This is a genomic window from Azospirillaceae bacterium, from assembly GCA_028283825.1.
GTDB lineage: Bacteria > Pseudomonadota > Alphaproteobacteria > Azospirillales > Azospirillaceae > Nitrospirillum.
The window spans coordinates 1,305,276-1,402,500 of the sequence record JAPWJW010000003.1 but is presented as its reverse complement, the minus strand read 5'-3'; the positions used below and the strand labels follow the sequence as shown (position 1 = coordinate 1,402,500).

Below are 97,225 nucleotides of genomic sequence, written 5' to 3'. Positions count from 1 at the left end.
GGCATCCGCCGATCTGGCGGGGTTCCTGCACATCCTGGGCTTGGTGGCCCAGGGGCGGGGCCAGACGGCCATCGCCGTGGAACTGATGACCGAGGCAGCGCGCCGCGCGCCGGACGACGCCGCCCTGCACAGCAATCTGGGCGTGGCCCTGAGCGCGCTGGGCAAGGGGGCGGAGGCGGAGGTCGCCTATCGCCGATCCATCGCCCTATCGCCGGCGCATGTGGAGGCCCATAACAATCTGGGTAATCTGCTGCGGGCGCGGGGCGATTGGACGGGGGCGGAGGCCGCCTACCGCACGGCGCTGGGTTTGCGCCCCACCTTCGCCGACGCCCATACCAACCTGGGCGCGGTGCTGAACCATCGCGGCGATGGGGCCGGGGCGGAGGCCGCCTATCGCCGGGCCCTGGCGCTGAAACCCGGAAACCCCGATGCCCTTTACAACCTGGGCAATCTTCAGGCGGGGCGGGGCGACCTGCCCGCCGCTGTCGACAGTTATCGCCAGGCCCTGGCCGCAGCACCCAAAATGGTGGGGGCGCACAACAATTTGGGCACGGCGCTGAAGGCTTTGGGCGATATCGACGCCGCCATCGCCAGCTACCGCCAGGCCCTGGTCCTCTCCCCCCGCTATGCGGATGCGGCCTACAACCTGGGCCTCGCCTGGCTGACGGTGGGTGACTACGCCAACGGCTGGCCCGCGCATGAGGCGCGCTGGGCCACGGTCGACTTCCGCCCGCATCACCGCGTCCTGCCCCAGCCGCTGTGGCAAGGTCAGGATTTGGCGGGCGGCACCCTGCTTCTGCATGCGGAACAGGGGCTGGGTGACACGCTGCAGTTCTGCCGCTACGTGCCCCTGGTGGCGGCGCGCGGTATCCGCGTGGTGCTGGAGGTGCCGGGCCCGCTGCTGCGGTTGCTCCAGGCCTCTCCCGCGCTGACGACCGGTGGGCCGGTGGAGATCGTGGCCTTTGGGGCGCCGTTGCCGCCCTTTGACGCGCATTGCCCCCTGATGAGCCTGCCGCTGGCGCTGGGAACCCGGGTGGAGACCATCCCGGCGCAGGTACCCTATCTGCATGCCCCTGGCCCCCTTGGCGGTTCGGTCGCTGACGGGACGGGCGCCCGCAAGGTGGGCTTGGTCTGGAGAGGCAACCCCGCCTATCGCACCGATCGCCGCCGGTCGCTCAGCGCCGACCAGATGGCTGCGCTGGTCGCCGATTGTCCGGCTGTGGAATTCCACAGTCTGCAAAAGGATGCGGAATTCCTGCCCGCCGGCGTGATCGATCGCATGGGCGGCGTGGATGATTTCGCTGACACCGCCACCCTGGTGCAATCGCTGGACCTGGTGATCAGTGTCGATACGTCCGTGGCCCATCTGGCGGGGGCGCTGGGACGGCCGGTGTGGCTGCTCAATCGGTTCGATACGGATTGGCGCTGGCTGCGCGACCGGGATGACAGTCCCTGGTATCCCACGTTGCGTCAGTTCCGCCAGACCGCCCTGGATGATTGGGACGATGTGATCACCCGCGTGCGTGCCGCGCTGACCGAATGGGGCGCTAACCAGGCATAAAAAAAAGCCGCCGGGGCGACGGACGCCCGGCGGCTTTTTCCTGCGATGCAACCGGCCTTAAATCAGGCAGCTGCGCGATTCAGCTTGCGCACCTTGGCCCACAGGGGCGAGGGCTGGCGGTCCAGTTCGAACATCGAGACCTTGGACGGCTCACGGCCCTGCAGGGCGCATTCCAGCAGGAACATGTTGGTCTTCTGCGGATCCAGGCCATGCGTGTTGCAAGCGGCAACGAAGGCGGGGTCCAGTTCCAGGGTCGACATCGGATTTGCTCTCTATCGCGTTGGCTATCTCGTCCCCCCAATTGGGGTACGCCAATAATATCGCAATGCAACATGGCGCCACTAGGGCGAATTCGCATCTGCGGCATGACAATTCGGGGGCTGGCTCAAGGTTCCCGATCACCAATGAAAAAGGCCGGCGCTGGGATGGCGCCGGCCTTTCGAATTAAAAAGGGAGAACAGTTACTCGGCCAGCAGGATGGTGCGGGCCGGCACGGTCAGCTTGCGCAGGGTGTTGCCGTCGCCGTCGTTCTCGAACAGCAGGACATCATAGCCCCACAGGTTGGCCACGTGCTGCAGCACGGACTTGGCGTCGTCCTCCGCCAGCAGCACGCCGTTCTGCACCTTGTGCTCCAGGATCAGGCGGCGATCGCCCGCCAGGTCGACATCGATGATCTGGATGTCCGGATCCAGGGAAGAGAAGTCGTACTGTGCGGCCAACTGCTGCCGCACCCGGCGGTACCCGCGCTCGTCATGGATGGCGGAGACGCGATAGATGGCCTCGTCGCTGTCGTCGTGCAGGTGGAACATCCGCATCTGCCGCATCAGCGTGGGGCTGAGATATTGCAGGATGAAGCTTTCGTCGCGGTAGTTGGCCCAGGCGTCGCGCAGGGCCGCCATGGCGTCGCCGCTGCCGGCGAAGGCGGGGAACCAGTCGCGATCCTCCGCCGTCGGTTCCGTCGCGATGCGTTCGATGTCGCGCATCATGGCGAAACCCAAGGCATAGGGATTGATGCCGGAATAGCGCGGGTCATCGAAGGCCGGCTGGAACACCACGCTGGTGTGGGAGTGCAGGAACTCCATATAGGCGCCGTCGCTGATCCGCCCCGTCTCATGCAGTCGCGTCATGATGCGGTAGTGGACGTAGGTGGCGCAGCCCTCGTTCATCACCTTGGTCTGTCGCTGGGGCGAGAAATACTGGGCCACATGGCGGACGATGCGCAGTATCTCGCGCTGCCAGGGGGCCAGGCGGGGCGCCTTCTTCTCCAGGAAATAGAGCAGGTTCTCCTCGGGCAGGTCCAGCAGGGCGCGGCGGCGCTCCTCATCCGAGGGCGCCTTCTGTCCTTTCTTGTTCGGCACGGTGCGCCAGAGGTCGTTGTACAGCTGGCGCTGCAACTCCTGCCGTTCCTGTTCCCGCCGGGCCTCGGACACCAGGTCCTGGCGGCGGCGGGGATAGCGGTGGATGCCTTGGTTCATCAGGGCGTGGGCGGCATCCAGCGTGCGTTCCACCAGCTGCTGGCCGTACCGTTCCTCACACCGCGAGATGTAGGCCTTGGCGAAATCCAGATAACCCAGGATGCCCTCGGCATCCGTCCACTGCTGGAACAGATAGTTGTTCTTGAAGAAGTGGTTGTGGCCGAAGGCCGCGTGGGCGATGACCAGCGACTGCATGGTGATGGAGTTTTCCTCCATGATGTAGCTGATGCAGGGGCTGGAATTGATGACGATCTCATAGGCCAGGCCACGCATGCCGCGGCGGTACATGGCCTCGTCCCGGGCGAAATGCTTGCCGAAGGACCAGTGGCGGTACAGCAGGGGCATGCCGATGGAGGCATAGGCGTCCAGCATCTGCTCGGACGTGATGACCTCGATCTGGTTGGGATAGACGTCCAGCCCCAGCTCCCCCAGCGCGATCTCCTGGATGGCGTCGTGGCAGCGCTTGATGGTCTCGTAATCCCAATCGGCGCTGGTATAGAGCAGGCGTCCGTCATCGATGGCGGGGACGGGCTCCCCCGGCCGGGATTTCGCGGCAGGCTTTTTCGTCAGGCTTTCGGCAACAGTCATCAGGGGGTGACCTCCTCCGCCTGTTTCGTCCCTTCGCGGGCGAACAGTTCACGGAATACCGGGTAGATTTCCCGCCGGTGGCGGACCTTCTTCATGACGAAGGGCGTCTCGGTGCCGGTCACCTGCTTGTAGGTGCGCCACAGGTCGGTCTCGCGGGCGTGGGTGGCGAAGCCGGCGGGCATGGCGTCGGGATCGGACCCCACCTCGACATAGGCGTAGTACTGGCAGGCCGGCAGCAACTCATGCTCCAGCAGGGCCGCCGTGCGCCCGCCGTCGCTGGTGGTGTTGTCGCCATCCGACGCCTGGGCGCCGTAGATGTTCCAGTCGGCGACGGGATAACGCTCCTTGATGATGCGGGCCATCTCCTCCAGCGCGGTCGACACCATGGTGCCGCCGGTCTCGGTGGAGTGGAAGAAGGTGTCCTCGTCCACCTCTTCCGCCTCGTGGGTGTGGCGGATGAACACCACCTCCACCTGCTTGTAGCGGCGGGTGAGGAAGAGGTAGAGCAGCATGAAGAAGCGCTTGGCCAAATCCTTCATATGCTCGGTCATGGAACCGGAAACGTCCATCAGGCAGAACATCACCGCCTGCGCCGCGGGCCGGGGGGTTGGCGTGAAGCGGTTGTAACGGACGTCGATGGGGTCGATGTAGGGGATGCGCTTGGCCCGCATCACCTGGCGTTCCAGCAGGCCGCGCAGTTGCATCAGCCGGTCGGGATCGCGGCCGGGGTGCGCCTCCAACTCCGCGATCTCCGCCTCCAGCGCCAGCATCTCCTCCGACTTGGGGCGCTTCAGGGCGATGCGGCGCGACAGGCTGTTGCGCATGGTGCGCACCAGGTTGAGGTTGGTGGGCGAACCGGAGACGGAATAGCCCGCCCGGTGCCACAGCACCGCGTCCGCCGCCTTCAGCTTGCGCTTGGCGAGATCTGGCAGCTCCAGGTCCTCCATGAAGAGGTCCATGAACTCCTCCCGCGTCAGGACGAAGCGGAACTCATCCTCGCCGCCGCCGTCGGGGCTGCCTTCCGTGCCGCGGCCGCCGCTCTGGCCGCTGGGCGGCTTGGCGATGGTGTCCCCCTCCATGAACTCCCGGTTGCCGGGCACGACATGGTCGCGGATGCCGCCCTGGCTGGAGCGGTGGAAGGTGGGTTCGGAAATGCCGCCGGTGGGGATGGAGATGTCGGCGCCCGTCTCCACGTCCTTGATGCGGCGGCTGCTGGAGGCGCCGTTGACGGCGCGCAGGATCTGCTCCTTGGCGCGCCGGATGAATCGTTGGCGGTTGGCCAGGCTCTTGCCCTTGGGATTACTGCGGCGATCGACAATGATCATCGACGACATGCCTTGCTCCCGCTGCCCCGGCCCCGAGACCATCCCCGGCGGCGGCTGGGGGCGCGTCGGGGCCGTCATGATCGGCCCCGCGCCCGAAGCGCCACCGGGGTTGCCCGGGAGGGGGAGGTGTCCTCATTCCGCGTGCTGGCGGGTGGGTGGGGCGCCCGTGGGCTCGGTGGGTGGAACCGGGCCCGGGATGCCTCAACCCGCCTGCTTCACCCGCATGTACCACTCGACCAGCCGGCGGACCTGGCGCTCGGTATAGCCACGGTCCACCATGCGCTCGACGAACTCGTGATGCTTCTTCTCCGTGTCGCCGTCCTTCTTGCTGCCGAAGCTGATGACCGGCAGCAGTTCCTCCACCTGGCTGAACATGCGGCGCTCGATGACCAGGCGCAGCTTCTCATAGCTGGTCCAGCTGGGGTTGCGGCCGGCGTTGGCCGCCCGCCGTCCGCAGCACGAACTTCACCACCTCGTTGCGGAAGTCCTTGGGGTTGGCGATGCCCGCCGGCTTCTCGATCTTGGTCAGTTCCTGGTTCAGCAGATCGCGGTTCATCAACTGGCCGGTGTCGGGATCCTTGAAGTCCTGATCCTCAATCCACGCGTCGGCATAGTCGACGTAGCGGTCGAACAGGTTCTGCCCATAATCGTGGTAGGACTCGAGGTAAGCCTTCTGGATCTCGTAACCGATGAACTCCGCGTAACGCGGGCCCAGCTCGGCCTTGATGAACTCCAGGTAGCGCTTCTCCGTCTCATCGGGGAACTGCTCGCGCCGGATGGACTGTTCCAGCACGTACATCAGGTGGACGGGGTCGGCGGCCACCTCAACCGTGTCGTAGTTGAAGGTGCTGGCCAGCACCTTGAAGGCGAAACGGGTGGAGATGCCGTTCATGCCCTCGTCCACGCCGGCGGCGTCCTTGTATTCCTGCAGGGTGCGGGCCTTGGGGTCCGTTTCCTTCAGGCTTTCGCCGTCATAGACGCGCATCTTGGAGAACAGGTTGGAATTCTCGTGCTCCCGCATGCGCGACAGCACGGTGAAGCGGGCCAGCATTTCCATGGTGCCGGGGGCGCAGGGCGCCTTGGCCAGTTCGGATCCGCCGATCAGCTTCTCATAGATCCGCTGTTCTTCCGTGACACGCAGGCTGTAGGGGACCTTGACGACGCAGATGCGGTCGATGAAGGCCTCGTTGTTCTTGTTGTTCTTGAAGCTCTGCCACTCGGCCTCGTTGGAGTGGGCCATGATGATGCCGGTGAAGGGCAGGGCGCCGATGTTCTCCGTGCCGATGTAGTTGCCCTCCTGCGTCGCCGTCAGCAGGGGGTGCAGCATCTTGATCGGCGCCTTGAACATCTCCACGAATTCCAGCAGGCCTTGGTTGGCCCGGTTCAGGCCGCCGGAGTAGCTGTAGGCGTCGGGATCGTTCTGCTGGAACATCTCCAGCTTGCGGATATCGACCTTGCCGACCAGAGAGGAGATGTCCTGGTTGTTCTCGTCGCCCGGCTCCGTCTTGGAAATGGCGATCTGGCGCAGACGGGAGGGGCGGACCTTGACCACCCTGAAGCGGGTGATGTCGCCGCCGAACTCATCCAGGCGCTTGATGGCCCAGGGGCTGACCAGGCCGGTCAGGCGGCGGCGGGGGACGCCGTAGCGCTCCTCCAGCGCGTCACCCATGGTGGCGGGGTCGAACAGGCCCAGGGGGCTCTCGAACACCGGGCTCAACTGGTCGCCGGCCTTCAGGACGTAGACCGGCTGGTCTTCCATCAGCGCCTTCAGGCGTTCCGCCAGCGAGGATTTGCCGCCGCCCACCGGGCCCAGCAGGTAGAGGATCTGCTTGCGCTCCTCCAACCCCTGGGCGGCATGGCGGAAGAAACCCACGATGCGCTCGATCGTCTCCTCCATGCCGTAGAACTCGGCGAAGGCGGGATAGATCTTGATGGTGCGGTTCATGAAAACGCGGGACAGGCGGCTGTCCTTGGCAGTGTCCACCACCTCGGGCTCGCCGATGGCGGCCAGCAGGCGCTCCGGCGCGCTGGCATACATCATCGGGTCGTTGCGGCACCCTTCCAGGTATTCCTGCAACGGCATCGCCACTTCGCGGCGCGCCTCGTAGCTTTGGGCGAAGGTCGTGAACAGATCGGTCGACTTCGGCATGGATTCACCCTTTCAGAAGGATCACGCCAATGAGGCAGCTCGAAGGCCGGTCCCGCCAAACGCCCGTTCACCGATTGTCTGGACAACGATAATCCGGGGACCGTGTCAGTTCTCGTCTCTCAATTCTCCATCCGGCCGGGGTACCGCCCCGGGGGACCAAGGTCGCAACGTCAACAGGAGAGGCAAATTCCGTACCAGATGAGGCCGATGCCGCTGGTCGATCTGTCCTCACGTTCCTTTCCGACGTCTTTTCCGGGCACACCGCACCCTTAAGATATTGGTGGTCCCGGGCTGTCGTGTAGGGCGCCTAGCACTTTTTAATAAAAAGGGAAAATTCCGCGTCGAAGGCCAAGGTCCGGGTGCTTCCCGATACCCTTTTCCACCTATTCCAACAGCGCGCATGCCCACGTTCCGGGCAGCCTTGTCCGCTTAATTTTCGGGCCCGCCGTCGGCGCCCACGCCACGCGTCCGTCCGCCAATCGGTCTAGGCCCCGAGTCCATGGGCGCCGCCGACGTCGCGGTATCTTAATGCGTATTCCTTAAGGACAGGCTGAGGCCGGAATCCTCACCAAATCTTTAAGGACTGGGAGATTTTTTTGCACTGTTGGCCGCACCGGGGCCCTTGCGCATGGGACCGGTCAGCGGGTCCTGAACGGCTTCAAGAGCCCCATGTCTAGAGGGTGACCTTGGGGAAGCCGGCTATAGGTAGGAATGCTAAACCACGGTCCGGGGCTAAGGCTAGCCTCAATCGTCAGAAATCGTACAGGCCTTTTCCGGCCGGTGAAACGGGAAGAAGGGCCACCTGCCCTTTCCGTGGGCAGGTGCGGCTGATCCATGGGCAGGCGCCTCACGCGCCGCCGGCCGGCACCGTCTCCGGCACGATCTGCGCATCCGGCGCGATGGTCAGGGGCGGGCGGGGGCGGGGCGGCGGGGCCGGGTGCACCACGTCATTGCGGTAGGGCGCCAGCATGGCCAGGAAGCGATTCTGTGCTGCGAAGGGGATGCCGCGCTTGTCCATGGCGTTCTGCAGCGCCTCCACCAGGGCGTTGAACTCATGGTCGCCAATGCCATAGCGGGCGTGGGCCATCTTCATGTCCATGCCCTTGTAGTCGCACGGACCGCCCAGCAGGACGCAGAACTGGGTGACCAATTCGCCCTTGATATGGGTGCGGTTGGCGTTGACGAAATAGGGATGCAGGGCTGGATCGCGCATCATCCCGTCCATGAAGTCGTCCACCAGGATGACCAGGCCGGGCTGGCCGCCGAAGGTCCGGTAAAGCTCGGGCGAGGGGCCGGAGGCGCAGGCGGACAGCACCAGCGCGCCGGCCAGCAAGGCGGCCTTCAGGGTGGGGGGGGGGCGGTGTTGGGCCATGGCGTCAGAATCCCGCCTGCAGGGACAGATAGACGGCGTTCTGCCGCGTGGCCGTGACGACGCGGCCCAGATTCACATAGGCCAGGGTGAAGGCCAGGTTCTTGGTGGGCATCCAGGCGACGAAGGCGTCGTACCAGTCGTCCTCCGGTGCCAGGCCGGGGTTGGCCCGGGCCAGGGTATTGGGTTTCATGCGGTATTCCACGCCCGCCACCAGATTGCGTTGCAGCAGCAGGGCGGCGCTGCCCTCCAGTTCCGCATGATAATCGTCGTCGGCACCACCGAAGCCCAGCAGGCCGGTCTGGTTGGCCTTGGTGAAGCGCAGGGTGCCGTTCAGCAGCAGGCTTTGCGCCAGCAGCACCTTGGTGGCGCTGGCGTAGAAGTCCACGCCGTCGTCGCTGCGGGCGCCCAGCGCCTTCACCAGCGTGCTGCGGTTGTTGGATTTGTACTGCGTGCCCACGGACAACTGGGGCATCCAGCTGTCCTGGTCGTAGACGGCGTCGCCCGCCACCCGCACCTTCAGGCCGGCCACCGTGTCGGTGAAGGCGTAGCCGTCGCCCAGGCCCAGGGCGCCGCCGATGGCCTGGGTGTCGAATCGGTCCTGGGCGATGGACAACTCCACCCGGTCCCACAGACCGATCAGGGCGCCGTAGGCGTTCATGCCATAGTCATGGGTGCGCACGGCGGTGAAGAAGGCGGTGGCGCCCACTTCCTCCTGCGTGCCGCCGCCGCCGATGACGGCCCAGGGGGTCAGGCCGCCGCCGGCGGCCCCCTCCACCTGGGTGACACCGCCAGTGGCGATCAGCTTGCCGCTGAAGGTGGCGTCCTCCGGCCGTTCGACCGTCGCGGCGCCGGCGGGGGCCCCGGCCCACAAGCCGGCCACCAGCATGGCGGCGCCCGCCCGGCGTTTGATTCGATAACCCGATCCCACTGGCCCTGCCCCAATGACAATAACCCCAGCGCGCCGTCCCGAAGGACGGGTGCGCTGGGGCTAAATGGTCGGGGTGCCGGGTTGGTCAAGCGACCCTATCCGGTTGGGCCGCCGCCGACGCGTTGTGGAATCAGCGCTGCTTGTGGGCGCCGAACAGGTTCTCGCGCATCTTGGCGTCCATGGGCTGGCTGGGGGCCCGCACATTGTCCTTCAGCAGGTCCAGCCCGCGCTGCACCGCCGGCCGGGCAGCCACGGCGTCGATCCAGCGCTTCACGTGCGGGAAGTCGGCCAGGTCGATCTCATACCGGTCGTGCAGGCGCAGCCAGGGGAATGTGGCCATGTCGGCGATGCCGTAATCGTCGCCGGCCAGGTATTCCGTCTTTTCCAGCTGGGTGTTGGCCACGCGGATCAGGCGGCGGCCTTCATTGGTGTAGCGGTCGATGCCGTACTGGATGCGCTCAGGCGCGTAATGGAGGAAATGGCCGGCCTGGCCGAACATGGGGCCGACGCCACCCATCTGCCACATCAGCCACTGCACGTGGGCGTACCAGACCGCCGGGTCGGCGGGGCGGAAGTGGCCGGTCTTTTCCGCCAGGTAGATCAGGATGGCGCCCGACTCGAACAGCGACAGCGGCTTGCCGTTGGGCCCCTTGGGATCGACGATGGCCGGCATGCGGTTGTTCGGGCTGATGGCCAGGAAGTCGGGCTTGAACTGATCACCGGCACCGATGTCCACCGGATGCACCACATAGGGCAGGCCCATTTCTTCCAGGGCGATGGAGATCTTGTAGCCGTTGGGTGTGGGCCAGGCGTAAAGGGCGATGGGATCGGTCACGTCGGTCATGCGGGTGGCCTTCTCTTGCGGGCAAGGGCGCGGGAACGGCCGCGCCGGGCGGGGAACGATCCCGGAATGGCCAACGGGCCGCTGCGATCTGGATCACAGCGGCCCGTCCACCCGGTCCGGGGGCTCGGCGAACGGTTCGCCGGCCGCACACTATCCCCGCGCGGAAAGGCCGGTTGCTTTTCCGCCGATTTTGCCCGCAGGGCGGTTGGCCCCGTGGCGGTTCAGAAGCCGCCGGCCACGTAGACCCGCATGCTTTCCACCTCGCTGGTGGCTTCCGCGATGCGGTGCTTGACCACGTCGCCGATGCTTATTAAGCCCAGCAGGCGGCCGTTCTCCATCACCGGCATGTGGCGGAAGCGCCCCTCCGTCATCCGGGTCATGATGGACGACACGGAGTCATGGGGGGAGCAACTGACCACCTTGCGGGTCATGAGGTCCGAGACGCTTTGGTTCAGGACATGGGGGCCGTGGGTCGCCAGGCCGCGCACGATATCGCGTTCGGAAATGATGCCGGCGACGGCCCCCGCCGGATCCAGCGCCAGCACGGCGCCGATGCGATGGGCCGCCAGCAGGGCCACCACGGTCTCAATTGTATCTTCGGGGCGGACGCTGACGATGGTGCTGTCTTTGTGTTTCAGGATGCCGGAAACGTGCATAGGCGATTCTCCCGTTCAAACACGGGGGCCGCGGATGCCGCCTTGCCCAGGGCCCGTACCGTTAGGCCAGGGAAATCTCCGCCGCGCGCCCGGTGGTTCGATGGTCAGGGAACCGGCCCCGGTTTCTATTGACCGGTGGGCAGCGCCCTTCCGGAAGCGGGCACAACCAAAAGGGCCCCTCCTTCCAGGCATTCATGAAACGTCATGTTGCACCGCGTTCGCAATAGGCAGAAACGGCAGAAGGCCCGGCACGAGGCCGGGCCTTTAAGCATAGCTTGTCATCGTGGTGCCGTAGACCGAAGGTCAGCCGGTCATTCCTGGTCGCGCAACGGCGGAAAGCCGCCATCGTTGCGGGACCGGAATGCCTGGTGTCACTGCCGACCCACCGGGGCTTAGCGGGCGCGGTCACCCACGCCCACGGCGGCCGACGCGGACGCGCCCGGCGCCGGCGTCTGCGGCGGGATCAGGCCCATGCAGTTCTGGACGATGGCGTAGCACTGCGACAGACGGCCGGCGGGGCTGTCGGTCGAGCTGCCGTAGACCAGTTGCTGCACGGTGCCGTTCTTCAGGGTGAAGGTGGCGTTGCAGTTGCGGGCCGACACCTCGCTGGGACCGAAATCGGCACCGCCCCAATAGCCGCGATGCCACGGGCCACCGAAGCCACCCCAATAGGACGGGCCCATGCGGGTCTGCAGGCTGTCGCTGGAGTAGGTGTAGTATTCGGTGTTGTCCACCGCCGTCTGGCGGGTGGGAACGCCGGCGCAGGACAGCAGGGCCTGCTTGGGCATGCCGATCAGGGCGCGCTGGGCCAGCGCCGCCTGGTCGGCGTCGGGGTTGGCGGCGCAGCCGGCTACGGCCATCAGGCCCAATGCCGCCACTGCCAAGGAACGGTACCGCATTTCAATCTCCCTCACGCTTCCGGTTCGGCCGCTGCCGCCGGATTGACAAGCCCCAACCGCCTGGGCCCGACCCGGGACCCTGCTTGCTTAAGATAGTGCAGGACAGGCATCTCCGCCAGCGCCGGCCGGCGGTAAGTCATGCGCCTCTTGTCGCGGGTGGACGGGTCATTCCGCCGCCTGCAACTCCTCCGCCATGGCCAGGTCAACGGATACCAGCTGTGATACGCCCCGCTCCGCCATGGTCACGCCGAACAGGCGGTCCATGCGCGACATGGTCAGGCGATGGTGGCTGATGATCAGGAAGCGGGTATGGCCCGCCCGCGCCATCTCCTCCACCAGATCGCAGAAGCGGCCGACATTGGCCTCGTCCAGCGGCGCGTCCACCTCGTCCAGCACGCAGATGGGCGCCGGGTTGCACAGGAAGACGGCGAACAGCAGGGCGATGGCGGTCAGCGCCTGTTCGCCGCCCGACAACAGCGACAGGATCTGCAGCTTCTTGCCCGGCGGGCTGGCGTAGATCTCCAGGCCGGCGTCCAGCGGGTCTTCCGTGTCGGTCAGCTTCAGCTGGGCGCGGCCGCCGCCAAACAGCTGGGTGAACATCTCCTGGAAATGGGTGTCCACCTTGTGGAAGGCGGCCAACAGCCGTTCCCGCGCTTCCTTGTTCAGGCCGGAGATGCCCTGGCGCAGGCGGGCGATGGCGGACACCAGATCCTCCCGCTCCGACTTCATGACGCCGATCTGTTCGTCCAGTTCCTGCACCTCCTGTTCGGCGCGCAGGTTGACGGGCCCCATGTTGTCGCGTTCGGATTCCAGGCGGCCCAGGCGCTGTTCCACCGCATGCGGGTCGGGCAGGGCCTCGTCCGCTTCCAGCCCGGCCAGGGCCAGCGCCTGTTCGGGCGGGCAATCCAGGCGTTCGGTGATGCGCTCCTGCACCGTTTCCAGGTGCTGGCGGGCCGATCCCACCGCCGCCTCGGCATGGGCGCGGGCCTCGCGGGCGTCGGCCAGGCCGCCCTCGGCCTCTTTCAGGGTGCGCTCGGCCGCCGTCAGTTGGCCCTCGGTCTCCGCCAGATCGTCGCCGGCGCGCTTGCGCACCCGTTCCGCCTCATGGATCAGGTCGGCCAGCTTGAAACGCTCTTCCTCGATCTCGGCGGGGCGTTCGGCCAGGCGTTCCTGTTCCTGGCGGGTCTCCTCCGCGCGCTCGGCCAATTCGGCCAGACGGCCGCCGGTGCCGTCGCGCCGCTGCCGCCATGAGGCTTCCTCCACCGCGATGGCGTCCAGGCGGCGGCGATGGTCCTCGGCCTCGCGGACCAGCCGGTCCCGGGCGTTCTGGTTTTCCGCCTGCACGCCGCGCGCCTCAGTCAGGCGCAGCCGGGCCTCGGCGATCTGTTCGCGGCCTTCGCCCGGCGGCGGCAGTTCCTCCAGCTGGGTGCGCGCCTCGGCCCAGCGCTCCTGCTGGTCTTCCTGGTCGGACGCCATGTGGTCCAGCGTTTCCGCCAGGCCGGCCAGGCGGCTGGCCAATGCGGCGGCGGCCTGGGCCACGCGGGCATGGGCGGCGCGGGTATCGGCCACGGCGCGGAAGGCGGCGTTGACGGCGTCGCGGGCGGCGCGGTCGCGGCTGGCCGCCTGGTCCACGGCGCGCAACGCCAGGGTCACGCGCTCCTCCGCCGCGTCCTTCACCGCCTCGTGACGCTCCCGCACCTCGGTCACCACGGCATCGGCTTCGGCGATCTCCTGCGTCAGTTCGGACAGGCGGTTGCGCTGGCGCAGGCGCTCCGCCGCGGCGGTGGGCGCGCCGGCGGCGATGCAATGGCCGTCCCAGCGCCAGGCAGCACCGTCGCGGGTTACCAGGATCTGCCCGGGCGACAGGGCCGGGGCCAGCCTGGCGCCAGTGGCGGCATCGGCCACCACGCCGATGTGGGCCAGGCAGCGATCCAGGGCCGCCGGTGCCTTCACCTTGGTGGCCAGTGGTTCGGCCCCCCCCGGCAGGGCGGCGGCGGCAAGCGCCGGGAAGGCGCGCCAATGAACGGGGGCGGCCTCGTCCAGCGGGGCGGTCAGGGCGTCGCCCAGGGCGGCGGCCAGGGCCTGCTCATACCCCTTGGCCACGGTCAGCGCGTCCACCAGCGGCGGGAACAGGTCGCCGGCGCCGGCCTTCAGCAGGCGGGTGATGGCGTCGGCCTCCGCCGTCAGGCGGGCGCGGTCGCCCTCCGCCCGTTGCAGGGCGTCGCGGGCCGCAGCTTGTTCCTGCGTGCCCTGGGCGCGGGCGTTGTTGGCGGCATGCTCGGCCACCGTCTTGGCGCCCTCCGCCTCTTCCGCCGCACCCTTGGCCAGTTCCAGCCGTTCCTCAGCCAGGCCGATGGCTTCCTCGGCCTCGCTCAAATCATCACGGCCGGCCTGCTGGCGTTCCAGGTCGGCCTTCTGCGCCTGATGTTCCTCGATGCGGCGGCGCAGGGTGGCGACGCGCTGTTCCAGGTCCTGCGCCTGACGCTGGATCTGGGCGCGCTTGGCCTCGTCGGCCGCCAGGCGTTCGGTGGCGGCGGCCAATTCGGCATCCAGCGCTGCCACGCGTTCCCGCGCCTCTTCCAGCGCCTCGGCCGCGGCCGCCTGGCGCAAATCTTCATCCGCCTGGGCGTCGGTGATGCCCAGGCGCTCTTCGCCCAAGCGTTCCAACGCCCGGTCGGCGTCGGCGGCCAGGTCCTTTTCGCGGGCAAGATCGCCTTCGATCTGGGCCAGGCGGCGTTGCAGGGTGGCCAACGCCTCGGTGGCGCGGCGCTCCTCCGCGTCCAGCTGCTCGCGCGCCACCAGCAGGCGCTGCAGGGCGGCGGCGGTCTCCGCCTCCGCCTGGCGCTTGGGCGGCAGGCATGCCGCCAGGTCGGTGCGTTTGGTGGTGGCTTGCGTCACGGCCAGCATCAGGCCGCGCACCGCCTCCTCCGCGCGGTCGAAGCCGGCGCGGGCCTGCATCACCTGGGCGGTGGCGGTGGTCCAGCGCAGGTGCAGCAGCAGGGCTTCCGCCCGGCGGATATGGTCGGATATGCTGCGGTAGCGGGCGGCTTGGCGGGCCTGCTTGCGCAGGTTCTGCAACTGCGCGTCCATGGTGACGACCACATCGTCCAGGCGCGTCAGGTTGGTTTCCGCCGCCTTCAGCTTCAGTTCCGCCTCATGCCGGCGGGAATGCAGGCCGGTGATGCCCGCCGCCTCTTCCAGCAACTGCCTGCGGTCGCCCGGCTTGGCGTTGATCAGGGCGCCGACCCGGCCCTGGCTAACCAGCGCCGGGGAATGCGCGCCCGAGGCGTTGTCGGCCAGCAGCAGTTGCACATCGCGGGCGCGGGCGGGCCGGCCGTTGATGCGATAGTCGGAGCCATTGCCGCGTTCCAGCTTGCGGCTGATCTCCATCTCCGCCTGCGTGGCGTCCGGCTTCACACCCGGCGTGCCGGCGGTTAGGTTGGGGCTGTCCAGATGCAGGACGACTTCGCACAGATTGCGGGCCGGCCGGGTGGCCGTGCCGCCGAAGATGACGTCGTCCATATCCTCGCCGCGCATCTTCTTGGCCGAGGTCTCGCCCATGGCCCAGCGCAGCGCCTCCACCAGATTGGACTTGCCGCAGCCGTTGGGGCCGACGATGCCCGTCATCCCCGGCTCGATGACCAGTTCGGTGGGATCGACGAAGGACTTGAAGCCGGAGATGCGTAGCTTGGTGAATTGCACGGGGGCTTACTTCTTTGCCGGGGGCTTGGCGCCGGCCTTCACCAGCATGGCGGCCAAGGCGTCGTAATCGTGGGGACCGGCCACGCGCGCCACCTCGGCCCCGCCCTTGCGGATGATCAGGGTGGGCGTGGACTCGATGTTCAACTCCTGGGCCTGCTGGCTGGCGCCGGCGACATAGTCCTGCAAGGGCCGGCTGTTGATGCAGGCGTCGAAGGTGGCGCTGGACAGGCCGACCATGCCCAGCACGTCCTGCAAGGCCTTGGCCGGGTCTTTCGCGCCCAACCACTGCGCCTGCGTGCTGAACACCAGGCTGCGCGCATCCATGTAGCTGTTCAGCGGCAGGCAGCGCAGGGCGATGTGCGCCTTGAAGGCGACCTGGTTGGAGGGCGTGTCGTGGAAGATGATCTGCACCTGGCCGGTGTTGATGAAGTCGGCCTTCAGCCGGGGCAGGAACGCTTCCTCGAAATGGGCGCAGTGCGGGCAGATGAGGGACGCGAACTCCTCGATCACCACCGGGGCGCCGGCACGCCCCAAGGTACGGGGGGCGGTGGCCACGGCCATGTCGACGCCGGGGATGGCCGTTGCCGGGGCGGCCAGCGTCGCCGCTTGCGCAAAGGCGCTGGCCGGGGCCAACGCGAGGGCCGGGGATAGCAGGGCCGCACCCAGCATCACCATTCCGCGATACGACAGGCGCCCCATCTCAACCCTCCATCCGAACGTCTCTATCAGAACGGGCAAAGGCCCCGCCGGCCCCCAGCCGGCCGGGCCTTGATCCCTTACTTGCCGGCCGGGCGCTTGGCGCCGGCCTTCACCAGCGCGTCCACCAGCTGGCTGTACTCACGCAGGGTGTCGATCTTTTCCACAGTGGTGTCGCCCTTCTTCACGAAGAAGGTCGGGGTGCCGTCCACGCCCAGCTTCTCCGAAGCGTCCAGGCGGCTCTTGGTGATGAAATCCTGCAGCGGGCGGTTGTTCATGCAGGCGGTGAAGGTGGCGTCATTCATGCCGCCCAGGCGCAGCGTCTGCTGCAGCGCCTTCAGCGGATCATCGGCGTGTTCCCACTGCGCCTGGGTCTTGAAGATCAGGCCCTTGGCGGCGGTGTAGCGGTCGGCCGGCAGGCAGCGGGCGGCCATTTCGGCGGCGAAAGCCAGCTGGTCCAGCGGGAAGTCGTGGAACACCAGCTGTACCTGGCCGTTGTCGATGAAGTCCTTCTTCAGGTCCGGCAGGAAGGCTTCTTCGAAGTGGGCGCAGTGCGGACAGGTGAAGGAGGCGTACTCTTCGAGGACGATGGGCGCCTTGGGGTCGCCCATGATGCGCGGGCTGGTGGCGGCGGCGACGTCGATGGTCACGCCGCCGGCGGGGGCCGCGGCGGTTTGGGCGGATGCGCCGCCGGCCAGCAGCGTGCCGGCGAAAGCCCCGGCCGCCATCACGACGGCCGCCAGCGAATTACGCAGATGTAGGTTCACCTTAGTTCCTCCGATACCAACTGTAGTGACTATAGGGGGCGGCCGATGACAGCCGCAAGCCGCCTTGCGGGGACTATCGTTTCGGGTTTGCCGGCGCCGGTTTCTCGGTCGCCAGGATGGCGCGGCCCAGGCTGGCCAAGGCGTCGCGCAGGTCGGTGTTCTCCACCGCGCCCGTCTGCGCCTCCAGGCCGGCGGCCTCGGCAGGCGACAGGCGGCGCGGCACCGGCGCCGGCCGGTCGCGACGGCGGTTGGTGGCCGGCGGCGCCTGCACCAGCTTCAGCCGCACCACGGCGCGAAAGCCGAAGAAGCCGTTGAGGCGTTGCAGGATTTGCGGTTCCTCATGCTGGATGAACAGTGCCGCCGGGCCCTGGACGCCCAGGTGCAGCACGGCGTCGTCCTGCCGACCCTTGGGGAACTGCAGCTTCAGCGGCAGGGCCACCTGGGCCAGGCGCGGGCCCACGATGGCCTCCCATTCCGCCAGCAGTGTGGCGAAGGCGGGACCGTTGGGGCCAAGCGCCTTGCCGGCGATGGCGTTCAGGTGGCGGCCTATGGGACGGGGCCCGGGCATGGGGACGGTTCGGCCTTTAAACGGTTAAGGGTTGAAGGCCGGCCCGGCCGGGCGTATCCGCTGGGCTGGGCCGATCCACACGACGTCAATCGGAAACCAGTTCAATCATGCCGCAGGGGGCCTTGACCAGACAATGATCGTCGCAGCCGCAACTTCCGCGCCCGTTCCCACGCCGGATCCGCGTGACCTGCTGGCCTGGTACGACGGCCATCGCCGCCATCTGCCCTGGCGGGCGCCGCCCGGCACCCGGGCTGATCCCTACCGCGTCTGGCTGTCGGAAATCATGCTGCAGCAGACCACGGTCGCCACCGTCGGCCCCTATTTCCAACGCTTCCTGGACCGTTGGCCCACGGTGGCCGATCTGGCGGCGGCGGATCTGGACCAGGTGCTGAAGGAATGGGCCGGCCTGGGCTACTACGCCCGCGCCCGCAACCTGCACGCCTGCGCCTGGGCGGTGGTGGCCCGCCATGGCGGGCGCTTTCCATCGGATGAGGCGGCCCTGCTGGACCTGCCCGGCATCGGCGCCTATACCGCCGCCGCCATTGCCGCCATCGCCTTCGACCGGCCCGCCACCGCCATGGACGGCAACGTGGAACGGGTGATGGCGCGCATCCATGCCGTCACCGACCCCCTGCCGGGTTCCAAGCCCCGGCTGAAGGCGCTGGCCGCCGCCTTGGTGCCTGACCGGCGGCCGGGCGACTACACCCAGGCGCTGTTCGATCTGGGCGCCACCCTGTGCACACCCCGGGCGCCGCGTTGCGTCCTGTGCCCCTGGATGGCGCCCTGCCAGGCCCGGCGCGCCGGCATCGCCGAGACGCTGCCGCGCAAGGCGGAAAAGGCGGCCAAGCCGACGCGACGCGGCATCGCCTTTTGGCTCACCAACAGCCGGGGGCAGATCCTGCTGCGCCGCCGGCCCGAGTCGGGTCTGCTGGGCGGGATGATGGAGGTGCCGTCGACGGCGTGGGAGGCGGGGGAAATGCCCCCCCTGGCCCGTGCGCTGGCCGTTGCCCCGGCGGTGGTGGACTGGCGGCCGGTGGCGGGATCGGTCCGCCACACATTCACCCATTTTCACCTGGAACTTGACGTTGTGCGCGGCCAGCTGGCGGACGACGGGGCGGCGGTGGCGGGTGTGTGGTGCGCCCCCGCCGACTTGCGTGACCAGGCCCTGCCCACCGTGATGCTCAAGGTCGTGGCCTTGGCACGGGCGGCGGGGAAAGGCTGAGACCCCGCGCCCTCTTCTTCAGGACGACGGATCAGATGGGAAAAGTGGAATTGCGGGCGGGCCGGTCGCGGCGCGCGGTGCTGGCGGGCTTGGCCGGTGCGCTGGCCGCACCCGCGTTGCCGGGACGGGCTTGGGCCCAAAGGGGGGCACGCCTGGGTGGTGCGCCGGTGGACCTGGCCCTGGTGATGGCGGTGGACACATCGGCCAGCATTTCCAAGGTCATGCTGGATTTCCAGCTGCGCGGCCATGCCGCCGCCTTCCGTGACAAGGCGGTGCACCAGGCGCTGACCGGCGGGCCCCGGGGCAAGGTCGCGGTGCAACTAGCCCAGTTTTCCGGGCCCGGTACCCTGACGATCCTGGTGCCCTGGACCTTGCTGGCCTCCACCGACGATGCGCTGGCCTTGGCTGATCGCATCGACGCCGCCCCCGGCGTCGCCATGGGCGGCAACACGGCGCTGGGCGACTGCATCGTCCAGGCTGTGCACGAACTGGACGCCTGTCCTTACGCGCCTGACCGGCGGACGCTGGACATCGTCAGCAACGGCTTCAACAACGGCGGCATCGACCCCCGGTCCGCCCGTGCCCATGCCCAAGCGGCGGGGGTGGGTGTCAACGGCCTGGTCATCCTGGATGAGTACGACTGGCTGGAGGCCTACTACCGCGAGAACGTGGTGGCGGGCGACGACGCCTTCGTCATTGCCGCGGCCGACCGCCATGCTTTCGCCGACGCCTTCCTGTCCAAGTTGGTGCGCGAAGTGGCCTGATTTCAGGCCCTCAGGCGCCGGGCGGCCACTCCGTGGCTTTGGCTTATCCTCCCTTTCCAGTTCACTTCGTTCCCCGGAAAGGTCCGGCACCCGCGGTCGCGGGCTAGGAATAGTTGGTGCCGAGTGGCGCTTGAGGCGAACAAAAGAAAACGGGAGGGGTTTTGGCCCCTCCCGTCGTCCGTCCGCCGAGGCGGTATGTTTACTGCTGCTTGCGGGGGCCGGCGGCGGGTGCCGGGGCCTGGCCCTGGGCGGGCTGGGCCGGCGGCGGCTCGTTCGCCTTGACGCGCAGCACCTTGGCGATGCCGTTGCCGGCATTGTCGGCCACGGCCTTGCTGGCGGCCGGCGCTTCGTGGCTGATGATGAACAGCTGACGGTCCTTGGTCAGGTACATGATCAGGTTGGCGTAATAGTCGCCCTTGTCGCTCTTGCAACTGGCGGTCGCCGTCCGCAGGTCGATCTGCAGCAGCTTCTCCACCTTGCCCAGCGTGGGGGTGTAGGTGCCCTGGCAGGCCTTGGACAGGCTGTCCATATAGTTCTGGCTGACCTTTTCCAGGTCGCCGGCCTCGGGCTTCAGGCCGACTGAGCGCAGGGCGCCGACGACGTCCTTCTGCACGGTCCAGGCGAAGTCGCCGGGGCGGTCCTTCGGCGCCATCTTGTCCACCGGCAGAGGGTGCGCGTCCTGCAGGCCGGCATCCATCAGCAGCTTGGCGAAAGCCGGCGGAATGGCCGGCGGCGGGGCCGGCAGTTGCAGCTTGCCGGCGGCGGCCTGGTCGATACAGGTGTTCAGATCCTTGAACGCCTTGGTGCCACCCTTCAGCACGAAGGTGGCGGTATCGCCCGGGGTGGAAACCTCCAGCCGGTTGGCGGTGGCCAGCGCCTTGGTGAAGTTGGCGTCGGCCGGGTCGAAACCGGTCATGATGGCGTTGGGCTGGATGACTTCCGACCCGCGGGTCTGTTCCAGCTTGCCGTCCAGCTTCAGCTTGATGGCCGGGCCCTGGCCGGGCTGCATGTTGGCGCCGGGGACGCCGATCACCAGGTTGATGATCTTGGGCGGCAGCTTGTGCGCCTGCTGCTCAGACGCCGGGACCGGCAGGGCCAGGAAGACCAGCGCCAGGTTGTTGTCGAAATTGGCCTGCGCCTCGCACAGCTTGAAGCTGCCGTCGGTATAGACCTGGGGATGCACCTCCCAGTTGCCCACGGTGGTGCCCACCTTGGCCGGGCCGGCGGCGCCCTGTGCCGGGGCAGGGGCGGGGCCGGTCGCGCGCGGACCGGCGGCCGGGCCCATGGCGGGGGCGGTGGCCGGGCCGGCGATGGGCGCCTGCGGGGCGGCGACCGGCGCCTGCTGGGGCGCTGCGACGCTGGAACCGGAACTGACGGTGCCCGGCAGGATCAGCCCGCCGCCATCGGCATTGCCCGAAGGCGTCTGGCCCTCGGGGGCCGACTGCGGGGCGGTCTGGGCAACGGCGGTGCCAGCCAGGACCAAAGCGGTGCCGGCGGCGAGAAGACGGGCGGTGAAGCGGGACACGGGGCTGCGTCTATCCTGAATGAAACCCATGGGTGCGACGGGACCCTAGGGCACGCCATGGCATCCTGCAAGAGGCATGCGCCATCCCGCCGCACGCCTGGCCTTTCGCGCCCTGCGGAAGAGTTCGCGGACATGCGGCCGGCGGCCATAACGGCGCCACATTTCTTCAATTTTAATGCGGGCTTAAACGGCTTTCCGCTGGAAATGCCAGTGCGTGCCCGTTATAAGAAACGATCACATTTGGCGCGCGAACGTTTGGGGGCAAACGATGCGTTTCGCAGCCGCGTTAGTGGTTCTGATGATATCCGCGCCCATGTTGGCGCATGAGCACCTGGATGCGGGTGAGGTCGGCCGGTACGTCTCGGCGGCCGAGGCCTTGGTCGCATCCTCGCCGGGCGACGGACAGTCGGCCTTCGTCCTGCTGGCCCATCCCGGGCCGCAGGCGGCGCTGCTGCTTGCCAAGTACGGCTTCGATGAACGGCAATGGCGCCAGATGACCCAACGGGTCCTGGCCGCCCGCCAGGCCGCCCGTGCGGCGGAGGAGCCGGCGGAAAAGGGCGCGTCGGCGCAGAAACTGGCGGCCGGTTCGGGGCTCAGCGCTTTTGACCGCCAGGAAATGGCCACCCTGGTCCATTGGACGGAGCATGATCGCGCCGCCCTGGATCGGGAAACCAAGGAAGACCGGGCGGTGATCGCCCCCTTCTTCGACCGCCTGGACCGGTTGGACGCCAGCCGTGGCCGGTCTTTCGCGCGATAGGCCTTGCCGCTCGCTGGGCGATTCCCTCCCCCCTCAGCCCCTGATTGTGCTTTTGCAAGGCTGCGGTCTTTCCGCCCATGCGCGCACGACCCCTCGCCGCGGCACGCCAAACCCCCTATATAGGGGGCCTGTGCGGGTCGATATGCCGGCCCTTTGCCTTATTTCTGCTTGGGACAAGCTTGTGCGATGACGGACTATCGGCTGGAGGCCGTGACGGTGGATGACATGCCGGCGGTCGGCCGCGGGGCGCCGCCCACCGAACCCACACCGGCCCCCCCCAACCCGAGGCCCCCAAACCAGATCCGGGGCGTCAAGCGCTACCTGAACAGCTTCTTCAAGGATCATGCCTTCATCCGCATGATCTATAAGAACAAGTTCAAGATTTCCCCCCGCCTGTACCGTTCCAGCCAGCCGACGCCGGGCCATGTGCGCCTGGCGGCGCGCCAGGGCGTGCGCACCATCATCAACCTGCGCGGCCGGCGCGACAATTGCGGGTCCTGGGTGCTGGAGGCGGAGGCTTGCGCCCGCCACGGCGTCACCTTGGTGGACTTCGCCGTCAATTCCCGCGATGCGCCGAAGAAGCACATCCTGCACCAGGCTCGGGAAGTCTGGCGCCAGGCGGAATATCCCGTCCTGATGCATTGCAAGGCCGGGTCCGACCGCGTCGGCTTCATGAGCGTGCTGTACCTGTTCGTGCATGAGGGGGTGCCGCTGGAAACGGCGTTGCGTCAGCTCAGCCCCAAGTACGGCCACCTGCGCCATGCCAAGACCGGCATCCTGGATCATTTCTTCGAGACCTTCGTGGCCTACGCCCAGGGACAGGGCATCGATCCCAGTGTCGATGCCTTCTATCGCTGGGTGGATGAGGTCTACGATCCGCCGGCCTTCAAGAAGACCTTCATGACCCGCTGGTGGGCCAGCGTGCTGGCCGATAAGCTGCTACGCCGGGAATGAACCCGGCGTAGCGGCTCGTCCGTGGTTGTTCACTCCACCGCGTACAGCGCGCTGCCGTGCGCCGGCAGGGTGACGGTCAGCTTCTCCGAACCCGGCAAGTGGCGGCCTGTCCACAGGTCGCGGGCGACGTGCCGGCCCTGGGGCTGGCCCAGGCGGTCCCAGGCGGCGGTCAGCGTCGCCGTCTTGGCCCCCAGGTTGAACACCGCCAGGTAACGGGTGCCGTCGGCGCCCGTGGCCGCCCAGGCGCGCGCCTTGTCGAACCCGGCCGGCAGGTCCGTCACCGGGTGGCTTTCCCGGGTTGTCTGGTTGACCTTGATGACCTCACGATTGGTGATCAGCGCCCGGGTGGCATTGTCCAGCTTTGTCAGGTTGGCGCCCAGGATCAGGGGCGAGCGGGCGATGGCCCACAGGGTGAACTGGGTGCGCTGCTCCTCCGCCGTCAGGCGCGACTGGCGCGGGTCGCCCCAGCCTGGATGGGGTGCCAGGGTGCCGAAGGGCAGCATGTCGGCGTCCGGCCAGTGACCATCGCCGGCGTGAGGGGCCCAGCCGGCCACGATGTCGAAGGCGTCGCCGACCCCCCGGGGGAAATCGTCGTTGGGCTTGGGGTGGGGGAAGGTCCAGCCATCCCAGACATCGTTGGAGATGCGCCACATCTGGCTCAGCTGTCCCACCTCATCGGCGTGGGCCAGGCTGGTGGGCCCGGGCGACAGGCTGAGCGCGATGGGCCGGCCGGTCTTGGCGATGGCGGCGGATATCTGCCGGATCTCACTGACCTTGTAGGGATGGTCGGCGATGCAGTCGACCTTCAGGAAATCCAGGCCCCAGCCGGCGTACAGCGCCATCATGGAATCGTAATAGGCCTGGCCGGCCGGTGTGTCCTTGATGCCGTAGTCGCCATCATCCCAGGGACAGGTGTCGGACGTGTCGGCGGCGTCGGCCGCGCGGAAGGATGTGCCGGCGATGGGCAGGTTCTGGTCCACCGCCTGCTTGGGAATGCCGCGCACGATGTGCAGGCCGAACTTCAGCCCCTGCGCATGCACCCAATCGGCCAGCGGCTTGAAGCCTTTGCCATCGGCGGCGGAGGGGAAGCGTCCCGGCGCCGGGATCAGCAGGCCGTTCCCGTCCAACTGGTACTTCCGCGCCGGCACCTTGTCGGCGAACGGGTCGGCCATGTACCAGCCCTCATCCACCACGGCGTAGGTCCAGCCATAGGGGCGCAGGCCCGCGAGGACCGTGGCGTTGGCCTTGAAATCCGTCTCATCGATGGTCAGGCCATAGGCGTCCCAGCTGTTCCAGCCCATGGGGGGCGTGGGTGCCAGGGGCGCCGCTGCGCTTGCGGGCGGCGTCCGGGCCGCTGCGGGCAGGGCGGTCGCCAAGAGGACGGCCAGGAACGCGGACGATATCCAGCGGGACGGCGTGGGTGGCATTGGGGATTTCCTCCGTATTGTTAGCGATAACAGTACGGAAAAGAATCGGGGCCGCAATGCTTAACGGCCGGCGGGCGCCTGGGGAAAATCCCCGGAAGCGGTCAGTGCAGGGTGGGGGGCAGGCCGCCGGCACCTTCGAACCCGCTGACGTCCTCGAACGCGTTGATGGAGGAGATGGGCGTGGCCTGATGGTGGACCATGCGCCAGCCATCGCCGCCACGCATGAACATGTTGGTCACCACCAGGGCGGTTTCGGCCACGAATTCCTCACACACCACCCAGCCCAGGTCACCGAAGACGCTGACCTGTTCGCCCTGGTGGCGCACGCCCGGCGCCCCAGGGTTGCTCAGCAGTTCCCGCCAGCTGCGCATCACCTGCTCCCGCCCCGACAGGGCCGGCCAGCCGGGATGGACGCATCGCACCTCGCACTCCTTGGCCCACAGCTTTTCCATGTCGGCCACGTCCCGCTCGGCGAACGCGCGATAGAAGCGGCGGTTGGCGGCCAGCACGCCCTGGATGTCGGCTTCGGCATTGGGCGGCTGGGGGGCCAGCGCGTGTGTCTTGACCATGTCATCCCTGTCGGCGGTTCTTGCCTGTCGGCGGTTTTGGGGCGTTCTTGCTCTTATCACCCAACCATACCGCGAATCGCGAGCCTGAGTCTCGAGTCGTACAACCGGGGCACGGCTTGGTCACGGGAGCCCCAAAAGGAAAAGGGCGGCGGTTTTGGCGCCGCCGCCCTTTATTTCGTCCCTCAGTCGCCGGGCGCCGGCATTCGCCGGCTGGGCTTCCTCCCTTTTCAGTCCGCCTACGGCTTCCCCGAAAAGGTCCGGCGGCCCCAGTCGGGGCCTATGGCGACCCAAGAGGGAATCTTAGGCCGCTGGTTTCACTCCGCTGCGGCGGGGGCGGCCTCCGTGCCGCGGGGCTTGGGCAGGGCGTTCAGGATGCTGAGGAACAGGGCCGCGATATAGGGGAAGGACTGGACCACCAGCATGGTGGACCAGACATAGGCGTCGCGGTTGTCGCTGCCCTTCAGTAGGGCGATGGCGGCGGCGGCCAGCCACAGGCCCAGCATCAGCCCCACCTCTTCCCGGGCGTGCAGGATGCCCTGCACCAGGGCGGGCTGGTCCTCGCACTTGGGCGTGCGCACGAAGGGGCGGCCCTTGGTGAACAGGCCCACCCACACGGCGCGGCCCACGGTGTGGGTCAGGGCCATGCCGGCCACGGCGGCGCCCAGCTTGTCGATGAAGCGGCACTTCACCCGCTCGCCATACAGCCACAGGCCGCACAGCACCTTGAAGAAGAAGACGCTGAGCGTGGGCAGGATGAAGACGGTGGGCGGGAACTCGATCCACTGCGGCAGCAGCAGCAGGCCCAGCGACCAGACGATGCCGCCGACGACGAAGCCCATGTGGGCGGCGTCTGCGAACCAGGGCAGCCAGCCGGTGATGAAGTGGTACTTCTGCCCGAAGGTCAGCTTGGTGGCGCCCGGCGTCATCTCGCGCCAATGGCGCTTCAGGATCTGCACCGCGCCATAGGCCCAGCGGAAGCGCTGGGTCTTGTAGCCGGCGAAGCTGTCGGGAACCAGGCCCTGGCCGAAGCTGTCGGGCATGTAGACCGCCTCCAGCTTCTCCTCGAACAGGCGCAGGCCCAGTTCGGAATCCTCACAGATGCACCACTCGGCCCAGCGGCCCACGCCGTCCAGGGCGCTCTTGCGCACCAGGGTCATGGTGCCGTGCTGGATGATGGCGTTGCGCTCGTTCCGCTGGATCATGCCGATATGGAAAAAGCCCTGGTATTCCCAGTTGATCATCGACTTGAAGGTGTCGTCCGACCAGTCGCGGTAGTCCTGCGGCGACTGCACGAAGCCCACTTCCGGCCGCTTGAAATAGGGAATGGTGGCCGACAACCAATCGGGCGTGACCTGATAGTCACTGTCGATGACGCCCACCACCTCCACGTCCGGTGCCGTGACCGACAGGCCGAAGTTCAGCGCCCCGCCCTTGAAGCCCGGCCAGCGCGGCAGGTGGAAGAAGCGGAAACGCGGCCCCAGCTTGACGCAGTATTCCTCCAGCGGGCGCCAGACGGCCTCGTCCTTGGTGTTGTTGTCGATCACCAGGACTTCGAAGTTGGGGTAGTCCATGGCCGCCAGCGCGTTCAAGGTCTCGATCACCATGTGCGGCGGCTCGTTATAGCAGGGCACATGGATGGACACCTTGGGCGCATTAGTCGCCCAGCGGCTCGCGCACCGGGGTGTAGCGCCGCTTCCAGCGCTGGGTCCACACCACCTCCGTCAGTTCCAGGCCGTCGATCAGCATGACGGCGAACAGGATCAGCTGCGCGAAGATCAGCACCATGAAGGCGGTGAAGGACAGGGTGCCCATGCCCACGGTCAGGGCCTGGGTGCCGGTCCACACCAGCACGGACGCCACCGTCTGGATCAGGAAGCCGTAGAACAGCTGGCCGCGCGGCTTCAGGTCGTTGCGGCTCAGCACGAAGAAGAACATGGGGCAGAAGGCCAGCGCGGTGGCGATGGCGCACAGCACCCGCCACGACGGCACCTCCAGGATGCCGCCGACCATGGGGAATTTCTGGTGGCGATGGGCGTCCCAGATGCCCCAGCTGGTCTCTGCCGTGCCGCCCAGCGACCGCTTCCACGGCTGGTCGAACGCTTCCATGATGTAGAAATCCAGGCGCTGCTGGCCCGCGATGTTCAGGAAGCTGCGGATGTACTTGGCTTCGTTGATCAGGCCGGCCTCGGCGGCACCGCGATAGGCGCCGTCGGACGGCCAGCCGGTCTCGCCGATCAGGATGTGCTTGTTGGGATAGCGTTCCTGCACCTGGCGGTAGGCCGCCATGGCATCGTCCACCGCGCGGTCCACCGACACCTTGTTCCAGTAGGGCAGCAGGTGGATGGTGATGAAGTCGCAGGCCTCGGCCAGTTCCGGGTGGTCGATCCAGACATAGGACGGCTCGGCCGTCGACACCGGCACGTTCACCTGGCGCTTCACCCGCTGGATGTAGTCGATCAGCTGGGTGACGCTGAAGTCGTCGCGGAACAGCACCTCATTGCCGACCATGACGCGCTTCACGTTGGCGTTGGCGCGGGCGACCCGCACCAGGCCCGCCAACTCCACCTCATTGGCGGCCGGGTCCTTGGCCAGCCAGGCGCCCTGGGTGACGGTCAGGTTGGGATAACGTTCCAGGGCGATGGGCGCCACCTGGTCGATGCCGTTCCCCACCTGGTAGGTGCGGATGGACTGCACGTGCGGCGCCACCACGTCCAGGTCGCGGCGGATGTCGTCGGCGGTCGGGGAATCGCCGTTCTGCGGGCTCTGGTCGGCCTGGAAGGGCACGAAGGCCACGCCGGCGATGGTGCCGGCCCACGGGCGTTCGCTGACCGGGCGGTTCACCACCGCCCACGCGCCGATGTTGCCCAGCACCAGAAGAAGCAGGACCGCCCAGGCGGATTTCTGCATCCTCAAAATCTTACGCATTGTGAACGACCCCTGCCCCTGAACGGCGCGACCAGAGATGGAAGGAAATGCCGGAAAGGCGAAACGATAAACTGCGGATAAACCTGGATGTTCCCAGTGGGTGTTTCAGGCGGATGTTCCCGGCCCCCGGAGACATCCACCCGACCTGATGACACGACTATGGGGCAATTTTATGGAACCGCTGGCCCCAAGGCCAGCAAAGTCCATTTCCGCCCCCGCCGGGCAGTAGTACATAGCCATCCCATCGGCGGCGTCCAGGGCTAAAGCGGTCAGACCGCCCGGCTGGCGCCCGCTTCGCTCAAGGCCCGGCGTTGCCTGAGGCAATGCCATAGGACGGATTTTCCGGTGATGACAAGCGATCCTGAATTCCTGCTGCATGAACGGCTGGCCGCGGACACGGTGGCGGTGGGTGATCTGTCCCTCTGCCGCGTGCTGCTGTCCCGGAACGCCTGCTGGCCCTGGCTGATCCTGGTGCCGCGCCGCGCCGGTGCCGTGGAGATCCATCGCCTGACCCCTGGCGACCAGGCCCGGCTGATGGCGGAGATCACCCAGGTTTCCGTCGTGGCGGAAGCGGCGTTCAGCCCGGACAAGCTGAACGTGGCGGCCATCGGCAACATGGTGCCGCAGTTGCATGTCCATATCGTTGCCCGCACCCGGGGCGACGCCGCCTGGCCCGGCCCCATCTGGGGCTCAGGCCACGACCGTGCCTATGCCGCCGGTGAGGCGGAGGCACTGGCTTTGAGACTGGCGGCTGATCTGGATCTGTGAGCCGTTCGTATCGACGCGAATTAACAACAAGCGGAGGGCGCCCCCATGATCATTGTGCATCACCTGAACCATTCCCGGTCCCAGCGCGTGCTGTGGGCGCTGGAGGAACTGGAACTGCCCTACGACGTGGTGCGGTATGAACGCGATCCCGCCACCCAGCTGGCGCCCCCGGCGCTGAAGGGCATCCACCCGCTGGGCAAGTCGCCGGTGGTGGAGGTGGACGGCCTGGTGCTGGCGGAATCGGGCGCCATCATCGATTACCTGGTGCGCTTCCATGGGGCGGGCCGGCTGGCCCCGGCGGCGGACGACCGCGCCGCGCAGGCGCGCTACCTGCACTGGATGCATTATGCCGAAGGCTCGGCCATGCTGCCCCTGCTGCTGAAGCTGTACACCAGCCGCCTGGGTGACGCGGCGGGCCCCCTGCTGCCCCGCATCGGCAGTGAGATGGCCAATCATCTGGGCTACATGGACGGCGAACTGGCCAAGGCCCCCTGGTTCCTGGGCGATGCCTTCAGTGCTGCCGACATCCAGATGAGTTTTCCGGTGGAAGCCGCCCTGTCGGCATCCGAGGCCCGCGCCGCTTTCCCCCACCTGGCCGACTTCCTGTCCCGCATCCAGGCCCGTCCGGCCTACCGCGCGGCGGTGGAAAAGGGCGGGCCCTATCGCTACGACCAGGGAAGTTAAGTCCTGAGCCTACGGCATGAGATGATGCTCATGCCGTAGGCAGGTCGGCGACGGCCGGCCCGGGCCGGTCAGGCCCGTGAGCCAAGCCGGCGAATGCCGGCGCCCGGCGATTGAGGGACGGCGCTTGAACGGGGCCGTTCAAACGCCGTGCGCGTTACTCACCAGCCAGTCGGCCAGCGGCGCCCACACCTCGGTGGGGGCGCCGGCGCTGACCACCATGCCGATGTGGCCCAGGCGGGGTTCCAGCATGTCGGCGCCGGGGATGGCCTGGGCCAGGGCGCGGGCGGCACCCGGCGGCACGATGCGGTCGCGGGCCGGGATGATGGCCAGGGTGGGCAGGGTCAGCGTGGCCGGGTCGATGACCTGGTCGCCGATGCGCCAGGACCCTGCCGCCGGGTCGTTGCGGCCGTACCAGCCGCCCAGGCATTCGCGCGCCACGCCGGCCGCCAGTGGCACGCCGTCGTTCAGCCAGTCCTCCAGTGCCACGAAGTCCTGCGCCTCCTGGCCTTCCGGAACCAGGCCGGCATAGCGGCTGAACTTGCGCAGGGCCAGCAGGGGATCCAGGCCGGCGAACAGGAACTGGATCATGTCCACCGGCATTTCCCCCAGCCAGGTCAGCGCCGGTTCCATCAGCGGCAGCAGGGATGCCGCACGCAAGGCCGCCGCCTGGTCGTCGGCGTGGAAATCCCAGGGTGCCGCCAGCAGCACCAGGGATGAGACCTGGTCAGGCCGCAGGACGGCCGCCGCCGCCGCCAGGGTGCCGCCCATGCAATAGCCGATCAGGGACGGCCGCCGGTCGGGCGCCAGGGCGCGCACGGCGTCGATGGCGCGTGACAGGCGGCCATCGACATAGTCGGTCAGGTCGAACCCGCGCTCCTCCGCCCCTGGCGATCCCCAATCCAGCAGATAGGGGCGGAAACCGCCGACGGATTGGCCCTGGCCCGCCAGCCAGCGCACCAGGCTTTTGCGCGCCGACAGGTCCAGCACATAACCCCGGTTGACCAGCGAGGGCACGAACAGCAGCACGGGGCCGGTGGCGTCCGGGTGGCCATACGCCAGCAGGCGGGACCCGCCCTCCGTCCACACGGCCGATGGGTCATCCACGTCGCGGCGCACGGGGCTGTGGCGGTATCGTTCCAGCCCGGTCAGGAAGGTGTCGAGTCGGCGCCGGGTTTCCCGGTCAATCGCCTGGGCCAGGGCATCAGGGTCGGCGCCGGCGAGGTCGGCCTGCAGTTGGCTCCGCCTTGGTTCCAGCTCTTTGCGCCAGATCGGCGAGCTTGCCGTTCAAGAAGGGCAATCCGTTCCGCGAATTCAGCAAGACGGCCATCGCCGCCGTCAGATGCGTCGCCAGCGGGCGTGGCCCCTGTCGTGGCCGCGGTGGCGGCGGTGGTGGTGTGTGTGCCGGCATGGGACCCCCATGGGAAAGAGGAGGGGGAGAGGAAGGGCGCCCCCGCCATCCAGGCGCCGGCCCCGCCCGGGGCGCCGTTCTGGGCGGTGGTGAAGGGGTTTCCGGGCGGCCAGGCGGCCTGGCCCAGGGTGCGCACCAGGCGTGCGAAGGTGCTGGTCATGTCCGGGTCGGCGGCCACCGCGGCCCACTGGTCCTGCCACAGATCCATGTAGCGCCGGGCCAGCGCGTCCAGGCTGGGCGGCTCACCCGCGGCGCCGTCGGCCGGGTGGTCTGAAGGGGGCGGGGGCGGGGATGGCTTGCGCGGCATGGGGCGACTTTACACGGGGTCGGCCGCCGCCGCAAAGCGGGCCGGCCGCGCTGGCGGAAGGTCATACGCGCATTGGTTCCTGGCAGGATGCTTGCACGTGCCGCACCGCATGGATTAGCTATGTGCAGTGCACCCGTCATGCGGGTGTTAAACATCGCCGGGAAACGCCGCCTATGGTCGACAAAGAAGACACCAAGCCCGCGCCGATCACGATCAAGAAGTACGCCAATCGGCGTCTCTACAACACCGCCACCAGTTCGTACGTGACCCTGGACCATCTGTGCCAGATGGTGAAGGACGGGGTCGATTTCGTCGTCTACGACGCGAAGTCGGGTGACGACATCACGCGGTCGGTGCTGACGCAGATCATCGTCGAAGAGGAATCCAAGGGCGGGCAGAACCTGCTGCCCATCGGTTTCCTGCGCCAGTTGATCAGCCTGTACGGCGACAACATGCAGTGGATGGTGCCGAAGTACCTGGAATACAGCATGCAGTCGTTCACCCGTAATCACGAGAAGATGCGGGACTATTTCCAGAACACCCTGGGCGGCATGTTCCCCTTCGGCTCGTTCGAGGAAGTGGGCAAGCAGAACGTGGCCATGTTCGAACGGGCCATGCGCATGTTCTCCCCCCTGGCCGGTGCCGAGGGGGGCAAGTCTGAAGGCACGTCCGAGACGCCCCGGCCCAAGACGGCGTCCGGCGGCGGCGAGGGCAAGTTCGACGAGCTGCAGAAGCGGCTGGACGAACTGCAGCAGCAGCTGGTGTCGCTGACCACGCTGACGACCCGCAAGCCGGAATGATCCGGCCCTGACGGGCTGATCCATTTTGCCAGTATCGAAAAAGACCCGGCCACGTCCTGTCGCGGCCGGGTTTTTTTGCGCGCGCGTGGCGCCCTCCCATGCGGTGGCCGGTGATGGAAAGACAGCCCAGAATTGAGGCCGGCCGCGACAGGGGGTTGCGCCAACGGCATTTCACGGGCGCCTTGACCCTGGGCTAAGGTTTGCGCCCCGGACAACAAGGCCGGGCAACAGACCGATAATGGGCCGCCCGGTAGGGGGCGCGCCCTTCCCTGAAGGAATGAGGAAAGACATGCCGCTGAACCGCAGGATTGTTCTGGCCTCGCGCCCCGAGGGGCTCCCGACAGAACAGAACTTCGGGGTGGAGCAAGCCTCCATCCCCGTCGCGGGTCCCGGCCAGATGCTGCTGAAGACACGGTGGCTGTCGCTTGACCCCTACATGCGCGCCCGCATGAGTGCCGCCAAGTCCTACACCCCGCCCATCGAGGTCGGCGGCCTGATGGTCGGCGGCACCATCGCCGAGGTGATCGAGTCCAACGTCCCCGGTTTCCAGCGGGGCGAATTGGTGCTGTCCAACTCCGGCTGGCAGGAATACGCCGTCGCCGGCGCCAAGTCCGTGCACAAGCTGGAGGTCGAGGACGGCCTGCCCGTGACCGCGGCCCTGGGCGTGCTGGGCATGCCGGGCCTGACCGCCTATGTCGGCCTCTACGACATAGGCCAGCCCAAGGCGGGTGAGACGGTGGTGGTGTCGGCCGCGGCCGGTGCCGTCGGTTCCGTCGTCGGCCAACTGGCCAAGCGCAAGGGTGCCCGCGCCGTCGGCATCGCCGGCGGGGCGGAGAAGTGCGCCTATGTGGTGGATGAACTGGGCTTCGACGCCTGTGTCGACTACAAGGCCGCCGACTTCAAGGACGCGCTGGCCGCCGCCTGCCCCAACGGCGTCGATGTCTATTTCGACAATGTCGGCGGCCGGGTGACCGACGCCGTGTTCGACCTGCTGAACACCTTCGCCCGCGTGCCCCTGTGCGGCCGTATCGGCAGCATCAATGACGCCACGCCGCCGGCCGGTCCCGACCGGGCGCCGGCGCTGCTGACGGCCATGCTGACCCGCCGCCTGCACGTCCAGGGCTTCATCGTCTCCGACCACTGGCACCGCAACGACGCCTTCCTGGAAGAGGTTGGCGCCCTGGTGAAGGACGGCACGCTGCGCTATCGCGAGGACGTGACCGAGGGGCTGGAGAACGCGGTCTCCGCCTTCCTGGGCATGCTGCAGGGCAAGAACCTGGGCAAGGCGCTGGTGAAGATTTAAGGCGTCCCTCAGGCGCCGGGCGCGGGCATCCGCCCGCTGGGCTTGTCCTCGCTTTCCAGTCCGCTTCGCTCCCCGGAAAGCTCCGGCGGACGCGGTCGCGTCCTACAACGGCATGAGTGTCGGCTCATGCCGTTGGTCTGGAGTGCGAAGAACGAAACGCCCCGTTCCGGCAATCCGGGACAGGGCGTTTTGTCTTTCAGATACGGATTTCGGCGCCCAGCACCTTAAGCAGATGCGCCAGCCAGGCGGGGTGGGCGGGCCAGGCAGGGGCGGTCACCAGCTTGCCGTCGGTGATGGCGCCGTCGATGGCGATGTCGGCGTATTCAGCGCCCGCCAGTTCCACCTCCGGCCGGCAGGCCGGGTAGGCGGAGACCTTGCGGCCCTTGAGCACGCCGGCGGCGGCCAGCAGTTGCGGGCCGTGGCAGACGGCGGCGATGGGCCGGTCCAGGCTGTCGAAGGCCCGCACCAGGTCCAGCACGCGGGCGTTCAGGCGCAGATGCTCCGGCGCGCGGCCGCCGGGGATGACCAGGGCCACGTAATCCTCCGCCCGCACCGTGTCGAAATCAGCGGTGACGGCGAAGTCGTGGCCGCGCTTCTCGGTATAGGTCTGGTGGCCTTCGAAATCATGGATGGCGGTGGCGATCTTGTCGCCGGCCTTCTTGCCGGGCGACACGGCGTCCACCTGGTAACCCACCATGGCCAGGGCCTGGAACGGCACCATGGTCTCGTAGTCCTCGGCGAAATCGCCGACGATCATCAGGATGCGCTTGGGGGCCATTCTTTCCTCCATCGTGATCGGTTGGGGCTTGGCCAGGATGCCCATGGCGGACGACCGCGCCTATGGGCCTTAAGGGGAAGGAAGGGCCCCCTGCGCCGCCCGAAAGATCAATGGACCTTGCCGTCTTCCATAATGCGGACCGCCGTGAGGGGGGAGGGCAGGCCCGTGGTCGAGCAATCAAGTGGCGACCTGCTCCAATCCACCGGTGTTTCCGGCCAAGCGCCGGCCAGCGCGGATATCTCTCCTGACCGAGCACGCAGCCACAGGTCGTCCAAGAAAAGGGATTGACCGTCCGTCATCCGCAGGGTGACGGACTCCACTCGCGCTCCATACTTGCGACGGACGCAATAAGGAACGATCTGGGTCACGTCCGACAGGCGGTAGGTCTTGGGGACGGTGAAAAAGCCATTCCGGACCGTCAAACCCTGGCCGGTCAGGCAGGTGTAGACGCTCAGCAGATACAGGTGTCCGATGGCGGCGGCGGTCATGAGGGCCAGCACGCTCCGCACCGCATTGGGATTAAAGAACGGCTCGCTTCCGCGCCAGCGGGCTGCCACGGGGCCCTCGATCAGGAGGGCGCTGGCCATGGCCAGACCCAGTTCAATCGCTACCAAGCCGCCGCCCGCGTTCTTGGTGGCGCTGCCGCAGAATAGGGCGTGGCCATCGGCGATACGGGGCTGCAGCCACCGGCCAAAGGCGTGCAACAGGATGAACAGGACGGTGATGAGGAACAGGTAGGCCAAGCCTTCCACTGTCCTGGCCCAACTGCCGGCGGTGGATGGCGCGGCGCCCGTGGACCCATCCGCCGCCATGGTTCAGCGATCCGCCTGCCGGTTCACCACCGCCGTGACCGGTGCCAGGACGATGCCGCGGTCGCGCAGGCCCACGGCCCAGTGGGCGATGCCCTCCAGGGTCACGGGATAGGGCTGGGCGAAGCCGACCGCCACGCCGTTGGCCTTGGCCAGGCGTTCCAGTTCCGCCAACTGGGCCGCCACGCCGGCCTCCGTCTCCGCCCGGTCCACCTGTACGTCGGACAGGGCGCGCGGCAGGTTCAGCTGGGTGGCGAGGCGGGTGGCCTGGCTGGTCTGCACCTGCCAGCTGTCGACATAGATCAGGCCACGGCGCTGCACCTGGCGCAGCACGGCCTGCAGGTTGTCGTGCGCGGTCAGGAACTTGGTGCCGGTCAGGCTGGTCAGGCCGACATAACCCGTGGCCGACGCCATGGCGGTTTCCAGTCGCGCCACGTTCTGGTCGTCGCTGAGGCTGGTCAGCAGGGTGCCGGGGCCGGGATCGTTCTGGGGAAAGCCCTGCGGTTCCATGGGCACCTGCAACAGCACCTCGTGCCCGTCCTCCCGCGACTGATCGATGGATTTCTGCAGGTTGGGCGCGCCGGCGGCGAACGCCAGGGTGACGGCTGCCGGCATGCGGGCCAGCACCTTTTCCAGCACGCTGGGCGACCAGCCCAGATCCGCCATCACCAGGGCGATGCGCGGCCGCTTGTCGTCCTGGGGGAAGGGGCGGCTATAGGCCTGCCACGGGGCGGGGCCCTTGGCCGGGATGCGGGGCAGGAAGCCCGCCGGGGTCTTTTCCAGCAGGCCGTCATTGCGGCTGGGCGCCAGCTTGACCTGGATGTCCATGGGGTCGGCGCCTTCATGCGCCGCCGCCGCCTCGGCCGCCGGGGCGGGGTTGGCCAAGGGGCCGCCGGCTGGCGCGTCGGTTTGCCCGTCCGCCGCCGGGGCACCCGTCGCCACACGCGGCCCGCCCTGGGGCAGGGTCACGGTTATGTCCGCCAGGGTCGTGGCCCGGCGACGCGCCGCCGCCGTCGCATTGGCGCTGGCGGCCAGCCAGGCGACGGTGCCGGCCACGGCCAGCACCACCAGGGCCACCGCCAGAGCGAACAGGTTCAAGCGGCGGCGCGGCCGTGCGTCATCGTCGTTGCGGGCGGACGCTGGCGGCCGGCCAGGGCGCTTGGGCACCCCCAGCCGCGCCGCCAGCACGTTGGCCGAGCTGTCGTCGTCCGCACCGGCCAGCAGCGACTGGAAGTCGTTGCCGCCGGCCTTCTTGTTCGGGACCGTTGTTGTGGCCGCCTTGGACTTGCCCCATCGCGGGACAAGTGTGCGCAGGCGGCTGAAAAAGGCAGCCACGGAGTCCCCGTCAGTTGGTGGCCTTGGATTGCTGCAGCAAGGACAGGCCACGCAGCAGGTCCAGGGCCCGCGTCAGCTGGTAGTCCTGCGGCGTGGCATCGCTGCTGGCCGCCGGCGGCACGGGCGTGCCGCCGTTGGTGTCCGTGCCCTTGGCGTTGGACTTCAGGTCCTGCGTCTTGGCGTCGGTCTTGGCCTTGTCCGCCGCCTTGGGATCGGCGGCCTTGTCCTTACCCTGGTCCTTGGAGCCGTCCGGCGCCTTGTTGTCGGAGGTCTTGTCCTTGGCGTCGGGGGCGGCCTTGTCGTCCGGCTTGGCCGGCTGCTTGGCGCCCGGGTCGGTGTTGCGCAGGGCGTGCGGCAGGTCGGCCTCGCGGCGGCGGATCAGGCCGGCGGGGGCGTTCACCTCCTCCACCTTCGCCTGCTGCACCTCGATGTCCGGGGTGATGCCCAGCTGCTGGATGGACCGGCCGGACGGCGTGTAGTAGCGCGCCGTGGTCAGCTTCATGGCGTTGCCGCCGGGCATGGGCATGATGGTCTGGACCGAACCCTTGCCGAAGCTCTGCGTGCCCATGAGGATGGCGCGCTTGTGGTCCTGCAGGGCACCGGCCACGATTTCAGAGGCGGACGCCGAACCGTTGTTGATCAGCACCACCAGCGGCAGGCCGTGGATGGCGTCGCCCGGCTTGGCGTTGTAGCGTTCCCCCTGGTCCGGCCGGCGGCCGCGGGTGGACACGATCTCCCCCTTCTCCAGGAAAGTGTCGCTGACCGAGATGGCCTGGTCCAGCAGGCCGCCCGGGTTGTTGCGCAGATCCAGGACATAGCCCACGACCTTGTCGCCCAGTTCCTTCTGGATGCTGGCCAGCGCCTTGTCCAGGCCGGCCTGCGTCTGCTCGGTGAAGCCGGACAGGCGGATGTAGCCGACGTTGCCCTCGACGCGCCACCGTACCGACTGCACCTTGATGACGGCGCGGGTCAGGGTCAGGGTGATGGGCTGTGGCACGTTGTTGCGGTGGATGGTCACCTTGATATCGGTGCCCGGCGCGCCGCGCATCTTGTCCACCGCCTCGTTCAGGCCCAGGCCGACGATGGCCTCGTCGTTCAGGTGGGTGATGTAGTCGCCGGGCTGCACGCCGGCGCGGGAGGCCGGCGTGTCGTCGATGGGCGAGATCACCTTGACCACGCCGTTCTCTTCCGTGACCTCCAGGCCCAGGCCGCCGAATTCGCCCTTGGTCTGGACCTGCATGTCCTCGAAATTCTTCTTGTTGAGGAAGTTCGAGTGCGGGTCCAGCGAGGTCAGCATGCCGTTGATGGCGGCTTCGATCAGCTGGTCGTCGGGCACTTCCTCGACATAGTCGGACTTCACCCGCTCAAAGGCTTCGGTGAACAGCTCCAGCTGCTTGTAGGTCTCGGCCTTGATGGGCGGCTTGGCGTCTAGCGGCCGGGACAGGGGGCTTGCCAGGTAGACCAGGGCCACGACGGCCACGGAGGTCAGCAGTTTTTTCATCTCACCCTTGTCCTTTACCCTCTGATCCCGCGAAGCCGCGCAGGGGATTGATCGGCTGACCGCCCCGGCGCAATTCGAAATACAATGTGGGGGTTCCGTCGCTGGCCATGGCACCCATGGGCTCGCCGGTCAACACACGTTGTCCCACCCGCGTATCGATCCGACCCAATCCCGCGATCAGGCTATGATACCCGTTGGGGTGCTCGACGATCAAGATTAGCCCATAACCCTTGAAGGGACCGGCGAAAACCACCGATCCCTCGTACGGCGCCACCACCGGTGACCCGGCGCGGGCGCTGATGCGCACCCCCCGGCTGGTGGCGCCCACGGCGTCCTGCTCGCCATAACGCTGCGCCACGGGCCCCGCCACCGGCAGGGTCATGCCGCCCATGGCGACCGCACTTCCCTGTTCCTTGGGCGCGCGGCCCATGGCGGCCAGCCGGTCGCGGGCCTGTTTCTGCCGCGCGTCCTCGGCCGCCACGCGCTTCTGCTCGGCGGCCGCGCGCGCCTTTTCGGCGGCGGCCTTGCGTTCGGCCTCCAGCCGGTCCAGCAGGTCGCGCAGGTCGCCGGCCTGGGCGGTCAGCACCTGCATGTGGCCTTCCACGTCCTGGCGCTCGGCGTCGTTGGCGTCAGACAGGGTCTGGCGGCGCGACACCAGGTCGCGGAGCTCGCCTTCGCGCTTTTCCAGGTCCTTCTTGGCGGTCAGCGCCTGGGCGCGCTTGTCGGCCAGCTTCTGACGCAGGCTGGCCAAGTCGCGCAACTGGGCCGCCAGCGCGTCGGCCCGTTGCTTCAACTGGGGGATGGCGCTGCGCAGCAACAGGGCGCTTTTCACCATCTCGTCCGGCGCTTCCGGCCGGGCCACCATGGCCTCTGGCGGCAGGCGGGACAGGCGCTGCAACGCGCCCAGCAGGTCGGCCAGGGCGTTGCGGTCGGCGTCGATGCGGGCCAACTGGTCCTTCTCGTCCACCGCCAGGCCTGCCAGCGACTGCTCGATGGTCCGCAGGGCGTCGTCCTGCCGGCGCTGATCCTCCGCCACCGTCACCGACTTGGCGCGCAGGTCGGCCAGTTCGCGGTCCAGCGCCTGGTCCTTGGCGTCCAACTCGGCCTTGTGCGCCTGGTCGGCCTTCAGGTCGCGCTGCACCTTGTCCAGCTGGCGCTGCGGGTCCGGACCGGAGGTGGGTGCCGATACCGTGGGCGGGGCATGGTCGGCCAGCGCCATGCCCGGCACCAGCAGGGCCGGGACCAGAAGCAACAACAGCGACGGGGTGACGCGTGGGTTCACTCGGCCGCCGCGCGCGCCGCGTCACGGACCAGCAGGGAATGGCCGGTCATCTCTTCCGGCTGCGCCAGGCCCATCAGTTCCAGCAGGGTGGGGGCCACGTCCGCCAGCTTGCCCTTCTCCAGCCGCACGACATCGGCCGGGGCGTTCACCAGAATGGCGGGCACCAGGTCCAGGGTATGGGCGGTGTGGGGGCCGCCCGTCTCCGGATCCTTCATCAGCTCGCAATTGCCGTGGTCGGCGGTGATCAGCAGGGTGCCGCCCTGGCGCTTCACCGCCGCTTCCAGCCGGCCGATGCTGCGGTCCACCGCCTCCACCGCCTTGATGGCGGCGGCCAGGATGCCGGAATGACCCACCATGTCGGGGTTGGCGAAGTTCACCACCACCAGGTCGAATTTGCCCGTGTCGATGGCGGCCGTCAGCTTGTCCGTCAGCTCATCGGCCGACATCTCCGGCTGCAGGTCGTAGGTCGCCACCTTGGGTGAGGGCACCAGGATGCGCTCCTCCCCCTCGTAGACCTTCTCCTCGCCGCCGTTGAAGAAGAAGGTGACGTGCGGGTACTTCTCCGTCTCCGCGATGCGCAGCTGCTTCAGGCCTTGCTGCGACACGATCTCGCCCAGGGTGTGGCGGATTTCCTTGGGCGGGAAGATGGCCGGCAGGAACTTCGCCAGGGCCGATGAATATTCCACCATGCCCAACTGGGCGGCGAATTTCACCGGTGCGCCACGATCAAAACCGTCGAACGCCGGGTCGACCAGGGCCGCCAGGATTTCCCGCGCGCGGTCGGCGCGGAAGTTGGCCATCAGGATGCCGTCGCCGTCCTTCATGCCGGCATAGTCGCCGATGACGGTGGGCAGCACGAATTCGTCATGCTTGCCGGTCTCATAGCTGGCCTTGACGGCGGCTTCGGCGCTGGCGGCCTTCTCGCCCGTTGCCGACACCAGCGCGCGGTAGGCCTTCTCCACCCGGTCCCAGCGCTTGTCGCGGTCCATGGCGTAATAGCGGCCGTCCACCGTGGCGATCCGGGCGCCGGGGGCGTCCTTCAGCCCGGCCTCGATATGGGCCAGCTGTTCCAACGCACTTTGCGGCGGCACGTCGCGGCCGTCGGTGAAGGCGTGGAAGGCCACCGGGATGCCGGCCTTGGCCAGGGTCACGGCCAGCGCCACCATGTGGTCCTGATGGCTGTGCACGCCGCCGGGGGAGGCCAGGCCCAGGATGTGGGCGGTGCCGCCCGACTTCTTCAGGGCGGCCTTGAACGCGGTCAGCGCTTCATTGGTTTCGAACTCGCCCTGGGTGATGGCGCGGTCGATCATGGGCAGGTCCTGGAACACGACGCGGCCGGCGCCCAGGTTCATGTGCCCGACCTCGGAATTGCCCATCTGGCCGGCGGGCAGGCCCACGTCCTCTTCGCTGGCCGACAGCAGGCCGCGCGGGCTGTCCTGCCACAGGCGGTCGAAGTTGGGGGTATTGCCCTGCGCCACCGCGTTGTCCGCCACTTCTTCCCGATAGCCCCAGCCGTCCAGGATGCACAGCACCACGGGGCGGGGGGGATTGGTCTTGTCGGTGGCGGCCATGGCTTTCGTTCCCTGATCCTGGGTTAGGCGGTGCGAACCACTTGAAAATCGGGGCTTACGCGGCCGATGGCAAGCGTCGCATCCGAATTTCCCGTCTGCCCAAGCGTTATAGGGCGGCAATGGTTCAGTCGTCCCGACCGTTCTTCATGTCCTGCCTGCAACGCATGGGGACAGAAACGGTATGCCGTGACCGCCTGGCGCCCCCGGTTCTGTCGCCGCACCTTTCATCTTCGGCCGTTTCGGCTGTGGTCCCCGTGCCACCATCAAGGCAACGGGACAGGGTGGCGGAGGCGGGTCATGGATCAACGGATAAGCGGCAGTGGCGACAACACGGCCATCGCGTTGGAAGACCGCTGGTGCGCCCACACCTACAAGCCGCTGCCGGTGGTGATCACCCGCGCCCAGGGCGCCTGGGTCGAAGACGATGCCGGCCGCCGCTACCTCGACATGATGAGCGCCTATTCCGCCATGAATGTCGGGCACGGCCATCCCCGCATCCTAAAGGCGCTGACCGAGCAGGCGGCCAAGGTGGCCGTCGTCTCCCGCGCCTTCCATACCGACAAGCTGGGGCCCTTCCTGGAGCGCCTGTGTGCGCTGACCGGCCTGGACGGCGCCTGCCCCATGAACAGCGGGGCGGAGGCGGTGGAGACGGCGGTGAAGGCCGCGCGCCGCTGGGGCTATCGCCACCGGGGCATCCCGGCGAACCAGGCGGAGATCATCGTGGCCGCCGGCAACTTCCACGGCCGCACCACCACCATCATCAGCTTCTCCTCCGAAGCCGCCTACCGCGATGGCTTCGGTCCCTACACCCCCGGCTTCCGCATCGTGCCTTTCGGTGACCTGGATGCGCTGACGGCGGCCATCGGCCCCAACACGGCCGCCGTGCTGCTGGAACCCATCCAGGGCGAGGCCGGCATCGTCCTGCCGCCCGATGGCTATCTCCAGGGCGTGCGGGCGGCGTGCGACCGCGCCGGCATCCTGCTGATCCTGGATGAAATCCAGTCCGGCCTGGGCCGCACCGGCCGCTGGTTCGCCCACCAGCATGAGGGCATCCGGCCCGACGGCCTGTGCCTGGGCAAGGCGCTGGGCGGCGGCGTGCTGCCCGTGTCCGCCTTTGTCGCCCGGCGGGACGTCATCGATGTGTTCGATCCCGGCAGCCATGGCAGCACCTTCGGCGGCAACCCGCTGGCCGCCGCCGTCGGGTTGGAAGCGCTGGCGGTGATCGAGGATGAAGGCCTGGTCCAGCGCAGCGCCGAACTGGGCGCGCACCTGATGGACCGGCTGGCCGCCCTGCGCAGCCCCCTGATCCAGGACATCCGGGGCCGGGGCCTGTGGGTGGGGCTGGAGATCGATCCCGAACGCGCCACCGCCCGCCAGGTGGTGGAGGACTGGATGCGCCGGGGCGTGCTGTCGAAAGAGACCCACGACACGGTGGTGCGCCTGGCGCCGCCTTTGATGATCGCGCTGGAGGATCTGGACTGGGCGGTGGATCGCCTGGCCGAGACCTTGGCGGCGCTGTCCTGAACCGAACCTCACAATAACACTCTGGGGAATCCATCCATGCCCGATACCAGCCTGACCGCCGGCACCGCTGTCGCAGCCGACACGCCCACCGGCGGCCGCATCCTGATGTGTGCGCCTGATCATTTCGAGGTCAGCTACGCCATCAATCCCTGGATGCGGCCCGACCGCTGGAAGGATGAGGGGGCGGTGCTGGGCGCCCGGTCATCCAGCGGCTGGCAACGGCTGGTCGATACCCTAAGGGGCTTGGACGTGGAACTGGAATTCACCGCGCCCCAGCCCGGTTTGCCGGACATGGTGTTCACCGCCAATGCCGCCGTGGTGCTGGACGGCAAGGCGCTGGTCGCCACCTTCCGTCACCCCCAGCGCCAGGGGGAAACGCCGGTGTTCCGCGCCACCTTCGACGCGCTGAAGGACCGCGGCTTGCTGGCCGAGGTGCACGACATGCCGGCCGGCGTGGTGCTGGAGGGGGCGGGCGACTGCGTCTGGGACCCCGTGCGCCACACCTTCTGGCTGGGCTATGGCCAACGGTCGGACCAAGCGGCGGCCCAGGTGGTGCGCGACCTGTTCGGCCGGCCGGTGGAGGCATTGCAACTGGTGGACCCGCGCTTCTACCACATGGACACCTGCCTCTGCCCCCTGACGGGGGGCGAGGTGCTGTATTTCCCGGCCGCGTTCTCGGCCGAGGGCAACGCCCGCATCCGCGACGTGTTCGGGGCGGAGAACCTGATCGTCGCGCCCGAGCCGGACGCCTGCACCCTGGCGGTCAACGCGGTGAATGTGGGGCGCGACATCGTGCTGGCCACCGCCAGCCCTGCACTGCGTGGCATGCTGACGGACCGCGGTTATCGCGTGCATGAAACGCCGGTCAGCGATTTCGGCCTGTCCGGCGGCTCCGCCTTCTGCCTGATCCTGAAGCTGGACCGCAGGTCCGGTTCGGTCACCTGACGCAAACCGGTTGGGGACGGGAGGGGCGGCACGCTAAGCTGATCGCCCTTCCGCCTTTCCGGATCCCGCCTTGAAGCCCCGCAAGCTCGACGCCATCGACATCAAGATCCTGACGGAGCTTCAGGCGGATGGTCGCATCACCAACCAGGCCCTGTCTGAGCGGGTGGGCCTGTCGGCGCGCCCCTGCCTGGAACGGGTGCGCCGGTTGGAACGTGAGGGCGTCATCGTCCGCTACCAGGCGCAGGTGGACGTGCGGCGGGTGCAGTCCTGCGTCTTCGTCCTGGCGCAAATCTCCCTGGAAAAGCAGGGCCGCCAGCGGACCAGCGCCTTCGAACGCCGCTTGCGCGAGGTGCCGGAGGTGATCGAGTGCTTTGAGGTCAGCGGCCCCTACGATTACATCGCTAAGCTGGTCTGCCGTGACCTTGAGGGCTATCAGGCCCTGACCGACAGCTGGATCGACGATCCCGAGATGGGCGTGGCCCGCGTGGTCAGCAACGTCGTCCTGCGCCCCATCCGCGACTTCGGCACCTATCCGGTGTTTGAAGAGGAGGAGTGACGCGTTTCAGCCGCGCCGTTGCCAATGCCGGGGATCGCGGCGGTTATGCAGGCAGGCGAGGATGTGAACCTCCATATCCACGATGCGGAGAACCACGAAATAGGGAAACCGGTCCAGCAGTGCCCGACGGGCGCTTTTGCGAATAACCGGGAACTGGCGCGGGGCGGCCGCAACGCGTCCCGGCAGAGTTGTCAGTTCACCGGCGAATTGGGCCGCGATCCCAGGCGCCTCAAGCTCGTACCATTCCAGCACACTGGCGATATCGTCTTGCGCCTGCGGTGTGATGATGACCGTGAACATCAGCCGTAGCGCTGGCGCAGCTTGGCGATCAACTCTTCCGCTGGAATGCCGTGCTTGACGTCTTCGTCAGCCGTGGCCTGCCGCCGGTCGATCTCCGCCTCTTGCGTCTCCGTCAGGGAGATGTCCTGATGGTCCAGGCTTTCCCACAACTCGTCGATCAAGGTCAGGCGTTCCTCGGCGGTCAGGTGTTCGAAGGGCAATATCGGCATCGCTTGGGTCCCTTGGGGAAAGGGCGATTACGTCCTGTCCCAAAGATGGCACCAGCCCTTATCCTTGTCTGGGACAGGGGGGAATGCCGTGGGGGGATCGGGATGGGGCGCAATGGGATGCGAAGTGGCTGCATCGCGCCCGGTGTTTCATGATCGCGACGGCTGGCCAGACCGGAAGCGTCCCTTGACCGATGGGCATACCCTACCCATGATTACAACGTAATCACTTATAACCGCATCACCTCAGAGGGGCGACGCAGATGGCCAGTCAGAACTTCTCCGTCCGGACCGAACCCGCTCTCCTGGCGGAACTGGACAAGCTGGCCGCAGCGCAGAACCGGTCCCGCAATTTCGTCGTGAACGAGGCGCTTGAGCGCTATCTGGCGGAGGAGCGTCAGTGGGTCGCCCAGGTGCAGGCCGCGTTGGCGGAGGCGGACGCCGGCGATTTTGTTCCCGATGATGAAATGGATGCCTTCTTCCAGTCGCTGGAGGCGGGCGTCGGCGAATGAAGGTGCGTTGGACGCGGCGGGCCCGGCGGAATACCGCGGATATCCACGCCTATCTCAAACAGTTCAATCCGCAGGCCGCCGCTAAGGTCGTTTCGATATTGCGTGTCCAGGCACAGGGGTTGGCGATCCATCCGCACAAAGGCCGTGTCGGCTTGGTGGAGAGCACACGGGAATTGGTCGTCGCCAATTTGAATTTCATCATCGTTTACCGCGTGACATCGGCGTCGGTCGATGTCCTGACGATACGCCACGCCGCCCGTGAATGGCCGGCCGATTTCACCGAATAGCACCATCCCGCGACATGAAAAGGCTTTCCCCCGCAACCCCGTCTGGGGTCAACTGCGGGCGCGGCGGGTGGTCCCAGGCAGGGGGCCGCCGATGCCCAGCCATATGAACCGTGAGGAAAAACCATGGAATATCGGCAACTTGGACGGTCGGGCCTGAAGGTTCCCGTTCTCAGCTTCGGCACCGGCACCTTCGGTGGCAGCAATGAATTCTTCCAGCGCTGGGGCGCCACCGACGTGGCCGAGGCCTCGCGCCTGGTCGATCTGTGCCTGGAGTCGGGCGTCAATTTCTTCGATACCGCCGACGTCTATTCCCAGGGCGTGTCGGAGGAGATCCTGGGCCAGGCGCTGAAGGGCCGCCGGGACAAGGCCCTGATTTCCACCAAGGCCACCTTCCCCATGGGCGAGGGGCCGAATGAGGTGGGGTCGTCCCGCTATCACCTGGTGCGCGCCTGCGAGGCCAGCCTGAAGCGCCTGGGCACCGACCACATCGACCTCTACTTCATGCACGGCTTCGACGCCCTGACGCCGGTGGACGAGACGCTGCGGGCGCTGGACGATTTGATCACCGCTGGCAAGATCGGCTACATCGGCGCCTCCAACTTCTCCGGCTGGCACCTGATGAAGGCGCTGGCGACATCGGAGAAATACGGCCTGGCCCGCTATGTCGCCTATCAGGGTTATTATTCCCTGGTCGGTCGCGATTATGAGTGGGAGCTGATGCCGCTGGGCATCGACCAGGGCGTGGGCCTGATGGTGTGGAGCCCGCTCGGCTGGGGGCGCCTGACCGGCAAGATCCGGCGCGGCCAGCCGGCCCAGAGCGGCCGTATCGCATCCGGCGGCGATGTCGGCGGCCCGGCGGTGGAGGAGGAATACCTCTACACCGTGGTCGACGCCCTGGACGCCGTGGCGGCGGAGGTGGGCAAGACCGTGCCGCAGGTGGCGCTGAACTGGCTGCTGACCCGGCCGACGGTGTCCAACATCGTCGTCGGTGCCCGCAATGAGGAACAGTTGAAGCAGAACCTGGGGGCCCTGGGCTGGACGCTGACGGCGGAGCAGGTCGCCCGCCTGGACCAGGCCAGCCGCAAGCCGCCGGCCTATCCCTACTGGCACCAGACCGGCTTCGACAGCCGCAATCCCAAGCCCACCACCTGGTGAGGGAATGGCGCCCCCCGGCGAAAGGGGGGCGCCGTCACCATGGCATCGCCAAGGCGCCCGCCCCTAGGGCCAGGAGGCTGAAGCCGCCGGTCAACAGGCCCAGGCGGGCGCCACCTACCCAGCCGGCCAGGATGGCCTTGGTCATGGTGTTGACCGACGTCACGATCAGCACGCCCTCGGCGGCGACTTCCAGCGCCAGGGCCATGGCCGCCCAGATGGGCCATGGACAGGGTGACGGCGTCCACGTCGGCCACGCCGGAAAGTGCCGCCATGACCAGCACGCCGGCCGCGCCTACCGTCTGGCTCAGCAGTTGGCTGGCCAGCGCCACGGCGGCGATGAAGGCCGCCAGCTTCAGCGCCATGCCCACTTCCAGCGGGTTGGTGATGTCCAGGCGCGGGGCGTGGTGCCGGCGGTTGCCCACCAACAGCACGCCGGCCCCCAGCACCTGGCCCAAGGCGGCGCAGGCCAGTGCCGGGGCCAGCGGGCGCAGCAACGCCGGGTTCAGCACCAGGGCCAATACGCCCACCCGTGCCATCATCACGGCACCGGCCAGCAGGATGCCGGCGCCCAGTAGGCGGGAGGATTCCGGATGGGCACGCCCCAGCCGCGCCAGGGTCAAGGTGGTGGCGGTGGATGAGGCGACGCCCCCCGCCAGTGCCGCCATCAGCACCCCCAGGCGGTCGCCCAGCGCGCGCACGGCGACATAGCCGCCGAAGGAAATGGCGGCAATCATCACCGCCAGCAACCAGATGGCATGGGGGTTCAGCGCCCCCCAAGGATCCACCGGCCGGTCGGGCAGCAAGGGCAGCAGCAGGAAGGACATGGCCAGCAGGGTCAGCATGGCCCGCACCTCCGGCCAGCTTAACGCCGCGACCCACCGATGCAGGGGATCGCGCAGCGCCAACAGCCCGGTCATGGCCACGGCGGCGGCGATGGCGGCGCGCATATCGCCCAGGACGGCCAGGCCCCCCAGCAGGAAGGTGACCAGGCCCGCCACCACTGAGGTGACGCCGAGGTCGCGCTCTGGATTGGGATCCGCATCGGCCCTGGGCTCTCCCCAGTGGAACAGGGTGAAGGCGGCGGCATAGCCCAGAAACACCAAGCCCAGGATGTAAGGCTGCTGTGGCCCGGTCAGCGCGCCGGCGACGCCCCCCAGAAGGCCGGACAGGGCGAAGGTGCGCAGGCCAACCGCCCGTTGGTATTCCTGGCCGTTGCGGCTGTGCCAGCCGCGTTCCAGGCCCACCAGCAGGCCGATGGCAAGGGAAACGGCGAGACGGCTCAGCAGGGGGACGGTGTCCATGGGGCGCGGCGCTTTGATCGGGGAACCGGGCCCCAATCGAGCGCAATCGTTCGCCGACCGCATTGATGCAGCGCAAGTGCCGCGCGTCGGGCCCTACACCCGGTGATACGGATGCCCCGCCAGGATTTGCTGGGCGCGGTACAGCTGTTCGGCCAGCATGCCGCGCACCATCATATGGGGCCAAGTCATGGGGCCAAAGGCGATCAACAGGTTGGCCCGGCGGCGCACCTCTTCCGCCAGGCCGTCGGCGCCGCCGATGATGAAGGCCAGATCCGCGACACCGCCGTCACGCCAGGTGCCGACCTGGCGGGCGAAAGCCTCGCTGGGCAGGGCCTTGCCGCGTTCGTCCAGCGCCACCAGGGTGGCGCCGGCGGGAATGGCCTCCAGCAGCAGTTGGGCTTCCAGCCGCTTCAGCTCATCCCCCTCCACCCGCTTGCGGCACTCGACCTCACGCAGGGTGAAGGGCCAGGTGATGCGGCCCTTGTATTCCTCGAACAGATCGCGGGCGGGGCCCGGCCGGCTGCGGCCCACGGCCACGAGGCTAACGCGCATGGGGCCGGTCCCGCCGCCGTTCCGGGATCGGGATCAGACAGCCAGGAAGTCGCTGGCCGGCGCGCCGAAGCCGGCGAAGTCCGGCGGCAGTTCCACGCCCCACATCTTTTCCAGATTGTAGAAGGCGCGGACCTCGGGCCGGAACAGGTGGATCAGCACGTCACCGGCGTCGATCAGCACCCAGTCGCACTGTGGCGTGCCTTCGGCGTCCAGGCCGATCAGGCCCACTTCCTTCAGCTTGGACAGCAGGTGCCCGGCCATGGCGTCGACCTGGCGGGCGGAGCGGCCGGAGGTGATGACGATGTAATCGGCCAGGCTGGACTTGCCCTTGAGGTCGAGCACCACGGTGCCTTCGGCCTTGTCGTCCTCGACACTGGCGACGATCAGGTCACGCAGTTGCTCGGGGAAATCGGCGGAGGCCATGTCCGGAAGCGGCTGGGGCGCCGTCCGCCCTGCGGCCGGCGTCGGGAAATGGGCGATGGTGGAAATGATCGTTACCTCTAAGCAAAAAAGGGCGCCCGGGCCGGAAGTCCGGCCCGCACCCTGATGATAGTCCGATGGCGCCCCTGGGCAAGGCGCGCGAGGGCGTCCTGCCGACAGGGCTGGTCCGACGGTTTGTCCGCCCCGGAAGGATAGGCCAAACCGGCCAAGCCCACCCTAGCGGCCGCCCCACCACCCCCGGCGCCGTATCTCGGTGGCGGAGGCGGGATGAAGCGGCCCATCCAGGAAGGTCCAGGCCGGCGCCGGCCGTGCCGGCAGCCCGCCCGCATCCCGGGGAGGAACCCGGCACCGGGAATACCGCCGTGCCGCCTGGCCGACAAGCGCCTTTAAGGAATAGGGGCGGCGCGGAAACACGACAACCGGGACGCGACCCATGATTTGGGTCCATCCCCGCCAGCGCGGAATCTGCAGCAGATTGTCCGCCCCCATGATCCAGACGAACTGGGTGCGGGGATAGCGGCGGCGCAAGGCCGCCAGTGTATCGACGGTGTAGCGCGTGCCCAACTGCGTCTCAAGGTCGGTGACCAGGATGCGGGGGTCGCGGGCCACGGCGCGGGCGGCGTCCAGGCGGGCGTCCAGCGTCGCCATGCCACGGGCCTGCTTCAGCGGGTTCTGCGGGCTGACCAGCCACCACACCTGGTCCAGGTTCAGGCGACGCAGGATCCATTGGCTGACATGGCGGTGGCCGTCATGGGCGGGGTTGAACGATCCGCCCAGGATGCCGACGCGGCGTCCGGCCCAACTGGCACCGGTCAACGGTCGCGGCCTGATCCAATAACGATGGGACATGGGGCGGGTCTTGGGCGTCAGGGCCGGGTCTGGCCGGCGCCGCGCACGACGTATTTGTAGCTGGTCAGCTGTTCGGCACCCACGGGGCCGCGCGCGTGCAGCTTGCCGGTGGAAATGCCGATCTCCGCCCCGAAGCCGAATTCGCCACCGTCGGCGAACTGGGTGGAGGCGTTCCACAGCACGATGCCGCTGTCCACCCGGCTCAGGAAACGCTCCGCCGCCGCCGCATCCTCCGTCAGGATGCTGTCGGTGTGGTGGCTGCCGTGGCGCTCGATATGGGATATGGCCTCATCCACGCCGTCCACGGTCTTCACCGACAGGATGGCGTCCAGATATTCGGTGTCCCAGTCGGCATCGTCGGCGGGCAGAACGCGGGCATCGAGGGCCTGCACCGTCTCATCTCCCCGCACCTCGCAGCCAGCGGCGATCAGGTCGTCGATCAGGCCGGGCAGGTGGCTGGCGGCCACGTCGCGGTGAACCAGCAGGGTTTCCATGGCGCCGCAGACGCCGGTGCGCCGCATCTTGGCGTTCAGGGCCACGGCCCTGGTCATGGCCGCATCGGCCGCCTTGTCGATATAGATGTGGCAGATGCCGTCCAGGTGCTTGATCACCGGCACGCGCGATTCCGCCGCCACCCGCGCCGTCAGCGACTTGCCGCCGCGCGGGATGATGACGTCGACATGATCCGTCATGGTCAGCAGGATGCCCACCGCCGCGCGGTCGGGCGTGGGCACCAGTTGCACGGCATCGGCCGGCAGGCCGACCGCCACCAGGCCACGCCGTATGGCGGCCACGATGGCTGTCGAGGAATGCAGGCTCTCCGACCCGCCGCGCAGGATGGCGGCGTTGCCGGACTTCACGCATAGGCCGCCGGCATCCGCCGTCACGTTGGGCCGGCTTTCATAGATGATGCCGATGACGCCCAGGGGGACGCGCACCCGCTGGATGCGCAGGCCGTTGGGGCGTGTCCAGTCGGCCAGAACGGCGCCCAAGGGGTCGGGCAGGTCGGCGACATCTTCCAGCCCCTTGGCGATGCCTTCCAGCCGGCCGGCATCCAGGCGCAGGCGATCCAGCAGGGCGGGCGTCAGGCCCTTGGCCTCGGCAGCGGCCATGTCGCGGGCGTTGGCGTCCAGCACCAGGGCGGCGTCGGCGTGCAGGGCGGATGCGGCGGCGCGCAGTCCGGCGACGCGCTGCTCCGGCGTGGTCAGGGCCAGCTGGGCCGAGGCGGCGCGCGCGCGCGTCCCCAGATCCTGCATCAACGCCGTGAGGTCCACCGTCTGCCCATCCATGATCGAACGCCTCAAAAAGTGCCGTCAGCCCCTGGTCCCTAACCCTTGGCGGGAAACACCCGGGCATGGCGGAAGTCAACCGTACACCAACTGCCCACGTCCAGCGCCAGATCGCTCAGGCGGTCGCGGGACAGTTGCGCTTCCAGCGCACGGCCGGACAGGTCCAGCTCCAGCCGGGCCACGGGGCCGGCGGCGTGCAGGCTGCTGACGCGGGCGCTCCACTTGCCATCGACCGCGGCGCCGTCCGATCGGGCCGGGCTCAGTTCCACCTGGTGGGGGCGGACGTAGATCAGCGCCGGGCCGTCGGCGCCGACATCGCCGTCCACCTGCACCGGCCGGCCGTCCAGGTGGGCCACACCGCCCTCGATGACGCCGTTGAGGCGGTTCACGCCGCCCAGGAAATCGAAGACGAAGCTGTCGGCCGGTGTGTCGTACACCTCCGCCGGGGTGCCGACCTGAATGATGCGGCCCTGGTTCATCACCACCACGCGGTCGGCCAGTTCCAGCGCCTCTTCCTGGTCATGGGTCACGAAGATGGAGGTGATGTTCATGTCGTCGTGCAGGTGGCGCAGCCACTTGCGCAAATCCTTGCGCACCTTGGCGTCCAGCGCGCCGAACGGTTCATCCAGCAGCAGCACCTTGGGCTCGATGGCCAGCGCGCGGGCCAGGGCCACGCGCTGGCGCTGGCCGCCCGACAGCTGGCTGGGATAGCGGGTGGCCAGGTGCGACAGCTGCACCATTTCCAGCAGCTGGGTCACGCGGCGGCGGATGTCCATTTCCGCCGGGCGTTCCGCCTTCTTCTTGACGCGCAGGCCGAAGGCCACGTTGTCGAAGACGGTCATGTGGCGGAACAGGGCGTAGTGCTGGAAGACGAAGCCCACCTTGCGGTCACGCGCGGCGCGGTCGCGGGTGTCCTGCCCGTCGAAGCTGACCTCGCCCGCGTCGGCATGGTCCAGGCCCGCGATGATGCGCAGCAGGGTGGTCTTGCCCGACCCGCTGGGGCCCAGCAGGGCCAGCAGCTCGCCCGAGCGCACCTCCAGGCTGACGCCGCCCAGGGCTGTGAACGTGCCGAAGCTTTTTTCCACATCGCGGATTTCAATGGCCATGCGCGCCGCCCGTTCTTTGGTTCTTCATTGTCGCCGCCTCAGCGCTTCGCGGCGGCGATCTGGTCGGCGAAGCGCCATTCCAGGGCCGCCTTGGCCGCCAGGGTGACCAGCGCCAGCAGCGCCAGCAGCGAGGCCACCGCGAAGGCGGCCACGAAATTGTATTCGTTGTACAGAATCTCGACATGCAGGGGCATGGTGTTGGTCTTGCCCCGAATGTGGCCGGACACCACCGACACGGCGCCGAATTCGCCCATGGCGCGGGCGTTGCACAACAGCACGCCGTACAGCAGGCCCCAGCGGATGTTGGGCAGGGTCACCATGCGGAAGGTCTGCCAGCCGCTGGCGCCCAGCACGATCGCGGCCTCCTCATCCTCCACGCCCTGTTCCTGCATCAGGGGGATCAGTTCGCGCGCCACGAAGGGGAAGGTGACGAACACGGTGGCCAGCACCACGCCGGGCACGGCGAAGATGATCTGGACATCATGGTCGCGCAGCCAGGGACCCAGCGATCCGTGCAGCCCGAACAGCAGCACATAGACCAGGCCCGAGATGACGGGCGAGACGGAGAAGGGCAGGTCGATCAGGGCCAGCAGGAAGCTTTTGCCCCGGAACTGGAACTTGGCGATGGCCCAGCTGGCAGCCACGCCGAACACCAGGTTCAGCGGCACGGCGATGACGGCCACCAGCAGGGTCAGCTTGACGGCGGAAAAGGCGTCGGGATCGGTCAGTCCCTTGAAATAGGCGCCCACACCCTTGGCCAGGGCCTGGGTGAAGACGGACGCCAGCGGCAGGGCCAGGAAGGCCGCCAGGAACAGGATGGCCACGACGATCAGGCCCGCCCGCAGCAGCGGGCCCTCGCCCACGGCGGGGCGGCGGGTATGGGGATCAGCGGGCATGGCGCGACCGGGTCCAGCGCTGCAGGAAATTGATGCCCAGCAGCATGAGGAAGGAGACGGCCAGCATGGCCGTGGCGATGACCGTGGCGCCGGCGTAGTCGAACTGTTCCAGCCGCGCCACGATCAGCAGGGGCACGATCTCCGACACCGCCGGGATGTTGCCGGCGATGAAGATGACGGAACCGTATTCGCCCACGCCGCGGGCGAAAGCCAGGGCGATGCCGGTCAGCAGCGCCGGCAGGATGGCGGGCAGCAGCACCTTGGTGAAGGTCTGCCAGCGGGTGGCGCCCAATGAGGCCGCCGCCTCCTCAACCTCGGCATCCAGATCCTGCAGCACCGGTTCCACCGTGCGCACGATGAAGGGCAGGCCGACGAACACCAGGGCGATGACGATGCCCAGCGGCGTGAAGGCGATCTTGAACCCCGCCGCCTTGGCGAAGGAACCGATCCAGCCGTTGGGGGCGTAGATCGCCGTCAGGGCGATGCCGGCGACCGACGTGGGCAGGGCGAAGGGCAGGTCGACCATGGCGTCGATGATGCGCCGGCCGGGGAAGCGATAACGCACCAGTACCCAGGCCACGATCAGGCCGAACACGGCGTTGACCAGGGCCGCCACGAACGCGCAGCCGAAACTGATGTAGAAGGCGTGCAGTACGCGCGGCGCCAGGGTGATGGACCAGAACTTGGTCCAGCCCACACCGGCCGCCACCAATGCCATGTGGCCCAGCGGGATCAGGACGATCAGGCACAGGTAGAAAAGGGTGAAACCGAAGGCCGTGCCGAAACCCGGCAGGATGGTGGGGGCGAGGAAACCCTGACCCCGGCGAGCGCCCTTGGCCCCGGTGGCCGCCGCCGCGGCCGTCACCGGTCCCCTCCACACCAAAGGGGTAGATTCCCCAAGAAGACGATGCGAGGCGAACCCGGCAGGGTCATGTGCGGTCTTTCCCCAAATTCAGTCGCGAGATTAATGCATAAGGCCGGAAGCGTGTACAACCTTCACGCCACGTGATGCAGACACCTCTTTCACAAAGGTGCCATGCGCAGGCAATTAAATTTCCAAGACGGGATTGTTAAATATAAGCCCATCGGACAAGGGCATCTTCCGGCGTGCTAGCGGTCACATCGCGTGTGACAGCGTTGTCCGTGATGGGTTACAAGTCGTTCCGGGAGGAAGGGCATGACAAAAACCAAAGCTGGGTACCGTTCCCACTCGTGTGGAACCGCATACACCGGCGCACGCCCTGGCCTTGCCTGACAGCCGATACCGGATCCGTGGTGGGATGAGCGCCCATAGGCGGGGAACCGGGGGGATGAGGCGCCACTAGGAACGGAGTGTAGACAGCATGATCAATCGTCGCGCCCTGCTACAGGGCACGGCCGCCATGGCCGCCCTGGGCGCTGCCGGGGGGATGACCGGGCGCATGGCCTTCGCCGCCGCCAAGGCCGCCAAGGTGGACTTTCCCAAGGACTTCCTGTGGGGGGCGGCCACCGCCGCGTACCAGGTGGAAGGCGGCTGGAACGCCGATGGCAAGGGCCCGTCCATCTGGGACACCTTTGTGCGCCAGCCCGGCCGTATCAAGAACAACGACACGGGCGACGTCGCCTGCGACAGCTATCACAAGTACCGGGAAGACGCGGCCCTCATCCGCCAGCTGAACCTGAAGAGCTATCGTTACTCCATCGCCTGGTCGCGGGTGCAGCCGGACGGCAAGGGGGCGGTCAACCAGGCCGGCCTGGACTATTACAAGCGCCTGACCGACGCGACGCTGGAGGCGGGCGCCCGCCCGCTGGTCACGCTCTACCACTGGGACCTGCCCCAGCCCCTGGATGACGCCGGCGGCTGGACCAACCGTGACACCGCCGACCGCCTGGCCGAATATGCCGACATCATGGGCCGCGCCCTGGGCGACCGCATCAAGCATTGGGCCATCCTGAACGAGCCCAAGACCTTCACCCACCTGGGCTATTGGGAAGGCATCTTCGCGCCGGGTCACAAGGACCCGCTGCAGATGCTGAAGGCCACTCACGTGGTGAATCTCAGCCAGGGCAAGGCCTTCCGCGCCCTGAAGGCGGTGGACCCGAAGCTGGAGGTCGGCAGCGTCTGCGACGTCGCCAACATGGTGCCACGCACCGACAGCGAAGCCGACAAGGCCGCGGCCGAGCGGTATCACCGCTTCCTGAACCTGTGGTTCCTGCAGCCGGTGCTGGACGGCACCTACCCCGACGTGCTGCCGGCCGACCAGCGCGACGCCCTGCTGGGCTTCCAATCGGGCGACGAGAAGACCATGCGCGGCGACTACGATTTCGTCGGCCTCAACTACTACACCCGCTGGGTGGTGGCGGATAAGCCCGAGGGCAATGGCGTCCCCGGTCTGAACACCGACCACCAGTGGGGCGAGGGGCCGCACGCCAAGACCGACATCGGCTGGGACATCGATCCCGACGGTTTCCACGACACCCTGGTGCGCATGGCCAAGGTGGTGGGCAACCGCCCGATCGAGATCACGGAAAGCGGCGCCTCCTACAACACGCCGCTGGTGAACGGCCACGTGAAGGACGAGGCGCGCATCACCTACATGAAGGCCTACTTCGCCGCCTTGTCCCGTGCCATCAAGGACGGCGCCCCCGTCCGCGCCTACCACGCGTGGAGCATGATGGACAATTTCGAATGGGCGCAGGGCTACACCCAGCGTTTCGGCCTGGTCTACGTCGATTATGCCAACAACCAGAAGCGCACCATCAAGGACAGCGGCCACTGGTACGCCAAGGTCGCCAAGGACAACGGCTTCGTTTGAGGGCCTTGATTGAGGATGGGGGTGGGATCGCAAGGTCCCGCCCCTAACTCAAGGTTGATGGATTCCGGGAGCCAATCCCTCTATCATTCCTTTATGACCGAACGCTCCGATCAGGACCGCATGAACCATATCGCCCGCGCGTGGGGCGAATCCTTGGCGCGCGCCGAGGCTGATGTCGCTGCCGGCAGGGTCGTTCCGGCTGAGACCGTGCGGGCCCGTCTGCGCGAGGGCATTGCCCGGTTGAAAGCGCGGTCGGAAGAGGCGGACGCTTATGCCGCCGAGCGCGGCCCCGTCCGGCGTTGATCCACTTCTCCGCTGAGGCCGAGGCCCAACTCGCGTCCCTTCAGGACTATTTTGAAGAGCGGTTGTGGCTGCAGGCCCTGGAGAAACTGGCGGACGCTGTGGATGAGGCTGAGCGTTTCATCCTGAACGAGCCGGCCAAGGGCCTGCCGGCACCACGGCCTTACCCATGGCTGACTCAGGCCGATGTGGCTTGGATCAAGGTGCACCGCTACTGGTTTGCCTATCGCGCCCAGCCGCCGCTGGTTCTCGCCCTTTTTGATGAGACGGCCGACATCCCGGGCAGATATCCACGCACGCCGGATTGACATGTCCGCGTCGGGTGCCAGGTCTCAGAACAGATGCGCCACCGGCACGGCGTAGAGATGGGTGGGACCGGTCGTGCCCTCGTCGGCCGCGACGGCCAGGCGCAGGCCGGGGTTGCGGCGTTCCAGCTTGCGGCTGAATTCCAGGATGGGTTGGCCCTTGTCGTCGGCCTCCAGCGCGTCGCCACTGTCCAGGCTGGCGGTGACGTGGCAATGGTCCTCCGGTCCGCATCTGAAGGTGAACTGGTCGATGCCCGGCACGATGAAGCCCATCACCGGGCCGACGAATTCTTCGATCGCCCGGTCCAGCAGCTTGGCGCCCTGGCGCAGTTCGACATAGGGCACCGGCTGGCCGTCTTCGGTTTCCACCTCCAGCGCCAGATGCGCCCTCAGCGTGTCCTTGGCCTGGTTGCTGACCAGCTTGGCATCCGCCGCCGCCCAATCGGGCCGGTAGGGCAGGTGGAAATAGCCGTCGGGGGTGGATTCGATCGCTTCTTCCCGGCCATCATGCACCGCCCAGATTTCGATGGGCTGGGGGCCGGTCTTTCCCTCCTGGAACATCACCTTCAGCGCCAGGCGCAGGTGATGGCCGTTGTTCCCCAGCTGGTCCAGCACCTTCAGCGTGTCGGCCAATTCGCGGTAGGAGGTGTGGCCGAACTCCTGCTTGGCGGTCACCGTCATTTCCTGGGCAGGCTCGGCGGCAGGCTGCTCCGCCGCCTGGGCCATGGCCAGGCGGGGCACGAGTAGGCAAAGAGCGGTGGCGAGCGTTGCGGCGCGCAGCCGCGCGTGCGGATCCTTGGCCAAGATATCCAGTTCCCCAAAAGACAGCCCCATCGGCCGCATGGATAGTACCGGGTGGGGATGCTGCGGGGATAGGGCCGGATGGCGGCGTTTTTTCGCTAAGGTTGTCCCTTGCCATTATCGGTGGCGCGCCGATTTCCTTGCCAGGGTGTCATGTCGGGCCGTTATATCAGCGGATATACAGCGATGTGGCTGGCATTGGGGAAGGGAAGCGGGTGATGAAGCGCTGCGCGTTGGTTCTGGCGATCGGGTTGACGGCGGCCTCGTCCGCGTGGGCGCAGGCGGTCCCCCAGGGCATGGCCGAAAAGGCGGCCGCGCCGACCGATCCGTCCTGCAAGGGCGTCGCGGTGGAATGGCCGGCGGATCTGAAGGCCTGGGGCCTGACCGCCGTGCCGGTGACTGCGGCCAAGGGTGGTGACGCCGTACCTGCCGTGACGCCCGGCACGCCGGCGCGGGTGACGCTGGCGCCCAAGGAAGATGTGACGCTGGCTGTGGCCCCGCCCAAGCCGGCGGAGGACAAGACCTATGCCGGCATCGTGGCCTTCACGGTGACGGTGGCCGGCCCCTATCGCATCGCGCTGGACGGCGGGGCCTGGATCGATGTGGTAGCGGGGGCCAAGTCGCTGGACTCCACCAGCCACCGTCACGGCCCCAACTGTTCCGGCATCCACAAGGTGGTGGATTTCGGCCTGGCCGCCGGCACCTATCAGTTACAGGTGTCGAACAGCCAGGCCGCCACGGTCACTCTGCTGGTGGTGCCGCCGCAAAACTGAGGCTGCGGGTCCACCCCTGGTCCAGGCGCGGCGTCGATGCTATATTCCAGGCCATGAGCAGCATTTCCGCCACCAGCGCCTATAGCGCCATCACCCAGGGGCTTCAGAACGCCAGCGCCCGCGTGGATCGTGACGCCACGGCCATCGCGTCGTCACAGGGTGGCGTGAACCCGACGGACGTGGTCAGCCTCAGCACCGACGCCCTGACCTTCAAGGCCCTGACCAAGGTGGCCAAGACGGTGGATGAGAACAGCCAGCGCCTGCTGGATATCGTGGCTTGATGCTTGGCCCTCAGGCGCCGGGCGCGGCCTCCGGCCGTTTGGCTGTCCTCGTTTTGCAGTCCGCTGACGCTCCCCGCAAAACTCCGGCGCCCGCAGTCGCGGGCTAAGCGGCTTTGCCGCTGAAATGCTTTGAGTTGATGGCGGCGGCCGCCCGTTCAGCGCGGGCCGGCCTGCTTATCGTTGGCCGGCTTTTCCGCCTTGGGCTTGGGCGGCTGGGTCACCAGGGCGATGCGGCTCTGGAATTTTTCGGATTCACCTTCGGCCATGAGCGCGAAGTCGTCGACGATGGCGTCCAGGAAGGGCGGCAGCCAGGTCTGGTCGGCCTTGGCGAAGTTGGACAGCACCCAGCCGTGCACCAGGTTCTTGTCGCCCGGATGGCCGATTCCCAGGCGCACGCGCCAGTAATCCTTGCCGATATGGTCGTCGATGGAACGGATGCCGTTGTGGCCGCCGGCACCGCCGGCCTTCTTGACGCGCAGTTTGCCGGGCGGCAGGTCCAGCTCGTCGTAGAGGACGATAACCTGCTCGGGCGTCATCTTGTAAAAGCGCATCGCCTCCCCGACCGATTGGCCGGACAGGTTCATGAAGGTCTGCGGTTTTAAAAGGTAGATCTTTTCGGGGCCGATCTGCCCCTCGGTGATCAGCCCCTGGAAGCGTTTCTTCCAGGGGCCGAACCGATGGCGGCGGGCGAGCTCGTCCGCCGCCATGAAGCCGACGTTGTGGCGGTGGCCGGCATATTCCGGGCCGGGATTGCCCAGGCCGACCACCAACCGCATCGTTTATCAGGCCTCGGCAGCCGCGGCCGCGTTCTCTTCGGACTTCAGGCCCGAGGGAGCGGCGACGGTGGCGATGGTGAAGTCGCGGTCGATGACCGGACGGGCGCCTTCCGGCAGCTTCACGCTGCTGATGTGGATGGACGCGCCGACGTCGACACCATCCAGGGACACCGTCAGGTGCTCCGGAATGTTGTTGGCGCGGACGTGCAGTTCCACTTCGTGGCGGACGATGTTCAGCACCGCGCCGCGCTTCAGGCCCGGGCTGGCTTCGTGACCGGTGAACTCAACCGGCACCTTCACCACGATTTCGGTGGTGTCGCTGACGCGCAGGAAGTCGACGTGCAGGGGACGATCCGTCACCGGGTCGAACTGGACGTCGCGCGGCAGGGTGCGGGTGGTCACACCATCGACGGTCACGTCGTACAGGTGCGTGAAGAAGCCCGGCTTGTGCAGAACGCGGGTGAAGAAGACGGCCTCCAGGGAGATCGTCACCGGCTTTTCCTTGTTGCCGTAGATCACGGCAGGGATGCGGCCATCGCGGCGGGTCTGACGGGCGGTCCCCTTGCCTGCCCCGTTCCGCGCCTCGGCGGCGAGCGCGATAATCTGGGTCATGGTACTCTCCTTAAGAAAATGCGCCAGCCTCCAGGGGTGCTGACGCGGTCGGAATGCGCGGGTGTATGCGCGCGTGGCTCCAGAGTCAAGCCGGAGAGTCAAGAAGGCGGCCATGTGGCCGCCTTCCTAAGACTTCGGGTGCTGAATTCAGCGTCAGTCGAACAGCGACGACACCGACTTCTCGTGGCTGATGCGCTCGATGGCTTCGGCGATCAGCGGGGCGACGGTCAGGTGACGGACGTTGCGCGACACGCGCACGGCCTCGGTCGCCTGGATGCTGTCGGTGGTGATCAGCGCCTCCAGCGGGGACTGGGCCACGCGGGCGACGGCACCGCCCGACAGCACGCCGTGGGTGACGTAGGCGCGCACGGACTTGGCGCCACGCTCCTTCAGGGCGACGGCGGCGTTGCACAGGGTGCCGGCGCTGTCGACGATATCGTCCACCAGGATGCAGTCGCGGCCGGTGACGTCACCGATGACGTTCATGACCTCCGACACGCCGGCGCGCTCACGCCGCTTGTCGATGATGGCCAGGTCCGCGTCCAGGCGCTTGGCGATGGCGCGGGCGCGCACCACGCCGCCCACGTCCGGCGACACGATCATCAGGTTCTCGCGACCCATGGTGGCCTCGATGTCCTGCACGAACACCGGGGCGGCCACCAGATTGTCGGTGGGGATGTCGAAGAAGCCCTGGATCTGGCCGGCGTGCAGATCCATCGTCAGCACGCGGTTGGCGCCGGCGGTGGTGATCAGGTTGGCCACCAGCTTGGCGGAGATGGGGGTGCGGGGACCGGTCTTGCGGTCCTGGCGGGCGTAGCCGTAGTAGGGCAGCACCGCCGTGATGCGCCGGGCCGAGCCACGACGCAGGGCGTCGATGGTGACCAGCAGTTCCATCAGGTTGTCGTTGGCGGGGTATGAGGTGGACTGGATGACGAACACGTCCTCGCCGCGGACGTTCTCCAGGATTTCCACGAACACTTCCATGTCGCTGAAGCGCCGGATGGTGGCCTTCGTCAGCGGAACCTTCAGGCAAACCGAGATGGCCTCGGCCAACGGCCGATTGCTGTTGCCGGCGATGAGCTTCATGGCGCGCTCTTTTAAGTAGGAAGTGGGCGACGCCAGAGCGTCTTCATACCTTCATAAAGGCGCGCGGACCATATCAAGCGGACCCTGGGCTGTAAACCGCCGCCCCCCGCCGCCAGGGCACAGGGGGCATGCGCGACACGGCGGGTGTGGCGCATGCGCCACGGCTGGCCTCATGGGATGGGCGACAGTGCTATCACACTGATATGACGGCCATAATCCGGTTCCTTGCGCAGTGTGGCGCGCCGATAGCTGAAGAACTCATCCTCTTCCTCAACCGTATCATGGCCGGTGTGCACCACCTGGGCCAGGCCGATGCCCGCCAGGCGATGGCCGACATAGGCGCCGATATCGAACAGGGGGTGATCGGGACGCCGGCCGGGGGAGAAGAAGCGGTCGTTGGCGGCGTCGGCCTCGACGAAGCGGGCCTTGAACTCCGGCCCCACTTCATATGAGTCACGTCCGATGTGGGGGCCGACGCCGGCGACGATGCGGGCAGGGTCGGCGCCCAGGTCGGCCATGGCCTTCACCGTTGCCTCCAGCACGCCGGTGAAGGCGCCTTTCCAGCCGGCGTGTGCCGCGCCCACCACGCCCGCCGCCGGGTCGGCGAACAGCACGGGCACGCAATCGGCGGTCAGGATGCCCAGCGCGACGCCCGGGCGGCGGGTGACCAGGGCATCGGCCTGGGGCGCCTGCTCTCGCGGCCAGGGCTGGTCCACCACCGCCACGGTGGGGCTGTGGATCTGGTGGACGGTGACCAGCGCCTTGGCCGGCAGGTCCAGGTCCCGGGTGACACGCGCCCGGTTCTCCCGCACCAGTTCCACCTCGTCGTTGGAGCCATAGCCGACGTTGCGCCCGGCATAAAGGCCGGTGGACACGCCGTCACGCCGGCCGAAATAGCCATGGCGGATGCCCGGCCGGGCCAGCGCGTCCAGGGTGAGGAAGGTGGGCGGGGTCATGGGGGCTCAGCCTTCTGTGGGGTCAAAGCCGGGCGGCACGGGGCAGCCGGGCGTGGTCAGGGCCAGGGCCTTGAACAGGCGGCCCATGTGCGCCGGTGCCGTCAGCCGGTCCAGCGCCAGGTCGATGGCATGGGCCTGGGGGGGGGTGGCGGCGCGCTTCAGGGTGGCCGCGCGCTGCCGGATGCCCAGGCGAAGCAAGAGGTCGCCCTGGTCCACGGTCCCGTGGGCCAGGGCGCCGGCGGCAACGGCGGTGGCCGCCAGGGTGCGGAAATCCACATGCGCCGTCAGGTCGGCCAGGCCGGGATCGTCCAGCACCGGCGCGTAGGCATGGGCCCGCACCGCCTGCAGCGTGTCGCCCAGGGCGGGCGCGTCGTAGCCGTAATCCACCACCAAGGCGGCACCCGGCGCCGTCGCCAAACGGCGCCCGATCTCCCCCGCCACGGTCAGGGCGGCGGGGCAGATTTCAACCACGCTGCCCGTCGCACTGTCGCGCAGGTCCGGCGGGACCAGCAGGTCGGCACCGGCGCCGCCGTCCAGCACCCAGGCGAAGCGGTTGTCTTCCGGCAACCACGTAATGCACCGTTCCGCCCATCCCCGTTCCGTCTTCTGCATCTGGCGGATGGGCAGGGCGTCGAAGAACTCGTTGGCCAGCAGCAGCAGGGGGCCTTCAGGCACATCGGCCAGGCTGTCGGCCCAGGTGACGGGCGTCGGCGGTTGGGCCGCGGCGGGCAATGCGGCCAGCGTCGCCCGCTGGCGGGCCCGCAAGGGGGGGCTCATCTCCACCATGTGCACGCGCACGGCCTGGATCAGGCCGGGTACGCGGGCCATGGCGCGCAGGGCGTCGGCCATCAGGGTGCCGCGCCCGGGCCCCAGTTCCACCAGATGCACACGCTCGGGCGATCCGAGGGTCAGCCACATCTGGGCGCACCACAGGCCCAGCAGTTCGCCGAACATCTGGCTGATCTCAGGCGCGGTGGTGAAGTCGCCGGCCACGCCCAAGGGATCGCGGGTGATGTAATAACCCAGCGTGGGGTGGCCCAGCGCCTCCCCCATGAAGGTGGACAGCCGCAGGGGGCCTTCCCGGCCGATGCGCCGGCGCAGCAGGTCGGCCAGCGTTCCGGGCGTTTCGCCCGGCATCAGGCGGCGACCGGCACGCGGCGGCGGGCGATGGCCACCAGGGCGACGCCGATCAGCGCCATGGGAATGGACAGGATCTGGCCCATGGTCACGCCGCCCAGCAGGAAGCCCACCTGGATGTCGGGCTCCCGGAAGAACTCCGCCGTGATGCGGCACAAGGCGTAGCCGATCAGGAAACATCCCGTCAGGGTGCCGGTGCGGTCACGCACCGCCGGTATCCGCGACAGGCAATACAGCACGGTGAACAGCACGATGCCCTCCAACCCCGCCTCATACAGCTGGCTGGGGTGGCGGGGCAGGCCGCCGGCGGCGGGGTTGGGGAAGATGATGGCCCAGGGAACGTCGGTGGGGCGGCCCCATAGCTCGCCATTCACGAAGTTGGCCAGACGGCCCAGGAACAGGCCGATGGGGGCGGCCACGGCGGCCAGGTCGCCCAGCGCCAGCGGGTTGAAGCCCCGCCGCCAGGCGAACAGCAGGATGGCCGCCGCCACGCCTGTCATGCCGCCGTGGAAGGACATGCCGCCGTTCCAGACCTTCACCATGTCCAGCGGATGGGCCAGGTAATAATCCAGGTTATAGAACAGGATGAAGCCGATGCGCCCGCCCGCCAGCACGCCGACGACGGCCCAGACCAGGAAGTCGTCCAACTCGGTCGTCGTGGGGCGTCCGCCCTGGCGGCGGGTCATGCCCAGCGCCAGGCGATAACCCAGCGCCACGCCCACGATATAGGCCAGCGCGTACCAGCGCAGGGCGAAGGGGCCGATCTCCACGATGGTGGGGCTGATGTCGGGAAAGGCGAGGGCCATGGCGTTCCGGATATCCCCAAGTCAAATATGTGGCGGGCAAAGTCATGCGACGGGCGCTGGTCTCGCCAGCGGTGCCGATGCGGCCCTTGTCCCGCCGTCCCGTCCGCACCAGATGGCCGGATAGGGTCCTGCGGGGCCAAGTGTCCGCCCAGCGCTTTATAGGGTCAGGCACCCGCCCCCGCAACCGGCGCCGATTATGCCCCGCATACCCAGCCGGGTTTGGTAATCCCGGCGATGGTGGCCGGGGCCCCGGGCCTGCCGCCAAGGCGCTGTTGCACCTGCGAATGGCGGCGGCGATAATGGCGGCTTACGGCGGCGCTTCCCTTCACCCCGTTTCCGCATGATGCGGGGTGGCGCCGGCGACAGTCGAGGATGGAAAAATGCAGGTCGACAACAAGGTGTTGGACGATTTGGCCCGCGTGGCCGGGGGCGCCATGGGCGCCGTGGCTGGGCTGAAGAACGAGGTGGAAACCCACGTCCGGCAGCGCCTGGAGCGTGTGCTGGGCGGCATGGACATGGTGCGCCGCGATGAGTTCGAGGCGGTGAAGGAAATGGCATCCCGCGCCCGTGCGCAGGAGGATGAGATCGCCCGCCTGACGGCGGTGCAGGCGGCGTTGCTGGACCGGGTGGCCCACCTTGAGTCGCTGGTGGCCAAGGTTGCCGGTGGCGCTGCCCCGGCCGATGCCGCCCCGGGCAAGGCGGACTGATCCTCCGGTCCCGGCCTTTGTGCCGCAACCACAAGCCCTTGTGGGGTGGGGGATTTCCCCTTGCGGGGGCGGGCGCCAGGCTTCTGGCGCCCGGTTGCGGCGCGGTTGGTTAGGGCATAAGACGGTTGCGGGGGCATGTCCCATCTGGCACCGTACCCCTGGTAGCTTCCTCGCCCGGCAGTACCAGATTTTGAGTCACCGACCGGAAGGGTTCCGGTCGCGACGCCGGGGTGGAAGGGTCGTCCCTTGCCATCGCGCGCGACAGGAGGGCGTATCATGTCGGCACTCGCCGTTGAGACAAGCAGCACCACCCACAATCCCCTCGACATTGTGGAGGAGATCGTCACGGCCAACGAATGGCCGTTCGAGCGCGCCAGCGACGATGAGATGATCGTTGAGATCAACGGCCGGTGGTGCGACTACCGGCTGTTTTTCGTTTGGCAAAACGAAGTCAGCGCCATGCAGTTCTCCTGCCAGTTCGACATGAAGGTGCCGCCGGCCCGCAAGCTGGCGGTGACCGAGTTGCTGGCCGAGGTGAACAGCAAGATGTGGCTGGGCCACTTCGACGTCTGCAGCGAGGAACACACGCCCATGTTCCGCCAGACCCTGCTGCTGCGCGGCACCCGTGCCGCCAGTGTGGAGCAGATCGAGGATCTGGTGGAAATCGCGGTGGCTGAGTGTGAGCGTTACTACCCCGCGTTCCAGTTCGTGATCTGGGGCGGCAAGAATGCGGCGGACGCGGTTTCCGCCGCCATCCTGGACACGCTCGGCGAAGCTTGATACAGCCCACACCCCGGGACCCTGTTTGACGGAAATAAGAAGGTGCGGGGATGACGGCGGTTGATTTGTTGCTGGTGGGCTTCGGCAAGATGGGCGGCGCCATGCTGGCCGGCTGGCAGGTGGCGGGCACCGTCCGCCGTGTGGTCGTCGTCGATCCGGCGGCCGTGTCCATGCCCGTGAAGGGCGATACCCTGGTGGTGGCTGATGCGTCCGGCGTTCCGGCCGATTTCAGCCCCGCCGCCGTCGTCATGGCGGTGAAGCCCCAGGTGATGGACCAGGCGTTGCCGGCCTATGCGCCGTTCGCCCGCCATGCCGTCTTCCTGTCCATCGCCGCCGGCAAGACCATCGGCTATTTCCAGCAGGTGCTGGGCCGCGACGCGGCCCTGGTGCGCGCCATGCCCAACACCCCGGCGGCCGTGGGCCGTGGCATTTCCGGCGCCTACGCCACCGATGCCGTCTCCCCCGGCCAACGCGACCTGTGCCACCGGCTGCTGTCCGGCCTGGGCGAGGTGGTGTGGGTGGGTGATGAGGGTATGATCGACGCTGTCACCGCCGTGTCAGGCAGCGGCCCGGCCTACGTCTTCCATATGGTGGAAGCGCTGGCGAGCGCCGGCCAGGCGGCGGGCCTGCCGGCCGACCTAGCGCTGCGCCTGGCGCGGGCGACGGTGACGGGGGCTGGCGAGTTGCTGTACCGGACGCCGGAGACGACGGCGACCCAGTTGCGTGTCAACGTCACCAGTCCCAACGGCACGACCCAGGCGGCCCTGGACGTGTTGATGGCGAAGGAGGGTGGCCTGACCGCCCTCATGACCCGCGCGGTGCATGAGGCCGCGCGGCGGTCCCGTGAACTGGCCGGTTGACGACGCCATGGCCGGTCCGCTCAGCCCCAGTGCCCAGAAGATCCAGAACCTTTTGAATGATTTGGGCCAACCCATCCACGTGGTGGAATTCGCGGCCACCACCCGCACGGCGGCGGAGGCCGCGGCCGTGATTGGTTGCGATGCGGCACAGATCGCCAAGTCAATTGTTTTTCGCATGCGCGAAAAGAACGCACCCGTCCTGGTGGTGGCGTCCGGCGCCACCCGCATCAACGAGGCGCTGGTGGCGCGTGTCCTGGCCGACACCCTGAACGGCGACCGGCTGCTGCGGGCGGATCCGGAATTCGTACGGCTGACCACCGGTTACCCTATCGGTGGCGTGCCGCCGCTGGGGCATGCGGTCACCCCCATCACCCTGTTTGACAAGCGTTTGCTGGGTTTTCCCGCGGTTTGGGCCGCCGCCGGCACGCCCAACGCGGTCTTCGCGATCGCGCCCGACGTGCTGGCGCGACTGGCCGGCGCGCGGGTGGTGGACGTCGCCTAGGCGCAAAGGACTGCGCCGGGTTTTGATCTAGCCGGTTTGATCTATAGCGTGCCCTGGCCGGGGCGTATTAGCCAAAAGAGTTTATTGTGCACCGCACAAAAACCATTGACCGGCTGGACTACCCCGCGCATTATTCCGTCGGAATTGCCGCACCGCAGCGGCGTGAGCCGTATAGGGATCTGACACTATGGCGACCAATCCGTTCCTGGATTTCGATCTGACGAAGTTCTTCGACCCCACCAAGTTCGCGGAATTCACCAAGGTGGATTTCACCAAGACGCTGGCCGACTACAAGGTGCCCGGCATCGACGTCGACGCCTTCGTCGCCGCCCAGCGCAAGAACATTGAGGCCGTGACCGCCGCGAACCAGCTGGCGGTTGAAGGCATCCAGGCCGTCCTGCGCCGCCAGGCCGAGATCCTGCGCCAGAGCCTGGAAGAGACCTCGTCGGTCGTCTCCGACTTCCTGTCCGCCGGCAGCCCGGAAGACAAGGTCGCCAAGCAGGCCGAACTGGTGAAGACCGCCTTTGAGAAGGCCCTGGCCAACGTCAAGGAACTGGCCGAGTTGATCGCCAAGTCCAACAGCGAGGCCGCCGACGTGCTGTCCAACCGCGTGAAGGAAAGCATCGAGGAAGTGAAGGCCGCCATCGCGAAGGCCAAGCACTGAAACTTTTAAGCTTCAGGCTGCAAGTTCAGGCGGCGTCCCTCGCGGGGCGCCGCCTTTGTTTTTTGCCCTTCGCTTTCGTTCGCCCCAAGCGGCCTGAACAAAACTATACAGGCAACCGGATCACCGCGCGCAGGCCACCCTTGGGGCTGTCTTCCAGCAGGACGTTGCCGCCGTGGCGGTTGGCGATGTCGCGGGCGATGCCCAGGCCCAGGCCGACGCCGCCGGTGGCCTGGTTGCGCGACCCGTCCAGACGATGGAAGGGGCGAAACACCTCTTCCCGCGCATCGGGCGGGATGCCGGGGCCGTCGTCGTCCACCAGCACGTACAGGTGCCCCCCCTGGCGCTGCAGGGTGATCCAGGTGCTGCCGGCGTAGCGCAGGGCGTTGCCCACCAGGTTGGCGACGCAACGGCGGAAATCGTTGGCGCGCAGGGGCACGATGATGGGCGCGTCGGGCAGGGTCAGTTCAACCGAACGACCCTCACGGCGGGCGTTGGCCGCGACGTCGGCCAGCAGGGCGCAGACGTCGGTGGGGCTGGGCGGTTCCGCCCCCTCGCCGCGGGCGAAGGCCAGATAGGCCTCGATCATGGTTTCCATCTCGGCCACGTCGGTCTTCAGCTCCTCCACCTCCTGCGCCTCGGGCAGCATGGCCAGTTGCAGGCGCATGCGGGTCAGGGGCGTGCGCAGGTCGTGGCTGACCCCGGCCAGCATCTCGGTGCGCTGGCTGATCTGGCGCTGGATGCGTTCGCGCATCTGCAGGAAGGCCGTGGCCGCCTGCCGCACCTCGGACGCGCCCTCCGGCTTGAACAGGGGCGTGTCGCGCCCCTTGCCGAAGGCCTCCGCCGCGATGGCCAGGCGGCGGATGGGGCGGATCTGGTTGCGCATGAACATGATGGCGATGGTGAACAGCAGCAGCGAGCTGCCGGCCATCCACAGGATGAAGACCCAGCTGGTGAAGCTGAACAGCCGGCGTTCGGGCGACAGCACGTGCAACACGCCGTCCGGTAGCTGGATGTTGATGCCGTACCATTCGTGGGCGACGTGGGTGTCGATGGCCCAGGGGCGGCCCACCTTTTCATCCAGCGCCCGGCCCAGCGTGTGTTCCAGGATGCCGTGCAGATGCTGGCGATGATGGCCGGCCAGCCGTTCGCCGGGGCGGAAGGTCACCATCAGGTCAGTGGTGCGGGTCACCATCTCCAGCGTGGCGCCCCGGTCGGCGTCGCTCTGGTCCCGGCCCAATTGCTCAATGGTCATGGCGATCTCGCCCGCCACGCCGAAGGCCTGGTTGTTGGTCACCCGTTCCCAATGCTGGTCGTAGAAATAGAAGGTGGCGATGGCCTGGGCCAGGATCACCGGCGTGGTGATGATCAGCAGCGACCGGCCGAACAGCGTGCGCGGCAACAGCCGTTTCAGGATGCTGAAGGGGTTCAGGGTGAAGCCGCGCGGGCGGCCCAGGCGGCGGGCCCGCGTCCGTATGTCATCCCGCGTCAGGGTCATCGGCCTGTTCATCCTCAATCCGGCCGCAGCACATAGCCTTCGCCCCGCACGGTCTGCAGGTAGCGCGGCTGGCGCGGGTCGGTCTCGATCTTGCGGCGCAGGCGGGTCACCTGCACGTCGATGGCGCGGGCATTGCTGTCGATGCCGGCGCGGCCCAGATCCTCGCGGGTGAAAACGGTGCCCGGCTGGGCCGCCAGCGTGCGCAACAGGCCGGCTTCGCCGCTGGTCAGGCGCACCGTCTCATCGCTGGAACGCAACTCCTCCCGGTCGGCGTCGAATATCCAGCGGCCGATCCGCACCTCCGCCGTCGGCACGGCGGGCTTGGGCAGGCGCCGCAGGATGGAGGTGATGCGCAGCACCAGTTCGCGCGGTTCGAACGGCTTGGGCAGATAGTCGTCGGCCCCCGCCTCCAGCCCGGCGATGCGGTCGTCCGGCTGGCCGTTGGCGGTCAGCAGCAGGATGGGCAGGCCCCCGTCCGTGCGCAGGGACCGGGTCAGTTCCAGGCCCGACTCGCCCGGCATGCGGACGTCCAGCACCATGAGGTCGAAACTGAGCGAGGCCAGCATGCGCCGTGCCGCCGCCGCGTCCGCCGCCGCTGAGACGATGAAGCCGTTCTGCGATAGATAGCGGCGCAGGGCCTCCCGCAGGCGGTCGTCGTCGTCAACCACCAGGATGTGGGGCTGCTCCTCGGGCAGGGTTTGGGTCAGCGTCATGGCCGGAACCGTTTGGGGGGAAGGGCTGGGGTGGGCAGCATACCACAGCCGCCCGTCCGCCAAAGTGCCGCCGGCCGAACCCCGTTACCGTTTGCCTGGAAGGGCCGGCGTGGGGCGCGTCTGCACGAACTTGTCCCGGTCGGCGTCGTCCATGATGCCGACCATCACCTTGCGGAAGCCCTCCACCGCCTCCGCGCCAGCGCGGCGGTAGGCGCGGGCGATCAGTTGGCGCTGGGGTTCGGACAGCTGGCGTTCCAGTTCCTGGCCCTTGGCCGTCAGGTCCAGCAGGCGCTGGCGGCGATCGCGCGTGCCCTGGCGCTGCACCACATATTCCTCACGCACCAGATCCTGCAGCACCCGCGACAGGCTTTGCTTGGTGATGCGCAGGATGCCCAGCAGGTCGGTCACGGTGATGTGGGGGTGGCGGCCCACGAAATAGATGACGCGATGGTGCGCCCGGCCCAGGCCGATCTTCTCCAGCATGGTGTCGGGTTCGGCCGTGAAGTCGCGGTAGGCGTAGAACAGCATCTCCATCGCCTGCCGAAGCTCCTCCTCCCGCAGGAAGAGGGGGTTTACGCCGGTCTTAATGTCGTTCATGCGCGGCAGGCCCCTGGCACTGGCAATTCAGGACGCTGGATGATGAGGCAGTATGCCAGTTGTGTATTTGAAGGGGAGGGGGTTTACAACTGGACCACGTCTCCCAGCCCCCTCGGCCTTAAGGTCTGACACGACTTTCTTTCGGGGGTCTGGCTTCGGCGGGGATTGCGCGCGCCCCGTCACCTTTGGCACAAGGGGCGCTCAAGTGGGGCGCCGGCCAAGACGGGGGCGTGTTGAGGGAATCAGGAATCATGGGGATGAAGATGAAGCTGCCGGTTGCCGGACTGATGCTGCTGGCGCTGGCGGGCTGCGCCGCCAAGCCTGACGAGAAGCCTGCGGCCCCCCCGCCGGCGCCGGTTGTCGAGGCGCCCAAGCCGCCGCCCACCGATATCGTGCTGGAGCCCAGCGACATTGCCGTCCTGCAGGCGGCCCTGAAGGACGCGACGACCAAGCCGTTGCAGGAGACGGTAACCTGGACCAACCCGGAAACCGGGCGCCAGGGTACCATCAAGATGCTGCGCGATGGTTTCGACGCCAAGAACCGCCCCTGCCGCGAATTCCATTCCGTGGTCTTCCAGGGGCAGTTGTTCCGCCACCAGACCGGCTTCATCTGCCGCCAGACCGACGGCAGCTGGGAAGTGGTCGACGGTGTGGATTATCCGGTGCGCGCGCGTCAGTAACACCCCGACGCCGATTCTCACCGCCTTGGCCGTGCCATAGTCGCGGCCAAGGCTGTTGCCGGAATCCGCCTTTGGGAGTGTCGCCCGTTAATGTCTCAGCCGTCTAAACCAGGGCCATCCAAGCCCAGGGCGCCCAAGCCCGGCCCGCCGGGTTCCCGGCCAAGCCCGCAGGGCCCCAAGCCGCCCGGCGTGGGGCGCACCGTCCTGTTCCTGCTGCCCGTCATCGTGCTGGCGGTGGGCGGCGGGTTGCTGCTGGCGCATTGGGGCAAGCGGCCCGCCGCGCCCTTTCCGCCACCGGTCGCGCCGGTGGTGCAGGCACCGCCCCCGCCACAGGGACCGGTGACGGTGGAGGTGGCGGGCGGCGACGGCCCCGTCCTTGCCGTGGCCTCACCCGATGACCGCCAGATCACGGATGAGGGCGTGAAGGCCCTGCATGCTTTCGAGTCGTCCACCGGCACCAGCGCCCTGTTGGTCTGGTACCGCGGCGCCTTGCAGGTGGAGGACTACGCCAACGGCGCCCGCCCGTCCGACCTGGTGGACAGCGGCGGCCTGCAGGCGGGCCTGATGGTCCTGCTGACCGGCAAGGCCATCCAGGACGGTTTCCTCAGTTCCGCCGACGAACCCCTGAGTCGCGTTCTGACCGAATGGGCCGACGATCCGCGGGGCCGCATCACCATTCGCGACCTGCTGGTGGGAACCAGCGGTTTGGGCGAAGGGGGCGCCCTGCTACGGCAGATGCCGGCAGGGCCGGCCGCGTCCGGGACCTTGCAGGCGGACGCCGGCGCATGGGCGAAGGCCCTGCCGCTGGAGGCGGAGGCTGGCACCCGCTACAAGCCGACCGACATTGAAATCCAGCTCCTGGGCCTGGTGCTGGAACGCGCGACCAAACAGCCGCTGGCGGCTTATCTTTCCAGCGCCTTATGGGCGCCGCTGGGCGCGCGGCCGGCGGAAATGCTGCTGGACGACCGGGGGCATGCCGCCGTGCTGACCTGCTGCGTCAAGGCCACGGCCCGCGACTGGCTGCGCCTGGGCCTATTGCTGAAGGACAATGGCCAGGTCGATGGCCACCCCGTCCTGTCCACGCCGTGGGCCGAGGCGACCCAAAGCCCGACCCTGTTCGCCCGGAATGAGGGCATGCGCGTCCGCCTGGCCTGGCCGCGGGAACGGGGCGGTCCGGTGCGGGCGTCAGAGCCCTTCACCGAGGCCGACACCGTTTTCCTGACAGGGGTGGGCGGTCAGCGCCTGTACGTGTCCAAGGGTGCCGACCTGGTGATCCTGCGCCTGGGGCGGGCAACGGACAACTGGGACGATGCCGCCCTGGCCAATCTGGTGGCCCGTCATCTGGTGCGCCCGCCGGAGCCTAAGCACTCGCCCTATTCCGGTATTGCCCCCCAGCCACAGGGCTTGACCATGCCGCCCATCACCACGCCGCGCAAACCACCAACGGTGGTGACGGTGCCGCTGGAAGGGCCGCCGGGGGCGGCACCCAAGGGCAAGGCGACGACCAGCAAGCCCGCTGGCGACCAATCGCCGCACCAGCCCTGACCCATCCCGGCGACGCCTGCTCATGCAGCGGATTCCCCTACGGCCGGTCCCACGCGGGCGGCCGTAAGGGAATGCCTGATTATTTGGACTTAAAGGCCTTCAACTGTTTGTTGAAGTCGCCGGCCAGCTTCTGCATCTGGTCCACGGCATCGTTGTACTTCTTTTGCCAGTTCGTGGACCCGTTCTTGCCTTCAAATTCCAGGCAACTCATGTAGTCCTGGGTTTCGGCCATGAACTTCTTCACGGCGGCGTTGGTCGCCTGCATCTCCGCCTCCGCGGCCTTGCTGCCGTCCGGCACGGTGGGGGCCGCCCCCAGCGTGCATTCGGCCCGCGCCACCCCAGTCGCCCCCAATCCGATCGCCACCACCGCGACCGCAGCCCGTTTCATCATCTGAATCGACCTCCCAGAGTCACAGAATGCCCGAAGTCAAAAATGACTGCCCACCAGATGGTTAGGGGATTTTTTCCCCTGGATTCCAGAGGCGTGCGCTGAACGCCTCACCCTGTTTTGCCGTAGAGGCGACGTTCGGTTGAGCCCCCGTGGGGGCTGGCCCGCCGACCGCAACGGCATACGGATTGAAAACGACCATGTCGTTCTCGCCGAATTTTTATTACTTAAAATGCTAAGAAAAACGTCGGGGCTGGCAGCCCCTGTCCCCACCTTATCTGCCCCCGCGACCTATCACCTTGGGATTCCGGTGATTTGTTCAGAATCGCCCCCAATGGATTCTGACAGAAATCTTTCCATCCTCGCGAAGGATAAATTCCAATCGTTCTGCCCATTGGCGACATTAACTGTAGTCAAGTTTATAAGTCAGTTTACAGGTCTGCGAAAGCATGTCTAGGTATTAGCCCAAGGCCCAAGCGCGCCGTTTTGTCCAGATGGCAGAAGGGTGGGTACCTTGGGGCATGGGGTTAGACTACAGGCGCGGGGAATGCGCGCGTGGGTCGATAGGGGTGGTTTTTGCCGCCGGCGTCGGCGCGGGGGCAATGAACAAGAGCAGGGGTAGTAAATAATGTCATATGAGGCGGATGGGTTGTTCGGGCGTATCGGCGGCCTAGCGAGGAAGCCGGAGAATTCCAAGAGCTGGTTTACCATTGGGCGCAAGATCGCCCCCGCTGTCGCCATTCCGACGATTATTGGTTTGGGCGTTGTCATCGGTATCAGTTCCTACCAGATGCATAAGGCCATGCTGGCGCAGTCCGTGGCGTCCGAACGCCAGGAAACGGAAATGCTGGCGCAGCAGATGAGCGCCGCCGTCCGCTTCAAGCAGCAGGAATCCATCGCCGACGCCTACGCCGAACTCAGCACCCGCGCCGGCGGCAGCCTGGCGGGCGTGCGTGTCAACGACACGGATGGCGAGTCGCTGGACAGCTTCGACAGCAAGACCCTGCCGTCCTACGCCTTCGAAAAAGACAAGGAACTGCCCAAGAAGGCCACCGAGACCAAGGCCTTCGACCGCGGTGACCATCTGATCGTCATAGCCCCGGTGCGCGCCGGCGCCAACCATGACCAGGTCGGCACGCTGGAAGTGGCATGGAGCCGCCAGGGCCTGAACGAGGCCATCTCGTCCACGGTGACCAGCTCGGTCGTGGCCGCCATCGTCGTGCTGGCGGTGCTGGTCGGCATCCTGGGCGTGTTGCTGCACTTCCTGGTCAGCCGCCCGTTGACCACCCTGCAGACCGCCATGGGCCGTCTGGCCGGCGGCGACTTGGCCGTGGACATCACCGGTACCGAGCGCGGCGACGAGATCGGCGCCATGGCCAGCTCCGTCCAGGTGTTCAAGGACAACGCCTTGGAAGTGGAGCGCCTGAAGAAGGTGCAGGAAGCGGCCGAGCGTGAGGCGGCGGAAGAGAAGCGGCGCATGATGAACCGCCTGGCCGATGAGTTCCAAAGCTCCGTCCAGGGCGTGGTGGCCCAGGTGTCCGAAGCCGCCACCCGCATGCAGTCCAGCGCCCAGACCCTGTCCGGTTCCGCCGACGAAAGCCGCAGCCAGGCCGGCGCCGTCGCCGCCGCTACGCAGCAGGCCTCGGCCAACGTGCAGTCGGTCGCCAGCGCCACCGAGGAACTGGCCGGCTCTCTGGCCGAGATTTCCAACCAGGTCAACACCTCGGCCCGTATCGCCAAGGCGGCGGCCTCCACCGCCGAGAAGACCAACGAGACCGTGCAGTCGCTGGCCTCGCGGGCCCAGAGCATCGGCGACGTGGTGAAGCTGATCAGCGACATCGCCAGCCAGACCAACCTGCTGGCGCTGAACGCCACCATCGAGGCGGCGCGCGCCGGTGAAGCCGGCAAGGGCTTCGCGGTCGTGGCGTCGGAAGTGAAGAGCCTGGCCAACCAGACGGCCAAGGCGACGGAGGAAATCTCCGCCCAGATCTCCACGATGCAGGACGCCACCCGCGACGCGGTCGACGCCATCATCATCATCTCCAAGACCATCGCCGAGATTAACGACATCTCCGACATGGTCGCCGGTGCGGTGGAAGAGCAGGACGCCGCGACGAAGGAAATCGCCCGCAACGTCCAGCAGGCCTCCATGGGCACGATGGAAGTGTCGCGCAACATCGGCTCGCTGCAGCACGCGGCCGAGGACACGGGCAAGTCCGCCAACCAGGTGCTGGGTGCGGCCACGGGCCTGGCCCAGCAGTCCGACACCCTGGCCGGTCAGGTGGACCGCTTCCTGCAGCAGGTCCGTGCCGCCTAAGCGGTACACCTGAACTCTTAAGCGAAAGCCTCGCGGGAGCGATCCTGCGGGGCTTTTTGCTGTGTGCGGTCAGGCGGTGACGCCCCATAGCCGCTTGGCTTCCTCCGCGATGACATCCGGATATTCCTCGGGGAAGAACAGCTTGGCCCGGGGCAGGCGGCGCACGCCCTGGCAATTGGGCAGGGTTCGCGCCAGATAATCGGCGCCGGCCGCATCGAAAATGGTGTCGGCCATGCCCCAGACGATGCGGGTGGGCACGGTGACACGCTTCAAATCCTTCTCGATGCCGGCCAACGGATTGGGCGCCAGGCCCAGGGTGTAGGCGTGGACCAGGTCCTTGTGGTGGGGACCGGCGACCAGGGGGCCCAGGTAATAGTCGATGGCCTCGTCCGACGGCTGGGCCGGGTCGCTGAAGGTCATGCCGCCCAGGCCTTGGGCGCTGCGGGCCAGGGCCTTGTCCAGCACCCAGGGCGCCAGCCATTGGTCGGCATAGGTGCCGGCCCGTGCGCACTCCAGCACCGGCCCCATCGCGGCCGGCGGGCTGTCGGGCTCGGTATCGCAGTTGGTCAGCAGCAGGCTGCGCACCCGTTCGGGATGGCGGACCAGGAACAATTGCGCCACGGCCCCACCGCTGTCGTTCGCCACGATGTCCACGGTATCGGCGCCGACCGTGTCCAGGAAGGCGGCCAACATGGCCACCTGCGCCGCCGGGGTGACGGCCTGGCCGTCCCGCACGCGGGTGTAGCCCAGGCCCAAGAAATCCGGCGCCAGGCAGCGGCGATGGGTGGCCAGCCGGTCGATGGCGCCCCGCCATTGGAAACCGTTCAAGGGAAAGCCGTGCAGGAACAGGGCGGCCGGGCCGCTCCCTTGATCCAGGTGGGCGATCTGGCCGAAGGGGGTGCCGGCATATCGACGCAAGGCCCGATAGGCGGCGGCGTCCAGCGCGCCGGTACCGGTCAACGCCGCGGCACGAGCGCTGCGCGCCAGGGGCGGGACGGCGGCAAGGGCCGTGAGGCCTTGCAGGAAGCGCCGGCGGGGGATGGGCTGCGTCATCGTCTTCCATCCAAGGGAAGGTTGCGGACCCGATAACGGATACGCCTGCCACTCGCGCGGCCTCAATAACGCGGCAGGTCATGAAATCTTGACCTCGCAGGTCATGGCTTTTGCCGACGGGCGCCGTATCATCGCCCCTTATGTCCATCGCCACCGCCCTTGCCGATTCCACACCCATTTCCCCTGGCCGGCTGACGCCGCTGGGCCTGCTGCTGCGCGAGTGGCGGGCGGCACGGCGTATGAGCCAGATGGATCTGGCGCTGGAGGCGGGGGTATCCACCCGGCATCTCAGCTGCGTGGAAACCGGCAAGGCCCAGCCCAGCCGCGAACTGCTGGCCCGGCTGGCCGATACGTTGGATATGCCACTGCGGGAACGCAACGCCCTGCTGGTGGCCGCCGGTTACGCGCCCCGCTACAGCGAGGCGCCGCTGACCACGCCGCAGATGGCGCCGGTACGCCAGGCTATCGACGCCATCCTGGCGCAGCAGGAACCCTATCCCGCCCTGGTGATGAACCGCTGCTGGGACGTGCTGCGCATTAACGGTGCCGCGGCGCGGGTCACCAAGCTGGCGCTGGGCCGCCTGCCGAAACACAACAACATCCTGCGCCAGGTGTTCGACCCCGACGATTTGCGGCCGGCCCTTCTGGAATGGGATGCGCTGGCCGGCAACCTGATGCGTCACCTGCATGGTGAGTTGGCCGCCACGCCCCGGGATGAGGGCTTGCGGGCACTGTTGGACGATATCCTGTCCTATCCCGGCATCCCCGTCCGCTGGCGTTCCCGCGATCCGGACGCGGCACCCTTGCCGTTGTGCACCACCGTGTTCGGCGGCGGCGCGTTGCAGGATGGCGGCCGGCCCCTGTCCTTCTTCTCAACCCTCACCACCTTCGGCACGCCACGCCATGTGATGGTGGAGGAATTGCGCATCGAGTGCATGTTCCCGGCGGATGAAGCCACGGCGGAGCGGTGCCGCCGGCTGGCGGTGCAGTGCGGGCCCTCGACAGCGGCGCCGGCTGGTGCCATTTTATCTACATGACGACCGACCGCGACCCCACCAAACTGACTGTGCAGGACTGGGTTGCCGACCTTGATGCCGCTGACGCGGAAATTGAGGCCGGGCTCTCCGTGCCGGGTGAGGAAGTGCAGGCCAAGCTTCGCGCCGTCCTGGCGCGGATGCGACCGGAACCGCGGCCAACCGTGCCGCACAGGTCTGTCCGATCCCGTTGATCCCGTTTGCGCCACGGGCTGACCTTCAGGTCAGTCGATTGGTCGCGCATTATGTGCGCCTTGACCGATATGAGGCGGTACAGCGGCTAGCCGATGCATTGGCGGAAGCTTCCGACAAGATCATTCAGCATCCCGACGCCGGCCTACCGGCACCACGGCCTTACCCCCACCTTGCCCGACCGGGGCAAGCTTGGGTGAAAGCGGGGAGCTATTGGATCGCCTATCAGGCGAAGCCCCGCCCGATCATCGCCGCCGTGTTCTACGAATCCGCCGACATTCCCCGGCGGCTGTAGATTTCTCCATGCCGCCGCCGGTGGTCTGCCTGCTCCTGCGGAGGCCGTCTGCTCAGCCTTCCTTGCCGCCGTTGGCGGCCGACCATTCGGCCGGGGCGTGCAGGAACTTCTCCACTTCCGCCATCGTTCCGACGTCGAAATAGTTATAATCGCGGGCCACCTTCAGCACGTCCCACCAGGTGGTCAGTGCGTGCAGGGTGACGCCGATCTCCTTCATCGTCTCCAGGCTCTTGGGGAAGATGCCGTAGTGGAAGACGACGAAGGCGTGCTCACACACCGCACCCGCCTGGCGCAGGGCGTTGACGAAGCCCACCTTGCTGCCGCCGTCGGTGGTCAGGTCTTCCACCAGCAGGATCCGGTCGCCCTCGGCGAACTGGCCCTCGATCTGGGCGTTGCGGCCAAAGCCCTTGGGCTTCTTGCGGATATACTGCATGGGCAGGCCCATGCGGTCGGCCATCCAGGCGGCGTAGGGGATGCCGGCCGTCTCACCGCCGGCGACACCGTCGAACGCCTCGAACCCGGCATCGCGCATCACCGTCTGTGCGGCGTAGTCGATGATGGCCGACCGGGCGCGGGGGAAGCTGATGACCTTGCGGCAGTCGATATAGACCGGGCTGGCCTTGCCCGAGGTCAGGATGAAGGGCTGGGCGGCGTTGAAATGGATCGCCTTGATATCCAGCAGGATGCGGGCGGTCAGGCTGGCGGCGGTCTGGGCGTCGATCATCGGGGCCTCGGGCACTGAAGGGAATTGGGAGGGTAATTACACCAACGGCATGAGCAAGTAACTCATGCCGTTGTAGGACGCGCGCCCTGTATACGAGAACGGGGGTCCGCCGGAGCGAGTACCGAAGGGCGCAGTGAGGATAGCCAAGCCGACGGATGTCGGCGCCCGGCGATTGAGGGGCGTTAATCTTCAAGCCGCCAGTCCAGCCGCTCGCCGGAGCGGAAGGGCAGGACGGCGTTGCTGCCGCCGGCGTCCACCAGGTCGGGCACGACGAAGCCGTCGCGCACCAGGGTGATGGTGTCGTCGTTGGGGGCCAGGCCGTGGAAGCGGGGGCCGTTCAGGCTGGCGAAGGCCTCCAGCGCGTCCAGCTTGCCTTCCTCATCGAACACCTGGGCGTACAGCTCGATGGCGCTGGCCGCCGTGTAGATGCCCGCACAGCCGCAGCCGGTTTCCTTCAGGCTGGTGGGGTGCGGCGCGCTGTCGGTGCCCAGGAAAAACCAGGGCTGGCCCGAGGTGGCGGCCCGGCGCAGCGCCAGGCGATGCTTCTCGCGCTTGGCGATGGGCAGGCAGTACAGGTGCGGGCGGATGCCGCCGGCGAAGATGGACGACCGGTTGATCATCAGGTGGTGGGCGGTGATGGTGCAGGCCAGGCGCCCGCTGGCGCCATGCGCCTCGACCACCGCCACGGCCTCTTCCGTGGTGGCGTGTTCCAGCACGATCTTCAGCGCCGGATAGCGCGCCATCAGGGGCAGCAGCACGCGCTCGATGAACACGGCCTCACGGTCGAAGATGTCGATGGCGGGGTCCGTCACCTCACCATGCACCAGCAGGGGCATGCCGATGTCCTGCATGCGGGCCAGCACGCCGGCCACGTTTTCCAGGTCGGTCACGCCGTGGGCGGAATTGGTGGTGGCGTGGGCGGGGTACAGCTTCACCGCCCGGAACAGGCCCTCGGCGTAGCCGGCCGCGATCTCATCGGCGCTGCTGCCGTCGGTCAGGTAGGCGGTCATCAGCGGCTGGAAGCGGGCGTCCGGGCCCAGCGCGTCCTCGATCTCCGCCTTGTAACGGCTGGCGGCGGTGCGGTCGGTCACCGGCGGCACCAGGTTGGGCATGATGATGGCCCGGCCCATCTGCCGTGCGGAATGGGGCAGCACCGCCTTCAGCATGGCGCCGGTGCGGACATGCAGGTGCCAGTCGTCGGGGCGGCGCAGGGTCAGGCGGGCGGCGGTCATGGCAAGGCTTCCGGGCAGCGTTGGGATAGGGCGGTGTCCGGGCGCCAGTCCTACGCGCTCAGGCGTCCGGGCTCAACCCCCGCTGGCCCGGGTATCACCGGGGGCGCCCATGCCTGTGGCGCGAGGCTGGGCAAATCGGGTATGAAGCCGGTTCTTATCCGTCGTTTAGCCAGCTCGAGTTTGCCCCATGGCCCTGATCGCCCCCCGCACGCCCCCCGGCACCATGGAACTGCTGCCGTCCAAGCAGATCGCGTTCCAGCGCATGCTGGACACCATCCGGCGTGGGTATGAGCGGTTCGGTTTCCTGCAGATCGAAACCCCGGTGTTTGAGACCGTGGACGTGCTGCTGACCAAGTCGGGCGGCGAGACGGAAAAGCAGATCTATTTCGTGCAGTCGACCGGCGCCCTGGAACAGGGCAAGCGGCCGGAGATCGCGCTGCGCTTCGACCTGACCGTGCCCACCGCCCGCTACGTGGCGGAGCATGAGCACGACCTCAGCTTCCCCTTCCGCCGCTATCAGATCCAGCGCGTCTACCGGGGCGAGCGGGCGCAGAAGGGCCGCTACCGCGAGTTCTACCAGTGCGACATTGACGTCATCGGCAAGGACAGCCTGTCCGTCGCCTATGACGCGGAGATGCCGGCCGTCATCTACACCGTGTTCCGCGACCTGGCGGCGGTGGGCATCAATGTCGGCCCCTTCCAGATCAACCTGTCCAACCGCAAGATCCTGCGGGGATTCCTGGAAGGGTTGGGACTGACCGAGGGCGAGGCCCAGGCCGCCGTCCTGCGCGAGATCGACAAGCTGCCCAAGGTGGGCGTGGAAGCCGTGCGCACCACCCTGACCGGCGAACAGGCGCTGTCGGCCGAGGTGGCGGACGCCATCCTGGCCTTCGTCGGCATCGACGGCACCACGGATGAAATGCTGGCCCAGGCCAAGGATTTGGCCGGCGGCAGTGACCTGGCCCAGGCCGGCCTGGATGAGCTGAGCCAGGTGGTGGCGGGCCTGCGCGCGCTGGGCGTGCCGGACAGCCATTTCCGGGTCAACTTCTCCATCACCCGCGGTCTCGATTACTACACCGGCACGGTGTATGAGACCTTCCTGACCGACTTCCCGCAGATGGGCAGCGTCTGCTCCGGCGGGCGCTACGACAACCTGGCCAGCCAGTACACCAAGAGCAAGCTGCCGGGTGTCGGCATTTCCATCGGTGCCACCCGCCTGTTCTACGTGCTGGACCAGGCCGGCCTGGTGAAGGACCAGACCAGCACCATCGACGTGCTGGTCACCCAGTTCGCGCCCGAGCTGCTGCCCGACTATCTGGCCCTGGCGGGTGAGCTGCGCACCGCCGGCCTGAATGTCGAGGTGCATCTGGAGCCGGCGAAGATCGCCAAACAGATGAAGTACGCCGACCGCGCCGGCATCCCCGTCGTGCTGATGATGGGGCCGGATGAGAAGGCCGCCGGCACCGTCACGGTGAAGCGGCTGGACAGCGGCGATCAGGCCGCCGTGGCCCGGGGCGACCTGGCGGCCCATCTGCGCAGCACCATCGGTCGCTGATCGGTCCGGGATCTGACGGCAGCACGAGCTACCTCGGGTGGGAGTCTGATCCTGATACCGCTTGATCGCGGGCGGGATTAGGCCCCTTAGTTAAGTCTGGGGATGAGCCTGTGCCTGGCGGCCTATGACAGGTCCTGCTGAGGGGGGTACCGCGTACGCGGGCGATGGTTACCAGTAGCGACAACAGCCTGGGCGACAACACGCTGGCGGCGCTGCGACCGCCGGTGTCACGCTTGGCGCCGGGGGCCAAGGCGCGCAAGGCCGTGCCCGATGGGCCCAGGAAGACGGCGTGGTGGTGGCGCCGGGGCACGCCGCTATGGGTGCGCCTGCTGGGCTGGACCACCAGCCTGGCCATCGTCGGCTGTATCGGCGGGGCGGCCTGGGTGGAAACCCAGACGTCGGGTTTCGAATCGGTGCTGCTGGCCCGCATCGGCCGCGATTTGCGCTATGCCGTCTATCCCGGGCCTACCACCGCCGTGCGGTATCCCACCGACGGCCCGTATGATGAGCGGCTGGGCTATACCCAGATCCCCAACTTCCTGGAACGTCTGACGGCCGGCCCCTACCGGGTGACGGCCCAGGCGCGCATGTCGCCCACCCTGCTGGATTACCTGGACCTCAGTTTCTATCCGCCCTATCGCGAGAAGACGTCCGCCGGCCTGACCGTGCTGGATCGCAGCGGCACCCTGCTGTACGGCGCCAGTTATCCCGAACGGGTCTTCACCGATTACGCCTCCGTCCCGCCCCTGGTGGCGCGCACCCTGCTGTTCATCGAGAACCGCAAGCTGCTGGACGCCGACCATCCCAACCGCAACCCGGCGGTGGATTGGGATCGGTTCGGCCTGGCGCTGGCGCAGATCCCCTTGCAGGTGGTCAACCCCGGCGGCCAGCGCATCGGCGGCAGCACGCTTGCGACCCAGACGGAAAAGTACCGCCATTCCGCCGGCGGGCAGACCGCCGACGGCGTGGAAAAGCTGCGCCAGATGGCGTCGGCCAGCATGCGCGCCTATATGGACGGGCCGGACACCACGGCCACCCGCTACCGCATCCTGGTGGACTATCTGAACTCCACGCCCCTGTCGGCCCGGGCCGGCATCGGGGAGATCAACGGTTTGGGTGATGGCCTGTGGGCCTGGTACGGCACCGACTTTGCCACCGCCAACCAGATCCTGCGCGACCAGCCGCAGACGGAAGAGGAACTGGCGACCCAGGCGGTGGTCTACAAGCAGGTGTTGAGCCTGCTGCTGGCCCAGCGGCGGCCGTCCTTCTACCTGGCAACCAACCGGTCGGCGCTGGACGCGCTGTGCAATGAGCACCTGCGCGTGCTGGAACAGGCGCACGTCATCGCCCCGGCGCTGGGCGACGCCGCCCAGAACTTCCAGCTGAAGTTCCGGGATGAGGTGCCGGACGTGCCCGACGTCTCCTTCGTGCAGCAGAAGGCGGTGAACGCCATCCGCAACCGCCTGCTGTCCATGCTGGGCGCCCACACCCTGTACCAGTTGGACCGGCTGGACCTGACGACCGACACCACCCTGGACCAGGCGGCGCAGGAACGGGTGACGGCCGTGCTGAAGCGCCTGGCCGAGCCTGCGGCCACGGCGGAACTGGGCCTGACCGGTGACCGGCTGCTGTCGGGTGCCGACCCGTCCAAGGTCGTCTATTCCGTCACGCTGTATGAGCGCGCACCCCACGCCAACCTGGTGCGGGTGCAGGTCGATACCCTGGACCAGCCGCTGGATTTGAACGAGGGCGCGCGGCTGGATCTGGGCTCCACCGCCAAGCTGCGCACCCTGATCTCCTATCTTGAGATCATTGAGAAGCTGTACCGCGACTATCACCAGCGCGACCGCGCCGCCCTGCTGGCCATCTCGGCGGCTGCGGACGACAACCTTACCCGCTGGGCCACCCAGACAATGGCGGACACGGGCGACCAGGGCCTGCCGGCCCTCCTGAACGCGGCGATGGAGCGGACCTACTCCGCCAACACGGGGGAGCATTTCTTCACCGGCGGCGGCCTGCACACCTTCAATAATTTCGAAAAGGAAGATGACCACCGCATCCTGACGATATCGGAGGCGCTGCGCCGGTCGGTGAACCTGGTGTTCATCCGCCTGATGCGCGACGTGGTGAACCACTACATCGCCGAAGGGCCGGCCCGGAAGGTGGACGTTATGGACGACCCCCACCACCCGGCGCGCCAGACCTACCTGGCCCAGTTCGCTGATCGCGAGGGCAGCGCCTTCCTGAATCGCTTCTGGCAGGACTACCAGGGCCTCAACCCCGATAAGGCGCTGGACAAGCTGGCGGCCAAGGTTGGCGCCCGCGCCGACCGCCTGGCCGTCATCTACCGCTCCGTCCGGCCCAACGCCACGTCGGCGGATTTGGCTCGCTTCCTGGCCGATCATGGTGCGCGCGATGGTGACGACAAGCCGGGCGCCAAGCCCCAGCCGCTGAAGCCCGCCACCGTCGCCGCCCTGTTCGAAAAGGCGGACCCGGAGCAATGGAGCCTGAACGACCGCGGCTACATGGCCGGCGTCCATCCCCTGGAACTGTGGCTGGTGGCCTATCTGCAGGAAACGCCGTCGGCGCCCAAGCGCCAGATGCTGAAGGAAAGCAGCAATTCGCGGCAGGAAAGCTATCAGTGGCTGTTCTCCACCCGTTACAAGCACGCGCAGGACACCCGCATCGGCATCGTGCTGGAGGAGGAGGCGTTCTCCCGCATCCATGCCGACTGGAAACGGCTGGGATATCCCTTCGAATCGCTGGTGCCGTCCTACGCCACCTCCATCGGCAGTTCGGGTGACCGGCCCGGCGCCCTGGCCGACCTGATGGGCATCATCGTCAATGACGGCATCCGCCTGCCCACCGCGCGTGTCACCCGCCTGCACTTCGCCGCCGCCACGCCCTACGACACCACGGTGGGCGTGGACGACCAGATGAAGGGTGAACGCGTGCTGTCCCACGATCTGGTGGAAACGGTGCGGGCCCATCTGCTGGACGTGGTGCAGAACGGTACCGCCCAGCGCGCCAAGGGCGCCTTCCACGATGCCGCCGGCAACCCCCTGCCCATGGGTGGCAAGACCGGCACCGGCGACCAGCGCTTCGACCGCTTCGGCCCTGGCGGCGTGCTGCTGGAATCACGGGTGGTGAACCGCACCGCCACCTTTGTCTTCTATGCGGGCGACCGTTTCTTCGGCGTCATCACCGCCCATGTCCACGGCGCCCAGGCGGCCAACTACCACTTCACCAGCGCCCTGCCGGCCCAGCTGCTGCGCGTCCTGGCGCCGGCCTTGCAGCCCCTGATGCTGATGCCGCCGGATGATGGGGAGCGGGGCTAAAACCCCTGATCTTCCAGGAAATCGTCGATGTCGGCCCAGACCGCCTGGCGGATGGCGTTGCGCTCCATCATCAACTCATGCTGGGCGCCGGGATAGCGGTGGAACTGGGCATTGGGCAGGCGGCGGGACATGGTGCGCAGGGCGGATGACCGCACCACCCGGTCATTGCCGGCCGCCAGGAACTGGACCGGCAATGTCAGGTTGGCCACGTTGATCCGGCGCAGATGGTCGATGGACCGGCACGCGGCCGCCAGCCAGCCATAGGTGACGCCCCCCAGGATCAGGTCGGGTTGGGCGGCGTAGGCGTCCAGCGCCACGCGAAATCTTTCAGCGTCGCCGGTCAGGGGGTTGTTGGCGAAGGTCTGCGCCGTGGCGGGATCGAAGTCATGCTGGCCGGGGGCGTAATCCTCCGCCCGGCCACGATGGCAGGCCAACGCGGCCAGCAGGCTGACGACACGGTGGGGCAGGGGGGCGGTGTGCACCTCCAGCATCGCGGCCGACAGGATCAGGGCGTTGAGGCGCGGCACCTCCAACGCCATGTCGCAATCCAGCGCATGGCGCAGCATCAGGTGGCCGCCCATGCTGTGGGCGAAGGCGATGACCGGGCCGGTGGGCGGGCACAGGGTCGCCAGGATGGCGTCCAGATCCTCAAGGTAAGTGGTGAAGTCGTCGATGTGGCCCTTTTGCCGGTTGGCCAGCGGGCGGGACGACAGGCCCTGGCCCCGCCAGTCGAAGGACACCACGCGCCAGCCGCGCGCCGCCCATTCCCCGGCCTGTTCGGCATATTTTTCCAGGAATTCGCTGCGGCCGTTGACCAGCACACAGGTGCCGCGCTGGCCCGAGGGGGCGTCGCCCACCCCGTCCTGCCACACGCCCAGGCGCAGCTGCGCGCCGTCCGGCCGCTGCAGATGGAAGGTGGACCAGTGTCCGGCGCCGTCCGCCGGGCCTGCCGGTGCTGGGGACCGGCTATCCATGACGTCGATGCTTGCCACCACTCGCTCCTGCACCCAATGATCTGCACCCGATGGCTTGGAACCACCATCCCAAACCCGTTGCAAACCCGCTATCGCTCAGGTCCGTTCTCACGAACCCCGCCGATTTTCCCGCCTGCCGGATTGCATTGTCGGCGTGATTCGCGTCCCTGATCAAGTGCGGGCGGCCAGGAATTTAAGGAACGTGGTCACTGGCCCTGTGACCCTGGATCATAGTGGCCCCGCCACGCTATGCGGGTGCTCACATAAGCGGTGCGCGGGCCAGGAAGTTGCGGACCAGCGTGCTGGTATCACCCCGGCGCCAGGCCAGCACCAGCTTGGCCATAGGCGGCGGTATGGCCGGCAGGGGCGCCAGCGGGCGGAAGGTGACACCATCCACCCGCACCTGGGCCATGGACGCCGGCATGATGGACACGCCCAGTTCGGCCGCCACCAGATTGACGATGGAACTCATCTGCGGTGCCGTCTGGCCCGGCCGGGGATCGAACCCCGCCGCCCGGCAGGCCGCCAGGGTGGCCTCGAACAGGGTGGGGCCGTTGGCGCGGGGAAACAGGATGAAAGGATCGTCCTTCAGCAGCGCCAGATCCAGCGGCTTGGATGGTTCCTTTGCTGCTGGATGGCCGCTGGGCAGCACCACCACCATGGGTTCCTCGGCCAGCACCCGGAATTGCACGCCCGTGCCGGGCGGCGGCTCGATGCGCAGGAAAACGATGTCCACCGTGCCGTCGGCCAGTGCTGCCAGCAGGGGAACGGAGTTGGATTCCGACAGGCTGAGGTCCACGTCGGGATAGGCGCGGCGGAAGGACCGGATGGCGCCCGCCACCATCGGGTTAAAGGCGGCCGATGCGGTGAAGCCCACGCGCAGGCTGCCCAGCTCGCCCCGTGCCGCCCGGCGGGCGGCCTCCACCGCCTGCTGCGCCAGGCCCGGCAGGGCCGACACCCGGTCCCGGAAGGCGCGGCCGGCCTCCGTCAGTTCGGCGCCGTGGGGCACGCGGTGGAACAGGGGGGCGCCCACCTCCCGCTCCAGATCCTTGATCTGTTGGCTGAGCGGCGGCTGGCCGATGCCTACCCGCGCCGCCGCCCGGGTGAAGTTGCCTTCCTCGGCCACCGCCAGGAAATAGCGGATGTGACGCAGTTCCATGGGGGTTCTCGAAGGGTGGCTTTTGTTGATGATAGTATTGATAAAAGCGATGGCAATCACCTGTACCATATATTGGACGTCTGGCGCTGGGGGCGCCACCTTCATGTGATTGGCGCGCCGCCCATCCATTTGGCGGCGGTATCTTTCAAGCGGACATGAGTCATGGAATCCCAGCACTGGCGGCGGAACCTGTTCGTCTGCCTCTTCGGGTCGTTCACCACCATCGCGGGCCTGAGCCTGATCATGCCCTTCCTGCCCCTGTATGTGGCGCATCTGGGCGTGACCGGGCATGCCGCCATCGTGCAGTGGTCGGGTGTCGCCTATGGCGCGACCTTCCTGGGGGCCGGCGCCACCGCCCCCTTGTGGGGCAAGCTGGCCGACCGCCATGGCCGCAAGGTCATCCTGATCCGCGCCAGCCTCAGCATGGCCATCGCCGTGTCGCTGACCGGCCTGGTGCAGGACGTCTACCAGCTGGTGGCCTTGCGCCTGCTGGCGGGGGTGCTGGGCGGCTATGGTTCGGGTTCCGTCGTGCTGGTGGCGACGCAGTCGCCCAAGGCACGGGCCGGCTGGGCGCTGGGCGTCTTGTCCACCGGCATGCTGGCGGGGGCCCTGGCCGGGCCGCTGATCGGCGGTCTGCTGCCGGGATTGATCGGCCTGCGGCCCACCTTCTTCGCCGCCGGCGGCGCCATCTTCCTGACCTTCATCGCCACCGCCACCCTGATCCGGGAAGAGGCGCGGCCCAAGGGTAAGGCCCGTCTTTACCAAGGCAGCGCCTGGGCCCATGTCGCGGACCGGCGGGCGGTCTACGCCATGCTGCTGACGGCCTGCATGCTGATGGTGGCCAACATGTCGATCGAACCCATCATCACCCTTTATGTCGGCCAGGTGGCAGCACCGGGCAGCGACCTGGCCCTGCTGTCCGGCCTGGTCATGGCGGGCGGGGCGCTGGCCAGCATGCTGGCCGCCCCCCGGGTGGGGCGCCTGACCGACACGATGGGGCCGTGGACGGTGGTCATCGGCTGCCTGGCTGCCACCGGTGCGCTGATGATCCCCCAGGCTTTCGTCACCCATGTCTGGCAACTAATCGCCCTGCGTTTCCTGATGGGGTTGACCCTGGCGGGCCTGCTGCCGGCCATCACCACGCTGATCCGCCATAGCGTGCCGGATGGTGCTGCCGGTGCCATCCTGGGCTATTCCACCTCCGCCCAGTTCGCGGGCCAGGTGGCGGGGCCGCTGATCGGCGGCTTCATCGGCGCGCATGTCGGCATGCGGGCGGTGTTCTTCGTGACGGCCGCCCTGCTGTTCGCCGTCGCCGCCCTGAACGCCCGGCTGCGGCCCCGGGCGGTGCCGGCTGCGGTGGTTTGATATCGCATGCGCATGCCTGGACGCCGCGCATGCTATCGCATGTGCACATGGGGGCTTTGCACGGGCGGGTGTTAAAGCCTATATGCGGAGCCGGCGGATACCCGTTAGCCTTGCGGCCTCGCGGATATCAGCCGCCCGTAGCAGTGTCCCCCTTGAGTACCCATGGAAAGCCGTCGCCCCATGAAACTCCTGCGCCACTATGAGGATGCGCCCGCCGAAATGCGGGGGGCCGTGGTGGCCCTGGGCAATTTCGACGGCGTGCACCTGGGCCACCAGGCGGTGATCAGCCAGGCCCGCGCCATGGCCGCCGACCTGGGCCGTCCCGCCGTGGTGGTGACGTTCGAGCCGCACCCCCGCACTTTCTTCCGCCCCGACGACGCCCCCTTCCGCCTGACGCCGCTGCGCATCAAGACGCGGCTGGTTGAGGCCTTGGGCATCGATGCCATGGTCGTGCTGCACTTCGACGACGCCCTGTCGCACATGACGGCGGAGGATTTCGTGGTCAAGGTGCTGGCGGACGGACTGGGCGTCCACCATGTCGTCGCCGGTTACGACTTCCTGTTCGGCCATCAGCGCGGCGGCGACATGACGCTGCTGCGAACCCTGGGCGCCCGCCATGGCTTCGGCGTGACCGAGGCGCGGCCGGTGGCCGATGGCCAGGGTGAGGTCTATTCCTCGACAGCCGTGCGCCGGCATTTGCAGGAAGGCCGCCCGCTGGAGGCCGCCGCCATCCTGGGCCACCCCTTCGAAATCGAGGGCCGGGTGGAACATGGCGACAAGCGGGGCCGCACCATCGGCTTCCCCACGGCGAACATCGAGGTGCAGGAATATCTGCGCCCGCGCTTCGGCGTCTATTCCATGCGCGCTGGCGTGGATGCCGGCGCCGAAACCGTCTGGCACGACGGTGTCGCCAACCTGGGCCGCCGCCCCACGGTGGGCGGCCTGGTGGAACGGCTGGAAGCCCACCTGTTCGACTTCGATGACGACCTCTACGGTCGCCATGTCCGTGTCCAACTGCTGGACTTCATCCGCCCTGAAATGAAGTTTGAGAACTTCCAGGCGCTGAAGGACCAGATCGTCCAGGATTCGGCCGAGGCCCGCCGCCGGCTGGCCGGCTCCCCCAAGGCATGATTCCGGTCACGACCTTGACGCCCTGCCGCCCCGCCCCATCCTGCTTGACCCATCGGGGCCGGCTGCTAACATCCGCCGCGATGTTGATACGGCGCCACGACAGGGTCATGGACCTGCGAATTATCGACCCGGTCTCCTGAGGGGGGCCGGGCAAAGGGTGTTTCCGCATCTGCGCACCCCCACCACCATATCCCAAACGGCTTGACGCCCGGGCGCCCGCATCAGCGTCCGGAAGTGTCTGGGCCGCCATCCGAACACCGGATTTTTGACCTGCCATGACCCGCGATCTTAAAGACACCGTCTTCCTGCCGCGCACCGATTTCCCCATGCGCGGCGGCCTGCCGAAGAAGGAGCCGGAGCTGCTTGCCCATTGGGCGGCCATCGACCTGTACGGCCGGTTGCGCCAGGACGGTGCCGAGCGCGCGCCCTTCGTGCTGCATGACGGCCCCCCTTATGCCAACGGCAACATCCACATCGGCCACGCGGTCAACAAGATCCTGAAGGACGTGGTCATCCGCAGCCAGCAGATGCAGGGCCGCAACGCGGTCTACGTCCCCGGCTGGGACTGCCACGGCCTGCCCATCGAATGGAAGATCGAGGAAAAGTACCGCAAGGCCGGCAAGGACAAGGACGAGGTTCCGGTCCTGCAGTTCCGCAGCGAATGCCGCACCTTCGCCGCCGAATGGGTGGGCATCCAGGCCGCCGAGTTCCGCCGCCTGGGGGTTGAGGGCGACTGGCAGAACCCCTACCTGACCATGGCGTTCGATGCCGAATCCGCCATCGTCCGTGAGATCCACAAGTTCCTGCTGAATGGCGGCCTGTACAAGGGGTCCAAGCCCGTCATGTGGTCGGTGGTGGAAAAGACCGCCCTGGCCGAGGCCGAGGTCGAGTACCAGGACGTGACCTCGCCCATGATCTGGGTGCGTTTCCCCGTGGTGACCACCTCCGCCCCGGCGCTCCAGGGAGCCAGCGTCGTCATCTGGACCACCACGCCCTGGACCATGCCGGGCAACCGCGCCGTGGCCTATGGCGAGGACATCCCGTACGCCGTCTACACAGTGACCGAGGCCAATGAGGGCTCGCTCGCCAAGGTGGGTGAGAAGCTGGTTCTGGCCCAGGCGCTGGCCGACGGTGTCGCCACTTCCGCCAAGGCGACGTTCGAGAAGGGCGCCGACGTCACCGCCGCTGATCTGGCGGGCGGCATCCTGGCCCATCCCTTCCATGGACATCCTGAGGCCAATGGCGGCTACGACTTCGCCGTGCCGCTGCTGCCGGGCGACCATGTCACGTCGGACGCCGGTACCGGCTTCGTCCACACCGCCCCCGGCCATGGTGCCGAGGACTATGAGGTGGGCCGCAAGTACGGGCTGGAAACGCCGCAGACCGTGGACGCGGACGGCAGCTATTACCCCCATGTCCCGCTGTTCGCCGGCGCCCGCGTCTATACGCCGGAAGGCAAGCCGGGCGACGCCAACGGCCGGTCCATCAGCACCCTGATCAATCAAGGCGCCCTGCTGGCCAAGGGCAACCTGAAGCACAGCTACCCGCACAGCTGGCGGTCCAAGGCGCCGCTGATCTTCCGCAACACGCCGCAATGGTTCATCTCCATGGACACCAACGACCTGCGGACGCGGGCGCTGGAGGCGATTGACGCGACGCAGTGGGTGCCGCCGCAGGGCCGCAACCGCATCTATTCCATGGTGGAAAGCCGCCCCGACTGGTGCATCAGCCGCCAGCGCGCCTGGGGCGTGCCCATCGCCCTGTTCCTGTCCAAGCGCGACGGCCAGCCCCTGAAGGATGAGGGCGTGCTGAACCGCATCGCCAGCTTCTTCGAGACCGAAGGGGCGGACGCCTGGTACACGCGGCCGGCGGCCGATTTCCTGGGCCCGGATTTCGATCCGGCCGATTACGACCAGGTGTTCGACATCGTCGACGTCTGGTTCGAATCGGGCTCCACCCACGCCTTCGTGCTGGAACGCCGCAACGATTTGTCCTCGCCCGCCGATCTCTACCTGGAAGGCTCGGACCAGCATCGCGGCTGGTTCCATTCCTCGCTGCTGGAAAGCTGCGGCACCCGCGGCCGTGCCCCCTTCAAGGCGGTGCTGACCCACGGCTTCGCTCTGGATGAACAGGGCCGCAAGATGTCCAAGTCGCTGGGCAACGTGGTGGCGCCGCAGCAGGTGATGGAGGAATACGGCGCCGATATCCTGCGCCTGTGGGTCGTGGGTTCCGACTATTCCGAAGACCTGAAGGTCGGCAAGGAAATCCTGAAGAGCAACGCGGACCTCTACCGCCGCCTGCGCAACACCCTGCGCTACATGCTGGGTGCGCTGGCCGACTTCAGCGATGTCGAGCGGGTGGAACCGGCGCAGATGCCGGAACTGGAGCGCTGGGTCCTGCACCGCCTGGCGGAGATGGACGCCATCGTGCGCCAGTCCACCAAGGAATACGACCTGCACCGCCTGATCACCGAGCTGCATAACTTCTGCGCGGTGGACCTGTCGGCCTTCTACTTCGACGTCCGCAAGGACAGCCTGTACTGCGACGCGCCCACCGACGCCCGCCGCCGCGCCGTGCGCACCGTGCTGGAGCAGTTGTTCCTCACCCTGACGGCCTGGCTGGCCCCCATCCTCTGCTTCACGGCGGAAGAGGCCTGGCTGGCCTTCCGGGCGGAGGGCGACGACGCCTGCCGCGCGGCGTTGCCCGAGAGCGTGCACCTGCGCCAGTTCCCGGAAATCCCGGCCGATTGGCGCGACGACGCCCTGGCGGCCCGCTGGGCCACGGTGCGCGACGTGCGCCGCGTGGTGACGGGGGCCCTGGAACTGAAGCGCGCCGACAAGACCATCGGCTCCTCCCTCCAGGCCCACCCCACGGTCTATGTGGCGGCGGAACACCAGGCGGCGCTGGGCACGCTGGACTTGGCGGAGATCAGCATCACCTCCTCCATCACCGTCACCGTGGGGGCCGCACCCGAGGGCGCCTTCACCTTGGCCGATGTGGCGGGCGTGGGCGTGGTGTTCGCCCCGGCGGATGGCGAGAAGTGCGAGCGCTGCTGGCGCATCCTGCCGGAGGTGCCGGCCGCCGATGTGGCGGGTGAGCATCTGTGCCACCGCTGCGACGACGCGGTGGGCGTTTAAATGAGCGCTCTGTCCCGTGTGCTGGGGCGCTTCGGCGTGCCGGGCCTGGTGGCGGCGATCCTGATTCTGGTCGCGGACCAGGCCAGCAAGGTCGCCATCCTGGCCCGATTCCCCGAGGCGGGGGACGGGGTGACCCTGTTCCCCTTCTTCAACCTGGTGCTGGTTTGGAACCACGGCGTCAGTTTCGGCCTGTTTAATAAGGGCGGCGCGACGGGCACGGTCATGTTGATCGTGTTAGCCCTGGTGATCACCGCCGCCATGGCGGTGTGGATGCGGCGCGCGTCCCGCCTGATCGAGGCGGTGTGCGCCGGCATGGTGATCGGCGGGGCGTTGGGGAACGTGATCGACCGGCTGCGTCTGGGCGCAGTCGTTGATTTCCTGGACTTCCACATCGCGGCATGGCATTGGCCGGCATTCAACGTTGCCGATAGCGGCATCGTCGTCGGCATGCTGCTGCTGGTCGTGGATGGGCTGTTCGCCAAGCCCGCGACGCGGTAGGGTGTCGCCGGTCAAGTGATGGGGGTCCCGGCTTGGTGCCGGCGGCCTTGGGTTACGGGTCAGGTTCACGGGGATACCGGTTGTCCGGTCCCGCATTCGACGGACGAGGATATGGGCGAGAATTCTAAGGTGTTTGGCGTGCGGCTGGTGCTTGCGGTCGCCGGTCTGGCGGCCCTGACGGGTTGCGACAGCATGAGTGCCTTGTTCGGTGGGGCGCGGTCGACCCCGGACGAGTTCCGGGTGCTGGCGCGCGCGCCGCTGGAGGTGCCGCCCGACTTCAACCTGCGTCCGCCGCAGCCGGGCAGCCCCCGCCCCCAGGAACTGGTGAAGGAAACCCGCGCCACCGGTACCGTGTTCGGCGCCGCCACCACCGAGGCGACGGCCGTGGCCTCGGCCACCGCCAACCAGAGCAAGGGCGAGGCCGCATTGGTGGCCAAGGCCGGCGCCGATCAGGCCGATCCCCAGATTCGCCAGCTGGTGGACAAGGAATGGCCGGGCGTGGTCGTCGGCGACCGCAGCTTCCTGGACAGCCTGATGTTCTGGAAGGGCGACAGCGCCCCGCCCGCCAACGCCCCCGTCGTCAGCCGCAACAGCAGTTCCGCCGGCGGCGGCGCCCAGTAAACTTGACCGACCCGAAAAAGCCCGGACGGAGATGCCTGTCCGGGCTTTTTGTCATGAAGGTTTGTCCCGCAATAGGATCGGGTGTCCGGCGGCTTTAACCATGTTGGCACGGCGGTTGCTGGTGCCCCCCTGACCCGCGATCCGCGCAGTTGGGGATACCGATGACCTTCACCTTCGATGATTTCAAGGCCCGTTTCTTTCCCGGCCCCGCCGTTCCGGACGGGAGTGGGTCGGCCAGGGGACCAGGCGCCCGACCCGCGCGGACGCCGGACCACATCGACGGCATTCCCCTCTCGGCAATCCTTGCCGCCATCAAGGCAGATCCTGCCGCCCTGGATCGCCGTCGCGAGGTGCTGGAGGGGGAAATCCGTTCCCTATGGTCCACCCTTCAGGGCCTGGTGCGGGAATACCGTACCCTGACCGAAGATGCCGTCGGTCCCCAGGGTATCGCGCCGACCTTGCCGGCCGCTTCCTTGGCCACGGCGCAATCGCCGCGGGAAATGGCCGATGTCCTGGCCGGCGGACCGCCCGTGCCACCGCGTGTCCGGTCCATGGTGCGCCCGGCCCGCAGCCTTACGCGCTGACCGCCTGCCCTCAGTGGCCATCCACGTGCAGCGTGCCGCTGCCGCCGCCTGTCTTGTTCATATGGCCGGTCACGGCGGCGATGTGCATGTCGCCGCTGCCGGACAAGGAAACGGCGGCGTCGGTGACCGTGCCCATGATGGTGGCCTCGCCGCTGCCCGTGATGGCGGCGGTCAGGGTGCCGATGGTGCCGCCGTCGATGGTGACGTCGCCGTTGCCCGACTGGTTCAGCACGGCGGTGGGGGCCGTCACCGACCGGATGGCCAGGCTGCCGGAACCGGCCAGGTCGGCCGACAACGCGCCCTGCACCCGCTCCACCTCCGTATCCCCCGACCCATGCGCCACCAGGCGCAGGCTGGCCACCGCCGGCAGCTGCACGTCGCCCGATCCGCTGAGCTTGACCGTGGCGGGGCCCACGCTGCCGCCGTGGAGGGTAACGTTGCCGCTGCCGCTGATCTCAAGATCCAGCGCCGGGCCTGTCATCTGGTCGATGGCCAGGGTGCCCGACCCAAGGGAGCGCAGGGTCAGGGCGCCGTCCAGCCGGTCCAGCGCCACATCGCCCGATCCGCGCGACTGCACCTGGATGCCGCCCTTGATGGACCCGCCCTTGACGTCGCCGGATCCGTCCAGGGTCAGGACCGTGGCGCCGTAGTCGCCATCCGCCACATAGTCGGTGGAACCGGACTCCTTGATCTCCAGCGGGATGCCGGCCGGCACGGCGATCTCGATCTCCAGCGTGGGCTGCCAGTCGTTCCAGTCCCGGTTGCCACGCCGGTAGCAGCGCTGGCTGGTGGCGCCCAGCTGGGCCGTCGCGCCGCTGGTGGTGCTGGTCAGCTGGTCCACTTCCCCCTGATCCTCCGCCATCGCCTGGATGCGGATGGTGTGGCCGCCCGCCGCCGTGGTGATGTGCACCGACTTGGCGCAGGGGGTGGTGATCTTCAGCGCGTCGCCGGTCAGCGTGAAGTTGCGTTCCGCCGCGTGCGCGACGCCCGTCAGGGCGGCCAGGGTGCCGGCGAGGGACACGGCGAGGGCGGTGCGGCGGTGGCGGAACATGGGCCGGGACTTCCGAATAAGGGGTGACGGTCCCATTTGCCGCCGACGCGAATCGTCGATCAAGGGTGCCTGTGGCGCTGGAACCAATCCGGCCGTCCGCTCGCGCGTAAGTGGTCCCCCCTGGTAGCGTCGCGGCGGATGAAGTGACCCGCGTCCACGCCCACCTTTGGGTGGTTTCGTGACGTAAACCCGTGGAAAAAACGCGTCAATTGGACGTAATCCCCCGCGTACCCCTGCCTTGGGGCTGCCGCCCGTGCTAAACCGCTCAGGCTTTTCCGGGGGCGGGACAATGGGGTCCAGGCGCCCTGGCCACAGGAGATCCAAGACCATGTCCGCCACGCCCGACACGCCCCTGGTGCAAACCCCCGCTTGGGAGGCGCTGGCCCAGCACCGGCAGGCCATGGACGGCGTGCACATGCGCGACCTGTTCGCCGCCGATCCGGAACGGTTCGAGCGCTACAGCCTGAAGCTGGGCACCCTGCTGCTGGACTATTCCAAGAACCGGCTGACCGACGAGACGCTGCCCCTGCTGCTGGACTTCGCCCGGTCGCGCGATCTGGAAGGCTGGCGCGACCGCATGTTCGCCGGTGCCGCCATCAACCTGACGGAGGGCCGCGCCGTCCTGCACACAGCATTGCGCCAGCCCAGGGGCGCCAGCGTCCTGGTCGACGGCCACAACGTGGTGCCGGACGTGCACGCCGTGCTGGACCGCATGGGCGCCTTCGCCACCGCCGTGCGCGAGGGTGAGTGGCGTGGCTGGACCGGCCAGCCCATCACCGACATCGTCAACATCGGCATCGGCGGGTCCGACCTGGGGCCGGTGATGATCACCCAGGCGCTGACACCCTACCATCACGCCCATCTGCAGGCGCACTTCGTCTCCAACGTCGACGGTACCCATATCGCCGAGGTGCTGAAGAAGGTGGATGCGGAGACGACGCTGTTCATCATCGCGTCCAAGACCTTCACCACCCAGGAAACCCTGGCCAACGCCCACACGGCGCGCGACTGGCTGCGCGCCCAGGGCGCCCCGGCCGAGGCGGTGGCCAAGCACTTCGTGGCCGTGTCGACCAACGCCAAGGAGGTGTCGGCCTTCGGCATCGACACCGACAACATGTTCGGCTTCTGGGACTGGGTCGGCGGCCGCTACAGCCTGTGGTCGGCCATCGGCCTGCCCATCCTGCTGATGGTGGGCTCGGCGCGCTTCGCCGAACTGCTGGCCGGCGCCCACGCGATGGATGAGCATTTCCGGACCAGCCCGCTGGACGCCAACATGCCCGTGCTGCTGGGCCTGATCGGCCTGTGGTACGTGAACTTCTGGGACGCGCAGTCCCAGGCCGTGCTGCCCTATGACCAGTACCTGGCCCGCCTGCCGGCCTACCTGCAGCAGGCCGACATGGAGAGCAACGGCAAGGGCGTGGACCGTGAAGGCCGCCCGGTGGACTACGCCACCGGCCCGGTGCTGTTCGGTGAGCCCGGCACCAACGGCCAGCACGCCTTCTACCAGCTGATCCACCAGGGCACGCCCCTGATCCCGGCCGACTTCCTGGCGCCGATCGAGACCCACAACCCGGTGGGTCGCCACCACACCTTGCTGCTGGCCAACTTCCTGGCCCAGACCGAGGCCCTGCTGCTGGGCAAGACCGAGGATGAGGCCCGCGCCGAGCTGGCCGGCCAGGGCCTGGATGGCGAGGAACTTGAGGATCTGGTGCCGCACAAGGTGTTCACCGGCAACCGCCCGACCAACACCCTGCTGTTCCAGAAGCTGGACCCCCACACCCTGGGCATGCTGGTCGCCCTGTACGAACACAAGATCTTCGTCCAGGGCATCCTGTGGAACCTGAATTCCTTCGACCAGTGGGGCGTGGAACTGGGCAAGCAGTTGGCCAAGGCCATCCTGCCGGAACTGGAAGGCGGCGCCCGGCGCGGCCATGACTGCTCCACCGCCGGCCTGATCCGTGTGGTGCGCGAAGGATTGCGCTGAGTTTTAACGCCCCCTCAAGCGCCGGGCGCCAGCATCCGCTGGCTGGGCTGATCCTCGGTTTCCAGTACGCTTCGCTTCCCGGAAACCTCCGGCGGCTGCGGTCGCAGCCTACAGCGGCATGGGGCAGAACCTCATGCCGCTGATATTAGGCCCGTCCTTCAGTTCATGTGGATAGCATTGCGGTGACCATTTCCGGTTGCCGCGATGCCGTTCCCCGTTTTTCCTTAAAAGCGGGCTATACTTGGGGGTAAACTTGTCCAGGGCCGGTATCCGCACCAGACTCCCTGGGGTTAAGGATGCCCCGAAGGGTTGTGGGAATGGATAGCGGCGCGCACGGTAAAGGCAACGTTCAGGACCGGCCGCCCATGGTGCGCCTGACGCAGGAACAGCTGGACGTGGTGCTGAAAAAGCACGCCATGTTCCGCAACGCCCGGGTGGGCGGGGCGCGCGCCGTGCTGGCCCGCATGGATCTCAGCGGCCTGAACATGTCCGGCAAGGATTTGAGCCACGCCGACTTCACCCACGCCGTGCTGCGCGACGCCGACCTCAGCCACACCTATCTGGAATGCGCCACCCTGTTCGTCGCCGACCTGCGCGGCGCCAACATGCGCAACGCCAAGCTGGTGAAGGCGGATCTGCGCGGCGCCTGCCTGCGGGGCGCCAACCTGTGCGGCGCCGACCTGTTCGATGCCGATCTGCGCGACGGCACCCTGGCGGCCCGCGCCCGCAATGGCGAGTTGGAGGTCATCCAGGTCGACCCCACCACGTCGGATTTGCAGGAGGCCAACCTGCGGGGGTCCAACCTGACCAACGCCCGGCTGTCCGGCTCCGTCGCCATGCACACCGACTTCACCGACGCCATCATGCGCGGGGCCAAGCTGGTGCGGGCCAACCTGCGCGGCTCCAAGCTGGACGGCGCCAATTTGGAAGGGGCGGACATGTCGGGTGCCGACGTGCGCGGCGCCAGCCTGAAGGGGGCCGTGCTGATCGGCACCGTCATGAACATGACGGAACTGGGCGGCGCCGACATGACCGGCGTGCTGACGGAAAAGCCCCGCGGCACGCCCGTGGCGGATCTGGGCCGGCCCCTGTCGGAACTGCTGAGCCTGCACACCACCTGGGTGGGCACGGCGGGGCGTGAGGGCATGGCCCTGGATTTGAGCGGCGTCGATTTGCGGGGTGCCGGTGCGCCCCTGTCGCGCGCCATGCTGACGCGGGCGGTGGCGCGCAACGCCGTGTTCTACGGCCTGGACCTGACGGGCATCCAATTGCAGGTGGGTCAGT

91 protein-coding genes and 1 pseudogene (2 of these 92 only partly in view) are annotated in these 97,225 nt (G+C 67.7%); 39 read left to right on the top strand and 53 right to left on the bottom strand.

Going from position 1 to position 97,225, the window contains the following annotated elements:
- On the top strand, positions 1–1,561 hold the 3' portion of the coding sequence (locus tag PW843_18360; GenBank protein ID MDE1148553.1) for a tetratricopeptide repeat-containing glycosyltransferase family protein. Its footprint begins 104 nt before the window's first position; only the last 1,561 of its 1,665 coding nucleotides appear in the window; the start codon falls outside the window, past its left edge; its stop codon occupies positions 1,559–1,561.
- Between the two features lie 62 nt (positions 1,562–1,623).
- Here the strand turns inward: PW843_18360 and PW843_18355 are convergent, their stop codons facing one another.
- From PW843_18355 to PW843_18295, 13 genes and pseudogenes are all read right to left on the bottom strand, one after another.
- Entirely contained in the window at positions 1,624–1,821 is a 198-nt protein-coding gene (locus PW843_18355; protein MDE1148552.1) for a hypothetical protein, read from the bottom strand.
- A 201-nt stretch (positions 1,822–2,022) separates the two neighbouring features.
- Positions 2,023–3,624 carry a SpoVR family protein gene (locus tag PW843_18350; GenBank protein MDE1148551.1) on the bottom strand — a complete coding sequence of 534 codons (1,602 nt, stop codon included), beginning with the start codon at positions 3,622–3,624 and terminating at the stop codon, positions 2,023–2,025.
- Positions 3,624–4,949: a YeaH/YhbH family protein gene (locus PW843_18345; protein ID MDE1148550.1), complete on the bottom strand. Its 1,326-nt coding sequence runs from the start codon at positions 4,947–4,949 to the stop codon at positions 3,624–3,626. Before PW843_18345 ends, PW843_18350 begins: the two co-directional genes overlap by 1 nt.
- Positions 4,950–5,150: 201 nt before the next feature.
- A pseudogene (locus PW843_18340) lies at positions 5,151–7,098 on the bottom strand (PrkA family serine protein kinase).
- An 847-nt stretch (positions 7,099–7,945) separates the two neighbouring features.
- The gene (locus tag PW843_18335) at positions 7,946–8,470 is read right to left on the bottom strand and encodes a group 1 truncated hemoglobin (GenBank protein ID MDE1148549.1); all 525 of its coding nucleotides are present in this window, start codon (positions 8,468–8,470) and stop codon (positions 7,946–7,948) included.
- A gap of 4 nt (positions 8,471–8,474) precedes the next feature.
- Positions 8,475–9,356, bottom strand: coding sequence for a DUF3034 family protein (locus tag PW843_18330; GenBank protein MDE1148548.1), 882 nt, complete (start codon positions 9,354–9,356; stop codon positions 8,475–8,477).
- 172 nt (positions 9,357–9,528) lie between these two features.
- The gene (locus tag PW843_18325; GenBank protein MDE1148547.1) at positions 9,529–10,242 is read right to left on the bottom strand and encodes a glutathione binding-like protein; all 714 of its coding nucleotides are present in this window, start codon (positions 10,240–10,242) and stop codon (positions 9,529–9,531) included.
- 221 nt (positions 10,243–10,463) lie between these two features.
- A complete protein-coding gene (locus PW843_18320; protein MDE1148546.1) occupies positions 10,464–10,898 on the bottom strand; it encodes a CBS domain-containing protein in 435 nt (144 codons plus the stop codon).
- Positions 10,899–11,290: 392 nt separating this feature from the next.
- Entirely contained in the window at positions 11,291–11,797 is a 507-nt protein-coding gene (locus PW843_18315) for a hypothetical protein (protein ID MDE1148545.1), read from the bottom strand.
- Positions 11,798–11,962: 165 nt separating this feature from the next.
- Entirely contained in the window at positions 11,963–15,499 is a 3,537-nt protein-coding gene (gene smc, locus PW843_18310) for a chromosome segregation protein SMC (protein ID MDE1148544.1), read from the bottom strand.
- 6 nt (positions 15,500–15,505) lie between these two features.
- Positions 15,506–16,198, bottom strand: a complete 693-nt coding sequence (locus PW843_18305; GenBank protein MDE1148543.1) for a thioredoxin domain-containing protein — start codon at positions 16,196–16,198, stop codon at positions 15,506–15,508.
- A gap of 77 nt (positions 16,199–16,275) precedes the next feature.
- Positions 16,276–16,962, bottom strand: a complete 687-nt coding sequence (locus PW843_18300) for a thioredoxin domain-containing protein (GenBank protein MDE1148542.1) — start codon at positions 16,960–16,962, stop codon at positions 16,276–16,278.
- A 73-nt stretch (positions 16,963–17,035) separates the two neighbouring features.
- On the bottom strand, positions 17,036–17,530 hold the full coding sequence (locus PW843_18295) for a DciA family protein (protein MDE1148541.1): 495 nt from the start codon (positions 17,528–17,530) through the stop codon (positions 17,036–17,038).
- Positions 17,531–17,663: 133 nt separating this feature from the next.
- Between PW843_18295 and mutY the strand changes: the two genes are divergently transcribed.
- The gene (gene mutY, locus PW843_18290) at positions 17,664–18,752 is read left to right on the top strand and encodes an A/G-specific adenine glycosylase (GenBank protein ID MDE1148540.1); all 1,089 of its coding nucleotides are present in this window, start codon (positions 17,664–17,666) and stop codon (positions 18,750–18,752) included.
- Positions 18,753–18,787: 35 nt separating this feature from the next.
- Positions 18,788–19,516 (top strand): DUF1194 domain-containing protein, encoded by a 729-nt coding sequence (locus PW843_18285; protein ID MDE1148539.1) that lies wholly within the window; start codon positions 18,788–18,790, stop codon positions 19,514–19,516.
- Positions 19,517–19,715: 199 nt separating this feature from the next.
- Here PW843_18285 and PW843_18280 read toward each other — a convergent pair whose 3' ends face one another.
- Positions 19,716–21,041 (bottom strand): hypothetical protein, encoded by a 1,326-nt coding sequence (locus tag PW843_18280; GenBank protein ID MDE1148538.1) that lies wholly within the window; start codon positions 21,039–21,041, stop codon positions 19,716–19,718.
- 313 nt (positions 21,042–21,354) lie between these two features.
- Here PW843_18280 and PW843_18275 point away from each other — a divergent pair, with 313 nt between their 5' ends.
- Both PW843_18275 and PW843_18270 read left to right on the top strand, forming a co-directional pair.
- Positions 21,355–21,798 carry a hypothetical protein gene (locus tag PW843_18275; protein ID MDE1148537.1) on the top strand — a complete coding sequence of 148 codons (444 nt, stop codon included), beginning with the start codon at positions 21,355–21,357 and terminating at the stop codon, positions 21,796–21,798.
- Positions 21,799–21,984: 186 nt separating this feature from the next.
- Entirely contained in the window at positions 21,985–22,752 is a 768-nt protein-coding gene (locus PW843_18270) for a sulfur transferase domain-containing protein (protein MDE1148536.1), read from the top strand.
- A 29-nt stretch (positions 22,753–22,781) separates the two neighbouring features.
- Here PW843_18270 and PW843_18265 read toward each other — a convergent pair whose 3' ends face one another.
- The 4 genes from PW843_18265 to PW843_18250 form a co-directional block, all read right to left on the bottom strand.
- Positions 22,782–24,179: a glycoside hydrolase family 27 protein gene (locus PW843_18265; protein MDE1148535.1), complete on the bottom strand. Its 1,398-nt coding sequence runs from the start codon at positions 24,177–24,179 to the stop codon at positions 22,782–22,784.
- A gap of 101 nt (positions 24,180–24,280) precedes the next feature.
- Positions 24,281–24,748, bottom strand: coding sequence for a nuclear transport factor 2 family protein (locus tag PW843_18260; GenBank protein ID MDE1148534.1), 468 nt, complete (start codon positions 24,746–24,748; stop codon positions 24,281–24,283).
- A 314-nt stretch (positions 24,749–25,062) separates the two neighbouring features.
- The gene (locus tag PW843_18255; protein ID MDE1148533.1) at positions 25,063–26,391 is read right to left on the bottom strand and encodes a glycosyltransferase; all 1,329 of its coding nucleotides are present in this window, start codon (positions 26,389–26,391) and stop codon (positions 25,063–25,065) included.
- Positions 26,392–26,401: 10 nt separating this feature from the next.
- On the bottom strand, positions 26,402–27,655 hold the full coding sequence (locus PW843_18250) for a glycosyl hydrolase family 17 protein (GenBank protein MDE1148532.1): 1,254 nt from the start codon (positions 27,653–27,655) through the stop codon (positions 26,402–26,404).
- A 366-nt stretch (positions 27,656–28,021) separates the two neighbouring features.
- Between PW843_18250 and PW843_18245 the strand changes: the two genes are divergently transcribed.
- Entirely contained in the window at positions 28,022–28,441 is a 420-nt protein-coding gene (locus tag PW843_18245; protein ID MDE1148531.1) for an HIT domain-containing protein, read from the top strand.
- Positions 28,442–28,486: 45 nt separating this feature from the next.
- Positions 28,487–29,125 carry a glutathione S-transferase gene (locus PW843_18240; GenBank protein MDE1148530.1) on the top strand — a complete coding sequence of 213 codons (639 nt, stop codon included), beginning with the start codon at positions 28,487–28,489 and terminating at the stop codon, positions 29,123–29,125.
- 138 nt (positions 29,126–29,263) lie between these two features.
- Here PW843_18240 and PW843_18235 read toward each other — a convergent pair whose 3' ends face one another.
- Both PW843_18235 and PW843_18230 read right to left on the bottom strand, forming a co-directional pair.
- Entirely contained in the window at positions 29,264–30,229 is a 966-nt protein-coding gene (locus tag PW843_18235) for an alpha/beta fold hydrolase (GenBank protein ID MDE1148529.1), read from the bottom strand.
- A 41-nt stretch (positions 30,230–30,270) separates the two neighbouring features.
- A complete protein-coding gene (locus PW843_18230) occupies positions 30,271–30,840 on the bottom strand; it encodes a hypothetical protein (protein MDE1148528.1) in 570 nt (189 codons plus the stop codon).
- A 173-nt stretch (positions 30,841–31,013) separates the two neighbouring features.
- On the opposite strand from PW843_18230, the gene phaR reads away from it, so the two are divergent.
- Together phaR and PW843_18220 are read left to right on the top strand one after the other, a co-directional pair.
- The gene (gene phaR, locus PW843_18225) at positions 31,014–31,640 is read left to right on the top strand and encodes a polyhydroxyalkanoate synthesis repressor PhaR (GenBank protein MDE1148527.1); all 627 of its coding nucleotides are present in this window, start codon (positions 31,014–31,016) and stop codon (positions 31,638–31,640) included.
- Between the two features lie 289 nt (positions 31,641–31,929).
- A complete protein-coding gene (locus PW843_18220) occupies positions 31,930–32,943 on the top strand; it encodes an NADP-dependent oxidoreductase (GenBank protein MDE1148526.1) in 1,014 nt (337 codons plus the stop codon).
- 196 nt (positions 32,944–33,139) lie between these two features.
- Here PW843_18220 and PW843_18215 read toward each other — a convergent pair whose 3' ends face one another.
- From PW843_18215 to gpmI, 6 genes are all read right to left on the bottom strand, one after another.
- Positions 33,140–33,721 (bottom strand): DJ-1/PfpI family protein, encoded by a 582-nt coding sequence (locus tag PW843_18215; protein ID MDE1148525.1) that lies wholly within the window; start codon positions 33,719–33,721, stop codon positions 33,140–33,142.
- Positions 33,722–33,828: 107 nt separating this feature from the next.
- Complete coding sequence (locus PW843_18210) at positions 33,829–34,464, bottom strand: hypothetical protein (GenBank protein ID MDE1148524.1); 636 nt, start codon at positions 34,462–34,464, stop codon at positions 33,829–33,831.
- 72 nt (positions 34,465–34,536) lie between these two features.
- Positions 34,537–35,865, bottom strand: coding sequence for a divergent polysaccharide deacetylase family protein (locus PW843_18205; protein ID MDE1148523.1), 1,329 nt, complete (start codon positions 35,863–35,865; stop codon positions 34,537–34,539).
- Between the two features lie 10 nt (positions 35,866–35,875).
- Positions 35,876–37,366 (bottom strand): S41 family peptidase, encoded by a 1,491-nt coding sequence (locus PW843_18200; protein MDE1148522.1) that lies wholly within the window; start codon positions 37,364–37,366, stop codon positions 35,876–35,878.
- Between the two features lies 1 nt (position 37,367).
- Positions 37,368–38,648: a peptidoglycan DD-metalloendopeptidase family protein gene (locus PW843_18195; protein MDE1148521.1), complete on the bottom strand. Its 1,281-nt coding sequence runs from the start codon at positions 38,646–38,648 to the stop codon at positions 37,368–37,370.
- A complete protein-coding gene (gpmI, locus tag PW843_18190; GenBank protein ID MDE1148520.1) occupies positions 38,645–40,219 on the bottom strand; it encodes a 2,3-bisphosphoglycerate-independent phosphoglycerate mutase in 1,575 nt (524 codons plus the stop codon). The genes PW843_18195 and gpmI overlap by 4 nt, the downstream gene beginning before the upstream one ends.
- A 297-nt stretch (positions 40,220–40,516) precedes the next feature.
- Here gpmI and rocD point away from each other — a divergent pair, with 297 nt between their 5' ends.
- From rocD to PW843_18175, 3 genes are all read left to right on the top strand, one after another.
- On the top strand, positions 40,517–41,743 hold the full coding sequence (gene rocD / locus PW843_18185; protein ID MDE1148519.1) for an ornithine--oxo-acid transaminase: 1,227 nt from the start codon (positions 40,517–40,519) through the stop codon (positions 41,741–41,743).
- 36 nt (positions 41,744–41,779) lie between these two features.
- Positions 41,780–42,688 (top strand): arginine deiminase-related protein, encoded by a 909-nt coding sequence (locus tag PW843_18180; protein MDE1148518.1) that lies wholly within the window; start codon positions 41,780–41,782, stop codon positions 42,686–42,688.
- A gap of 70 nt (positions 42,689–42,758) precedes the next feature.
- Positions 42,759–43,244: an Lrp/AsnC family transcriptional regulator gene (locus PW843_18175; protein MDE1148517.1), complete on the top strand. Its 486-nt coding sequence runs from the start codon at positions 42,759–42,761 to the stop codon at positions 43,242–43,244.
- A gap of 6 nt (positions 43,245–43,250) precedes the next feature.
- Here the strand turns inward: PW843_18175 and PW843_18170 are convergent, their stop codons facing one another.
- Entirely contained in the window at positions 43,251–43,544 is a 294-nt protein-coding gene (locus PW843_18170; GenBank protein MDE1148516.1) for a type II toxin-antitoxin system RelE/ParE family toxin, read from the bottom strand.
- The gene (locus PW843_18165) at positions 43,544–43,753 is read right to left on the bottom strand and encodes an addiction module protein (protein ID MDE1148515.1); all 210 of its coding nucleotides are present in this window, start codon (positions 43,751–43,753) and stop codon (positions 43,544–43,546) included. Before PW843_18165 ends, PW843_18170 begins: the two co-directional genes overlap by 1 nt.
- A gap of 260 nt (positions 43,754–44,013) precedes the next feature.
- On the opposite strand from PW843_18165, the gene PW843_18160 reads away from it, so the two are divergent.
- From PW843_18160 to PW843_18150, 3 genes are all read left to right on the top strand, one after another.
- Positions 44,014–44,262 carry a ribbon-helix-helix protein, CopG family gene (locus PW843_18160; GenBank protein ID MDE1148514.1) on the top strand — a complete coding sequence of 83 codons (249 nt, stop codon included), beginning with the start codon at positions 44,014–44,016 and terminating at the stop codon, positions 44,260–44,262.
- On the top strand, positions 44,259–44,549 hold the full coding sequence (locus tag PW843_18155; protein ID MDE1148513.1) for a type II toxin-antitoxin system RelE/ParE family toxin: 291 nt from the start codon (positions 44,259–44,261) through the stop codon (positions 44,547–44,549). The genes PW843_18160 and PW843_18155 overlap by 4 nt, the downstream gene beginning before the upstream one ends.
- A gap of 123 nt (positions 44,550–44,672) precedes the next feature.
- Positions 44,673–45,704: an aldo/keto reductase gene (locus PW843_18150; protein MDE1148512.1), complete on the top strand. Its 1,032-nt coding sequence runs from the start codon at positions 44,673–44,675 to the stop codon at positions 45,702–45,704.
- Here the strand turns inward: PW843_18150 and PW843_18145 are convergent.
- The 8 genes from PW843_18145 to cysT all read right to left on the bottom strand — a co-directional run bounded on the left by PW843_18145 (position 45,650) and on the right by cysT (position 52,934).
- Complete coding sequence (locus tag PW843_18145; GenBank protein MDE1148511.1) at positions 45,650–47,005, bottom strand: MgtC/SapB family protein; 1,356 nt, start codon at positions 47,003–47,005, stop codon at positions 45,650–45,652. The genes PW843_18150 and PW843_18145 overlap by 55 nt on opposite strands.
- 93 nt (positions 47,006–47,098) lie before the next feature.
- Positions 47,099–47,557 carry a 23S rRNA (pseudouridine(1915)-N(3))-methyltransferase RlmH gene (rlmH, locus tag PW843_18140; protein MDE1148510.1) on the bottom strand — a complete coding sequence of 153 codons (459 nt, stop codon included), beginning with the start codon at positions 47,555–47,557 and terminating at the stop codon, positions 47,099–47,101.
- Between the two features lie 33 nt (positions 47,558–47,590).
- Positions 47,591–47,980: a ribosome silencing factor gene (gene rsfS / locus PW843_18135; GenBank protein MDE1148509.1), complete on the bottom strand. Its 390-nt coding sequence runs from the start codon at positions 47,978–47,980 to the stop codon at positions 47,591–47,593.
- A 234-nt stretch (positions 47,981–48,214) separates the two neighbouring features.
- The gene (locus PW843_18130; GenBank protein ID MDE1148508.1) at positions 48,215–48,847 is read right to left on the bottom strand and encodes a nicotinate-nucleotide adenylyltransferase; all 633 of its coding nucleotides are present in this window, start codon (positions 48,845–48,847) and stop codon (positions 48,215–48,217) included.
- 17 nt (positions 48,848–48,864) lie between these two features.
- Positions 48,865–50,136 carry a glutamate-5-semialdehyde dehydrogenase gene (locus tag PW843_18125; protein MDE1148507.1) on the bottom strand — a complete coding sequence of 424 codons (1,272 nt, stop codon included), beginning with the start codon at positions 50,134–50,136 and terminating at the stop codon, positions 48,865–48,867.
- A 38-nt stretch (positions 50,137–50,174) separates the two neighbouring features.
- Complete coding sequence (locus tag PW843_18120; GenBank protein ID MDE1148506.1) at positions 50,175–51,242, bottom strand: TOBE-like domain-containing protein; 1,068 nt, start codon at positions 51,240–51,242, stop codon at positions 50,175–50,177.
- Positions 51,243–51,280: 38 nt separating this feature from the next.
- A complete protein-coding gene (gene cysW / locus PW843_18115; protein ID MDE1148505.1) occupies positions 51,281–52,138 on the bottom strand; it encodes a sulfate ABC transporter permease subunit CysW in 858 nt (285 codons plus the stop codon).
- Positions 52,128–52,934, bottom strand: a complete 807-nt coding sequence (gene cysT, locus PW843_18110) for a sulfate ABC transporter permease subunit CysT (protein MDE1148504.1) — start codon at positions 52,932–52,934, stop codon at positions 52,128–52,130. Before cysT ends, cysW begins: the two co-directional genes overlap by 11 nt.
- A 547-nt stretch (positions 52,935–53,481) precedes the next feature.
- On the opposite strand from cysT, the gene PW843_18105 reads away from it, so the two are divergent.
- From PW843_18105 to PW843_18095, 3 genes are all read left to right on the top strand, one after another.
- The gene (locus tag PW843_18105) at positions 53,482–54,933 is read left to right on the top strand and encodes a GH1 family beta-glucosidase (GenBank protein MDE1148503.1); all 1,452 of its coding nucleotides are present in this window, start codon (positions 53,482–53,484) and stop codon (positions 54,931–54,933) included.
- Between the two features lie 93 nt (positions 54,934–55,026).
- Entirely contained in the window at positions 55,027–55,236 is a 210-nt protein-coding gene (locus PW843_18100; protein ID MDE1148502.1) for a hypothetical protein, read from the top strand.
- Positions 55,233–55,541, top strand: coding sequence for a hypothetical protein (locus tag PW843_18095; protein ID MDE1148501.1), 309 nt, complete (start codon positions 55,233–55,235; stop codon positions 55,539–55,541). Before PW843_18100 ends, PW843_18095 begins: the two co-directional genes overlap by 4 nt.
- 24 nt (positions 55,542–55,565) lie before the next feature.
- Here the strand turns inward: PW843_18095 and PW843_18090 are convergent, their stop codons facing one another.
- Positions 55,566–56,342 carry a DUF2987 domain-containing protein gene (locus PW843_18090; protein MDE1148500.1) on the bottom strand — a complete coding sequence of 259 codons (777 nt, stop codon included), beginning with the start codon at positions 56,340–56,342 and terminating at the stop codon, positions 55,566–55,568.
- 215 nt (positions 56,343–56,557) lie between these two features.
- On the opposite strand from PW843_18090, the gene PW843_18085 reads away from it, so the two are divergent.
- Positions 56,558–57,112: a hypothetical protein gene (locus PW843_18085; GenBank protein MDE1148499.1), complete on the top strand. Its 555-nt coding sequence runs from the start codon at positions 56,558–56,560 to the stop codon at positions 57,110–57,112.
- Positions 57,113–57,165: 53 nt separating this feature from the next.
- Positions 57,166–57,393 (top strand): hypothetical protein, encoded by a 228-nt coding sequence (locus PW843_18080; protein ID MDE1148498.1) that lies wholly within the window; start codon positions 57,166–57,168, stop codon positions 57,391–57,393.
- A gap of 155 nt (positions 57,394–57,548) precedes the next feature.
- Here PW843_18080 and pth read toward each other — a convergent pair whose 3' ends face one another.
- The 6 genes from pth to lgt all read right to left on the bottom strand — a co-directional run bounded on the left by pth (position 57,549) and on the right by lgt (position 62,766).
- Positions 57,549–58,169, bottom strand: a complete 621-nt coding sequence (gene pth, locus PW843_18075) for an aminoacyl-tRNA hydrolase (GenBank protein MDE1148497.1) — start codon at positions 58,167–58,169, stop codon at positions 57,549–57,551.
- 6 nt (positions 58,170–58,175) lie between these two features.
- Positions 58,176–58,781 (bottom strand): 50S ribosomal protein L25/general stress protein Ctc, encoded by a 606-nt coding sequence (locus tag PW843_18070; protein MDE1148496.1) that lies wholly within the window; start codon positions 58,779–58,781, stop codon positions 58,176–58,178.
- A 153-nt stretch (positions 58,782–58,934) separates the two neighbouring features.
- On the bottom strand, positions 58,935–59,867 hold the full coding sequence (locus tag PW843_18065; GenBank protein MDE1148495.1) for a ribose-phosphate pyrophosphokinase: 933 nt from the start codon (positions 59,865–59,867) through the stop codon (positions 58,935–58,937).
- 170 nt (positions 59,868–60,037) lie between these two features.
- Entirely contained in the window at positions 60,038–60,823 is a 786-nt protein-coding gene (pgeF, locus tag PW843_18060; protein MDE1148494.1) for a peptidoglycan editing factor PgeF, read from the bottom strand.
- A gap of 6 nt (positions 60,824–60,829) precedes the next feature.
- Positions 60,830–61,960: an SAM-dependent methyltransferase gene (locus PW843_18055; protein ID MDE1148493.1), complete on the bottom strand. Its 1,131-nt coding sequence runs from the start codon at positions 61,958–61,960 to the stop codon at positions 60,830–60,832.
- The gene (gene lgt / locus PW843_18050; GenBank protein MDE1148492.1) at positions 61,960–62,766 is read right to left on the bottom strand and encodes a prolipoprotein diacylglyceryl transferase; all 807 of its coding nucleotides are present in this window, start codon (positions 62,764–62,766) and stop codon (positions 61,960–61,962) included. Before lgt ends, PW843_18055 begins: the two co-directional genes overlap by 1 nt.
- Positions 62,767–63,146: 380 nt before the next feature.
- Here lgt and PW843_18045 point away from each other — a divergent pair, with 380 nt between their 5' ends.
- From PW843_18045 to PW843_18025, 5 genes are all read left to right on the top strand, one after another.
- Entirely contained in the window at positions 63,147–63,473 is a 327-nt protein-coding gene (locus PW843_18045; protein ID MDE1148491.1) for an accessory factor UbiK family protein, read from the top strand.
- 276 nt (positions 63,474–63,749) lie between these two features.
- Positions 63,750–64,253, top strand: coding sequence for a YbjN domain-containing protein (locus PW843_18040; GenBank protein MDE1148490.1), 504 nt, complete (start codon positions 63,750–63,752; stop codon positions 64,251–64,253).
- A 50-nt stretch (positions 64,254–64,303) separates the two neighbouring features.
- A complete protein-coding gene (gene proC, locus PW843_18035; GenBank protein ID MDE1148489.1) occupies positions 64,304–65,113 on the top strand; it encodes a pyrroline-5-carboxylate reductase in 810 nt (269 codons plus the stop codon).
- Complete coding sequence (locus PW843_18030; GenBank protein MDE1148488.1) at positions 65,097–65,615, top strand: YbaK/EbsC family protein; 519 nt, start codon at positions 65,097–65,099, stop codon at positions 65,613–65,615. The genes proC and PW843_18030 overlap by 17 nt, the downstream gene beginning before the upstream one ends.
- Before the next feature lie 187 nt (positions 65,616–65,802).
- Positions 65,803–66,279, top strand: a complete 477-nt coding sequence (locus tag PW843_18025) for a phasin family protein (GenBank protein ID MDE1148487.1) — start codon at positions 65,803–65,805, stop codon at positions 66,277–66,279.
- A gap of 103 nt (positions 66,280–66,382) precedes the next feature.
- On the opposite strand, the gene PW843_18020 is transcribed toward PW843_18025, so the two are convergent.
- From PW843_18020 to PW843_18010, 3 genes are all read right to left on the bottom strand, one after another.
- A complete protein-coding gene (locus tag PW843_18020) occupies positions 66,383–67,774 on the bottom strand; it encodes an ATP-binding protein (protein MDE1148486.1) in 1,392 nt (463 codons plus the stop codon).
- Positions 67,775–67,788: 14 nt separating this feature from the next.
- Complete coding sequence (locus tag PW843_18015; protein ID MDE1148485.1) at positions 67,789–68,487, bottom strand: response regulator; 699 nt, start codon at positions 68,485–68,487, stop codon at positions 67,789–67,791.
- Between the two features lie 84 nt (positions 68,488–68,571).
- The gene (locus tag PW843_18010) at positions 68,572–69,084 is read right to left on the bottom strand and encodes a MarR family transcriptional regulator (GenBank protein MDE1148484.1); all 513 of its coding nucleotides are present in this window, start codon (positions 69,082–69,084) and stop codon (positions 68,572–68,574) included.
- Positions 69,085–69,341: 257 nt separating this feature from the next.
- On the opposite strand from PW843_18010, the gene PW843_18005 reads away from it, so the two are divergent.
- Together PW843_18005 and PW843_18000 are read left to right on the top strand one after the other, a co-directional pair.
- Positions 69,342–69,764, top strand: a complete 423-nt coding sequence (locus PW843_18005) for an RT0821/Lpp0805 family surface protein (protein ID MDE1148483.1) — start codon at positions 69,342–69,344, stop codon at positions 69,762–69,764.
- Between the two features lie 189 nt (positions 69,765–69,953).
- Positions 69,954–71,309, top strand: a complete 1,356-nt coding sequence (locus PW843_18000) for a serine hydrolase (GenBank protein ID MDE1148482.1) — start codon at positions 69,954–69,956, stop codon at positions 71,307–71,309.
- Between the two features lie 79 nt (positions 71,310–71,388).
- Here the strand turns inward: PW843_18000 and PW843_17995 are convergent, their stop codons facing one another.
- Positions 71,389–71,700 (bottom strand): hypothetical protein, encoded by a 312-nt coding sequence (locus PW843_17995; protein MDE1148481.1) that lies wholly within the window; start codon positions 71,698–71,700, stop codon positions 71,389–71,391.
- Positions 71,701–72,499: 799 nt separating this feature from the next.
- Between PW843_17995 and PW843_17990 the strand changes: the two genes are divergently transcribed.
- The gene (locus PW843_17990; GenBank protein ID MDE1148480.1) at positions 72,500–74,014 is read left to right on the top strand and encodes a HAMP domain-containing methyl-accepting chemotaxis protein; all 1,515 of its coding nucleotides are present in this window, start codon (positions 72,500–72,502) and stop codon (positions 74,012–74,014) included.
- Positions 74,015–74,083: 69 nt separating this feature from the next.
- Here PW843_17990 and PW843_17985 read toward each other — a convergent pair whose 3' ends face one another.
- On the bottom strand, positions 74,084–75,067 hold the full coding sequence (locus tag PW843_17985) for an alpha/beta hydrolase (GenBank protein MDE1148479.1): 984 nt from the start codon (positions 75,065–75,067) through the stop codon (positions 74,084–74,086).
- A 140-nt stretch (positions 75,068–75,207) separates the two neighbouring features.
- Here PW843_17985 and PW843_17980 point away from each other — a divergent pair, with 140 nt between their 5' ends.
- Complete coding sequence (locus PW843_17980) at positions 75,208–76,104, top strand: helix-turn-helix transcriptional regulator (protein ID MDE1148478.1); 897 nt, start codon at positions 75,208–75,210, stop codon at positions 76,102–76,104.
- 536 nt (positions 76,105–76,640) lie between these two features.
- On the opposite strand, the gene PW843_17975 is transcribed toward PW843_17980, so the two are convergent.
- Both PW843_17975 and pyrC read right to left on the bottom strand, forming a co-directional pair.
- Positions 76,641–77,312 (bottom strand): orotate phosphoribosyltransferase, encoded by a 672-nt coding sequence (locus PW843_17975; protein ID MDE1148477.1) that lies wholly within the window; start codon positions 77,310–77,312, stop codon positions 76,641–76,643.
- A 182-nt stretch (positions 77,313–77,494) separates the two neighbouring features.
- Positions 77,495–78,544 carry a dihydroorotase gene (gene pyrC, locus PW843_17970; protein MDE1148476.1) on the bottom strand — a complete coding sequence of 350 codons (1,050 nt, stop codon included), beginning with the start codon at positions 78,542–78,544 and terminating at the stop codon, positions 77,495–77,497.
- A gap of 187 nt (positions 78,545–78,731) precedes the next feature.
- Here pyrC and hisS point away from each other — a divergent pair, with 187 nt between their 5' ends.
- Entirely contained in the window at positions 78,732–80,099 is a 1,368-nt protein-coding gene (gene hisS, locus PW843_17965; GenBank protein ID MDE1148475.1) for a histidine--tRNA ligase, read from the top strand.
- A gap of 164 nt (positions 80,100–80,263) precedes the next feature.
- Positions 80,264–83,437: a transglycosylase domain-containing protein gene (locus tag PW843_17960; protein MDE1148474.1), complete on the top strand. Its 3,174-nt coding sequence runs from the start codon at positions 80,264–80,266 to the stop codon at positions 83,435–83,437.
- On the opposite strand, the gene PW843_17955 is transcribed toward PW843_17960, so the two are convergent.
- Entirely contained in the window at positions 83,434–84,429 is a 996-nt protein-coding gene (locus PW843_17955; GenBank protein ID MDE1148473.1) for an alpha/beta hydrolase, read from the bottom strand. The two genes, PW843_17960 and PW843_17955, sit on opposite strands and share 4 nt — an antisense overlap.
- A 241-nt stretch (positions 84,430–84,670) precedes the next feature.
- Positions 84,671–85,570: a LysR family transcriptional regulator gene (locus PW843_17950; protein ID MDE1148472.1), complete on the bottom strand. Its 900-nt coding sequence runs from the start codon at positions 85,568–85,570 to the stop codon at positions 84,671–84,673.
- A 162-nt stretch (positions 85,571–85,732) separates the two neighbouring features.
- Between PW843_17950 and PW843_17945 the strand changes: the two genes are divergently transcribed.
- The 6 genes from PW843_17945 (at position 85,733) to PW843_17920 (ending at position 92,906) form a co-directional block, all read left to right on the top strand.
- Positions 85,733–86,935, top strand: a complete 1,203-nt coding sequence (locus PW843_17945; GenBank protein ID MDE1148471.1) for an MFS transporter — start codon at positions 85,733–85,735, stop codon at positions 86,933–86,935.
- Positions 86,936–87,115: 180 nt separating this feature from the next.
- Positions 87,116–88,066 carry a bifunctional riboflavin kinase/FAD synthetase gene (locus PW843_17940; protein ID MDE1148470.1) on the top strand — a complete coding sequence of 317 codons (951 nt, stop codon included), beginning with the start codon at positions 87,116–87,118 and terminating at the stop codon, positions 88,064–88,066.
- 275 nt (positions 88,067–88,341) lie between these two features.
- On the top strand, positions 88,342–91,203 hold the full coding sequence (ileS, locus tag PW843_17935) for an isoleucine--tRNA ligase (GenBank protein ID MDE1148469.1): 2,862 nt from the start codon (positions 88,342–88,344) through the stop codon (positions 91,201–91,203).
- A complete protein-coding gene (gene lspA / locus PW843_17930) occupies positions 91,204–91,701 on the top strand; it encodes a signal peptidase II (GenBank protein MDE1148468.1) in 498 nt (165 codons plus the stop codon).
- A gap of 111 nt (positions 91,702–91,812) precedes the next feature.
- On the top strand, positions 91,813–92,322 hold the full coding sequence (locus tag PW843_17925; protein ID MDE1148467.1) for a DUF3035 domain-containing protein: 510 nt from the start codon (positions 91,813–91,815) through the stop codon (positions 92,320–92,322).
- A 161-nt stretch (positions 92,323–92,483) separates the two neighbouring features.
- On the top strand, positions 92,484–92,906 hold the full coding sequence (locus PW843_17920) for a hypothetical protein (GenBank protein MDE1148466.1): 423 nt from the start codon (positions 92,484–92,486) through the stop codon (positions 92,904–92,906).
- Between the two features lie 10 nt (positions 92,907–92,916).
- On the opposite strand, the gene PW843_17915 is transcribed toward PW843_17920, so the two are convergent.
- Positions 92,917–93,957, bottom strand: a complete 1,041-nt coding sequence (locus PW843_17915) for a DUF2807 domain-containing protein (protein MDE1148465.1) — start codon at positions 93,955–93,957, stop codon at positions 92,917–92,919.
- Between the two features lie 328 nt (positions 93,958–94,285).
- Here PW843_17915 and pgi point away from each other — a divergent pair, with 328 nt between their 5' ends.
- Both pgi and PW843_17905 read left to right on the top strand, forming a co-directional pair.
- Positions 94,286–95,941 (top strand): glucose-6-phosphate isomerase, encoded by a 1,656-nt coding sequence (gene pgi / locus PW843_17910; protein ID MDE1148464.1) that lies wholly within the window; start codon positions 94,286–94,288, stop codon positions 95,939–95,941.
- Positions 95,942–96,258: 317 nt separating this feature from the next.
- Positions 96,259–97,225: the 5' portion of a pentapeptide repeat-containing protein gene (locus tag PW843_17905; protein ID MDE1148463.1), read on the top strand. 389 nt of this gene lie beyond the right edge of the window; only the first 967 of its 1,356 coding nucleotides appear in the window; its start codon is at positions 96,259–96,261; the stop codon falls past the right edge of the window.

Bases quoted from the DNA above. Each gene is read 5' to 3' on its own strand.
- PW843_18355 (MDE1148552.1), bottom strand. From the start codon at position 1,821: ATGTCGACCCTGGAACTGGACCCCGCCTTCGTTGCCGCTTGCAACACG.
- PW843_18350 (MDE1148551.1), bottom strand. From the start codon at position 3,624: ATGACTGTTGCCGAAAGCCTGACGAAAAAGCCTGCCGCGAAATCCCGG.
- PW843_18345 (MDE1148550.1), bottom strand. From the start codon at position 4,949: ATGATCATTGTCGATCGCCGCAGTAATCCCAAGGGCAAGAGCCTGGCC.
- PW843_18335 (MDE1148549.1), bottom strand. From the start codon at position 8,470: ATGGCCCAACACCGCCCCCCCCCCACCCTGAAGGCCGCCTTGCTGGCC.
- PW843_18330 (MDE1148548.1), bottom strand. From the start codon at position 9,356: ATGCTGGTGGCCGGCTTGTGGGCCGGGGCCCCCGCCGGCGCCGCGACG.
- PW843_18325 (MDE1148547.1), bottom strand. From the start codon at position 10,242: ATGACCGACGTGACCGATCCCATCGCCCTTTACGCCTGGCCCACACCC.
- PW843_18320 (MDE1148546.1), bottom strand. From the start codon at position 10,898: ATGCACGTTTCCGGCATCCTGAAACACAAAGACAGCACCATCGTCAGC.
- PW843_18315 (MDE1148545.1), bottom strand. From the start codon at position 11,797: ATGCGGTACCGTTCCTTGGCAGTGGCGGCATTGGGCCTGATGGCCGTA.
- PW843_18305 (MDE1148543.1), bottom strand. From the start codon at position 16,198: ATGGGGCGCCTGTCGTATCGCGGAATGGTGATGCTGGGTGCGGCCCTG.
- PW843_18295 (MDE1148541.1), bottom strand. From the start codon at position 17,530: ATGCCCGGGCCCCGTCCCATAGGCCGCCACCTGAACGCCATCGCCGGC.
- mutY (MDE1148540.1), top strand. From the start codon at position 17,664: ATGATCGTCGCAGCCGCAACTTCCGCGCCCGTTCCCACGCCGGATCCG.
- PW843_18285 (MDE1148539.1), top strand. From the start codon at position 18,788: ATGGGAAAAGTGGAATTGCGGGCGGGCCGGTCGCGGCGCGCGGTGCTG.
- PW843_18275 (MDE1148537.1), top strand. From the start codon at position 21,355: ATGTTGGCGCATGAGCACCTGGATGCGGGTGAGGTCGGCCGGTACGTC.
- PW843_18270 (MDE1148536.1), top strand. From the start codon at position 21,985: ATGACGGACTATCGGCTGGAGGCCGTGACGGTGGATGACATGCCGGCG.
- PW843_18265 (MDE1148535.1), bottom strand. From the start codon at position 24,179: ATGCCACCCACGCCGTCCCGCTGGATATCGTCCGCGTTCCTGGCCGTC.
- PW843_18260 (MDE1148534.1), bottom strand. From the start codon at position 24,748: ATGGTCAAGACACACGCGCTGGCCCCCCAGCCGCCCAATGCCGAAGCC.
- PW843_18250 (MDE1148532.1), bottom strand. From the start codon at position 27,655: ATGCAGAAATCCGCCTGGGCGGTCCTGCTTCTTCTGGTGCTGGGCAAC.
- PW843_18245 (MDE1148531.1), top strand. From the start codon at position 28,022: ATGACAAGCGATCCTGAATTCCTGCTGCATGAACGGCTGGCCGCGGAC.
- PW843_18240 (MDE1148530.1), top strand. From the start codon at position 28,487: ATGATCATTGTGCATCACCTGAACCATTCCCGGTCCCAGCGCGTGCTG.
- PW843_18230 (MDE1148528.1), bottom strand. From the start codon at position 30,840: ATGCCGCGCAAGCCATCCCCGCCCCCGCCCCCTTCAGACCACCCGGCC.
- phaR (MDE1148527.1), top strand. From the start codon at position 31,014: ATGGTCGACAAAGAAGACACCAAGCCCGCGCCGATCACGATCAAGAAG.
- PW843_18220 (MDE1148526.1), top strand. From the start codon at position 31,930: ATGCCGCTGAACCGCAGGATTGTTCTGGCCTCGCGCCCCGAGGGGCTC.
- PW843_18215 (MDE1148525.1), bottom strand. From the start codon at position 33,721: ATGGCCCCCAAGCGCATCCTGATGATCGTCGGCGATTTCGCCGAGGAC.
- PW843_18200 (MDE1148522.1), bottom strand. From the start codon at position 37,366: ATGAAAAAACTGCTGACCTCCGTGGCCGTCGTGGCCCTGGTCTACCTG.
- gpmI (MDE1148520.1), bottom strand. From the start codon at position 40,219: ATGGCCGCCACCGACAAGACCAATCCCCCCCGCCCCGTGGTGCTGTGC.
- rocD (MDE1148519.1), top strand. From the start codon at position 40,517: ATGGATCAACGGATAAGCGGCAGTGGCGACAACACGGCCATCGCGTTG.
- PW843_18180 (MDE1148518.1), top strand. From the start codon at position 41,780: ATGCCCGATACCAGCCTGACCGCCGGCACCGCTGTCGCAGCCGACACG.
- PW843_18170 (MDE1148516.1), bottom strand. From the start codon at position 43,544: ATGTTCACGGTCATCATCACACCGCAGGCGCAAGACGATATCGCCAGT.
- PW843_18165 (MDE1148515.1), bottom strand. From the start codon at position 43,753: ATGCCGATATTGCCCTTCGAACACCTGACCGCCGAGGAACGCCTGACC.
- PW843_18160 (MDE1148514.1), top strand. From the start codon at position 44,014: ATGGCCAGTCAGAACTTCTCCGTCCGGACCGAACCCGCTCTCCTGGCG.
- PW843_18155 (MDE1148513.1), top strand. From the start codon at position 44,259: ATGAAGGTGCGTTGGACGCGGCGGGCCCGGCGGAATACCGCGGATATC.
- PW843_18150 (MDE1148512.1), top strand. From the start codon at position 44,673: ATGGAATATCGGCAACTTGGACGGTCGGGCCTGAAGGTTCCCGTTCTC.
- PW843_18145 (MDE1148511.1), bottom strand. From the start codon at position 47,005: ATGGACACCGTCCCCCTGCTGAGCCGTCTCGCCGTTTCCCTTGCCATC.
- rlmH (MDE1148510.1), bottom strand. From the start codon at position 47,557: ATGCGCGTTAGCCTCGTGGCCGTGGGCCGCAGCCGGCCGGGCCCCGCC.
- rsfS (MDE1148509.1), bottom strand. From the start codon at position 47,980: ATGGCCTCCGCCGATTTCCCCGAGCAACTGCGTGACCTGATCGTCGCC.
- PW843_18130 (MDE1148508.1), bottom strand. From the start codon at position 48,847: ATGTCCCATCGTTATTGGATCAGGCCGCGACCGTTGACCGGTGCCAGT.
- PW843_18125 (MDE1148507.1), bottom strand. From the start codon at position 50,136: ATGGATGGGCAGACGGTGGACCTCACGGCGTTGATGCAGGATCTGGGG.
- PW843_18120 (MDE1148506.1), bottom strand. From the start codon at position 51,242: ATGGCCATTGAAATCCGCGATGTGGAAAAAAGCTTCGGCACGTTCACA.
- cysW (MDE1148505.1), bottom strand. From the start codon at position 52,138: ATGCCCGCTGATCCCCATACCCGCCGCCCCGCCGTGGGCGAGGGCCCG.
- PW843_18105 (MDE1148503.1), top strand. From the start codon at position 53,482: ATGATCAATCGTCGCGCCCTGCTACAGGGCACGGCCGCCATGGCCGCC.
- PW843_18100 (MDE1148502.1), top strand. From the start codon at position 55,027: ATGACCGAACGCTCCGATCAGGACCGCATGAACCATATCGCCCGCGCG.
- PW843_18085 (MDE1148499.1), top strand. From the start codon at position 56,558: ATGAAGCGCTGCGCGTTGGTTCTGGCGATCGGGTTGACGGCGGCCTCG.
- PW843_18080 (MDE1148498.1), top strand. From the start codon at position 57,166: ATGAGCAGCATTTCCGCCACCAGCGCCTATAGCGCCATCACCCAGGGG.
- pth (MDE1148497.1), bottom strand. From the start codon at position 58,169: ATGCGGTTGGTGGTCGGCCTGGGCAATCCCGGCCCGGAATATGCCGGC.
- PW843_18070 (MDE1148496.1), bottom strand. From the start codon at position 58,781: ATGACCCAGATTATCGCGCTCGCCGCCGAGGCGCGGAACGGGGCAGGC.
- PW843_18065 (MDE1148495.1), bottom strand. From the start codon at position 59,867: ATGAAGCTCATCGCCGGCAACAGCAATCGGCCGTTGGCCGAGGCCATC.
- pgeF (MDE1148494.1), bottom strand. From the start codon at position 60,823: ATGACCCCGCCCACCTTCCTCACCCTGGACGCGCTGGCCCGGCCGGGC.
- PW843_18055 (MDE1148493.1), bottom strand. From the start codon at position 61,960: ATGCCGGGCGAAACGCCCGGAACGCTGGCCGACCTGCTGCGCCGGCGC.
- lgt (MDE1148492.1), bottom strand. From the start codon at position 62,766: ATGGCCCTCGCCTTTCCCGACATCAGCCCCACCATCGTGGAGATCGGC.
- PW843_18045 (MDE1148491.1), top strand. From the start codon at position 63,147: ATGCAGGTCGACAACAAGGTGTTGGACGATTTGGCCCGCGTGGCCGGG.
- PW843_18040 (MDE1148490.1), top strand. From the start codon at position 63,750: ATGTCGGCACTCGCCGTTGAGACAAGCAGCACCACCCACAATCCCCTC.
- proC (MDE1148489.1), top strand. From the start codon at position 64,304: ATGACGGCGGTTGATTTGTTGCTGGTGGGCTTCGGCAAGATGGGCGGC.
- PW843_18025 (MDE1148487.1), top strand. From the start codon at position 65,803: ATGGCGACCAATCCGTTCCTGGATTTCGATCTGACGAAGTTCTTCGAC.
- PW843_18020 (MDE1148486.1), bottom strand. From the start codon at position 67,774: ATGACCCTGACGCGGGATGACATACGGACGCGGGCCCGCCGCCTGGGC.
- PW843_18015 (MDE1148485.1), bottom strand. From the start codon at position 68,487: ATGACGCTGACCCAAACCCTGCCCGAGGAGCAGCCCCACATCCTGGTG.
- PW843_18010 (MDE1148484.1), bottom strand. From the start codon at position 69,084: ATGAACGACATTAAGACCGGCGTAAACCCCCTCTTCCTGCGGGAGGAG.
- PW843_18005 (MDE1148483.1), top strand. From the start codon at position 69,342: ATGAAGATGAAGCTGCCGGTTGCCGGACTGATGCTGCTGGCGCTGGCG.
- PW843_17995 (MDE1148481.1), bottom strand. From the start codon at position 71,700: ATGATGAAACGGGCTGCGGTCGCGGTGGTGGCGATCGGATTGGGGGCG.
- PW843_17990 (MDE1148480.1), top strand. From the start codon at position 72,500: ATGCTGGCGCAGTCCGTGGCGTCCGAACGCCAGGAAACGGAAATGCTG.
- PW843_17985 (MDE1148479.1), bottom strand. From the start codon at position 75,067: ATGACGCAGCCCATCCCCCGCCGGCGCTTCCTGCAAGGCCTCACGGCC.
- PW843_17980 (MDE1148478.1), top strand. From the start codon at position 75,208: ATGTCCATCGCCACCGCCCTTGCCGATTCCACACCCATTTCCCCTGGC.
- PW843_17975 (MDE1148477.1), bottom strand. From the start codon at position 77,312: ATGATCGACGCCCAGACCGCCGCCAGCCTGACCGCCCGCATCCTGCTG.
- pyrC (MDE1148476.1), bottom strand. From the start codon at position 78,544: ATGACCGCCGCCCGCCTGACCCTGCGCCGCCCCGACGACTGGCACCTG.
- hisS (MDE1148475.1), top strand. From the start codon at position 78,732: ATGGCCCTGATCGCCCCCCGCACGCCCCCCGGCACCATGGAACTGCTG.
- PW843_17960 (MDE1148474.1), top strand. From the start codon at position 80,264: ATGGTTACCAGTAGCGACAACAGCCTGGGCGACAACACGCTGGCGGCG.
- PW843_17950 (MDE1148472.1), bottom strand. From the start codon at position 85,570: ATGGAACTGCGTCACATCCGCTATTTCCTGGCGGTGGCCGAGGAAGGC.
- PW843_17945 (MDE1148471.1), top strand. From the start codon at position 85,733: ATGGAATCCCAGCACTGGCGGCGGAACCTGTTCGTCTGCCTCTTCGGG.
- PW843_17940 (MDE1148470.1), top strand. From the start codon at position 87,116: ATGAAACTCCTGCGCCACTATGAGGATGCGCCCGCCGAAATGCGGGGG.
- ileS (MDE1148469.1), top strand. From the start codon at position 88,342: ATGACCCGCGATCTTAAAGACACCGTCTTCCTGCCGCGCACCGATTTC.
- lspA (MDE1148468.1), top strand. From the start codon at position 91,204: ATGAGCGCTCTGTCCCGTGTGCTGGGGCGCTTCGGCGTGCCGGGCCTG.
- PW843_17925 (MDE1148467.1), top strand. From the start codon at position 91,813: ATGGGCGAGAATTCTAAGGTGTTTGGCGTGCGGCTGGTGCTTGCGGTC.
- PW843_17920 (MDE1148466.1), top strand. From the start codon at position 92,484: ATGACCTTCACCTTCGATGATTTCAAGGCCCGTTTCTTTCCCGGCCCC.
- PW843_17915 (MDE1148465.1), bottom strand. From the start codon at position 93,957: ATGTTCCGCCACCGCCGCACCGCCCTCGCCGTGTCCCTCGCCGGCACC.
- pgi (MDE1148464.1), top strand. From the start codon at position 94,286: ATGTCCGCCACGCCCGACACGCCCCTGGTGCAAACCCCCGCTTGGGAG.